Origin of the sequence: Anoxybacillus sp. PDR2 (assembly GCF_009834045.1) — a bacterium.
Taxonomy (GTDB): Bacteria; Bacillota; Bacilli; order Bacillales; family Anoxybacillaceae; genus Anoxybacteroides; species Anoxybacteroides rupiense.
This window is the reverse complement of sequence record NZ_CP047158.1, coordinates 177,501-292,843: the sequence shown is the minus strand read 5'-3', so window position 1 is coordinate 292,843 and position 115,343 is coordinate 177,501. Positions and strand designations below refer to the sequence as shown.

Sequence of the window (115,343 nt, the reverse complement as noted above, 5' to 3'; positions counted from 1 at the left end):
ATGCTAAACCTTCACTCTTGCCAAGTAATATTTGGAATCCATATACGCATTCTATATGGCTTTACCTTCTGCATAAGCAATTGAAGCTGAGTCTTCAGTTAATAAACCCGCTAATATTTTGGACCACGTAGGTTCTGGCGCTAGATATAATGTAACGACAAAGCCAATAACTCCACTGCCCACTTTAGCTGCCATTTGACTTTATTACTCATAAATGTATCGACTGAAGACTTAAACCCGTTCAAATCATATATTTCAATAGTCCATCCATCTGTTTTTTATAGTTAAGTAGCGATGTACGTGTTTTTATTCTCTCTTGCTTCCACTGCTTTCATTTCAGAATCGTCTTTTACAATTTTTGCTGTTAACTTCATTTCTGCTCCTATCTCATTTGAGTTAACAGTCTCTATTTGTAACTGGGCCAAGGGAGAAATAATAATGAAGGCTGATACATTAAAAATTGAAACTTAATGGAGCGTTAAAGAAGAGTCATGAAAGCAGCCAAACAGGGCTTTGCAAAAGAGAATACATGCCTAGAACAGTTGAGCATTTGATCGAATATGCATATCACAAGGGTGGATTGTACTTTATTTTACTAAAAAATACAGACTGATCGGACTTAACAAAAGCGATGGCCATTGATTCTTATTGGATCACCAACACATCTGTCGTTAGAAGATCCTTGCGCTGGAAACTTGACAATCAAAAATCTTTCTGTAGACTTGCCTTCATTATGTATTCGCGTGACAAAGCTCGAAATCATCCAACCTCTCACTGCCATGAAAATGACGGGTAGCCATCAAGCAAAAGATATTCTGTTTTTACAGTACAGAAGTACCGCATTATTCCGAAATTTTGTCTATTTTCCAAGTTGCATGAATCATTTAGCACATTCTTCCTAGAAGCAAATGCACAGTTTCTTTGTAAAAATTTATGTTAGAATAGGTTTTATATGATGAACCTATGCCGTACATCTTCAATAAAAATATGGATTGGGAGGAAAAAATGAAAGAGCGAGATTATTATTTTGATAATGCGAAACTCTTTCTGATTTTTTTGGTGGTTTTAGGACATTTTCTGCGTCCGTATATCGAAAAAAACGAATTGGTCCATAGTGTGTATGTTTGGATTTTCTTATTTCATATGCCGGCGTTTGTTTTGATTTCAGGATATTTCTCAAAAAACTTCCATAAAAAAGGCTATTTAAAAAAGATGGCCAAGAAAATTCTGCTTCCGTATTTTGTTTTCCAGCTGATTTATTCCCTTTACTATGCCTTCTTGTATGAACAAGACGATCTTTCTTTAGATTTTCTTGTTCCGCATTGGGGACTATGGTTTTTATTAAGCTTGTTTACGTGGAATGTGATGCTGTATCTTTTCGCGAAGCTGCCGAAAATCTATTCGATTGGTTTAACCATATTGCTAGGGATTCTTATCGGATTTACCGATGTGGAAAAGTTTTTAAGCTTGTCTCGTACATTTACGTTTTTTCCGTTTTTCTTATTTGGCTTTTTGCTGAAAAAGAAGCATTTTTCGATTCTGTTGGAAAAGCGCTTTCGCCTCGCAGCAGGAGTCGCTTTATTATGCGCTTTTCTGGTCATTTACTGGATGGCTCCTAGCTCATCTGCAGAATGGTTGTACGGTTCCAAATCCTACACGACCTTAGGCGTCAGCGAGGAAACAGGCGTTCTCTTTAAGCTGCTTCTGTATATGGCTAGCTTTTTCATGACGTTTTGTTTTCTGGCACTGATTCCGGAAAGAAAGTTGACCATTTCTACGCTTGGGACGAGAACGTTCTATGTGTATATTTTGCATGGGTTTATTTTAAAATATTTGCACGACGCGACGCCTTTTCCGGATATCATTGCTAAAATTAACGGCTATCCGTTACTAATCATTATTTCAATAGCCCTGATATTTTTACTGGGAAGCAGACCCGTCATTCGTATCGTCAAACCGATTGCAGAATGCCGCATTCCTTTGAAAAAGCAGCTGCTGTCTCGATGATAAGCAGAAATGTTGCGGGGATCAAGGATTCCTCTGTAAATCCCCGCAGCGCCCTGCTTATATTTCACTCCTCTTAAATATACTCCCGTTATTTCAATCTCGCCACTTCTAGTCCTCCTGCCGTTGCTTGCTAAAAACGATATGTATCTTCATTCCGCATCCTCCTCCATTTAGATGGCAAAACTCAGCAAACGATCGCCATGTGTTTTTTAAAAACTAACCTTTTGTCTGAGCCTTTTCCTAAGCAGGCAAACCTTGCACATCCAATCCCAGATCCATACAATCAGAAGGATGAACACCGTGTAAAACCGCTTTTGTGAAAAAGCTGCAGATTCCATGATCAATCCTTGCGTGTTACGAACGAACAAAGGCAAAATTCCCCTAACCAAAACACATAGCCGGTCAACGAAACAAAGAGCATCCCCTTATTTCCAAGCCAAATGAGCCCAATCGAAAACCTATTTTTTGCAAAAAACTGATTTTCATTTTAACATAAGGCTAGGAAAAATTTGATGATCAAAGGAGAGACTGTTTATGAGCCGCGCTCAGCAATTTGTCCAATACTTTTTATCACATCGCCACGTAACGGTCGAACTCATTCAAAAAATTGAGCCTGAACGTTACGATTACAAGCCGGCGCCAACTTCTATGTCGGCAAAGGAACTGGCTACCCATATGCTGTTTACCTTCTATCAGTTCGCTCAAACAGCGAAAGAAGGAAATCCGAGGGTATTGACTGAAAAAATCGAAGAAAATGAAACCGACCTTCGTAAGCTAGCGGAAGTGTACACAGAAAAAACAAAAAACTTGTTAGAATCTTTAACAGATGAGGATTTTGAGCGTACGCTTGATCTAACCAAAATTTTTGGCGCGCCTTTTTCTGTTGCCCAATTTCTGCAAACAGCCATGGACCACGAAATCCACCATAAAGGCCAACTGTTTGTCTATGTGCGCGAAATGGGGCACGAAACGCTTCCATTCTTCATTAAACGTGGTTAGCCAAGAATGGTTTGAGCGAAAACATGGTTGGCATTCCTATCATCATAAGCCATCTTTGTAAAACCGATAACAAAGGGCAAGTCTATAGACTTGCCCTCCTGCCACGTTATTTATGAAACAGAAGACTGAACAAAATGGCTTTTTTATTCACCCATTCATTCATGCAGCTCTAGTGTCTTATGCCATGCCAAATGGCGGATGTCGGTATTCATGTTTTTCTCCACCTCATAACAATCGGCCCATCGCCATTTACTATATATATAAAAATGGAGAAAAACGTCACTAAAAAATGCGGCGCCGTTCATAAATAACCGTGCTTGCTTATTTCTCTAGATGTTAAAGCGCTTGGCCGTCCGTCCCCTTTTCCTGCCAAGCGCTTCTCTGATTCATGGTGAACGTGCATTTGGCTAGATTATACGCCATTCACTAGCCACACGACAAAGGGCTAATGAATCACTCACCACTTGCGTTCACATTTCAATCAATAAGCGAAAAGCATAAAATGAACCGGTACCGTTCCGTTCATCACAGCCAATCGCCGCCATCATCATCTCCGTCCAACCAATCATCCACGATATCTTCTACTCCATCATCCAGATCAAAGGCATTGTCTATGACATCATCAAGCAGTTCTTCCGCCACCATGCCCGCAAGCATTCCGGCCGCAAATCCGCCAATCGCCCCCATCATTCCGTGAGAATGACGTGCAGAATGAGAGCTGTATGGAGCAGCCTGCGGATAAAAAGGAGAGGAATGGACACTGGGATGAACACGAGGCTGTTGCACCATTTCCTGCAATAATAAACGAAGCTTTTGCATAACGGCTTCTTCCTCATTCATTTCATCATATGTGAAAAAGATATCCCGTTTTAATTCTATCTCCCCATAGCCATAAGATCCGCTTAACACATCTACTTCCAGCCGCAAGCGCAGTCCCTGTTCTTCAAAGAAAACGAAACATTCCACTTCTTGAATGATGCCGCGAAACTCTCCTACTGGGAAAAACGCAAACTCCTGGCCATACGTAGTGATTTTTCCAGAATCCGCTTTTTCCCGAAAATCGAGCTTGTCCAATGCGGCAAACAGCTTTTCCAATGGAGCTGGCGGCAAAATCCGCACAGCATCTTTATCCATCGCATCGACTCCATCAGCAATATCAAGACGTGTAACAAATATATAATCAACGCTGTAGCGTGTAATCGGTAAATGAAGCGGAACGATATAAGAAAACGGCCATACTTTTCTCTCTCCTGCATGCACAGTAAATGACGGAGCAACCGGAATGACTGCTACTGCGCGGCGATATTCTTGGCCGTTATGACGTACAATAAGATGCAGTTCCACATCGAGTTTGCGGATATGCTGTTCTACCGTTCCTCCTTCAATGATAAACTCTCCTTCTATCTTTTCGCCAAGTCGCACATGGGGCTGCTGTAAAATAAGATTCACTTTTGCAGAGCCCACACCGAGCTTCGACAATAGTTTCTTAAACATGCTTTACCCTCCTCATGATTATGCTATTTTGTTTACGAACGAAGGCAAAAGAAGGATTCAAGCAAACGAATAAAAACTCCTCCACTCCATTAAGAGACGGGAGACTTCTCGGTGGATGATGTTCAATAAGCCGCAGGTTAGTCAAACGAAGCTTAGCTTTTAAACATGTAAAATTCAGGCTGATTTTAAGCAAGCGAATGTTCGGGCAATACCGCGTTCATTATGAAAAAGCGCGTTGCCTATGGCTCTTTTACATATTTGGTTAGCAAAAACACGGTAACGTTTGCTTTCGGGTGCCGAAAAAATCCATGACTTTCTTTTCCGAAAACTATTCGCTCCATCCGATTTCTACGATGGATAAATATAACGGAACACTTATGCTCTCCAAAAGCAAGATTCAAAAAATCCTAAAGGCAAGCAAGGCCTTTAGGATTTTTTAGGCTACACAAACATTTTCATCAACCCGAGAAAAATTAAAATCATTCCCGGGACCATTGTCGCTTTTTTCATGATTTTCACATTCGAAAATTTGTAGCCTGCTCTCAGGCCAAAACGAATAAAGACTACGTTCATGACAGATACGAGCAAAGCAAGAACAAGCGGCTGATATCCAAGAAATGAAGCGCTTAGGCCGGCACCGAACGCATCCATTGATAACGCGAAACCGATGAGCATCGCTTCTTTTGCACTGATGCTGCCTGATCCATCAAGATCGGCTAATGAAGGGCGCTTCAGTACTTGGATGACAATCCCAAATCGCTTCAAATGAACACGCCATATTCTCACTGTTTTTGAAGTGGCAGGTGATTCAGACATCGCCTCTTCAAGCTCATCTTCACGCTTTTTTAATACATTGTAAATCGCCCATACACCTAGCGCAATTAAAATGAATGCAGCCAACGATTGCTCGACCCGAACAGGCAGCCATGGTATAAGAAATGTTCCGACGTACATGGATACTAGCAACATGGCGCCAGAAAACAGAGCAATGACAATCATGGATGAGAGCGGGAACTTCATCTTCCGCAGCCCATATGTCACGCCAACACTCAAGCTATCTAGGCTTACCGCTAAAGCCAACATCACCATAGATACATATTTTAGCATTGTTCGTTCCCCCTGCGATACTATATGCATCACCAATCGCAAGGGAAACTCGTTCATACTCTATATACCATATTCGACACTGTTCGATTTCCGGGGAAATATTTTTCCCTGCCTCGACATTTCCTGCAGCTATTCTTTTAAGTGATATGGCAATGTAGCAATGACAATATCCTTTTTCAAAATCAAAAAGAAACGCAAGAAAATGGCTGTCTGGTTATGCAACAGCGTATGCCACCATTTTTTCACAATGAATTGCGGCATTAAAATTGTAATAGGAGCTCCCATTGTCTCTTTTTCCAGTTGGCTAATATAGTCGAGCATCGGTGAAAGAATCGTCCGATATGGTGAATAAATGACCTTTAATTCAATATTTGGATAAAATCTCTCCCATTTCGCGCGCAGCTTTTGCTCTTCTTCCTCATGAAAGACAATGGAGATAGCGGTAATATCCCCAGAAATACTTCTCGCATATTGAATTGACTGGGCTACCAGTTTACTCACTCCTGAAATCGGAATGACCACTTTTGGTTTCATCACCTTTTCTCGGCTCTCCCATTCTTGCTCATCAAGCTTTAACTGTTCGCCCAGATTATCGTAGTGAGAACGAATTCGGTAAAACATCATGACGAGAAGCGGAATAGACAAGATCACAAGCCATGCTCCTTGCGTGAACTTAGCCACAATCGTAATAATCGTTACCAATCCTGTTGCGATCATACCCGCCATCGTCATAGCTAATGTAGTAGCACGCTTCTTATCCTTCCATAATTTTTTCACCATTCCTCCCTGGCCAATCGTAAAGGAGAGGAAAACCCCAACAGCGTAAAGTGGAATGAGTGAATGAGTTTCTCCCTGGAACAAGATGATTAAAAGAATCGCTAATACGCTAAGCAAAATAATACCGTTTGAAAACACTAGACGATCTCCTCGTGCCGCTAAACTTCTTGGCAAAAATCGATCATTTGCAATAATGGATGCCAGCTGCGGAAACCCAGCAAAGCTTGTATTCGCCGCCAAAACTAAAATAAGCATCGTAATCAGCTGAAATAAATAAAAGAGTAGGCTGTTGCCAAACACATGATGGCCGATCTGTGAAATAACGGTTTTATGCTCTACAGGTGTTACCCCAAAGCCTGTAGCTAAAATCGTTATCCCTAAAAACATCGTCCCCAATAAAACAGACATCCATCCCATCGTAAGCGCCGCATTTTTGGAGCAATCCGGCTTAAAGGAGGGAACGCCGTTACTAATGGCCTCTACTCCTGTCATAGCTGAACATCCGGATGCAAACGCTCGAAACAAAATAAACATGCTATATCCAGATGTAAAGAAATGTTCAAAAGAAGCATGCTCTTTATGATTAAATCCGTTCCACCCTTCATGCCAAAGCTGCCATCCGCCAACAGCTATTAACACAAGTACAGAAATAATAAACAAATACGTCGGATACGCAAAGACAGTGGCGGATTCTGTAATGCCGCGAAGATTTAAAATCATAAGCAATAGCACAAGAAGTACGGCGATTTCGACTTTCCAAGAAAGCAAAGCGGGAAAAGCCGATGTAAGCGCCGCAACACCAGAGCTAATGCTAACAGCCACCGTAAGAACGTAATCAATCATGAGCGCTGCACCAGCGACCAAGCTTGTCGTCGTGCCCAAATGATCCCGCGCCACCACATAGGCGCCCCCGCCTGAAGGGAAGGCATAAATAATTTGCCGATAAGATAGTGTGACAACCAAAAGCAGTACTATAATCGCTAACGCAATCGGCAACGAATAGAAAAACACGCTCGTTCCTAACAACATCAGCACAAGCAAAATTTCCTCTGTTGCATACGCAACCGATGATAGAGCATCAGATGAGAATACAGCCAACGCTTTCCATTTCGGCAATTTCTCATGCTTCAGCCGCTTCGTCTCCATCGGCGAACCAATTAATAAACGTTTTAATGACGCCATTATTTCTACTCCTTTTAACGATCGGTTTCTCATGAACTTTTTATGCTTACACATAGAATTCCCAAAAGCGCAAAAAACCGTCAAGGATGTCCTTAACGGTTGCACAGCGCGCTCCACATCCCTCCCAAAACGCTTACGAGGTTAGCTGTCGGGTTGGGACTATGAGAGTAGCCCCTCCTATTTAAGGATTCACCCCAAGTAACAAAATGGTTACAATATTGGTTCCCCCGCTCCATAACGGATTCAGCGATTCATGTATCTATGAATTATAGGTGTTATCTTACTCTCTTCGATTTTTATTGTAAAGAAGCAGAAAGAAGAGATTTGGAAGGAATAACCGTATTTTATTGTCGTTTTACTTTTATTTTTGCTGTTTTCTCACGCTTGCTTTGATTTTTAACGTTTTTTATCCAATCATAATTCTCCCCTTTGGATAACGAAACGGATCGGGCTTGCGATGCAACGTAACAGCATAAGCAATCGTCAACGGACCTACACGGCCGGCAAACATCGTTAACATAATCAACACCTTTCCGATCGGAGACAGCTGCGGGGTCAATCCCATCGACAAACCAACCGTACCAAACGCTGATGTGGCCTCAAATAAAATCATTAAAAAATCTTGGCCGGGCTCTGTAATCGTTAACAGCATTGTAATTACTATGACGATAAATAAACCGCTTAATGTCACGGTCAATGCCTTATAAATCGTGTCATAAACAATCCGTTTCTTAAAGAAAGTAACATCTTCTTTTCCCTTAATTTGCGACCAAACCGCCCCTAAAAGGGTTACAAAAGTTGTGGTCTTAATTCCTCCACCTGTCGACCCTGGCGATGCCCCGACAAACATAAGGAAAATAATGAGGAACAGCGTAGGCTGCGTTAAATCCGGAATGTTTAATGTGTTCGCTCCAGCAGTTCGCGGCGTTACGGCTTGAAAAAGGGATGCCAAAAATTTCCCCAACGGGGACAACGGTTGCAATGTTTTGGAGTTATGAAACTCCAATAAAAAAATAAACAGCGTACCGAACACAACAAGCAGGCCGCTCGTTATCAAAACTAATTTGGTATGCAACGAAAAGCGGCGCGTTTGCTGGTATTCATATATTTCGTTCATAACGATAAACCCGATTCCGCCAAGCGTAATTAATGCACATACGACAAGAGTGACAACAGGGTCCTCCACGTATCCTGTCAGGCTGCGAAATTCGCCCATTAAATCAAATCCAGCATTATTAAAGTTGGAAATGGCATGAAACATTCCAAAATAAAACGCCTTTGCTAGAGGCATATCGAAGGCAAAGCGAATCGTCAACAGCAGCCCCCCGATCAATTCGATGACTACTGTAAACACCAATATCCGTTTGACAAGCCGGACGATTCCCTCAATTGACAAGTTATTTAATGCTTCTTGAAGCAGAAGCCGCTCTTTTAATGAGATGCGTTTGCCGATTAAAAAAGCAAAAAATGTGGCAAAGGTCATAAACCCTAAACCGCCAACCTGAATTAAAGCTAAAATCACCAGCTGTCCAAATAACGTAAACGTCGTTCCTGTATCCACTACGACAAGCCCTGTCACGCAGGTTGCTGATGTCGCTGTAAATAAAGCATCAATCCACGGAAGTCCCTTGCCATCGTTTGTAGCAACCGGAAGCGTTAATAGCGTTGCACCTAGCAAAATAATGAGTGCAAAACCCGCCACTAGCACTTTCGGAGGGTCAAATATATATCTCCTCATATTCATCATGTTATGCCTTCCTCCCTTAGTCACACGGCTGATACTCCTTACCCTTCATCATACATGTCAAAAATATACCAAAAAATGCATCTGTCTTGTACCATGATTTTAGCAAAGAATAACAACGAGTGGAAAGATGAAGATCGTTTCGATTCATCAGCTTGATCCTAAATCCGTCCAACGTTTTTTCAGCGAACACCGGGCAGCTCAACCATGGTCATTTCCATAGGAATATACGAATGGAGCACACTGAATGGATTTGCTGCACTTAATTATTGCGGAGACATCGCAGGACTTCTCGCATATATTTATGAAAGAAGCCGTTTGTGAAATGGTTTATTAAACAGACGCGAAGAGGGAAAAGGAATAGGCACTGCTTTATTGACGACATTGGAAATGTTTGCTCAAAAACAAGGCTGTCGCTGTATGGAACTGATCACAACTTGCGGTTTTATCAAAACAGAGGAGATCCGATTATTCAAGTATGTCCCAATGCTGCAGAAAAGGCAAGGAGCTTAAAACCAAGCAGTCCATTGAATAGATAGGATGATATTCCCATTCGCGACGAGCTTTTGCTTGCCAAACTGTGATAAATGCAAGATTGGCAATCCTCATTTTTAAGCATCACGATCTCCCGCGAATCCTATGCTTAGATACAACTAAAAGATGGGACATATACTCAAAAACCGAATTCCATATTCTCGATAGTTGGAGACAAATCCGTGACTTGTCTCGGTTACGCTCCAGCGCGACCCAAAATCGAACAACCAGACGCTCCCAGACACATTGATTTGTCTATAAGCCATGTTGTCTAATCGATTGATCGCAAAAAACAGGCAAATTTCATATTGATGTAAATGTTCACATGTATAATAGTTGCTTTTTCATTTTGTTTGAGGTAAATTATTCCACAAGGGAACGACCCAACTTTTTATGCTGAACGTTTAAATGCTCTAAAAACAAAGAATACTTGCTGCTTAATGGCCATGTGCTTCGTTGTTTTAAAGAATATTCACAACTTTATGCTAGTTGACATGAGCGTTTTCCTGTATAATATAGTAGTTAGACATTTATATATAAATCTCAGCAATTGGTCATAAATGCAATTCGTGCTCCATATATTAAAAATCTAGAATGAGAGAATAAGAGAAAATAGAGGTGAATAAAAAGATGAAGGGGATCAGTAGTAGTGTTATACGATGGTTCCAGCGCATATCCGACTCACACCTCCGCTTTTTTGCATTAGCGGTTTTATTGTTTTGGATGAAAACATATACTGCCTATCGAATGGAATTCAATCTAGGCATCAGCAACTCTATGCAACAGTGGTTGCTGTTTATAAATCCCGTCAGTTCGGCGCTTTTCTTCTTAGGTCTGTCTTTGCTGGCTAAAGGAAAGCGTTCATATATTTGGCTGATTTTGATTGATTTTGTTTTGTCGTTTATTTTATATGCTAACATTGTATATTATCGCTTTTTCAGCGACTTTATCACATTTCCGACTCTAACGCAGACGAACAATTTCAGCAGCTTAGGCGGAAGTGTATTAGAGCTGTTAAAATGGTACGATTTTATTTATTTCTTAGATACCATCATTATCGCTGCTGTTATTATTAAACAGCGCGCAAAATTACAGCCTATTTTCTTAGAGCGCTATAAAAAGAACTTGCTGTTTGCTACCGCCATTTTTACGTTTGTTACCAACTTGGCGCTAGCGGAAATTGACCGTCCGCAGCTGCTAACAAGAACGTTTGACCGTAACTATATTGTCAAATATTTGGGTATGTATAACTATGTGATTTATGATGCGATTCAAAGCATGAAGTCATCGACACAACGCGCATTTGCGAATAAGAGCGATGTCACGACCGTACTGAACCATGTGCAAGCGACTTATGCAAAGCCTAATCCTGAATATTTTGGTAAAGCAAAAGGAATGAACGTCATCTATATTCATTTAGAGTCATTCCAAAACTTCCTCATTAACTACAAATTAAATGGACAGGAAGTTACGCCGTTTTTAAATTCGTTAACACGCGACCCTAACACCATGTATTTTGATAACTTTTTCCATCAGACTGGACAAGGGAAAACGTCTGATGCTGAATTTATGCTAGAGAACTCCTTATTTGGCTTGCCACAAGGATCGGTATTTACAACAAAAGGACAAAATACGTACCAAGCAGCGCCTGCGATTTTAGGCCAGCTTGGCTATACATCTGCGGTATTCCACGGCAACTATAAAACATTTTGGAACCGCAACGAAATTTATAAATCGTTCGGATTTAGCCATTTCTTTGATGCAAGCTACTATGATATGAATGACGAAGACGTGTTAAACTATGGTTTAAAAGACAAGCCGTTCTTTAGAGAGTCCATACCGTTGTTGCAAACATTAAAAGAACCGTTCTATGTTAAATTTATTACGTTGTCCAACCACTTCCCTTATTTGATTAATGATAAGGAAGCAACGATTCAGCCTGCGACAACAGGTGATGGTTCAGTAGACCGTTATTTCCAAACGGCTCGATATTTAGATGAAGCGATCAAAGAGTTCTTCGATTATTTGAAGCAGTCTGGTTTGTATGATCGCTCGGTCATCATCTTGTATGGAGACCATTACGGCATTTCTGAAAATCACAATGAAGCCATGTCGCAAGTGATTGGTAAAGAAATTACTCCTTTTGAACATGCACAATTGCAACGAGTACCGTTATTTATCCGTGTTCCGGGAGTAAAAGGCGGCGTGATGCACCAATATGGCGGACAAATCGATTTATTGCCAACAGTGCTTCATTTATTAGGAATTGACACGAAAAATTATATTCAATTCGGTACGGATCTATTGTCGCCAGATCATCAACAAATTGTGCCATTCCGTAATGGTGATTTCGTCACTCCGACCGTTACAGCAATCAATGGAAAATATTACGAAACGCCAACAGGCGAACCAATTGAGAAAAATAAAGAGATCGAACGTGACGAACAAATTGTACGAACAAAATTAAGCCTTTCTGATAAAGTCGTCTATGAAGATCTATTGCGCTTTTATACACCGAAAGGATTTAAGCCAGTCGATCGAACAAAATACGACTACAATAATTACGAAGACAAAAAAGAAGAAAAAATAGAGCAAAAATAAAAAGGGAGCTGTGTAAAGCTCCCTTTTTTCCATGATGTTTTATCGAAACAATGAACACGGCCTTGCTGAAAACAGACGGTTCTGTCAAAACCGAGCCCCGTTTTTTCACGATCGATAAATAAACTGTAGGAGGACGGCCATATAGCCTTGAATCAGCGCTTTCAGCATGAATTTTTTCATGAACGCGGCGAACAGCTGCCATTTTCACAAGCTGCGCCGTCATTTGGCGCGATCTCTTTTCGAGATGAAGACTGCTGCTCCCCCCATGCTTTTTGCAAAACTTGCACAAATATCTCTGTCGGCTGAGCTCCTGAAATCGCATACTGGCGATTCACAACAAAAAAAGGAACGGCTCTTACACCGAAGCGTTGCGCTTCTGCCTCATCACTTCTTACCTCTTCGGCATGCTGTTCTGTTTTAAGCATCTGCTTTACTTCTTCCCCCTTCAAGCCAATGGCTTCAGCAAGCTCTGCTAGCACATGATGATCACTGATCTCTCGAGAATCAGTAAAGTAGGCATAAAACAGCTTTTCAGCCATTTCGCTCATCTTCCCCTGCTTTTTCGCATATTGAGTGAGGCGATGAGCATCGAATGTGTTCAATGGCTTCATTTTCTCAAAACGAAACACTAAACCAACAGATTCTGCCTGCTTGGCCACATTGTCAGTCATTCGTTTTGCTTCTTCGGTGGAAATGCCATACTTCTCAGCCAGATGCTCCACAATCGTCATATCATCTTGTGTTTTTGCATTCGGATCTAGCTCAAAGCTGCGAAAAATAACTTCAATTTGGTCTTTATACGAAAGTTGCTCAAGTGCTTGCTCTAATCTCCGTTTTCCAATATAGCAAAACGGACAGACAAAATCTGACCATACTTCAATTTTCATTGGATCTCCTCCACATTCAATCTGTATTGTCTATTGTAGCGAATCATCCAAAATCTGTTCAACTCCTTTGTTTGTCATCAGATGCTGGCCAAGCACAAAAAGAAGAGAGTGGACCAAGCCGACTCCCTTCTTCTTTGTTTTTTGACTATTGCTTTTTCATTCCGGTATAAATCAGCACCGCATCTCGAAGAAACTCGGCTGCTCCAGCGTGTTTGCGGTTATAATAAGCAGCAAACCGTTCATCATCCACATACATTTGCGTAACTCCCACATGAGCTTCTTTCGTATAGCTTTCCCAAAAATGACTGAGCCATTGCCGATGCAGATCAGCGGCTTTTTGCGCTAAATCGCTTGCTGGATCTCCCGTCAAAAAAGCCTCATTCAACGTATCAAGCACTTCCTGTTCCAGCTTCTTCACCTCGGCATACTGTTCCTCTGTCATGTTCAGCACCTTCTGATTGGCACGGTCAATCGTTTGATCTCCATATTTTTCTCTAATTTCTTTTCCGTATTTTTGCTCATTTTCGTCGATCAATTTTTGCTTAAACGCCGCAAATTTTTCTTGATCACTCATAATTCTTCTCCCTTCCTTCGCATCTAATGTTTTCTCTACATTGGCAATTAATAAATCTAATTGCCTGCGTTTTGCCAGAAGCTGTGTACGGTGTTCTTTCAGTGCCTCCACTTCATCGAAGCTGGGAGAATAAATCATCTGCTTAATCGTCTCTAAGTCCACTTCAAGCTCGCGATAAAATAAAATCTGCTGGAGCATATCGACTTCCTTTTGCCCATAGATGCGGTAGCCAGATGAGCTGATTCTAGCGGGCTTGAGAAGCCCAATTTCATCATAATACCGCAATGTTCGTCCCGTCACTCCGGCCAGCTTCGCCAGCTGATGCACCGTATATTCCACGCTTTCACCTCCTGACATCTTCACTATAATCCTTTACGTAGCGTAAATGTAAATAGGCGATTGATAAAAATTTTTTCCATCCTAAAAAATGATGTCATAAACACCCACACAGTTGAAGGTATTTTCGTAACGAAGTCGTAAACAATGCCGCTTTCACGCATCGAAGCCGTGCTATTCAGCACCAGACCACGCCAAACCATCTCGACCATATCCAATCAACTCCATTACAAGCACCAATGAATGATGATCCTCTCCTATCTTGCCTTCGTGTAGAGGTGGGAGACTTCTCGGTGCATGGTGTGTTAAAAATGATAAATTCCTGAAACAATTTTATTTATTTTTTTCCAAATAAAATGGTCAAATCCATCGTGATTTCATTCACTTCCATCCGCAACGCTTGCTGCTGCTTTTCGGCTGCAATTCCCCAAGATAAAGGGGTCATTTGAATGACCGCAGCCATCCATTCTTGAGCGATGGCTGCTTTATATGTGACACGTTCGATAGCTGTTATTCGAAAGTCGTCTTGAAATCGTTGAATCGTGCGATCATTTGTATAGGCTTTTCTAGCTGTCTGTCCATAAAAATATTCTCTTATCTCTTGCAAATGCTGCTTGCCGGGAACCACCTTTATCATCGTTCCACCATTCATCAACACTCTCTGAAATTCTGCATAATTAGCCGGCGATAAAATATTCATAATAAAATGAAATTGTCGATCCCTAAATGGACAGTTAGCAATATCCGCAACGCACCAAATCAAATTCGGGTATTCTCTTGCGGCTATATAAACCCCTTCTTTAGCAAGATCGATTCCAACGCCGAGCAAGCGACTGGCCGTTTTTCTCTCTACATATTTCTTGAGATGAAATAAATGAGAGCCTTCTCCGCAGCCTGCATCCAATAGCTTAATCACTTGATCTGTATCAACTAACTCATGAATCATGTAGTCGCTAATCACCTGGTTCATCGGCGCGAAAAGGCCAGCTTGGCATAAGAGATGCCTTGCTTCAAACATTTGCTTTTCATATTTCACTTTAGGAGAGTGAGTAAATAAATTGACATATCCTACCTTTGATAAATCAAATGTATGACGATTTATGCATTCCAAGCTTTTCACATGCTGAAGCTCCATAGCTGCAGAGCAGACCGGACAACGAAAGATCGCAGAAGACGCAGCCATCAGCTGAGCTGCTAACCTTTTTTTATTTGACATCTCAATTCCTCCATCGTTTTTCCTTCACATAGTGTTCTCCAGTGATCGCCATCATTAAAAATAACCATTATCATTCCAGCATGATGCAAAATAAAAGAGACTGTCTTGTCAAGACCTGACCCATCTGTGCATTTTGCTGCATAGAAAAAATGCTTTCTATCCAGAGGATGGAAGTATGGATCTAGCCTTTCAATATAAGACAGTCTCTTCCAAAATAAAAGGAAAGCGATGAAGCACGATTCAACGATGGGGGCCATGTGAAATGAGCTTTCACTGTGTGTAAGCCCCCTTTTCGCTCGACAATCGATGTTCACATCAAATTTCCCCCTCACATTTCAGTGGCGGAATCTGAAGAGGATGTTGATCTTTTTGCTGTTTGGCTGCTTGATAACTGCCATAAAAAAGCCATCGGTATTTAGATTGCTTGCATCGATCTAACAATAAAAAGGGGGCACTTGTCTCCCCCTTTTTTATGATTGCATGATTAAGCAGCATCCATCGGCGTCTTAGCCAATGGAACACCATATAACATCTATATGGATCTCGTTTTCCCGCAAATAGGCAGACCAATCCCATTCCCTGCACATAGGCAGAGTCTTTGAACGATATTCAATTGATGGTTCAAAGAACTGGAAATCGAAGTCTCATAAATGCTGCCAACGGAAAAAACTCCTTTTCTTACAAATCTTTATTTATTACTGTAATACAAAAGCTCCCATTCATCAAGTCATATGTGATACCTTCCAGCTACATTTCCAAAGCGCCATCTTGGGCTTGCAGCTAAAAACGTTTATTTCATCATTTGTTTTATCAATTCTCGGTTACGCTCTTTAAAGATTTCGTTATGGGATGATACCATGCCAAATTTATCAGCCTTAGGTTCGATAAATTGTTTCGCGCTATTGACTGCATTGGCGGCATCTTGAAAGGCTCCCGCAATCAAATGCAATTTCCCATCGTATTTTAAAATATCCCCCGCCGCATAAAGCCCTGGTACAGAAGATTCACTATTGGCATTGCCCGCGATGTAGTAATGATCCAGCATTTGAATATTCAGTTCACTTTTTTCCAACAAGGAGGAATCGCGCTCATAGCCATGGTTCACAATGACTTCATCAATTGCCAAATAGATGACCTCTCCTGTTTCTTGATTGGTTAGCTCGACTCGTTCAATCCGTTCATGATCCTCACTGGCAATCAATTTCGTAATCGAGGTATGAAAATAACAAGTGGCCGAGCTGTTCAGAAGCTGCGTCACCTGCGATTCATGGCCTTTTAGCATCTCCCCTCGATACGTCAAATACACTTTTTTAGCAATCGGCACTAATTCGTTCGCCCAGTCAATAGCCGCATTGCCTCCTCCTGAAATAATGACCGTTTTATTTTTGAAGCGCTTTAACGACTTCACTGTATAGTGCAGATTAGCTACTTCAAACTTTTCTGCGCCCTCGATCTCCAATTTTTGCGGCTTTAATATCCCGCTCCCCACTGCGACAATGACCGTTTTCGAAAAATGCTGACGCCCAGAAGTGGCCTGCAATATAAACGTGCCATCTTCCATTCGTTTCATCGCTTCAATCTTTTCATTGAGAACCACGGTAGGATTAAAGGTTAATCCTTGCTTGACAAGCTGTTCAATTAATTGCTCCCCTGTGATCGGTGCATGTCCTCCCACATCCCAAATCATTTTCTCCGGGTAGACATGGAGCTTGCCTCCCAATTGCGGCTGATACTCAATCAGCTTTGTTTTCATTTCTCGCAATCCGCTATAAAATGCAGCATACAAACCCGCCGGCCCGCCGCCAATAATCGTCACATCATATAATTCATCATGATTCATCTATATTCCACCTCTCCCAGAACTCAAACACTGATTATCATTCTCAATTAAATATACATCCTTTTGACCTATTTTACAACAAATAGTGATTGACAATTGAAAAAAAATAGCTTTAAATTATATATTGAATTGATAATGATTATCGTTTTTATCCTTTTGCGGATATGTATAAAGGGGGGTAGGAGCATGGTTCGCTTATATACAAATGAACTAAGTATTGGCTACAATGAGCGCTTAATTGTTAAAAATTTAAGCATACAAATTCCCGATCAAAAAATCACAACCATTATTGGACCAAATGGATGCGGAAAATCCACACTATTAAAAGCGCTGACTCGTATTATCGCACCACAAGCTGGAACCGTGATATTAGACGGCAAGCAAATCACAAGCGAAAACACGAAGATTCTCGCAAGAAAAATGGCCATTCTTCCGCAAACTCCGGAAAGTCCGGGGGGCCTGACGGTCGGGGAATTGGTTTCTTATGGCCGCTTTCCATATCAAAAAGGTTTCGGGCGCTTGACCAAAAAAGATTACGAAGTCATTGACTGGGCGCTTGAAGTGACCGGAACAAAAGATTTCAAATTCCGATCTGTTGACGCTTTGTCTGGGGGACAGCGCCAACGCGTGTGGATTGCCATGGCGCTTGCACAGGAAACCGATATCATTTTCCTTGATGAGCCGACTACTTATCTCGATATGGCACATCAATTGGAAGTTTTAGAGCTTCTGCAAAAATTAAACGAAGAACAAAAACGAACGATTGTCATGGTTCTTCATGATTTAAATCAAGCAGCTCGTTTCGCAGATTATATTATTGCCCTTAAGGACGGGGAAATTGTCAAGGCGGGAAGCTGCGAAGAAGTCATTACGCGTGACGTGCTCAAGCAGGTCTTTCATATTGATGCCGAAATCGGGCAGGATCCTCGCACGCAGAAACCAATGTGTCTCACATATAGTCTACTTAAGGAGGAATACATCCAATGAAAAAAATCTTAATCCCGATCATGCTCCTATTTTTGCTTATTATGAGCGCTTGCAGTGGCAAAACAACCGAAACGAAAAACAGTTCGGCTTCCAAAGAAAAAGAAGCGGAAACGATTACGTACCAATCTGAAAATGGTCCAATCGAAGTTCCTGCACATCCAAAGCGCGTAGTAGTGCTCTCTTCTTTTGCGGGCCATGTCATGGCTTTAGGAGTAAATTTAGTTGGTGTTGACTCATGGTCTAAAATGAATCCCCGCTTCCAAGACAAACTAAAAGACGTAGCGGAAGTATCGGATGAAGACATCGAGAAAATCATAGAATTAAAGCCCGATCTGATTATTGGGTTATCCAATATTAAAAATATTGATAAACTAAGCAAAATCGCTCCTACTGTCACGTATACATACGGAAAAGTAGATTACCTCACACAATTTTTGGAAATCGGAAAACTTTTAAATAAAGAAAAAGAAGCTAAAGCTTGGATCGACGACTTTAAGAAACGCGCACAAAAAGCCGGAGAAGAAATTCGGGCTAAAATTGGCGAGAATGCTACTGTTTCTGTCATCGAAAATTTTGACAAACAAATTTATGTATTTGGTAATAATTGGGGAAGAGGAACTGAGATACTGTATCAAGAAATGAAACTAAAAATGCCGAAAAAAGTAGAAGAAACAGCGTTAAAGCCAGGCTACTATGCATTATCGCTAGAGGCATTACCTCAATTTGCTGGCGACTATCTAATTATTAGCAAAAACCCAGATACTGATAACTCATTCCAAGAAACAGAAACCTATAAAAACATTCCAGCAGTCAAAAACAATCATGTATTTGAAGCAGATGCTAGAGAATTTTACTTTAACGATCCACTTACATTGGATTATCAGCTCGATTTCTTTATTAAGCATTTTTTAGGCAAATAAAAAGAGCGTTATCCGTTTCTATATCACGAGCACTCCATTAGTATATGGTAAAGCACAGACGAGGAATTCTTAAAGCAAGAATTCCTCGTCCTTTATGTACATACACACGAAAAGAGGGAACTACATGAAAGCGAACTTAAATCGTTCGATTCCATTTATATACAAGCTTATAATCGCCTTATTTGTATTGATCGCTATGTTTTCAGCTGCCATGGTCTTCGGGGCGGCAGATACTACGCTAAAAGAGGTGTGGCTCGCTCTCACCACTGATATCAAAGGAGAGCCCTTTTCGATTATTCGCGAGCTTCGCTTTCCCCGCGAGGTGGCGGCCATGTTCGTAGGAACTGCCTTATCCACCTCTGGAGCGATTATGCAAGGAATGACGCGAAATCCCTTAGCTGATCCGGGGCTGCTTGGACTTACTGCTGGCGCCAATGCCGCATTGGCGATCACCATTGCTTTTATCCCCTCGGCTAATTATTTTAGTATGATGGTGGCCTGCTTTATCGGTGCTGCCGCCGGAGGATTCCTCGTATTCGGCATTGGCACTATCAAAAAAGGCGGTTTTTCCCCACTGCGCATTGTTTTAGCCGGTTCTGCTGTTTCTACTTTTCTATATGCGGTCGCAGAAGGAATTGGGATTTATTTTAAAATATCAAAAGATGTATCGATGTGGACCGCCGGCGGTGTGATTGGAACAACATGGGGACAGCTTCAAGTGATCGCTCCGTTTATTTTGCTTGGTATCCTTGTTTCGCTTTTACTCTCAAAGCAGCTTACGATTTTGAGTTTAAATGAAGAAGTAGCCGTTGGATTAGGACAAAAAATTACGCAAATTAAAGCGACTTTGTACATCGTTGTTATTTTGCTGGCTGGCGCCTCAGTCGCCCTTGTCGGCAATATGACTTTTATTGGCTTAATGGTTCCTCATATCGTTCGGGCGATTGTCGGCACGGATTATCGTTACATTATCCCTATGTCCTCTATTGTTGGAGCGACGCTTATGCTTTTAGCTGATACGCTTGGGCGCACGGTCAATGCACCATATGAAACGCCAGTGGCAGCCATTGTAGCGATGATGGGATTGCCTTTCTTCCTGTTCATCGTGCATAAAGGAGGAAAAACATTCTCATGATTCAATCGGCTTTAATCAAAAAACAGCGCATTATTATATGTATTTTACTCGCACTCATTATCTTGACAATCGTGGTTGGAATGGGAATGGGCTATGCTTCTCTCTCTTATGATCGGCTTATTCCGACTTTGTTTGGCCAAGGAACGTTTAAAGAAGAATTTATCTTATTTTCGATCCGTCTCCCTCGCATCATCATTACCTTATTAGCGGGGATGGCGTTGGCACTATCTGGGGCGATTTTACAAGGAGTAACACGAAACGATTTAGCGGATCCCGGTATTTTAGGAATTAATTCCGGCGCCGGCGTTGCTGTAGCCATTTTCTTTCTCTTTTTTCCTGTCAGTGCTGATTCCTTTGTGTATTTGATTCCGCTCCTTGCTTTTATAGGCGCTTTGTTTACAGCGGTTCTCATTTATGGGTTGTCATATAAAAAGGAGGCAGGTCTCCAACCAGTAAAACTCGTTCTCATTGGTGTCGGATGTTCAATGGCGCTTTCTGGAGTGATGATTGTCTTAATCTCATCCGCTGAACGGGCAAAAGTCGATTTTATCGCTAAATGGCTTGCCGGGAATATTTGGGGCGATGATTGGCCCTTTATTTTGGCCTTGCTTCCTTGGTTAATCACGCTCATTCCTTTTACTTTATATAAAGCTCATCGCTTGAATTTGCTCGGGTTAAGTGAACCGGTAGCCGTTGGCGTCGGCATGTCGGTTGAAAAAGAACGAATTTCTTTGCTTCTCGCAGCCGTAGCCTTGGCCGCCTCCACCGTTTCAGTGACGGGCGGAATCTCTTTCATCGGGCTGATGGCACCGCATATGGCAAAAGCGTTAGTAGGACCGAGAAACCAACTATTTATTCCTATCGCGCTGCTCCTTGGCGGATGGTTTTTATTAATCGCTGATTTGATCGGCCGAAATATCTTTGATCCCAATAGCATTCCAGCCGGGATTATGGTCTCTTTAATTGGCGCACCTTATTTTATTTACTTGCTATTAAAGAAATAAATGAATCCCTCAATTAAAGAAAATGATATAAAAATGAACAGCGATAATGGATAAAGCTTACCTTCGAATGTTTGCATTCTTTATGAATAGACGGGATCTGGCATTCATGGGGTGAAGGTTAGAACCATACCATTTACCTGATGATGCCAATAATAACACCTTGATATCCCCCGCTCCTAACTTAAGAATAAGAGAATGGCTCTCATAGAAAAGCAGCTTGTATCCGATTGAGATTCAAATAATAATAAGGGCTCAGATCTTCCGATCCGAGCCCTTTTTGTCTGCCATCTCTAATGGCACTGATATTTTTATTGCCTAACATGTGAAGATGAACATTTGATGCAACCTAAGGACGAAACGATTCGTTATACGCTGTTTCTCGATACAAACCGTAGAGCTCGGCTGATGAGGGCTGGCAATACCGAAACATGCCCTTCTCCGGCAAATTCCTGAAACTCCACATATACCCCCAAATCAGCTAAAGCGGAAAGGCGTTCCGCCAGTTCTTCAGCATGAGCGTTAATTCGGCTTTTGTGGCTTCTTTCCAACTCTCCAGCCGCCAGAAGTACGTCAACGTTGAGCGCTTCTTGTTTGATGCGAGCAACAAAGCGTTGTTCCGCTTCAAGCAATAGCTGTTTGCTCCAATGAATCGAAGGGCTTCCAGCAATATACGTTCTGAAAGCAGTCGGCTTCGTAAAAAGCACCTGCAGAGCAAAGAGGCCGCCGAGAGAATGGCCAAAAATGGCCTGCCTCGCCCGATCAATTGGCCATTCTCGCTCTATTTCAGGCTTCAGTTCCGTTTCAATAAATTCCAAAAAAGCCGCTGCTCCTCCCATTTCCGGCCATGCGGTTCCATCTGGACGAGCAGGTAATTCGCTTTCCGGAACAGACATGGTAAAATCGTAAAAACGGGCAGGAGAAAATGGCTTTTCTGTTGGATAACCAATACCAACAATCACCGCAGGAACAACTCCTGTGCGATCAGGACGTCCTGCCTGCACGCGCATCGCTTCCACCATCGTGCCAAATACCGAATTGGCATCAAGTACATAAATCACCGGAAATCCCGAAGGAGGCGGATCCGCATAAGGTTGAGCGACAAAAATCCGATATTCACGATTCCCATAGTGAGAATACATCACACGCTGCTTCGTTCGCGGAATTGTGAACTCACTAACGCCTGCCGTATGAACAGCTGAAGAAAACAACTCACTTTTTTTAGCATCCAACCCTACTCCCTCCTTTCTTGCTCATCGAATCATCAGCCGCCTTCTACTGCTCCCCTTCTGTATTTGAATATAACCACTTCACTGCGCTTGGAAATCGTTTAATAAAAAAAGGGCGAGCATGAGGAGCCCCCTCCTCTATGACAAATTTGAGTCTCTTGTTGCTTAGCTGTTGATTCATTAATATCGCATAGGCTGCTTTTGTTCTTGAAACCATTTCTCGTTGAACATTTTGTTTTTCAATGCCCTCTATGCTTCCTACGTCCATATAAATCTTTAAATCGGAGGCAACTATATGTGACTCCATGAAATGAAGAAAACCTTCATACCAAAATGAACCTGAAAGACAGCCGATTTTGCCAAATACATGCGGATATAAATAAGCCGCATACATCGAGATGAGACCGCCAAGAGAAGCTCCGACCAGGCCTGTTTGCCGCTGACATCCATCTGTTTGATAGGAAGCATCTATATATGGTTTAAGGTCTTCGGCAAGAAAGGCGAGGTAATGTGAGCCCTTTCCGCCAAAATCGGCAAACCGTTCAGATAGCGCCTTCGCATGCCACGGTGTATATTCATCCAATCGGTTCTTTGTCTCAATCCCCACAAATAAAAGCTCCGGAAGCTCCCCGTGGGCAAACATAAGCTCAAGCTGGACTAGAGCATCACTTTGAAAGGGATCAAATAAATATCCTCCATCTTGAACATAGACAACTGGATATCGGCTAACGCCTTTTGCATAGGAGGGAGGAAGATAAATCAACAGCGTTCTCCCTCTCCAACTCTCCGTCGTCAATGTTCCCCTAATATGACTTTCCTTTAACATACGACGAACCTCGGCTTTATGCTTGATTAAAAATAGTGGTCAATTGCGCAGCTGGAATACGCGGCCGAGCGGGTGGAATCTTTGCAGGATAGCCGATATGGAGATTGCCAACGGCTTTCTCTCCGGGCTGAATTCCCATCGCTTTCCGAAAAATAGGATCATGCAGCCATCCATATGTCTCCCACACCATGCCGATCCCCTTTTCCCATGCGAGCAGACTAAAATTATGGATCACACAACTCGTTGCTGCATAATCTTCTTCTCTAACCACCAAATTAGGGTCCTCCCTCATCAACACCGTTAAAATCATCGGAATAGACATGATTTTATCGTAAAATTTTTGGCCGATTTCCTTTCTTTTCAATGGGTCCGCTTCTTTGTTTTCTTTCATTGTCCGCACGGCATCAGCAATTTTTCTACGGCCTTCTCCATATGTTAAAATAAACCGCCAAGGCTGAGTCAGACGGTGATTAGGAGCCCAAACAGCTGTATCAAGCAGCTCCATTACAAGCTCAGGTGATACAGAACGATCTTCAAATATATGAACGGAACGGCGATCTCGCAGCAATTGGCTCAGCTCCATAAGCAACCCTCCATTTTTCAGTTTTCGAGATGTCCCCTGTTCGCTTACACTTTCGTTTTAAATAGCAAGTACACGAAGTAAGGAATGCCAATGATGGCGATGACAATTCCGACAGACAGTTCGACAGGTGCAAAAACCGTTTTAGCAATAAAGTCTGAAACCACTACTAGCAACATGCCAATCGTTCCGCTAATAGGGATGACGCGCTGATGATAAATGCCGACGAGACGCTTGGCGATATGGGGAGCAATCAAACCAACAAAGCCGATGTTTCCAGACACAGACACGCACGCACTGACAATACCAATACTCGTCAGTAGCAATATATTTTTTTCCTTTTCAGTAGAAACCCCTAAGCTTTTTGCACTATCTTCCCCCAATTGGAACAAATCGAGAATATAAGCTTTGCTTATAATAATCGGCACCAACAGAATGATCCACGGCAACATGGCAACAATATATTGCCAATTGGCGTTCCAAATGCTTCCCGCCAGCCATACCGTCGCCATTTCAAAATCCTGTGGATTCATCTTTAACGATAAATATAAGGATAGAGCCCCAAAGCCAGACCCCGCGGCAATTCCCACAAGAATGAGGCGCTGCGTATCTAAATGGCCATTCTGTCGAGCAAATAGATAAATCAGCAGGGCGGCACCCAATCCGCCAACCCATCCAAACAGCGGCATCGCTAAAATCGATAGCCAATCGCTTTCCACTGTCATGCGCCCTCCAAAGAAAAGCATAAAAATGACGATCATGGCTCCAGCTCCAGCATTAATGCCCAAAATTCCTGGATCAGCCAAACCATTCCGGCTAATTCCTTGGATAGTCGCTCCGGCAATTCCCAAGCCAAAACCGACCAACGCAGCAATGACAATACGCGGCAGACGGAAATCCAAAATCACCAAATCATGCTCCGGAACCGGATCAATTCGCAGTAGTGTTTTTAAGACATCTTGAACGGTTATATCAAATATTCCATTTGTTAGACTAATATAAATAGCCAACAATATAATGGCAATATTACTAAATAGCACCAACCAATAGCGCTTGGCTGAATGATTAAGCATCCTTTCCTCCCCCTCTCGTATAAATTAAATAGAGGAAGAAAGGCACACCAATCAAAGCTGTAACGACCCCGATCGGTGTTTCAAACGGATAATTCAAAAATCGGCTTAAAATATCGGAAAGCGCTAAAAAGATCGCCCCAAGAGCACCGGCACAAGGAATAATTCGGCGATAATCAACTCCTACTAAAAACCTTGTCATATGAGGAATAATTAAACCAACAAAACCGATATTGCCAGCCAAAGCAACAGAAATGCCTGTCAAGATAACTACGCTGGCGATCGCCAAGGCCTTGATCACCATCGTTTTCTGACCTAAGCTGACCGATATTTCCTCTCCCAACGACAAAATAGTAATCGATTTAGAGATTATGATGGCAATAGCAAGGCCAACAATGGCAAAGGGCACTGCCAATTTAATTAAATGAGGGTCCATTTGATGCAGCCGGGCATTGTACCAAAAGCTCACATCCTGTGAAACTTGAAAATAAGAAGAGAGAGCGGCTGATATGCTGCTCAAAAATGTTCCGATAATCGTTCCAATAATCGCCATTCGAACAGGCGACATTCCATTGGGCAGGACGGAGGCCATCCAGAACACGAAGCCTACGGCAACAGCTGAACCAACCAACGAGTACATGATCATCTCAAGCGAAGAGGCGCCCGGCTGAATAATCATGCAAAGTGTAATCGCAAAAACCGAACCATCTGAAACCCCCATAATGGAGGGAGAGGCTAAATAGTTCCTTGTCATCCCTTGCATAATCGCTCCTGAAATCGCAAGGAATGCACCAATCAAAAGAGCACCGATCACTCTTGGCAGTCTGGAATGCCTAACAATTTGATGATTCACATTATTCGGGTCAAAATCAACTATCGCTTTCCAAACAGTCAACGCATCTATATTTTTGGCCCCATACAAAATAGATGCGATGATGATAAACACCATCGCAACCGGTGAAAGCCATAAAATCAGGGCTGACGGAGAAATTCTTAATTGCATATTGACGCTACCTGCCTTGTATTATTCGTTGCCGAGCTTCTCCACAGCTGCTTTCAAGAAATTGATTTTGCTCCACGCTGTGCCGCCTTGTGCAAGCGGGTCGACAACGTTGACGAACACTTTATCATTTTTCACAGCATTGATGCTTTTCCAAATTGGATTGTTTTGCAGCTCTTCAAGTGCTTTAGGATTGTTTTTATTTTCATCTTCTGAGAATTGCACAAAAATATAGTCCGGATTCATTTCGCTAAATTTCTCTAAAGAAATCATTTCCTGGGCTTTCGCATTTTGAATTTCTTGAGGTACTGTCAGTCCTAAATCCATATATAGCGAAGGATTGAAAAATACATCTGGCGGATAGATCATAATATTTCCGCTGCGAATGCGAACCGCCACGACCTTTTTATCTTTTAGCTTGTCTCCTAGCTTCGCTTTCGCTTCTTCTAAGTCTTTTTTATATTGGTTTAATACTTCATCAGCTTTGTCTTGTGTTCCAGTAACTTCTGCCAACACACGCAAATTCGCTTCCCAATCTGTTGAGATGTGAGAAACCGGGATCGTTGTTGTTATTTTTTCCAGTTTTTGTGCAACATCTGGCGGGAATTTTGTCGTCGAGAAAATAACGTCTGGTTTTAATTTTAAAATTTCCTCAATATTAGGCTGCGCTTTCTCACCGATAGAGACAGTAGAGCCTGTAATGTCCTTAAACATTTCTGGGAACTTGCCGCCAACCGTAATGCCCCCAAGCGGCTTTACTCCTAACACAAGCGCATCTTCCATGGTTTCCATGCTTCCAGTGATAACGATTTTATCCGTTTTGACCGGAACTGTGTAATCTTTTCCAAGATAATGAATCGTATGCTTTTCATTTGGATCTGCTTGTGTTTCTTGTTTTTTATTCGAGCGATCCCCCGATTTTTCAGGCGCTGATGATTCTTTCGCGCCGCAAGCGCTTAATACTAAAATAAGTAGAGCTATCAGACCTAGATAAAGATAGTTTCTCTTCATGTCTCTCTTAAGTCCTCCCCTCATCCTCTAGGTGATAATGATTATCATTTATGATTATAATTTAGATCTTCCACCCTGAACATGGACAGTATCCGAAATTCATTTTGGACAAATTCCAGAAAAAAACTTTAACGATTCATCAATAATTCGATCATGGGCATATGCCGAGTACTCCACCCACGGATCGGAAGGAAGCACATATACTTGATGATGGCGAACCGCTTTCAGCTCTTGCCATGGAAGTGAATATTGCAATTGATTCCAAAAAGCTAACGTTTCTTCTTCCTGCCTAATTAATAGCAACAAACGATCCGCATCTATTTGAGCAAGCTGATCGAGCGCAATCGGCTCGTTGTAAACACCGCTCTTAGGATACGCGGCATTCATTTGCAAATCCTGATAAAACACCTCTGACATGCCACGATTGCAATGAGCATATAAATGCTGCTTCGAGATTCGCACGACCAAAAATGTGTCCTCTCCTACTTCTCGCTTTAGCTGTTGTCTAGCAAACTTCACCTTTCGATCATACATTTGAAGCCAGTTCTCTGCTTCCTTTTCTTCTCCTAAAAATTCAGCCGTCAGCATCAGCTGCTCCCGCCAGTTTTTCTCAGTCCACGGAACATAAAAAATAGGAGCAATCTGTTCAAGCCTCGCCTTCTCCATCTTTTCGAGATCGTCTGTGCTAATAATCACATCCGGCCGCTCATGGGACAGAGCCTCAACTTTCGATTCCCAATCTTGGTTTTTGCGATAAGCACTGAGAGGGACAGAAATATCGTCACGGTACATTTTATAATAATAAGCCGTCCATTTCGGATGAAGCGGCGCTGCATAAGGAATAATCTTTAATGCAAGCAATTGGCCGGTAATCGGAGACGTATAAGCAGCAATTTTTCGCCGGCGGCTTTTCATATAAGCGGTCGGCGTAACCCCTACCTTCTTTTTAAATTTACGGCTAAAGTAAAATTCATCATGATAACCAACCTGATGGGCGATATCACGCAGTTTAGCGTCAGATTGCGCCATCAGACGCTTCGCCTTATTCAGCCGAAGCTCTGTTAAATAATCCATTGCGCTCATTCCATACGTTTTTTTGAACAAATCGACAAAATATTTAGGACTAATATTGGATATCCTTGCCAATCGTTCAATCGTCAAATTCTCATAAAAATAACGCTCCATATAGTTCTTAGCGGCCTCTAGCGATGTTCGTGATTCTTTAGGAAAAGGCGAACGATGCTTCGTGATATAATAAAGCAGCTCTTGGAAAGCAAGCTGGCAGCGAAACCGTTCCAGTTCATCCTCGCTTCGCCAATGATCATAAATTTCATCACATAACGAGATCAGCCGATCCGCAGGAAACACAGGGATTTCCCCCTGTAACGGAAAGAAGCATTCCCCGTGATCGGATAGGCACTCATATCCTGAACCTTTCCGTTGAAACACGTCAAACTTAAACAAGAACATTTTACTTCTTGCTTCTATTTCAATTCCATATGTATCACCAGGGGAGCACATATAAGCGGTATTCTGCCGCAGTCGATACCTGTGACTATTTAACATAAAATGTCCTTGTCCACCTTTAACGATCATCAGTACATGAGAAGTTGTAAGCTGCTGTTCGATCCGCCAATCGCCTTCTTCTTTGATAAACTGCATCTCCCGCATTCTAAAAAACGAGCGATCCCAAGCAAACTCATCGGCCTCTTGCTTGATCATTTCAAATTGGACCATGATCTTTCTCCCTCCTTCTTGCTTCTGCATCTATACATGAAAAAGAGCGATTTTATTCGAGCTTTGACCATTCATTGTTATTTAGCGTTTGATAATGATTATCATTATTATAATAATTATATCAAATCATTCCCTTTTTCACAATATACTCCCATTCAAGTTCAACTATTTGATATAGATAGCATCTGAAAAGAAGGAGAATGGAGTGTTTTTAACAAACGAGGATCAGGAACACGCAGACACACGGCAAAAAAACAAGGCTGTTCTCCTGTTGAGAACAGCCTTATCCATCCCTTCTCGATCATTCACACCTTTATTTATTATAATCATCTTTCCAGCCAAACCCTTCCCTCAGCAACCTTCCAGCATCATATCGCTCTATTTTTTGGCTCGCTTCATCCAGCAAAGCTAATGAGGCCACATAACCGTTATCAATCTCTAACGGATACATCGTTGCACGGTTTAGGCAATCAGGGTCATCTTTCAAATAAAGTAACCGTGGGGTTTGATGAGGCGCAGATACGATCACATGCAATGGAGAAATTTGCAATCCCTTGCCCGTCGCTTTCAATATCGCTTCTTTCCTTGTCCAATATGTATAAAAAGCCCTCTTTTGCTCTTGAGGCGATGCTTGAAGCACATGATATTTTTCTTCCTCTGCTAGCACTTCATTGGCCATTTTCCTTACATCTAAAGCGTGAGAGTCACCCATCCACTCAATGTCGACACCAACGGGGATGCCGGCTGTAAAAGCAACGAGAACTCTCTCACCGGAATGAGAAATCGACCATTGCAATGAACGGTCAGGCAGCTGCGGACGGCCATGAGCCTTACGACAAGCCGGGCAAGTGCGATCAATCGGCACTTCATGCGGAGCCATATTGAGCTGCGCCGCTAATACAAAGCGACTTAATACACAACCGATCATAAAACGAGCTCGATCTTGCCCCTTCCGAAATGATTGTACTCTTTCCTTTTCCTCCGCATTCAGCAATCGAATATGCCACGATTGTAGATCGCGGATGTTAGCGAGCCAAACCTGGCACGCATGCTTCGTTAAATGAGGAACTGAATTCGCTATTTCCCATTCCACCACGGCAACCATTCTCCTCTCTCATTTCCGTTTTGCTTGGTCGTGTGGAAAATAAAAGAAGAGTTAAGCAGGGGTTCTAAGAGCTTGATCCTTTCCTGCTCAACTCCGATTTGGCACCGTTCATTGCCAAGTTAAAGCCGTTAAGTTTTTATTTAACCTATTCATCAGGTGTAGGTGGAAGAGTCCACAGAAGCCACTGCTCTACGACAAGTGTTGAAGCTACTGAACTTGATCCACGGTCTAGGCGGATGATCTATTTTATTTTTTGATTTCTCGCAAACTGTTAGGCCTCATGTCCGTCCAGTGTGTATGAATATAATCGTGGCAAGCGGCACGTGTATTTTCTGAAAACACAATTCTCCAACCGGAAGGAACCGCAATGGAGGACGGCCAGAGCGAGTACTGGCCTTCCTCATTGATTAAGACAACATAGGTCCCATCTTGATTTTCAAAAGGGTTGGTCATTTTATACCTCTCCCTCCATTCATTGGAATGAAATCACTTTATTTCTTAATTGATCAGCAAGAACGCGGCCAATTTCAGCCAATGGCCCAGGCTGGCACATATCCTTATGGCGGCATTCGATATCATATTGAATGATTCGGCCATCGATATATGGTAGCCATGCCTCCGGCTCGATTGGATCAAACCATTCCGGAATAATGGTTGAGCGGAAGAATAGGAGATCTCCCTTATAGCGCCGTGGCATATATTCACTTAAAATACGGACAGAATTTACATACGTGTTTTTAAGATTTAAGATGGTGGACTCTTCTAAACTAGCTAACGCACTACCGTCACCCCGAAGCATCTCAATCGTATTCTCCAAATTCAACGGCTTCCCATCCATGTTATCCGGATCATATCCTCCTAAAGCAAGCAATGCAATCAAGGCCTCTTGCTCATCCGGTGCCTTAGCAATCGGTAAAAAGTGGCTAGGGTATGCGTCTAACATCACTAGAAGTGCAATCTCGTCTCCTTGCTGCTGCAGCTGTGTCGCCATCGCATGCACGACATTTCCGCCTAGCGACCATCCTAATAAGTAATATGGTCCTTTAGGCTGAACAACCTTCATTTGCTCAATATAATCAGCAGCCATCTCATCTAATGTCTCTGGCAATCTCTCAGCTTTCGCAATACCTCGAGCCTGCAATCCGTATATTGGATATTCCGTTCCGATCGATGTCATCAATCCTGCATAGCACCAGCTAAGACCTCCCGCTGGGTGTACGCAAAATAGCGGAGGCTCTGTACCAGAAGCTCGCAATGGCAACAATATATCCAACGCATTATGACTGCTTCCCATTTCTAATTTCTCAGCAAGACCCGCAACGGTAGGAGCTTCAAATAAATCACCTATGCTCAGCTCGACTCCAAACGTCTCACGAATACGGCTCATTAACTGAACGGCCAAGAGTGAATGGCCTCCAAGTTCAAAGAATCCATCGTCAATGCCGACAAGCGGCAAGCGGAGAATCTCCATAAAGAGGTCACATAACATCTCCTCTTGAGGTGTTCGCGGCCCGCGCCCATTCACTTCGATCGCTAAATCAGGCATTGGTAACGCTTTGCGATCCAATTTACCATTCGGAGTTAACGGCAAAGCTTCGATCATGACAAAAGCGGATGGGATCATATAATCAGGCAGGCTAGCCGCAACATATTTCCGCAGCTCGGATGATTCAAACACGGCATCCTTTGCAGGCACAATGTAGGCTACAAGCCGTTTATCCCCCGGCTGATCTTCCCGCACAATGACGGCTACTTGGACAATTTGAGGATGTTTGGCTAAAACGGCCTCAATCTCTCCCAACTCAATTCGATAGCCTCTAATTTTAACTTGATGATCGGCTCGACCAATATAATCCAAAGTCCCATCTACGCGCCATTTTGCTAAATCGCCCGTGCGATACATTCTTGAGCCCGGCGGTCCAAATGGATTAGCAATAAAGCGTTCAGCGGTTAAATCAGGGCGCCCTAAGTATCCTCTTGCTAATCCAGCTCCAGCCACATACATCTCGCCAATCACTCCCGGCGGAACCGGCTGCAGCTGATCATCTAATACATACACCTCTAAATCAGGAATGCTGCAACCAATTAAGCTGTTCCCTTTCAGAGAAAGAATCGTTCGATCCAATTCAATATAGCTGACATGCACCGTCGTTTCCGTAATACCGTACATATTAATCAGCTTCGGCTGATTCTCAGGGTGCCGCTCATACCAATCTTCTAAACGGCTCAACTCCAATGCTTCTCCACCAAAAATCACAAAGCGCAAGGAAAGCTGCTTCGACCATTCGCTGTTTTCCCGATCCGCCTGCATCAGCTGATAAAAAGCGGATGGCGTTTGATTAAGAACCGTGACGTTTTGCTCCACGAGCAATTGAAGAAACTCCTTCGGTGAACGGCTTACATGGTGCGGAACGACAACAAGACGTCCGCCATATAAGAACGGTCCCCAAATCTCCCAAACGGAAAAGTCAAACGCATAAGAATGGAATAATGTCCAACTATCATTTTCGGAAAATTGGAACCAATGCTCCGTCGACCGGAAAAGCCGAACTACGTTTTGATGCGGAATCATCACACCTTTTGGTTTTCCTGTTGAGCCAGAAGTATAGATGATATAAGCCATATGATACGGTGATAAAGCTTCGATTCGATCCGCATCATTCGGATTCGTTTCCGGATAGTGGCCAATTTGCCCCACAACATGCTCCGCATCGACTACGATATGCTCCACATTCGGCGTACGCGGAAGCTTAACGGCCATTTGCTGATTGGCAATCACATACATCGGCTGCGCATCTTCCATCATATAGGCAATGCGATCTTCAGGATAATTCGGATCTAAAGGCAAGTAAGCGCCTCCCGCCTTCAATACCGCTAAAATGCCGATCACCATTTCCAATGAACGCGGCAACGCAAGAGCGACTACTCTTTCTGGGCCCACTCCTTTACTGATGAGAAAATGAGCCAGCTGATTCGCTTTTTTATTTAGCTCGGCATAACTAAGCTTTTGATCTTCAAAAACAACGGCTGTCGCATCTGGAACTCTTTGGACTTGTTTTTCAAATAAAGCTGGCAGGGTTTCCGCAGACAGATACCGCTGTCGATGCTCTGCTTGATTTAGAAGGAGCTTGCGTTCTTCTGGCAGCAGCATATGAATTTGTCCAATCGGCAATTCTGGATTCGTCACCACTTCTTTAAGAAGCTGACATAACCGCTTGGCAAATCGTTCAACGGTCTCCTGCTGGAATAAATCTCGGCTATACTCAAATAAACCTATTAATCCAGCTGGCGAGCCATCTCCCATCCGGTTTTCGCGAAGCTCCAGCGTCAAATCAAATTTGGCAGAACCGACGCTGCGAACCTCTAATCGACTTTCCAGACCTTGCAACTCCAACTTTGGCTCCGGTGTATTTTGAAATACAAACATGACTTGGAATAGTGGGTGCTTGGCCCGCGAACGAACCGGATTTAAAACCTCCACTAATCGTTCAAATGGAAGATCTTGATTTTCATAAGCTGATAGATTCACTTGCTTCACTCTAGCAAGCAGCTCGCGGAAGCTTGGATTCCCTGATGTATCCATACGCAGCACAAGCGTATTAATAAACATTCCCACAAGGTCTTCCAGTGCATCGTCGTTTCTTCCTGCGATTGGACTGCCGATCGGAATATCTGTTCCCGCTCCCAACCGAGTGAGAAGAGCGGCAAAGCCCGCTTGAAGCACCATAAATAAGCTTGTTTTATTCTCACGCGCCAAAGCTAATAGCCGTTGATGGAGCTCCGCATCGAGCTTGAATTCGACAACTCCCCCTTCATAGCTGGACTCTGCAGGGCGCGGATAGTCAGTCGACCACTCCAGCTCTTCAGGTAAGTCAGCAAGCGTCTGCTTCCAGTAATCCAGCTGTTTAGCAACGAGATGATCCGGATGGTTTTCTTTTCCTAAAAATCCCTGCTGCCAAAGAGCATAATCAGCATATGTGACTGGCAAAGGTGGCCAATCCACTTTTTGCTGCTTGCAATGCGCGCGGTAAGCGCTAGCCAAGTCACGAGTCAGCGGAGTGAGCGACCAGCCGTCTGCTGCAATATGGTGCATTAAAAGCAGCAGCACATATCGATTCGCTCCAAGCACAAACAGTTGCGCTCGAATGGACGGCTCTTTTGTTAAATCAAAGCTATAACGCACCGCCTCATTTAGCACGCGAGATAACTCATTTTCGCTAATTTCTTGAACGATCAGCTCCGGACGTGCTTGATGCGGTTCCAAAACGATTTGCCTTGAAGTGCCAGAACGATCCGGGAAAATAGTCCGCAACGTTTCATGCCGTTCCACCACATCATATAAAGCTTGGCGCAAAGCAGCAATTTGAAGCGCGCCTGTTAAATGCACAACGACCGGTATATTATACGTAGGGCTTGGACCTTCTAAATGATGTAAAAACCATAAACGCCGCTGAGCAAATGATAGAGGAATCTCGTCTTTATGGGCGTACGCTTTCACTGGCGGCTTCCCGTGCGCCGCTTCCTTTAGATGATGAACAAGGCTCGCCACCGTCGGTGATTCAAACAGCTTGCCGATCGCCAGCTCCACGCCCAACACATCGTGGATGCGGCTGATTAAGCGCGCGGCCAGCAACGAATGACCTCCCAGTTCAAAGAAGTTATCGTCAATGCCCACTGCCGACAAATCAAGCACCTCAGCAAAAAGCTCACATAAAATTTCTTCTTGCGGTGTTCGCGGCTTGCGTCCCTTCATTGTCACCGTCCAATCTGGAACCGGCAGCGCCTTGCGATCAATTTTTCCGTTTGGAGTCAGCGGAAATTCCTCTAAAATCATAAAGGCCGATGGGACCATATAATCTGGCAGCTTTTCGCTGACATAAAGCCGCAGTTCGGCAAGATCAAGCGCGCCTTTTGAACCGCGAGGAATGAGATAAGCCACCAATCGCGGATCGCCTGGTTGATCTTCACGAGCCACGACTACCGCCCGCTCTACCTCATCATATTTGGTTAATATGGCTTCAATTTCACCGATCTCAATGCGGAAGCCGCGCAGCTTCACTTGATAATCGACACGCCCGATATAATCTAAAGAGCCATCCTTGCGCCAACGTACAAGATCCCCTGTCCGGTACATGCGGCTTCCTGGTGGGCCGTATGGATTAGCGACAAAACGCTCGGCGGTCAAATCCGGCCGTTTCAAGTAGCCTCTCGCTACCCCCTCGCCAGCAATATATAGTTCACCAGCTACCCCAGGAGGAACGGGCTGCAGATGACGATCCAAAACATACACTTGTGTATTCCAAATAGGTTTACCAATCGCAGGAGCGAGAATATCATCCTGCTGCAAAGTCGCCATCGTGGACCATATCGTTGTCTCCGTCGGTCCGTATAAATTCGTGATCTCGCACCCGAGCTGATCCAAAGCCGATGCAAGGCTGCTTGGCAACGCTTCTCCTCCAACAAGCACCCGCAACCCGGCGATGCTGTCTGGATGATACGTCACAAGCATATGCCAAAGTGTCGGCGTCGCCTGCATGATCGTAATCTCTTCATTAGAAATCAGCGCAGCGAGCGTTTGCGGATCATGAATGGCTTCTTTTTTCGCTACGATTAATCTTGCTCCGCTCATTAATGGGAGAAAGATTTCTAAAGCAGCAATATCAAAGGCAATCGTTGTCACTGCCAGCCAACGGTCACGCTCATTGAGCATAAATTTGTCTTGCATGGCAAATAAAAAGTTATTTAGGTTTTGGAATGGCACAACCACTCCTTTTGGCTTTCCTGTTGAGCCAGACGTATAAATAACATAGGCTGGATGAAGAGCAGAGCGCCCATTTTCAACATTTGTGCTAGGATAGCGTTTGATTGCCTCTTCGGTTTCTGGATGATCAAGCACAATCATTGAAAGCGGAGAAATCGCCGATAATTTCGGTTGTGTCGCTGAGTTTGTAATGATGCAAAGCGGTTCCGCATCATCAAGCATAAAGGCTAAGCGCTCTTTTGGATATTCAGGATCAATCGGCAGGTAGGCTGCACCTGCTTTTAGTACCGCTAGCATCGCGATAACCATATCAGCGGAACGCGGCAGAGCCAATGCTACATACTGTTCGGGGCCTGCTCCCTTTTCTACAAGCAAATGGGCCAAACGATTGGCTTGTTCATTCAGCTCTTGATAACGAAGCATTTGATTTTCGCAAATGACCGCCATCGCTTCTGGATGTTGCTGTGCTTGTTTTTCAAACAACTGTAAAAAACTTGCTTCTGAATGATGCCGTGCCGTCTCGTTCCATATTTCGATGACTTGGCGGCGTTCTTGCTCAAGCAGCAGCTCTACACTTCCAATTGTCACATCCTCTTGCAACACTGTGAGCGTCTCCAAAAGCTGTAAAAACCTAGATTGATGAATGGCAAGGTCATCAGCTTGATAAATCTCCGGATTTGCATCAAAATCAATTCTTAGACCATTTCCATCTGTTCGGTCGTATACATTAATCGCCAAATCATCCACAGGCCCAGCTGAAAGGTTATGCGTAATTCCTTGATATCCGTCAAAACGCAATCCATAGTCAAACGGCATAATATTGACTTGCACGCCAAATAGGCGTTGATTTTCCCCTAATAGCTTCAAATCGCGGCGCAGCTGCTCATGGCGATATTTATGATGCTGCTTGATTTCTTTGATTTCCTGGCGAACAGTGCTTAATAGCTGTGACATTTTCATATCTGCATGCAGATGCAGACGAAGCGGAACGAGATTCATCACCATAGCCGGCACATTCAACGCCACGGAACCTAAGCGATTCATCATCGGCAAGCCAAGAATAACATCGGTGGCGCTTGTCAACCGATGAAGATAAAGAGCGGTTGCCGCAAGGAAAAGCTCATGCCATCCCGCTTTCCAATATTGAGTCGATTGTTTCAACCGTTCGGTTTGAGCGACGGATAAATGGACGGTTTTCCGAATAAACGTATGCGAAGCGCGCGCCGCTCGATCAGAAAGGCTTACGGCTTCAGGCTGATCGCGAAAACGCTCTAACCAAAATTGGCGGTCACGCTCATATTGCTCAGAGGCATGATAAACTTTCTCTTCTTCTATCACCTCACGAAATGAAGCAAAGGCTTCATCAGCAGCGATCATTCGATCGTTCATAAGCGCCGTATAAGTCTCCGCTACTTTTTGGGCAATCAGTGAAAAGCCAAAGCCATCGATGGCAATATGATGAATGCGCTGATACCAGAAAAAGCGCTGATCAGAAAGCTTAAATAACGCTTCCGTAAAAAGCGGATCGCATTTTAAATCTATCGGTTTAGATAGATCTTTTTTCATCCAAAAAAGCGCTTCAGACTCCGGATTTGCGGCTGTGCTCACGTCGATGAAATAAAATGGGAAATCCGGCGAAGGATCAATGATCTGCCATGGCCCATTTTCATCTTCGCCAAATTGAGCGTGCAATGATTCTGCTTGGACCAACACATGACGCAATGCTTGTTCAAAGCGAGCCGGATCAACCGGCCCGTGAATTTCAACGTATTCTCCTGTATTATAGATAGGATTTGCTGGATCGAGCTGTTGAGCAAACCAAATACCCGCTTGCGCCCCCGATAAAGGCAAACGCAGACGCTGATTCATGGACATGGATTCGGCCTCCTTTACTACGAATCTTGGTGAGATAGCACCTTTTCTCGTGGAAAATATAATAAATTCCACCAATCGGAAAGAGTCGGCCGCGCAGCAAGATCCGCAAAGGTAACTTCTGCTCCCGCTCTTCTCCATTTTTCTACTAAACTCATAATGCGAATGGAGTCCAATCCTCTGTCGATTAAATTCTCTTGATCGGAAAGATCAGCCGCTTCCTCTTGCAGAAGCTCGGCTACCTGACGCCGCACATCTTCTAAGCTGAGCGGCAGCGGATTTTGCGCTCTTTTTAACACCCCAAGAAGCTGCTGCGTAGACATGGTAAATGCGCAACGGCTGGCCGCATATTGGATCGCCATTTGGTGCTGTTCACGCGAAAAATCAGCCACTGCATCGGCGACAAAAAAGACTTGGATATCTTGCATAAAAGCATCGCTAGCTGTTAATAAGCAGCCAATATGAGCGTAAACTCCGCAAATGATTAACTGATCTCTCCCTTGTTCTTTTAATATTTCAGAAAGATTCGTCTTTTTGAATGCGCTATACCGCCATTTGGTCAGAACGATATCATCGGCATCCGGCGCTAGATCATCAATAATTCCTTTTTGATAAGGATCGTCGGCAATGCCTTTTCCCCAAAAATCTTGAAGCAATCCGCGCTCCTCCGGGGCTTGCCCTCCTGGCTGTGCCGAGTAAACGACAGGCACTCCTAGCTTTTTGCATTCCTGTTTAATCTGTTGAATATGGCTTACAAGCTCCACTAAAGGAGAAGCGTTTGGAGTAAAAGCGTCAAGAAAATAATTTTGCATATCGTGGATCAATAAAACAGCCCGCTTAGGGTCAAGTGTCCATAACACTTTATTTTTCGGCAATTCTGACAACAAAGGCATCGGATAAGCTGGAATAGCTGGAATACCCATCTGACCACTTCCTTTCTCTATGGTTATACCGTTGTCTTTTGAGATGCTTGCAGCTTTTCAGTAATCCTTTTGCGCAATTCTCTTTTGTTGATTTTTCCAACAGGCGTCTTTGGAAATGAATCAACAAACTCAATTCGATCCGGTATTTTAAAGGCGGCTACCCCACGCTCTCGCAAAAATGCTCTCAATTCCGTCGCTTTCAAGGACGCATCACGCGGAATAATAAAAGCGCATGACCGTTCGCCAAGAAATTCATCAGGCATGGAGACAATTGCCGCATCGCGTACCGCAGGATGAGCAAGAAGATGATTTTCCATTTCCTCAGCGGCGATTTTTTCACCGCCCCGGTTAATCTGATCCTTTACGCGCCCCTCCACCACCAAGTAGCCGGACGGAATCATTCGCACCAAATCACCCGTTCGGTAAAATCCATCAGAAGTAAACGCTTTTGCATTATGCGCCTCCGCTTTATAATAGCCGCGGATCGTATAAGGTCCCCTTGTTAACAGCTCACCCACTTCTCCCGGCTCCACTTCGCGGTCCTCCTCATCGACAATGCGGATTTCGTCATATGGTGACATCGGCCTTCCTTGCGTATGAATCACAATTTCCTCCGGATCGTCTAATCTCGTATAATTAACGAGCCCTTCAGCCATACCGTATACTTGCTGCAGTTTGCAGCCCAACACAGGCTGGACTCTTTTCGCCACTTCCGCACTAAATTTAGCACCGCCGACCTGCAAAACTTGCAAGCTCGATAAATCATATTGCCGGGAAGAGGCGGCATCAAGCCAAATCCAAACGAGCGGCGGCACAAGTGCCGTAATGGTCACCTTTTCCTGCTGGATCAGCGGAAACGCCTCATCTGGGCTAGGACTTTCCGACAAAACCACTCTTCCGCCAGCATACAACGTTCCTAGCACTCCTGGTGAGCTAAGCGGGTAGTTATGAGCCATCGGCAGAGCAGCAAGGTAGGTGCTATCTTGATTTAACTGGCAAATTTCCGCACTGATGCGCAGGCTGTAAATATACTCATCATGAGTGCGCGGAATCATTTTTGATACCCCTGTGCTGCCGCCCGATAATTGAAAGAACGCAATGTCGCTGGAACGGACAATAGGGAGCTCAATCGGCTCGATAAACAAGTCTTCTAATGATAGAAACTCTTCTGCTTCTCCTGTGACGATGACATGCTTCAACGTTGGAACAGCTGCCTTTACCTGCCGGGCAAGTGACCGAAAATCAAATCCCGCATGCTGATCAGCAATAATATAGGCGGCCGCTTCGCTAAACTCGCAAAAATAGCGAATTTCACTGAATCGATGGGAAGGCAAGGAAAAGACAGGAAGCGCCCCCAAGCGAAATAAGGCAAAGCATACTTCAAAAAATTCCACTTGATTAGGCAATTGAAGAACCACGCGATCCTTCGGGCGAATCCCCATCTGATAAAGTCCCGCCGCAAGCTGGTCCGCTCGCCGATCAAGCTCTTGATATGTAAGCTGTCTTTTTCGAGAGGTGACGGCAATCCGTTCACCATACTTCATTGCTCTTTGCCGCAACATATCGCCGAACGTTTCACCCGCCCAGCATCCTTCCTTACGATAAAAATCAGCCAATTCTTTTGGCCAGGCAACGCATCCGCTTAACATGGCTTTCCCCTCCGTACTTACTTAAGAATGTCGTCATTTAATCCCATCGCTAACAACATGGTGCGAAACTTAGCCGATGTTTCCGCCAATTCTTCCTCCGGCTTTGACCCTTCTACAACGCCAGCACCGGCAAACAAGCGAAGCGTATGATCTTCAATTTCGGCACAACGAATCGTTACGATCCATTCTCCATCTCCCTCTTCGTTGCACCATCCTACCATTCCGGTAAAAAAGCCGCGTTCAAACGGTTCGATCTCTTGAATGGCCTGCTTCGCTACTGAGGTTGGCGTGCCGCAAACCGCTGGGGTCGGATGAAGCGCAAACGCCAAATCAAGCGAAGTAATCGACGATGAAGATAGTTCGCCGCGAATAATCGTGGATAAATGCCACATCGTTTCTGTATGAATCAGCGAAGGCTCTTCCGGCACATCCAATGTCTTGCAAAACGGTCTGAGCGCATTTGCTACCGCTTCGATGACAACTGCATGCTCATGGCGATTTTTCGCTGAAGACAGAAGCTCCTGAGCGCGGCGCCGATCTTCTTCTGGATCGCTGCTGCGCGGCGCTGAACCTGCTAATGGATTCGCGATCACCTGCATGCCAGATTTGGCAACGAGCAGTTCCGGACTCGCTCCAACAAGCGTGCGATTCCCGGTGATTTCGTGGGGCGCTGCATCAGCACGTACAACACGATCTGGCAAGGCCGCAGCAAATGTATAGCCTGTTGGATTATGTACAGCCAGCTGCCGCAAAAGCCGCGGAATATCAACCTTTTGGGTTGAAGTAAGCTGAAGGGATCTTGATAAAACGATTTTGCGAAGATCCCCTGCTTTGATGCGCTGCAATCCTTGTTCCACTGCATCCTTATAGCCTTCCGGTGATGGAATGGGGGTTACCTTATATTCTCGATCTGTCTGCTGTTCAATCGGCTCCTTCCATTGGCCAAAGGACAGCGGACCGGCCCATTCCACCTCTGAAGGCACCATCAGTTGAGCGGGATACAGATGGTCAAAAGGAATGGCGCCCACCACCATAGGATGATGGCTGATTCCCTGCTGTTTTACCCTTTTTAACACTTGTTTGATATGATCAATTATTTGTGCTTTTTCATTCTCATAGCCATTCGTTGGCACAACCGCAACCATTCCTTGAGCTAACAGAGTTTGACGCGGCGAAGCTAGAAAAAAAGATGCCCCCGCTTTATATTCAGCAAGCAGCTGTTCAGCTGTAGCATGATTCATTGTTTTTGTTTGCATCCGTCGTTCCCTCCATGGAATGTTATGAATCTAACGTAGCGCCTCCATCTACTCTGAGATCATGCAGTGTGATATGGCGTGATTGCTCAGAAGCAAGGAATAGAACCGCATCAGCAATATCTGAAGGCTGCGCCAGCTTTTTTAAAGGAATGCCAAGGCGGTACTCCTCTAATGAGCCAGCGATCACTTTATTGGCCCCATTGTCATCTGTCCACATCGCTCGCTGCATATCGGTTTCAGTCGAACCAGGAGAAACTACGTTGCAGCGAATGTGATAAGGAGCCAACTCTAGACCAAGGCATTTCGTAAGCATCGTTGCCGCCGCTTTTGACGCTGCATAAGCAGCCATTGACATCCGTGGTGTCGTCGCTGCGTTTGAGCTTACTGTTACAATCGCTCCCGAGCGGCGAGGAATCATACGCCGGCTCACAGCACGAGAAACATAAAAAACACCTGTTGCATTGACCTTGAATACCTCTTCCCAATCTTGATCCGTCAAGCTGCTTACAGGACCTGTCCGCAAAATGCCGGCAACATTGACTAAAATCTCGATCGGACCTAAACTCTGCTCCACTTTCTCCACTACTTCATCCACTTGAGTACGATTCGCTACGTCGGCCAAAAACGATTGCACCCGATAACCTTGTCCCTGCAATTCAGAAACAAGGGCATCTAATCGCTCATCATTTCGGTCAACAGCCGCAACCAGCACCCCATGCTTAACAAAAGCCCTTATTACCGCCTCGCCAATTCCTTGGGCAGCGCCGGTAACAAGAGCCACTTTTCCTGCTATTCCCCATTGATCCATCCTTTTCACTCCTTTCCCGCTCATGGGTCAATGAATGACAACCAGCGAAGCATGCCTTCCCAACATCTTTGCTGATTTCAGCTAACTGCGTCGAGCATTTTTACATAAAACCAAACAAACAGAAATGGTCATCATCATTATCAAATGGTTGCAAATACATACCATTATTGATAATGATTATCATTATCGAAAATTCTTCACTAACTATGCTACATAAACAGCATCTCCACGTCAATGCATTTTCGATATTAGCAAAAAAATGCTACATTGGCCCCATTCTGTAGAAAATAACTTTAGTATTAATTGGCAATTTGGTCATATCAACCAGTTCCAATAGATTATATTTCTAGTTTTTCATCTACTATCCTCGTAAAATACAAATGATAAAAATGATAATTATTATCAATGGAATTATATGTGATTTCCTGTTTGCTGCACATGGATAGATTCCTGATTTATAAATAGACAATTTTCCGAATACAAGAAAAAGGACAGCGATTTACTAAGTAATAAACAGTAAAACAAGTTTCCGCCTAGTCAATCTAGCTTTTTTAGTTAATTTTCTCCTTAGTTCAAGAAAGAGAACGATAAAACTTTTAAAATATAGACTAAATTTCTGTTTTAATATCTGTACTGTACAAACGCCTACAAAAAATAAATCATGTTTGACAAATAGAGAGAAGGATTTACATGTCAAAGAAGGTTTTGTTGAATACGAACGATAAAGAAGGAAATAGAGATACCATGAAAAGCGGATATAGCCTTAGCCGGAAAAACAGCTAAGGCTATAAGGGGCCATGAGTCCTATTATAGTCGTGCTTATGAACCTCCACCACCTTCACTTCGTTTAGAGGTGAGAGACTCTCGGTGGATGTGTTAAAAACGGCGGTGGGCCGCATGCATCACCGGACCGACAAAATCATTGAGACGGAAGCCATGGCGGACCGCTTTTGAGATAAATTGCTTGGCCAATCCAACGGCATCTTCGACAGTCCGGCCCTTCGCAAGCTCTGCCGTAATGGCCGCAGCATACGTACAGCCAGCGCCGTGATTAAACGTTGTTTCTACTTTTTCTGCTTCAAATAGGCGATATTCTTTTCCGTCATACAATAAATCAATGGCTTTTTCGTGCTGCAATTGCTTGCCGCCTTTAATTAATACATACTTTGCGCCCAGTTCATAAATAGTCGTGGCCGCTTGTTTCATATCATCCAATGTTCGAATGGGTTCGCTTTTTGCCAGCTGGCTCGCTTCGAATAGGTTCGGAGTTACAATGAGCGCATGCTTGACAAGGACATCCCGCAAAGCGTCGGTTGTTTCAGGATGTAGCACTTCATTTTCCCCTTTGCATACCATAACTGGATCAATCACCACTCGCTCCATTTCGTATTTGTCAATATAGGCTGCCGCTAACTCAATGACCTCCACCGAACCGAGCATTCCTGTTTTCAAAGCATCGATCCCAGCAGAAAAGGCAGTCTGCAATTGAGATTCTAGCACATCCGTTCCTAATGGAAATACTCGGTGCTGCCAGGTTTCTGGATCCATTGTGACAATGGTCGTAAGAGCCGTCATTCCATATACATTAAGCTCTTGAAACGTTTTTAAATCTGCTTGAATGCCGGCACCGCCGCTTGTATCGGAGCCAGCAATCGTTAAGGCTTTTTGCAACATATCCCGATTCCCCTTTACCCTACAGAATGAAAATAGATATGAATGATCTTTTTATCATCCCTTTCCCATGAGCCCCCGGCAGTACTCAGCCAAAAGCAGGGAACAGGAAGTTTCTATCACTATATTATAAACGAAACGAGCGACAACAGCCTATCAAAAAACGTTACCTTTTTCGCTTTTCCATAATGATTCGGCATGGATGCATGGATGATTTGCGGTGAACGAATGAATGTGTCACGCATATGGTTGTTATATTATATAAAAACGCAGCAGTCTTCAGGGTTGACCCACTGCCATAAAAAAAGAGCCAAGCTCTTCGCTTGCCCCTTTCAACGACGAATGGCACCGTGTCATACAAATGTAACACCAACAATAGAAATATGAAGGAAGAAACGCCAAGATTCCGCTGAACTTATCTCTTAATTTTCCTTCGCCTCCATCGCTGGTGAATGAGCGATTTCTGGCGCCATATAAGCTTCTTCATCTGTCGCGATGCGCCAGTCGCGTCCAACAGTGATCCCCAAATATTTCTCATCCCTCGGCTCTTCCATTTCCGCTTGAGGATATTTTTTAAACCACCAATATTTGGCCAGCACATAATAAAAGAGCGCACCGGCTACAAAGCCGACAAGCGACGAATAGGCCGGAAACAGATTCGCAATAAGCCCTCCCCCGATCCAAGCGATCATGCCGGCCCAGTTAAAGCCCTTGTGATACCGGTATTGCCCATTCATTTCGTAAAGCTCTGCTACATTGACTCGCCGCTTGCGAAGCAAATAATAATCAGCGAACAAAATGCCAACAATGGAAGATAAAATGGCGCCAATAATCAATAATGCGGTGTTGAGCACATCAAACAAACTCCATGGCTGAGCGAGAATTCCAATGATTCCGGCCACTATCACTCCCACCCAAAACGGCACCTTGGGACCGCCGACATTGGAAAAAATCGTCGCCGCCGGGATGACATTCGCAGACGTATTCGTAGACCATTGCGCCAGCACAATCATCAGCAGTAAAATTCCAAGAATAAAGCCGCTGGCTGTTTGTTGCAACGCCGCAACAGGATCAGCGCTGGAAACAGCCATATAAGATACAGCTCCAATCGTCACCATAAATGTATTAAAAATCGGCATAACAATCAAACTGCCCACAAGCTGGGTTTTATTGCGCTTAAACCAGTTGCGCTCATACGCAGGCGCTTTAAAAAACCGCGATAATGACGGCATATCCGCCGCCAATGTTCCCCAAAAGCCCATATTAGCCATCACAATAATCATAAATGCTGTAAAAGCGGCTCCTCCTGTCGCCGGACTTTCCACCCATGACCAAATGTCTTTGCCCGCTTCTGCCGCTTGGTCCGATAAGGCGATATACATCCAACAGGAAATTAAAATAATAATGGGCGCAGCTAAATCCGCAAATCGTTCAATTGATTTGATTCCGAGTGCCGTATTCAGGAGCTGGACCGCCGCGAACAAAAGAAAACAAAGAAACCAATTATCAAATCCGACTAATAAATGTAAAATTCCGTTCATAGCGGAAGCTCCAAAATAGGTGTTAATTCCAAACCAGCAGGCGGCTGTTACTCCGCGCACGATCGAAGGAATATGAGTCCCGATGGTTCCGAACGGAGCCCTCATATAAACAGGAAAGGAAAGCCCGTGCTCGACGCCAATATCCCCAATAATAACCATAAAGACCCCGATACCGATAGACCCTAGCAGCGTAGCCACGATGACAAGCCATAGCGGCAAGCTTTGGATCGCCGATCCGCCAATGGCAAATGCAGCCAGCACAATCGCCATTCCCACCCAAATCACAGCAAAGCCAAACGTTCCTATATTTCTTTCCGACTGCCCAATCGGAAGCAAATCTGGAGACTTCAAATAATTGCTCTTCTTCGCCATGGGTATACCTCCCTTTTCCTTATACATTCTCAACGGACTCTAGCTTCACCACAGAACTCGCCATCTATTCTCCAGAATGTTTCGTATGGCCATTCGCACGACGGTTAGAGGGCCGAAGAACGAACCGTTTCACGGCCCCATTCAATAGCTTTGAAACTAGCAAAGCCCCCCTTTCGCTTCATGAATCTGCGAAGAAGAAATCGGTCTCCGTTGATCCTACTCGTTTCAATCTTTTTGCTACATAACGAGAGCAGCTGTAGCCCTTCCTCCTTCAAGAGCGCTGTTTTAGATCGATTGCAGTGCGCAAACAGCATCAAGCAAAACATTCACGCCCTTTTCGCAATCCTTCCACGCCGTCAACTCTTCTTCACAATGACTCTTTCCTTTAACACTCGGCACAAAAATCATCGCCGTCGGTATATAACTGGCGATAAATTGCGCATCATGCCCCGCTCCGCTCACCATTCTTTTATATGAGTATCCTAGCGACTGCGCCGATTGCTCCAGCTGTTGGCAAAGCCTGCTGTCAAACCAAACCGTATCCCGCCCCCACAATTTCTTTACAGTTACCGTGCAGCTATCCGCTTCCGATGTCTGCGTCAATCCTTGAATGATGCGTTCGACCTGCTTGATGATATCCGGATTCTGATGTCTCGCTTCCAGAGAAAACACGACTTTGTTTGGAATCACCGTATGAATATTAGGAGAGACGTCCATTCTGCCAATTGTAAAGACAAGCGCCTGATCCAGTGATCCAAGCCGGCGGCGCGCTTCCATGATAAGTTCGTTAGCCTTAAACAAGGCATCCTTTCTCATCGTCATTGGTGTCGTTCCCGCATGATTGGATTCTCCAGTTACCTCGATTTCATAACACACCATGCCTACGACGCATTCCACTACGCCAATGGTTAATGATTCTTGCTCCAATATAGGCCCTTGTTCAATATGCAGTTCAATAAAAGCGGTTGCCTCGGTTAAACGGTTTTCCGGCTGCCCGGCATATCCGCTTGCTTTCAAGGCTTCCGCAAACGTCACTCCATCCGCATCTGCCTTTTGCAGCATCACTTCCTTCGCAAATTTGCCTGATAAAACTCCTGACGCCATCATGGACGGCTCGAATCTTGCTCCTTCTTCATTGGTAAAATTGACAATCGTCAGCGGAATTTTTGGTTGAAATTGATTTTCTACTAATGTACGGGCTACTTCCAAACCGGCGGCCACCCCTAATACCCCATCAAAACGACCGCCTTTTTTTACCGTATCGAGATGAGAACCGATGACAATGGGCGGCTTGTTTTCTACTCCTGGCAACGTCGCATAAATGGTCCCCATATCATCTACTTTTATGGACATTCCCAGCTGTTTGCAGCATTCACAAAAATAATTTCGCGCCTGCTGATCTTCTTTCGACAACGCTAATCGTGTAACGCCGTTATGAACTGTACGGCCAAAATCAGCGAATGTTTCCAATGTTTCCTTCAATCTGTCGCCATTGACTAATAATCGTTTTTGTGTTTCCATATAAAACGTTCGCTCCTTTCAAACAGGCATTTTTATATTTTTATTATTCCGAAAACAATAAATATTCATTATGTTTTATTATAATGATGTCTGATGTTATATTTCATTACACATTATGTAACTCTTATTCTTCGTTTGCCATACAAAATGTAAAAACCACTGGACTTATCAATGGAACTCATTCAGCCCATGATAACATGATATTCCAGCGATTGGGAGAATAGCACGGGCATGCCCATTCACTTCTTTTGTTCATAAGAAAAGCGCAACCGAGACGACGGCGCTTGATTCTTGAAAAAGGACAAGATATCCATTGTACGATATGATAAAAAACCGTATGCAGGATGTTCGCATACGATTTCCCTTGTCGGCTATTTCAGGTATGTTAATGATTTAATTTGAATAGGTTGCAAATATATAACACGGTCCTCCTATCCTCCAAAATAGCGAACAAACCAACCTATGACAACGCCAACTACAACAGAAGGAAGAAACAGGTTGCTGATTTTCATCACGATAGCCGCAGCTAAGCAGCTGAGCAAAACAGACGGCGAGAAGGTTAGCTCCCCGCCTGCGGGAAGAAAAACTTGTTTGATAATAAGTGCAGACATAATGCCAATCGGCACATAGCTAAAATACAAGCGTAAAACTGGACTCATCCGGCGCCCCGCCATTACTTCCACACCGAGCAGCCGCGTCAGATAAGTAGAAACAGATAGTAAACCGATCAGAAGCCAATGGTTAAGCATGTTGTTGAGCCCCCCTGCTCCAATAAAGACCCGCAAACGGCGCGACCATTCCAGTCACAATAATGGTCCACTCATTTCCTGGCTGCCAAGCTTCAAGCCCAAGCGCAATGAAGACAGCAGCCAGTGCCGTCGCTACCGCCGGTTTTTCTCTAATGCCCGGAATGAGCAGAGCAGCAAACGTCACCGGAAAGGCCAAATCCAGCCCCCATTTTTGCGGGTCGGCTTGATTGCTCATGAGCGAACCAACCAATGAGGAGACCACCCAAACAAAATAAAAGGTTCCGGCCACAACCGCAAAATAAAGCGGATCCGGTCCATACTTCTTAAACCGCGAGCTTCCTAATACAAAAGGTTCATCAGATACACCAAAGGAGAGAAGCCAGCGCCATTTCTTCGCGGGCGCAATGCCTTCAGCAAGAGCAGCACCGTATAATAAGTTACGCAAATTAAGTAGTGTGGCGGTAACGAAAACACTGCCGACACTAGCTCCCGAAGTAAGCATTGCCACGGTTATCAGTTGAACAGAGCCAGAAAAGACAAACATAGACATCGCCACCGCACTGATCCAGCTAAAGTGCGCTTGTACAGCAAGCACACCGTAAGACAATCCGTATGCCCCGATCGCAATGGCCAGCGGCAGTGCTTCAGCTATCCCATCTTTCCAAGATTTCTTTTTATCGCTCATTTTACTTACCACTCCTTATGTTGAAATGAACCCTACTTACTCATTCCCGCCTGTCCTTCAAAGAAAAACTTTATAGTATATAAGGAGAGAAAAAGCTGATATAATAAAATATACTTATAATATATTATAATATAAAAAATTACATTTTGTATACTAAAATATACTTTTTCATTTAATAAAATATATAATGTTATTGATAAAGGAGGTCAACATGAACAAGGAAGCAGCCTTTGAAGAACAAAATGTAGGAAAGCGCATCGGCGCCAATCTCCGGCAATTTCGAATCAGTAAAGGAATGAGTATCGAAGCACTAGCTAAACAAACCGGTGTCAGTAAATTAACACTACTTAAAATTGAACATGGAGAAGCCAATCCAACCTTATCCGTCATCTGGAGAATCGCCAATGGCCTCCATATTCCCATTACGGCACTATTATCGATCGAAGCAGAGGTCTCCATCGCAAGGAAGCAGGATGCTCTTAAATTGAGCAGCTCCAACGAGGTATTCATTGCTGAACCGTTATTTCACTCCCACGGTTCTATGGAACTGTATCGCGGATATTTGCAGCCATATGGAGAATATACTTCAGAAGCCCATCGGCCAGGGGTGGTTGAATTTGTGACGGTTATGTCTGGACAACTAGCAGTGGAGGTAGACGGACAAACGTATCATTTAGAAGAGTTCGACTCGATCCGCTTTAAAGGAGATCGCCCTCATAAATATATCAATCCCTCTTCAGCGCTGGCGATTTTGCATTTTGTTATTTCATACGTTCCTTCCTCATGATGCTATGAGGAGTTCACACCATATCGATACAATATAATGTGTCAATATTTAGCAAGTTAAACCACACCCCATACGGACAGATGAATGGGCCTAGAAGCGGCTGGTTGTTCAGCGGTCGAATCACACTTGAGCACAACCGAGGCAAGCGAGTGACTTGCCTCCTGCCGCCGCAAAAACAGGGTGCTTTTGCGGCGGTTATAAGTTCCATCTTTGATGATAAGCGGATGAGCGTATATCAAAAAACACACGCTTAGGATCATGGCAAAATCCACTGCGTGTGTTGAAAGAGTCACAAATGATAGGCCTCGTTTTGATGCAACCCGTTTCATATGTCTGCCCGTTTGAAATCACTTATCCTTTTTCGCCACATCGGGCTTATAGGTGATTGGCTGCTTCCATATAATGCCCCTCCCCACCTTCACTTCGTTTAGGGACGGGAGATTTTGCGGTGGGGCACGTTAAACAAGAAGCTCAAGCACTTCCTGACTTGTTCGAATTCGGCCGATTCTCGGAAAAATATATCGACAAACATACTCATGCTCTTCTTTTGTTGCAGCCGTCATGGCGTCTTCCACAAAGATTTGCTGATAACCATGCTGATATGCTTCCCGTGCGGTCGTGTCTACACCAATGGAAGTAGAAATTCCGCATAACACAATCGTCTCAATTCCGCGGCGGCGCAGCTGCAAATCAAGCTCCGTACCATAAAATGCGCCCCATTGTCTTTTTGTGATTACATGGACATTTGGGATCTGATCGAATTCAGGCACTAAACGATCCCACCCTTCCGGAAACGAGATCGACTGGGCTTTCAAGTCTGTAGGCGGCTGTAACATATCCTTCCCATCTAGAGAGGAAACTTTAACAAGAACAACAAAAGCCCCCTTCTGTGTGAATGCATGCACTAATTTATTGGCATTTTCAACCACTTGTGCTCCTGTGTAAGGAGAATGTGATCTATTGACAATTCCTGTTTGCAGATCAATGACGACAAGTGCTGTTTTCTCCGCTTTAATGTTTTCATTCATCGCGCTCTCTCCTCATTATAATATTTTGCTTTTCATATAGATTGTCTCTTGTTGTAAATTAAGCTTTTTATACACCTTCACATAAACCCATAAAGCATTGATCAGCAACAGCGCTCCTGTCATCAAAAAGACATATCGAACGCCTAAATGAGCGGCCACTTGTCCGCCAAAAACAGAACCGCCAAATACGCCTAAATACCCTGCGGCCATGCTGAAACCAAAAACTCTCCCTGTCAAAGAATCCGGTGTGATTCTTTTTACTAGCGTATTAACAGAAGGAGTCAATCCTGCTGCCGCCAATCCTAATAAAAAGCGAAGAATCATCAACTGCCACGGATGATGCACAAAAGCTTGCGGGATAAAAATGAGTCCAGCGACGATTAACGCCCCTAATATGACCTTCTGCGCACCAATTTGATCCGAAAGCCGTCCCAACCTTGGAGCAGCAATAATGTTTGCCAGCCCCGAAGCCGAAAATACCATTCCAGCTAATAGTGCAATATGATCAGCATTTTTGGATAACTCCGCCACATATACAGTGATAACGGGTTCAACCGAATACATCGCCAGCGTCAATATAAAAAAGGTGACAAGCAACGTGATCGTCAGGCTTTTTTCAGGAACAATATTCCACACCTCTTTGCTGCTAAGCGCCTCTCGGTTTTGTCGAGAAAAAACTTCTTGCACAAATAAAGCGGTGGCCACAAAGGCGATCAGCAAAAGGGCTCCTGTCATCAAAAAGACATTTTGCAAACCAAAATGATCTTCGATAAAGCCGCCAATCAATGGCCCGAGCAAAGAACCAGCGATATTGGCGGTTGAAAGTGTTCCCAGAGCCCAGCCGGCGTGTTCATGATCCGTCTGCGTGGCAATCAAGGTCGTACAGGCTGTACCATAGCCTGTAATCACTCCTTGCAATGCCCTTAAGCCGATCAGCTCATACACATTGTGGGCAAATCCCATCCAACCTATCACGATGGCCATGCCAAGACTCGCTCGCAAAAGCATCGGCTTTCGTCCAAATTTGTCTGCCGCCCGCCCCCAAATCGGCGAAAAAATGGCAGAAATGATATAAGTAATCCCAAAAGCCATTCCGGAAAATTGATCAATGGAAGCGGAGTTGTGAACGCCAAGCTGCTTAATATAGAGCGGCAATACGGGCGCAAGCTGGCTCATTCCGACACTTGTGACAAACATTCCAAACCAGCAGACCAATAAATTCCTCTTCCAAATTTGCAAAAAAAATAAGCCCTCCTTCTGCTTATCATTCCATTGTCCACCAAGAACAATGAACAATCACATCCTCATTTTAGCTTCCAGATGGGCTTTATACCATGCACGATATTATAATCCATGGACATTTTTGCTATAAAATTCAGAAGGACTGATCCCTTCCATTCTCTTGAACAGCCGGCTAAAATAAAACTCATCAACAAACCCAAGCGCCTGCGCCACTTCTTTCACTTTTTTATTGCCTTCCATCATTAATTCTTTTGCTTTATCCATTTTGATCTTATTAAAAAAACCGATCACAGAATATCCGGTAATGTCTTTAAACATTCTCGACAAATAGGAAGGGGATAGCTGTGTCATTTCCGACAATTCAGCCAACGTTATCTTTCGCGTCACATTTTGATGCATATACTGAATTATTTTTTCCACTTTTAAAGCGACAGAATCATTGCGATCTTTCCTTTTATTGTTTTGATAAAGGGCAATGAGCAATTGCTGCAGCAGCGTTTTCGCAAGAAATTCATATCCGGGCAGCTTCGCATTCCAGCTATCCACTAATTTTTTAAACAGATCCCCCACCTGATAATTGTCTTTCACTTCTTGAACAGACGGCAAAGGAAGAATATCCGTCTCTTGTTTGACCTCCCACTGCAGATCATTAAAATGCACGCTCGCATAGCTAAAATGGACGGTAAGACAACAGAAAGGCGTCTTTGGATCCAGTTCAAGCGAATGGAATACATGAGGAGCAACATAAAACAGCCTGCCTTCTTGAATGGCATATCGCTTTTTTCCGATCGTAAAATTGCCCTTCCCTTTATCAAAAAATAGGAAAGCATGATGCTGCAAAGTTCTGGCGACTTTCCGCAAACGATTTCCCGGTGAATGGGAGTCCTTCCAATTGCAATAATGAATATGAAAATAAAGCTTACTAATTTTCATATGGCCTCCAAAGTAAAAAATAGTTCCTGTGCCCGCTTTCCATCCATATCCGATATCGCAATAAAAGCTATTTTAAGTTGAAGCCTTGGCTTTCGACAAATTCCTTCATATACATTCTGACTGGCTTACTTAACATATTGGCCATTTGTTCCGTCCATGTGTCATCCCGTTTTCCATTGGTGCGTTTTTGATAATATGAAGAAATCACTTCATTATATTGCCCCAACTGTTTTTCGAACTCTGTGCGATCCTGCCGGTATGTCTCCTCATGGTAAATATGCTGAAAAGGCAAACGCGGCTTTTTGTCTGGGGCTTGCGCCGGATATCCTACGGCAATTCCGAATAACGGAATGACCCGTTGCGGGATATTTAAGAGCTCGCATACTTCAGGTAAATGGTTCCGTAAACCGCCGATATAACAGACTCCCAATCCCATCGACTCCGCCGCTATTACAGCATTTTGCGCAGCCAATGCCGTGTCGATCAGGGAGACCATAAACTTTTCGGTGCTTTCTAATGACGCCGATACATCCATATGTTCCATTTCACCAATGATTTGATGGCGATATAAATCCGCGCAAAAGACAAAAAAGTGGCCATTATTCTCTACATAAGACTGATTCCCAGCCAGCTCGGCAAGCTTTCGTTTCACCTCTTTATTTTTGACTCCAATGATTGAGTAAGCTTGAATAAAGCTGGACGTAGAGGCTGCTTGGGCGCACTCGACAATGGTGCGAATTTGCTCATCGGACAAAGGCCGATCCGCAAAATTCCGAATAGAACGATGCTGTAAAATCGTTTCAATGACTGGATTCATTGGATTTCCCTCCTATACAAGCCATGCAAAATTTCTGAATGGTTCATCATGATCATAACAAATTCAGCCTTTTTCCTCATGGTTTTTAGCTTTGTAACAGCATTATTCTTTTCATTTTTTATAAATGACGAATGAAATCCATATAATATTCTTTCATATGTATTTTCAATTCCTCCGGCTCAATGATTCTTAACGATTTTCCATACCTGCTTAAGTATCTCACGATAAAATCCCATTCATTTGGCTCAAAGGTGCCTATTAAATAGGTGTGATTCTCCTCGTGAACAAGCCGCATCGAAGGATAATGCTCGGTTTGAAAAATAGCAATCCCGCCGTCATCCAGTAAACACTTAAACGATATCGCCTTCTCGGAAGGCTTCCATAAAGAGTGGCTATTTAACATCGTAATATGCTCCAGTTCTGTCAAAGGCTCTGTTTCCGTCAACTCTGCATGCAAGATGCGGTCACAACGAAAAACGCGATATTCCCTCTTTTCCATATCAAAGCTTTGGCAATACCAATGTCCCTTTAAAGCGTAAATAACTAATGGCTGAATCAATCGCTCCGCATCACGGTAACGGATTTTTAGCACGTTATGCTCAATAATCGCGGTCATTATCATCTCCAGACAGGGACATTTGGTTACCTGTTTCGTTTGATAAAACACTACCCTGTTTTTGATTCTGGCGACCTTCTCCTTTTGCTGATCGCTTAAAGCATCATTGAACTTTTTATGAATCGATTCGTAGGTGACTTTAAACGGGAGATCGGTAAATCCTTCTAATACTTGAAGCGAAAGATAGAGGGCATACACTTCTTGGCTACTAAAGGAGATGGGCGGTAATTTCATTTGATTGAGCAAGTAATATCCTCCGTTCCGTCCATACTCTACATATATGGGCGCTCCCATTTCTTCCAACGAAGCGATGTCGCGGAGGGCCGTTCTTTTGGAAATGTGAAATTCAGCCATTAAGTCACTTAAAGTAAACCGCTTTTTTTGATTGATAAATTTAAGCATCAGATTTAATCGTTCGGCTTTTTTCATAAACATCTCCTCTATTGGTGCCTTATTCTGTCACCTTTTTATTATACACTAAAAAAACAATGGGAATTAAGATGTGGAGGGGGATGAATTTTTCTGGATGATTGATGCATGGATCCACACATTCTTGAATGAAAAACAGGAGGAAGCTATATGAATTTTGAAGTGATTCCGTTTCTATCTTTAAACGGCCAGGCGGCGAATGCCATCGCATTTTACGAAAAATATTTACAGGCCAAGGTGCTTTTAAAAGTGACTTATAAGCAAATGAAAGAAATCGATCCCGCTTTTGAATATAGCGAGGGGCAAGATGAGTATATTACACATTCGGTACTAGAAATCGGACAAAATAAGATGATGATTGCCGAAGAAGCGACAGATCCATCGAGACCGTGGCAACTTGGAAATAGCTTTTCTTTGTGCATACAATCGAAAGATCAAGCAACCATTCAAAAGCTTTATGATGCTGTTACGGAGCAGCAAGATGTTACCGTATTAATGCCGCTTCAGGCAAACTCCTTCAGCTCCGGCTATGCCATGATTCGAGATCCATTTGGTTTTGTCATTCAGTTCGTTGTCACAAGACACAATTTTTAATTATGGGGATTATTCGGCTTTAGCGAGACTCCTTTTCATCCGCAGGAAGACAGCAGAAGCAAACAACAGAACTGGTGGCGATCCTTCGCTTTATTGGCATACTTTGCAATAACACGAAGCCCCTCGGAATTTTCTCCGCGGGGCTTTCTATCGTTGTGTTGATAAAATCCATACAAAGTTCCTTTTTAATGCGCAGCCATGAATCTTATTTAACATACACTTCCGGAGAAGTCTCTCACTCTTTTTTCCATTAATGTTGTTCTAATTCTGAAACCGTCACAAAGGTATAGCCTTCATCTTTTAAATATTTCAATACCGGCTCCACGGCTTCAGCCGTTGATTCATGAATATCGTGCATCAAAATGATGGATCCATCTTTCACATTTTTTTTGACTATTTGCAGCATAGCATGAGGATCGTGAGATTGCCAATCCAACGTATCGACTGTCCATAATACGACAGGCATGCCCGCCATTCTCTTGACTTGATCGTTTATGGCACCGTACGGAGGGCGAAACACAGTAGGCTCTCGACCGGTTGTCTTTTTGATCATCTCATTTGTATCGCGAATTTCTTTTCTTATTTCTGCGCTATTAAGAGTCGTCAGATCTTTGTGATCCCAAGTATGGTTTCCTAACTCGTGCCCTTCCTCCGCTATTTTTTTAGTAATGTCTGGATAGAAATCAACCCTGCTTCCTAACATAAAAAAAGTAGCCTTAGCCTCATACTTTTTTAATAAATTTAATATCTTCAACGTATTCTGCGGGTGCGGCCCGTCATCAAAGGTGAGCGCCACCCTCTTGGATGGAGGGGATGATGGCTTCTCTGCCGGCGGATTAGAAGGGGACTCCTTTCCACGATCTCCATTCGGAACGGTTAAATCTTCCGGCTTATCAGGGATAATGCTTAACCGATCCGCCCATTTCTCTGTTAAAATATTTTTGACTTGATCATAGGACAGTGAGATTTCAGGCGTTCCCGCAGCCCCCGCCGTTACTTCATATTTATCAAAAATAAATACGAATGACTGGTTAGTCAAATACATATTGGCATATGCACCATCTTGTTTCATTTTATTTTCTAATTCTTCTTCAAACAAAAATGGACCGTATTGCTTGGACTGCTTAAAGGCATTCAGTAAAAGATGGTATAGCTTTTCTTTCGCTTGTTCGGTATTCTGAATCATCTCTGTTTGGTTAATGAATTGATCATTTTCCACATCTACAATGAAAACTTTTACGCGTTGATTACCGTTTGCTCCTCCATAATAGCTTTCTTCATGAAAAACAATAGAATAAATATGATCCATCACTGGATAAATGTCAAAGGTCAAGTAAAAAACAGCCGGACGTTTCTTTAAAAAGGTTTGATCACCTTTGCCCAACTCTTCATGGAATTTTTGTTCCGTGCTTTTGACATATTGACCGATTTCACGATTTAATCGCTCCCCTTGAAATTTCGGGTAATGAATCGCACTGCGGTACGTTTCTTCATCGTCCGTATTGGTGATAATATCCACACCAGAGTATTTGGTATGCTCCATCTTCTCGTTTTTTCCTTTGATATGATGATCTTGATCCTTATCCCTATCTCCCTTTATGAAACAAAACAGGCTGAGAGCGATTCCTGCGATCATCATAAAAATCAATATCTTGTCATGAAGTCTCGTTGTTTTCAAAATGTCACACCTTCTAATTCACTAGCGTTTTCACTATATACATGCAACTTAAAACGAAATGCATAACGTTCATAAAAACCCACAATCGCAAGGCAAGTCTTTGGACTTGCCTTCAGCGCATGACAAAGGACGAACGGTAAACCAAACGCCCAAAAGACGAATCTAAAAACGATGCCGCTCAGACACCTGCATCGTCAAAAACAGATCCTTTGAAGCTTTTTACATTCATCCTTCACTATATTCATGCATAAGTATAAAGGACAGAGGCTCCTAGATATTCAGATTGAATACGTTCATTTTAATTCTACTACATTCTCAATCGGCACCCAGCCTTCTTCTAGTGTTTCTATTTTTTTCATCCAATACCACCCATTGAGTTCTTTGCATTTTATTAATTGTTCACCGATTTCAACATCTAATTCTTTCGCCGTATAATCCTCTACAATTACCCCATGTTTCCCTTGTTTTTTGATGATTTGTTCTGGCACCCAGCCTTCTAAGCGATTATCAACAGTGAAACAGTATATCCCATTTTTCCAGTCTTCATTTCCATTATATTTTTCACCAATGATAACCGTTTCCCCTTTGCGCAGCTTGATTGGATTCGGATAATGGCTCTTATGTTGTTTGATTGCTTTATAAGTTTTGCTATCATCCCTTTTCAAAAAAACACCCCCGAATAAAAAAGACACACCTTTATAACTATATCATTCATCATTTAAAATTATTTTTGAATCTACGCTAAAAATAATCCATTCTTCGAACAGAAAAGTAGGGATTTTCACAAATCAGCCGCTCTCATAAGCATATTCCTATCATACTATAATCAAACAAACCTGTAAAAACGGTCGTTCAACTTGTCGTAAGGTAGAAAAAGACCTTCTGATCCGTTTTTCACATGAGCAGGCAAAATCAGGACATGTTCCCCGCTCGGTTTTTACACTTTTATCCACTCGCGCGGAAATGGTGTTTCGTTTGAAATCTTCGTTATAATAGACACGGAGGTGAGCCAATTTGGGACGTGTTTGTGGAAAAACGTATAATTGCGAAAAAGAATTGACACTCGCCGTTATCGGCGGCAAATGGAAAATGTTAGTTTTGTGGCATCTTGGAAAAGAAGGAACAAAGCGATTTAGCGAACTTAAGGCTCTTATGCCAGGAATTACTCAGAGAATGCTTGTCAATCAACTGCGGGAACTGGAAGAAGACCTCATTATTCACCGAAAAGTCTATCCTGTCGTACCTCCAAAAGTGGAGTATTCTTTAACAGAGCTCGGAAAAAGCCTCATGCCGATTCTCGATGCCATGTATGAATGGGGGAAAAACTATATGGAGACGGTCGCAAAGGACCACGTATCCAGCAACGAGCCTATGAAATAAACATTCCCTTTCCCGCATGGTTTAGGGAATTCATGTGATCAATCAAGATGATGGATTGCTTTTTCAGTCGCAAGGACATGGAGAGATGCCGGTTGTCCTTGCGAAATGTTTATTCATCGTTTGCCCGTCCTCTTTTCACGCTATCATCCGCTTCCTATAGTATACTTTTTTACACTAAGTGCTATAAAAGTGTGTACTTGTGAAAATGGCTCATGTATCTAATAATATCAGTATCACCATTTCATGGGTGAATCATGAAAAATTTCGGCCGTGAATGTCAAGAAAGGAGCATGGGATGATGAAAATCAGAGTTTCTGCTGTTCAGTATCATTTGCATACGATCCACTCATTCAAAGAATTTGCCCAGCAAGTGGCGCATTATATAAAAACCGCCCAAGAATTTGAAGCGGATTTCGTGTTATTCCCAGAATTTTTTACCACCCAACTGATGTCCATCGAAAGTGGCAAAGGCCGGCCTTTGACCATCCAAGAATTGCCTGATTTTACAGAATCCTATCGTTCTTTATTTATAGATTGGGCGAAGAAAACAAAGATGCATATCATTGCGGGAACCCATGTTATTCGCAAAGGTGACAAATTGTACAACGTGGCTCATTTATTTTATCCAGATGGCAGAGTCGCCGAACAAGCAAAGCTGCATATTACACCTACGGAAGTGAAAGAATGGAACATGTCTCCTGGCGAAGGATTGCAAGTGTTTGAGACGGAAAAAGGAACGATTGCGATGTTGACATGTTATGACATTGAGTTCCCAGAAATCGTTCGCATGGCCAAAGCAAAAGGAGCGGATGTGATTTTCTGTCCTTCTTGCACCGATGATCGTCATGGATTTCATCGGGTTCGCTATACGAGCCACGCAAGAGCCATTGAAAATCAAGTATATGTCGTGACAACAGGCACAGTCGGTTCGCTTCCAACCGTCGACTTTATGCGCGCGAACTTCGGCCAAGCGGCTGTCATTACCCCAAATGACATCCCGTTCCCTCCGCGCGGCATTTTAGTGGAAGGGGAAATCAATCATGATATGGTCGTGACCGCTGATCTTGATTTAGATCTGCTATATCAAGTTCGCGAGCGCGGATCGGTGACAACATGGCGCGACCGCCGCACAGATTTATATCCGGATTGGAAATAAGGAGGAAGCATCATGTACTGGAAAGAGCTTTACGTGTTTGAGAACGATCGGCCTGTTCGAGCCGTGATTCGAAATTATGAAGAAAAAGATTTTCCGGGCTTAATCCGCATTCAACAGGAAAGCTTCCCACCTCCCTTTCCTTCTGAACTATGGTGGAACACGGAACAATTAAAAAACCACGTGACGCTCTTTCCAGAAGGAGCCTTATGTGTGGAGGTCGATGGCGAAATGGCCGGATCGATGACCGGGCTCATTGTTCATTTTGATCCGAATCATCCGGAACATACATGGGAAGAAATTACCGATCACGGCTATATTCGCAATCATCAGCCAAACGGGAATACGCTTTATGTTGTCGATATTGGCGTACTCCCCGCCTATCGCAAATTAGGGCTGGGAAAGTGGCTGATGCTTTCCATGTATGAAGTCGTCATTCAGCTCGGATTAGAACGTTTGTTAGGCGGAGGGAGAATGCCCGGCTATCATCAAAAGGCAGATCAAATGACAGCGGAGCAATACCTCGAAGCGGTGATCAAAGGCGAATTAAAAGACCCCGTCATTACATTCCTGCTTCGCTGTGGCCGCACTCCTGTGAAAGTGGTAGAAAACTATTTGGAGGATGAGGAATCTCGTAACTATGCGGTCCTGATGGAATGGAAAAATCCGTTTTTGAAAAAATTACGGCAAGGAGAATGAGGAAATGGAATATCGGAGAATCACGAGTATTGAAGACCCTTTATTTAAAAAAATGCACCAATTGATGCAAGAAGTATTTCCACCTGAAGAAGTATTAGCATTCGATTTTTGGAAAGAACCTCTAGAAGATCCGGGAATCCGTGTATGCGTGGCCGTTCATGAAGGAAAGGTCGTGGGCGCAACAGAGTACCGTTATTATGAAGATGTCAATATTGCCATGACGGATTTCACCATCATCGGGCAAGCGGGACTTGGAATCGGCCGATTTTTAGCCAAAAAGAGATTAGAAGACTTAAACGCTTGGGCAGCCGCTTGTGGAAACCAATTATTTGGCATGTTTGCGGAAATTTATGACCCGTATCGTGTCGAACATTATGAATTTGGCGGCGTGAAGCCGATGGACCCATATGTCCGTCGGGAAGTCTTGTCCCACCTCGGCTATAAGCGCCTTGACTTCCCTTATGTTCATCCATCCTGGAACAATGACGGAGAAGCGGTAGAAGGACTTGACCTTTGCTTCCTTCCGATGGACGAAAATGTAAATGAACTTCCGACTGAGCTTATCGTGACATTTTTAACACGCTACTATGCGGTCTTGCCGAACAAACCGCAAGCATGGTATGACATGATCGAACGTCTAAAAACGCGAGATACGGTGGTGCTTTTCCATCTGTAACCCGTCTTTTTCCAAGGGCTCAATTTTCACTTGTGTCCCTATTTTGCCTGATATAAAGCGGCGGGCATGATCGTCTTGCTTGAGACGATGCCAAATAACAGCTGGCTTCTTTTCAAAAGAAATCATGCCCGCACAAGACTCCATGCCACTATGATCGCATTTCTCTTTCGGCTAAGTAGATTTTCACATTTATATAAATGTAAAATGCCCCTCTCCATTATCCTTTGATCAGCTCGATCACCTCGGCTAAACGCTTTTCCGCCATCGAATTTAGCCGCAAGCTGTGCTGTTGAAAGTTTAGAAATTTTGTGACAGGATTGGGCACAACCACACATTTTAATCCCGCGGCCAAAGCGGCTTTCAACCCATTTAACGAGTCCTCAAAAACGACTGCTTCATCAGGACGGACAGCTAAAGCAGCCAGCGCTTTTAGATACAAGTCGGGAGCTGGTTTGATGTTCTCCACATCTTCACTTGTAATAATCACTTCAAAATAGGACAGCAGCCCGAGCTCATTTAAATAGTGAATGACCCACTCCTTGTTAGAACTTGAAGCAATCGCTATTTTGTAGCCCAATTGCTTTGCCTCTTCTAAATAGTCCTTTACCCCTTCACGCGCTTGAGGGGTTTTCATCTTGATTTGATAAAAACTTGCGGCTTTCGCTTCAATTTCTTCAATGCTGACGTTTTCCCCCAGCTGCTGTTGAACAAATTCATAAAGCGCCGCATTATCTGTTCCAACAGTTTGAACAAAACGTTCAAGCGGCAAATCGACATCATAGACATTCATCGCTTCTTTATAAGCCTCAAACCAAGCTGTCTCTGTATCTACAATTAAACCGTCAAAATCAAAAATAATGGCTTTGATCAAAATGGCTCTCCCCTTTCCAAAAATTTTGCTGCATTCACACTTCCATTCCGCTATTGGTTTCCAAAAACGCTTCCTCTGTATATTTTAACAGGAATCTATAAATCAAGGCCTGGTAATGAATATTGTACCTTATTCTCCAAAATCATAGTTCATCACCAAAAGCTGTACTTGCATCTACCATTGAAGTATGGTAGACGTTTCTAGCCGCACCCGTAATGCCAATTGTTGGATATTTCTGTATCCATCCCTTCGACGTTTGATCAGCTTGATTTTGTTGTTCGTTCCTTCCATTCTACCATTCGAATAAGGCAACAATATGAACGAAATGATTTCTTCTGTTCGTTTAACAAGTGCTTTTGCGATGGCACTCTTTACGGTACCGATCTAAAGCTTCTGTAAACAACTAAATGACATAAACATAATCGGCTACACGTATCGCTTCTGGATATACCCCTTGAATGGCTTTTTCAAATCGCTCACGACCCACTGGACCGAAGAAGACACACACGCCAATACGCTTCGAATGGCTTCCTCCTTCTTTCCTGCTTCGATGAAATACACTTCTCCCATCGCCGCCACTCTATCATCATGCCCTTTTCGAAAAACAAATTCGTCGATACACCGCCTTAGGTTAAATGGGATTCGACAGCTGTTTTCTCCCTCATCCATTCACATCATTCGATTTTATATTGTCTACTCAATGCAACATCAAATGACCTTTAATTGAGTCCATAGATTTTACCGGCAAACGGACAGCAACGACTTACTAGTTTGATCGCATATGCCGCGGTTCTATGAACTCCCACGAATTGAATGACCGTATCATGTTGGATGGATTCGATGATTCCATTACAAATTTAATCAACATTTTTAACATTGACAATGTGTTCGGAACGCAAATGACAAAGAAGTTCACCGGACTTGACCATTAACCAAACACATCTTCAACATTTTAGTATTAATTACTGGTTATAATCGATTAGTCTCTTCATATTTTTTGATAATAGTATTCCTCAAATATTTCCGGATAAATAGTCAATATAAAGGCTTTAAATTAATCACAATGTCATCAGATTCAAAAAATAAAAACTTATTAATTTCTAATATATTACCTTTTTTAAGGGGAATTTTGTAAATATCTTTATTATGGAAATCATATGTATGAAGAACATCTCTATTATTAGATGATAATATTTGGACAAAAGGTTTTTCTTTGTCTGTTTTTCCTTTATAACTCAATACATATTCTCCCTCAGGCAATTGTAATCCTATTTCATAAAATCCTGAGTGGTGAATTTCATACTGACCTGATTTACTCATTTCTATCGACTCAAAGTTGGCAGGAGAAAGTTTCACTTTACCTTGTCCCTTTATCTGAACGTGTTCTCCATTGTGAAGATTAACACCTAGTACCCTATCTTTTGCAGACAATTCTCTCTGCATAAATTTAACTTTCCCACTTATTACTTCTACATCATAAATTCCTTGCTGAATATCATCACCTACAATATATTCTCCGCTTTTTATAGTTACTACTTCTGGATTTTTTAGAGTTCTGTAATTGTTTATTAGATCGGAAATATAAGGAAAAACTATAATGAACGAACACATTCCCACTATAAAAGCGAAAATAGTCAATTTGAATTTATTCATGAATTAGGTTCCCCTCATTCATTTTCAAAGTAAAATCACATAAAGGTTCAATATCCCCTTTGATATGGCTAGCAATGATGATAATAGTTCCCCGTTTCTTTTCTTCTAAAAGCAGATTATGAATTAATTCCACTCCGCTATCATCAATCGCATTTGTAGGTTCATCCAAAAGGAGAATATCAGGTTTTTCAAATATCGCTTGTGCGATATTCAGCCTTTGTTTCATTCCTAAAGAATATTTTTTTACTTTCAACTTAGAAAACGGATCTAATCCCACTCTTTTTATGGCCTCTTCTATATCATGTGTTGAAGCTACTTTCTTTATCTTTGATAAAATGAAAAGATTTGTGTAAGCATCATATTGTGGCAATAATTGCATATTTTCGATAATGATTCCAATGCTTGGTGGAAACGATATATCTTTATGCAGTACTTGATTATTGACTATAACTTCACCCTCAGTAGGAACAACCAACCCAGCTAAAGTACGAAGCAGCATTGTTTTACCTGATCCATTTTTCCCAAAGAGCCCATAAATATAGCCAGGTTTGAAAGTATAGGAAATATTTTTTAAAACGTATGCATTTTTAATTTTTTTACTTACATTATGAGTTTGTAGCATTCTTAACCCTCTCTTTATAATAAGTCCATATTCTTTATTTTAATCGTAGAAAAATAAACTAAGGCAACTTGAATGATGAGCAAAATAAAGAAACCTGTAAAATAATCTATGGTGTATAGCTTAAATTTTGGCACTTGGCTTAATCCGTTCCTAAATCCCATCCCATATACTGGTAAGAAAAAGTAATGAAATAGTTTAGGAAAGCTATGTAGTTGATTTGTTATCAGGACGGAAAAGACAATGTATATGTTAATAATCAAATGGGCAACACTTTCTTTTACATATAATTCAATTAAAAGCTGGATACTAAGTAACACTAATAATGTTAATAAATACATAGATAAAGCTTTGATTAAATTCAGTTTAGAAAAAGTTGATTGGCCTAAATCGAACAAAACAGAAACGAACATTTGGAGTGCAATAAATAGCAAAAGATGCGCTAGTATGCGTAAATATTGTTTGATGATCCACTTAGACTTGCTGTATGTTCTGACAAAAAAAGCGATACCATGAATTCTTGTCACATCACTTAAATATCCAGAGAAGTAAAAGCTCATACCAATAATCGGCAGATACCAATTCAGTAGATATCTATACTCCAATGCATGGGAAGAAGTAATAGGAATTCCATCTAAAAAGGGAAAATTAGTATTGATCAAATTAAGCGTATCCAGCAAAATACCCTGCATGATTATTGTTAACAACACAAGTAGAAAAAATTTTTTATTTATCATCATTAAATAAAGTCCTTTCTTTTATATACAAAAGAACCAATTAAATAAAAGAAAATAACAACAAAAATTTGTCTCACATATATATATAATAAGTCGACAATCGTCCATTCCTTTTCCAGCATCTTATTATATATTGCTAAATCTTTTATTGGTCCCCACATCTGTGTCATCATTAGTTTTTCAAAAAAGAATAAACCACTTATTAATGCAATAGTCAGAAAAAAGGATATGCTTATAGAATGACTTATCTCTTTTATTAATTCATATATCAAGCCAACACTAGTGTAAAACAAAAATAAACCTACGGTATTAAATAGACAAATTGATGTAAAATTCATTTCTTTTAATAAAGAATAGTCAAAGAATATAGCTGTGAATAATAGGTTCACACCGGAATGTAAGAAAGCAAACATGAAAGCTGCTATTATAATTTTAACCACTCTTCTTATATATAACTTTTCCCTATTAGTTCCTCTTATAATAGTAGCCAAATTTTCAGATAAGAAGAGGTGATTTAAAAAAATAAGAAAAGGTGCAGTATAAAATACAGTATATGCTTGCATAGAACTATAGCCGAATGCACTGTTATTCATAATAATAATCACATCATATAAAGATAAATTGGCGGATCTTAACGCTGGAATATCACGGTAATTCGAGCTTTGTAAAAACCATACAACAGTAAAAAAGAAAGTGATCATAATAATGATAATAGAGCGTTTAATCTTCATTGGACCTTACTCCATAAATAAATACTATTAATGGAATTATGATAAGAACACTTATTGCTACTAAAAGACTAGGAAATATTACATTAAATCCATATTCAGTAAACGGTTGAAAAGCATAGATAATAGAATATTTATTTAAAACTAATAAAAACCAAATAAAAAACGAGGAAGCATATGCATATTTTCGATCAAGAAAAAATAAACTTGTACTTGCTCCCAATGATCCAGCAAGACCTGCTAGAATACAACTGACTATCGAAAAGACGATAATCGCAATAAAAGGATGTTCTACACTAAAGTTAAAGAGTTTATTTCCTTCAATCCTCATTTCCATTAATCCTTTTGAAAAAGTCCCATTAACAAAAATAATCGACACTAGTATAAAGTTAATAAATAATGTGATAAACATAGATAGAGAAGATATAGTAAAAGATGTAATGATTTTTTCTAACAAGTACCTTTTCCTGCCTACCTTGCTAATCAAAATCGTACGATAACCTGTTTTATAATCTTGAATTGCATCATCGGCTCCCAACAATAAAAAATAGATTGGTAAAAACCATATTAGCAATATTTGAGGTGCGTGCCCCATGCTAGAACCTGATAAAAAGAAGGCAAAAGCTGGATGAAAAGTCTCTTCAGAGTTTTGTTGATAAATTAACAGTTGTACAATTTCTAACATAGGTATAAGCAAAATAATAATAAAGGCAGTTAAATTAATTTTATTTCTTATAATGCGTTGAATATGGCTATTAAACAATGTCCCTCACTCAATTCTTTACTTTTTTATTAGTTATCTTAAAAGGGAGCCAAGAATGATATATAATATCATTCTTGGTTCTATAGATTAGTCAGTCTCTTCGTCCCAATACCCAGAGATCGTATAGCTTGCAGAAGTATAGTTATTATTTTCAGCACCTAATCTTACATAAGATTGGTTCGCAGTGCTATATGCTGGATAATAGTGGGGCCCACTTCCTTGTTTCACATTATACCACTCTGAAACCCTTGTGCCTGCTTTGTCTAACCAAAAAGTTGCGACTGTTCCTACGCCTTCAGATGAATATGTTAGATTTACTTTCCATTTATTGTTTGGATTAGTAGTTTGTCGATATCGTGCAGCACTATAACTATTATCATAATTAGGTTTAAGCTCAAAATTAAAACCAATATTATCGTCGCTAGCATACGTAAAATTAGAAAATGTGAATATTCCGACTCCCATAGCCGCAGCCAGTCCTAATCTCGAATACTTTTTGACTATGTTTCTCATAATACACCTCTTTCTTAGTAAGATTTTAGTAGATATTCACCCGGGATAAAAGAATATCTACTAAAACCTTACTGGTAAATTAAAGAAAAATCAAGATTATAAAACCAAAAAATATAAATTTATACAAAAAATTAACTAGATCTTTATTAAGATAGGCTCCGTTTTGTAACTTTTAAAAGTGTTCCCGGCGGACCGAGAAAGAGGATATTTTCTTTCCGGTCAATAAAGGACAACGTAAGCAGCTCTCGAATCCGGTGCTCATCCACCGAAGGCTGCGCGGTAACATCAAACGGATCGATCGGCTTGCGAATACGGCAGTTTCGACAAGCGTTCCCGCCCGTCTGTAACGGTCTTTATATTGTCAAATAACACTTTCTGTGGAATCCCTCCAAAGTACTTGAAACTTTGAATCAAGCATTCCATTAAATGCTTCTGGTCCTGGCTGGTTGTAAATACCGCGTATTTCATCCGCGAATAGCCTAACGTGGCCACAAATAGCGATAACTTGACTTTTCTTCCTTCCAATCGACTTGCATTTGTTCGCCAGGAAGCGTTTCATAGCGAACGGTGTATTTCTTTTTCGCCGTCTCTCGGAAAGGTGTAACTGCTAAACTAAACTGGTTCTTACGCTAATTTGGGGAGATGACTTTCTATTAACTACATGGGTATAATAAAAATAAAGGGGTTCGTAACGATGATTCTCCTTTCTTGGTCTCCTCTTGATTCCACTATCGAGTGACTAGATGTGTCTGATGCCGGTGATCATTTACGTTTAACGGTAAAAAGCAACCGAGAGTCTTCTCCCTGTCCTGCCTGTCATCATGTTTCCTCCCGCCCGCATCGTCGGTATACACGTGGTGATTCAAGATCTTCCTATCGCTGATCAGCCTGTTCGACTCCTGCTTATTTCTCGAAAATGGTTTTGTGATGATTCTTCCTGTTCCGTTCAAGTGTTTACAGAGCGTTATGACTGGCTGGCGCCGCATGGCCGCCGTACGCTTTGGGCAGAACACCCTTTGCGACAAATGGCCTTTTCCACGAGTTGTTTAGCTGCGGAAAAGATGGCACAGGCGATTCATCTGCCCATTAGCCATGATTCATTGTTAACGATGATTCACAAAACTCCTATTCCTGGAGAGGTGTCTCCCTTTCCTCGGAGTCGATGATGTTGCTTTTCGAAAAGGCCATACGTATGGAGCGATCATTTGTGATCTCCGCCGTCATCATCCTTTGCTCTCTTGCCAAATCGGCTCCCGCAAACACTTACCGAATGGCTGAAAACCGATTCCCATGTACAAGGGATGAGCAGGGATGGATTGACAGCATTCCGTCAAGGGATGGCCAATGCCAATCCTTCCATCCTTCATATGTATGATCGATGGCATTTGATCGGGAAGGCGAAGAAGAGACTGGATTTCCTTCTTTTATCCCTCGTTCCCTCTGTCATGACATGGAGTAAACCTCACCCATCTGTTCGTGAAATCGAAAGGACAAAGGCAGAAAAGAGGAAAAAGGAGCGCCAGGAACAAAAATGGGCACTCATTCAAGAAATCCAAACGGCTCATCCATCAGGGAAGAACATTTCTAGGCTTGCGAAGGAATATGAGCTGGATCAAAAAACGGTGAAAAAATACCTCCAGACGACAACTCCGCCACCGATTCATCGACGAAAAAAAAAACACCGATTTCCCCTTTTTTGAACCGTGTCATGGAGTTAGAAGCTCAAGGACAAACCATTCCATCTATCGATTCTCTTCTTCGCAAAGAAGGATATTCCGGCACGTTTTCGCCGGTACGAACCACGGTAGAAACGATTCGACGGAATCGAAAGCGGAAGGATCCATCGATGTTGGAACATCGTATCACAAGAAAACCGTTGTCCTATTGGATATGGTCGCCGTATCATCGACTTTCAGAAAAAGAGAAAATGAATCTGGAACAATGCCTAAAAAGGATCCAGCTGTCCGCCCTGTCTAGGAAGGGGTGCAAGAATATCGGGAGGTCGTGGATCAAAGAGATTATGACTGTTTTCTTGTTTGGCTGCGTCATCAGCTTTTGGATTCAAAACAGCCGTTTTATCCATATGCTCGGCGTTTGCGCAGCGATTGGCAGGCTGTAAAACACGCTTTTCTTCTCCCATACAGCCATGGTGTGCTGGAAGGGCCAATCAACCGATTGAAAACGATTAAACGATTGATGGATGGCCGAGCTGGATTCGCTCTGTTAGAAAACCGTGTTCTCTATAGGCTATAATCATTATTTTAATAAAAAAATAAAAATCTCCAACAGGATGATAGGTAATCATTCACCAAAAGAACGTAAGAACCATTTTATCACCGTTGCTTACATTTATCGGCTCTTGTTCATTGCGTATATCATATTGTTGATCCAGTACTGCATCATTCTATTATTTTTAACTTAAAGGAAAGTATCGATTACGGGAAAAGAAGCTTCAGCAGGCAAAACAGAAGGATCAACGAGATCGCTTCGGGGAATTTTAAACCAGTGTTATTGAAGATTTTATCACTGTTGATTACATTGAGAATAGATATACAACTTGACACATGAACGATTAATAGAATAATATAGCAACTCCCAATCCTTATAAAATAATAGCGTAACTACTATAATAACTAAGAGGAGGGTTCACCAAAATTATCGAGGAACCAAAAAATAATCGATCTCGATTGAACAAAATATTGTAAAATAAGAAAAAAATATAATGTATTCCAAAATTTATATAACTTGTAGTATAATATATTAAAAAGGAGGGATTAAATTGAGGAAAATTCTACTTTCTCTATTAGCTTTGTCACCTTTAGTTATGGGAGTGGGGTTAGCTGTTAACGCAGAAGAAATAAGTGCTTCTAATAATAAACAACCCTTAGAAAACAATATCAAAGAGGCAAATCATAGGCTTGATAAAGATTTATTAAAAAACATGGATGCTTATACTAAAGATGAAAATGAAAATGATGGACTTAATGTAACAGCTGGTTTTGAACCAGTTTATTCAAAAGCGATACCAAATCCTTTACAGCAACGAGATTCTTCACTAATTACAACCCTTGGTGCAGGAACATGGGATTATTTAGGTTATGATTATATTAATACTAAAGCTTCTAAGATTGTTTCTTCGGGTGGTGGAGATTTTATGTTTATTATTGATCAACCATATATAGGCCCTGGTTTCAAATGGGTTTATAAAGTTATGGAAGATGACGGAGCTGCTGGTGATGATACTGTGGGATATTATACTTTAGATAATATAAGTGACCCACAAGCTATAATAATTAATGCTGCAAATTATGTGGATGGCAGTGATGGTAAAGCAGAATTTTATATTTATAAAACCACTGTTCCAACAGCAACTGTTTATGTGGAATTTTATGACTGAAAATAAAAATTAATATTGGATAATTAAAGTACCTATAGCCCGAACAGGATTGTTCGCTTTAGGTACTTTATTATTAATCACCAGTAATACATAACGTTATGAAAAAAAGTTAGTCTGAGAACAGTCCTACTTGTTTATTGCAAAATAAAAGTGCAGAGCTTTGCAAAGAAAAAATGCAGAGAACTGCACTTTATGACTAAATAAAAAAAGACTTGCCAGCCACCCCAAGTCCCTCTACTGTAATTGGTGTCGAATCAATTCATAGTGGAGGTGTAGAAAGGATGCTAGCAATGTCTGAAATTCATTGTATCAAATTCTTAAGAAACAACAAAGGTCTTTCTATTTCTGAAATACAGCGTACACTAAAAATTAATTGGAGAACGGCTAAAAAATATGCAGACGAGGATCAAATACCTGAACAAAAAAGAAAAATGGGGTGAAATTGTTTCAGCTTGGCTATTTGAAGACTCTAAGTTAAGAAAGAAATTAAGAAGGACAAAAAAGAAAATTTTCCGTGATTTAGTAGAATTGGGCTTCAAGAGTGGCAACACTCTGCATTTTTCTGTGTAATGCACCCCTTTGTCAAGACACAAATTGATAATGTTTAAGTTATCCATTCTCTCCTTTCGCTATGAATGTGGTGCGTGTGCAAAAAAGGCTTGACATGGAGCCTCTACGGGCACGATTTTTTGCGCTGGAGCGATGGACAGATAACATCGCATGGCTAAAACAGCCTATCATGCCCGTCTCTCCATATAAAGCCTCTCATCACGTTCGATGGTTAGGATGCTTGAGCCATCTTAGGTTGCTTGTACACTGTTGCTGACGTCAAATAGTCCAAGGATTGGTGAGGTCGGTCTGTATTATAGAACGTAACATAGCGTCGAATGCCTTTTCGCAACTCTTTAGGATTCTCGAATTCATTGAGATAGATACATTCATACTTTAAAGCTCTAAAGAATCGTTCCGTACGACTATTGTCTGTTGCTCGTCCTTTGCCATCCATTGATACCTGAATGCCATACTCTTTCAACAGCCCGAGATAGTCAGCGTTTGTAAAATGGCTGCCCTGGTCACTATTGATGATGGCCGGCTTACCATGACGCAATGCCCGCTTCAGACAGTCGATGACAAATCCTTTCTCCAGCGTACTAGATAACTCGTCATCGATCACTTTGCGGCTGAACCAGTCGATGATGGTAAACAGGTACATAAAGCCCCGTCCCATACGAAGGTAGGTGATATCCACTCCCCATACATGGTTCGGACGGGTGATCTCCCATCCACGGAGCAGGTAAGGCCGGCAGTACTTGGCATATAGCCTCTTACTAAGGTTGGGTTTAGGGTAAATAGCTTGTATACCCATAAGGCGCATGAGACGGCGTACGCGTTTATGATTCACATCAAATCCTTTCTCACGAAGTTTCGCAGTCATGCGCCTGTAGCCAAAGTAGGGATGAGCTGTATTAAAGCATATCCATTTCGTGCATGAGCATGATGTTTTCTGAGCTTTCTGTTTGCCCCTTTGATTGGCGATACACGCTAGTACGATGAATACCTAATAACTGTGCCTGACGCTTGATGCTGATCGATGGGTGATTGAATTCGACCATAGCCTTTCGTTCGTCAACAGACTTATTTGAGCCCAGATTTTTTTTCAGCCAGTCAACTTCAACCGTTAACTGACCTACCAATTTCTCTAAATTTTCTTGTTTGGCCTCATATTCTTTACGGATTTTATCCACTTCGCTTGAGCCTTTTTCAAAGACCATCGAGGATCGTTCTAGAAATTCTGCTTTCCAACGACTGACCATGACTGGGCTTAATTCATATTTGGCGGCTATTTCATTGACGGTTTGCTCTTCACGCAACACCTCAAGAACCACCTTAGCTTTAAATTCTGCGGTATATCGGTTTCTTTTTTTCATGGTATCATTATAACTTATTTATCACGCTCATGTGTCTCACCTTATGGGAGCACTTTTCTATTGCAAAATACAAATATGAACCTTTATCAATAAAAACTGTAATTAAAACTTAATCCAAGAGTGCATGCGAATTTTCCTCAGATGACTTGGTCATCCTTACCATACTAGAACATTTGCTTTTTTGGTACCCTCTATGTTCTACATACACATCTATCTTAAAAGCAAAAAATTATAAATTATTGAACGTGTTGCAAAACGCATAACGGGTGCATAAAAGGACGCAAAAAATCCACCGTCTTGGAAATCATATACAGTGACCAAAAACACATTTCCAAGGGGTGGACACTATCATGATTTCCAATTTTGTTATCGAACATGCACTGAATAGCGAAATGGATCCTCTTTTACAGGCTTTATTTCAATACATCGACCAACTTTCTTTACCAGAAACACCTTATATAACCGGGCGACCACCGATTTCGAAAAAATCATTGTTAAAATGTTTCTTTTTAAAAACCTATTTTTCCATTGATTCTTTACGTCAGTTAGTGGAAACACTCGATCGATTTGGCTACTTCCGGCGTATTTGTGGACTCAAAGAGGTTCCACATCTTTCTACGTTTTCACGTGCAGGTAAGTGGTTTCGAGAACAAGGATTTTCCACATTTAATGCTCGACTTCTAAAAGATTTAGGTGTTCGGTATCCCAAAATTGTCATCATCGACAGTACGGCACTCCGAAGCAGTTTTTATGATTCTCAAGCGAGATGGGGGATTTCGACTCGGTATAACTGGTTCAAAGGATATAAGTTGCACCTTTGTACAACCACAGAAGGAATCGTCCTATCCCATGTCTTCACGACTGCGAATCGAAATGATGCAGCCGTTGCGCTCGAATTATTTCCATCTTTAAAGGAATGGAAGATTGAATTTGCCCTTGGAGATGCCGCCTATGACAGCGAAAAAGTCCGTCAAATAGCCGAACAGACAGGAATTTTTTTCGTTTCACCTATTAATCCTCGAAATAGCGATGAACGAAAAGATGCCTATGGTCGGATGATTCGTTCGTTTTTGAAAACAGAATTCGGAAAGTGGTTGTTTGGTTTTCGCAACTCGATTGAGCAGACATTTAATCAGTTAAAGAATGACGGATTAGAACAGCCGCGTTGGTATGGGTTTCATCGCTATTTACTGCATGTACAATTATGCATTCTTATGCACAATTTTGAGTTTTTACTCTAGTTTTGCAACACCTTCAATTATTATAAATATCCTTGAAAATACCATATTTCTATTATATACTATTTTTAGAAAAATAATATAAAAGGAGATGGTAAAATGCTCAAAAGAGTCGCAACTCTCATTGGTGTTTTTAGCATAATTTTCGCAGCGGTTGCTTTTGCTGCAAGTGACAGTTACGATGGTTATTTTACTACCTCCGTTATGACAATCGGGTCACTGAATGTATCGGATGGAAGCATTTCTATTAGCCACTCTCAACAGTATACTTTAGGAAGAACTGTTTCCATAGATGCTTACCGTAAAGGCTTGCTTGGTTATAGTAAAGAGAAGACTGTTAGTAGAGTATCTTCTGATGTAACTAATAAATCGTTAAGCACAAGTGGTCTTCCAGATGGTAGCTACAAGTTAAAATTTGTCGAAATAAGTGGCAACTGCATAGGATGTAGAGAAATCCATGTTTGGGGTTCTTGGAGCAATTGATATAAGCAATGAATAGATATATTAAAAAAAGAGATAGTTTTTCTATCTCTTTTTTTAAGAGGTGAGAACAATGACGGTTAAAATTTTAAAACAAATTGGTATTCTTTTAGCATGTTTGATCACTTCTCAATTAATCATGTATTACTTTGTAGATGATTATATTATTAATGTGGCTTCCAGCCCGATTATTTTTATTTCAGGTAGATTAATACTAGCGACTGTATTATGGATCGTTATGAACCTATTACTCGGAGCTAGAAAATCAAACTTTAGTATAAAAAACTATCGAATACAATTCGTTTCTTTTTATATTATTTATTTAGTATTTTTAGTATCGATTTTATTTTTCAAGGATGGGGTTTACCATCGTCAATATAACTTCATTCCACTGTCAGACCTTTTTAAACACCAAAATGTGAATAATAACATTTTCATCATCAATATTATTTCTAATATATTTATGTTTATCCCGTTAGGTATAGTTGCATTGTTATTTATTAAAAATAAGCTATTTAATTATTTACAAGTATTTTTATATACAAGTTTATTTATTGAGTTAATACAGTTTATTTTCAAAAGAGGAATATTTGATATTGATGATATCATTCTAAATACCATAGGAGGATTCATCGGCGTTTATTTAACCCAAAAGTTTTTATTAAAAACAAAAACTCAATCTAAAAACTAGTGACTAGTATAAATTAGTACATTATTTCAGACTAACTTTTTTAAATTATTTTGGTCCATGTTCTGAAATAATGTACCATTTTTTTGCAGATTATTTTAGATTTTTCGATTTTCCTCAGGTTCTTTGCACGTTTTTCCGGTCGTTTTTCAGTGAATTTTTCGCCATCTTCGAAAAAAATGGAGCCCTCCGTAGAAAGAGCTCCGATCGCTTATATAGAGATGATGTTGTTCTGCCGCCATTCGAACGATTTCTTCATCTATCTGTTTTTTTATTTGGTATCAATACAAAAGGCAAGCCATGGCTAAGGTATTGATTACTCTTGACCATCCTTGAGATTGTAAATGATAGATTCTAGTGCTACGGGAGTAAAAATCGGAAGCTTCACCCCCTCCATTTCCATTCGCTGTTCCATATGTTCTATATATGGATCAACTTCTTCTTTCATCAATGGCCTCCATTTGATATCGCATAATGATACGTTGATTGAACGGCCGATGCTGGTTGAGCCGAAGCCGCGTTTGTAAATGCGGAAGGCAAGCTAAAATCAAGACAAATGGATTCATGGAATCCATTTGAAAATTAAGCAAAATTACAAGATTTTGCAGAAAGGCACCTTTAGACAGACTCATCTCATACAAAAGCAAGACAGTAATGATTCCTCGTTCGGTGTACAATCGTTTGATTCCTTGCTGAATTTGATAAAACAAATCGACCTTCAGGTATTTTAGCTCTTCTCCCAATCCAAGAACAAACCCTCGGTAAAAATCCATCACTCCCCCCTATGGAAAGAGGAAAATAGACGACATGATATAACGGATTCAAAGACTCTTTAAATGCTCGTAAAGTAAACATTTTTCCAGCTCCTAGTTCGCCAATCAAACAACCAAAATACCGTTAACGATGTTGTTCTCTAAAAACAATTTTAAGGCTAGGTTGGATGGTTAATTCTATAATATTTTCATATCTATCGCTTTCACCGTGAAATAAACGAATTTTTGCATGATGCTTTTTATCTTCTATTATTTCTAATTTTCTAACGGACAGTAATTCAAAGTAGGAAACTGTCTCTTTTGTTTCCCTATCCTTAACAATTAAAGTAAACTCGTTATAAAAGGGAGAAAGGGTTATCTCAAGCAATTCTTTGTCATTTTCTAAAACAAAAGTCGATGTGTCGTAATAAAAAGGTTCTGTTTCATCTTTCCTCTTAGCTATGGATCCAAAAACAGAAATTAAATCTAATTCTTCTGGAAGCCGCATGATTCCCCTCTCTCCTCTCTATCAATTTAAGCAAAAGCATTCTTGTCATGAAAGATCTTATTACTCCTTCTTTGTCAAACCGATCCTAATTAGTTTGACAAGACAATCACCGTTCGATTTTATTAAAGTGAAAACAAGATCGTGAGCGCAAGAACTGTTATCGGACATTTTTCTTAGAAAGCAACAAGTCGACATACTCCAATGCTTTCTGTATGAATGGTGTTGGCATCTTTTTTGTGTACTCGATGGTGTTGCAAAACTAGAGTAAAAACTCGAAATTATGCATAAGGATGCAACATAACACATGCAGTAAATATCGATGAAATCCATACCATCGGGGTTGCTCCACCCCATTACTCTTTAGCTCGTTAAATACCCGTTCAATCTCGCGGCGAAGCCCAAACAGCCATTGGCCAAACCTCGTTTTCAAAAAGACAGGAAGAACCCGGCCATAGGCATCTTTTCGTTCCTTGCTATTGCGGCGGTTGATGGGGGAAATGAATAAGATTCCTGCTTGCTCAGCAGTTTGTCGAACCTTTTCGCTGTCATACGCGGCATCCCCTAACACGAACTCCATCTCCCATTGCCCCAAAGAAGCAAGCCATTCTGGTGCCACTGCCGCATCATTCCGGTTCGCTGTGGTCAACACGTGAGATAAGATGATTCCCTCGGTAGTGGTACAGAGATGGAGTTTATATCCTTTAAACCAGTGGTATCGGGTGGACACTCCCCACTTTGCCTGTGAATCGTAAAGACTGCTTCGAAGGGCCGTGCTGTCGATCAGCACGATTTGGGGATACCGTACTTCTAGATCTTGGAGCAGCTGTGCGTGAAAAACAGGAAATCCCTGTTCCCGAAACCACTTTGCCGCACGGGAAAACGTAGACAGATGTGGAACTTCACTAAGCCCGCAAGCCCGCTGAAAACAGCGAAAACGCTGCAGAATGCGTACTAATTTTCGCAAGGAATCAATGGAAAAATAGGTTTTCAAATAGAAACATTTCAATAAAGATTTTTTCGACACCGGCGGTCTTCCTGTCACATACGGTGTCTCCGGCAACGAGAGAGAGTCAATATATCGAAATAAGGATGCTAAAAGTGGATCCATTTCATAAGACCATGCATGTTCGTTGTTTAAATTGGAAATCATGATCGTGTCCACCCCTTGGTAGTTGGTTTTGGTCACTGTATATGATTTCCAAGGTGGTGGATTTTTTATGTGCATTTATGCATCCATTATGCGTTTTGCAACACGTTCTACTCGTTTAATGAATTTCGTAGCTTCACCTATAGGAGGAACATTACGCTCATAAAAATGTGGAAAAACAAGCAAGCGACGCGAATTCTCATATATTGACGAACAGATATTTATAAAAGAAGCGATCAGGTTTCAATTCCTCATAGTTAAGATAAAAACATATTCTCATCTACGAAACTATTCGCACAGAAGAAGTTTCAATTCCTCATAGTTAAGATAAAAACCAACCCCTCTTTTTGCTCTTCTTGTAATTGCTTTAAGTTTCAATTCCTCATAGTTAAGATAAAAACCGGGTTTCCCTTTTCTCGAAAGTTGCAGCATGGTTTGTTTCAATTCCTCATAGTTAAGATAAAAACTTCGCCACAACTCCTGAAGAAGCGATAATGTTCTTTGTTTCAATTCCTCATAGTTAAGATAAAAACATCTGTCATCTTTGCAGATTGCAATTTCTTATAGATGTTTCAATTCCTCATAGTTAAGATAAAAACTCAGAAGGTTAACACCTTCTGAGGTGGGAAACAAAAAGTTTCAATTCCTCATAGTTAAGATAAAAACTAAAAAGTCCCTTAGGCTGCAAGCGTTCAGAAGGTGTTTCAATTCCTCATAGTTAAGATAAAAACCCCCAAAAATAATGATGAAATCAGCATTTGGAAAATTGATACAATGTCATTATATGATGCTAGACTAAATAGTGGACACCGAGAATTGAGAATGCGACAATAAACCTAACAAAATCGAGGTGTCCGAAGATGAGTCAGAAATACGACAAAGAGTTCAAAATCCAAACCGTGAAAATGATTCAAGAACAGGGGAAGCCAGTGGCGCAGGTCGCCCGGGAATTGGGCGTATCCGACAATACCCTGTACCGCTGGATCAACGAATTCAAACAAGATCCGACCAATGCGTTTCGCGGCAGCGGCAACCTGAAAATCGAGGAAAAGACCTTTCTGGACATGCAGAAACGAATCCGCCAACTCGAGATGGAGAACGAGATTTTAAAAAAGGCGATGCACATCTTCGCAAAAGACCGGAACTGATCTTTGCGTTTATCCACAAACACCGCTCCAAGTATCCGGTATCGGAGATGTGCAGGGTTTTGAACGTATCTCGGAGTGGTTATTATCAATGGACCAGGCGTCAGGAAAGCGAGCGAAAGAAACGTCGCAGAGAACTGGAACAACAGATTAGCCGTATCTTTGTGGATTCGCGTCGCCTGTACGGCAGCCCGAAGATCGCTCAAGTCCTGCGCCAGCAAGGTGTTCGGGTATCCGAGAAAACGGTCGCCCGCATCATGAAGCAACTGGGACTCAAGTCGCGCACCGTCAAGAAATACAAGGCGACGACGAACTCGAACCACAATCTGCCGGTGCATGACAATGTGCTGAACCAGCAGTTCACAGCACAAGCTCCCAATCAAGTCTGGATGGCGGATATCACTTATGTTTCGACAGACGAGGGATGGCTCTATGTCGCGAGCGTGATGGACTTGTACACGCGCAAAATCGTAGGCTGGCACGCCGATGAGCGAATGACCAAGGAATTGGTCCTGCAAGCTCTGGATCAGGCTTACAACCGTCAACGGCCGAAAGGCGAAGTCCTGCATCATTCCGATCGCGGCAGCCAATACGCATCTCATGAGTACCAAAAACGGCTCTTGAAATACGGGATGAAATGCAGCATGAGCCGCAAGGGCAACTGCTATGACAACGCCTGCATCGAATCGTTCCACAGCGCGCTCAAAAAGGAACTCGTCTATTTGGAGAAGTTCAGAACCCGCAAGGAAGCCCGAAGTCGGATTTTTGAATACATCGAGTTTTTCTACAACCGGAAACGCGTTCATTCCGCTATCGGGTATCTTACACCTTTTCAACACGAACAAATGTACGGCCAAATTGCGTAATTTTCTCGATTCTGGCTGTCCAATCTATTGACAGAGGTCCATTTTTGAACTTTTACAGGCGTTTGAATATGGATTTCAAAGTGAGTGATTTGATCCTCTACATGAGTGATTTCAACATCTTCTAACCCAAGCAGTTTTGTGATAAAATGAGAATGCATTTACGAAATCTCCTTTTTGATGTAGTCGCCAACTATCATTTTAAAGGGAGATCTTCGTAAGTGCTTTTATTTTGCCTGAAAAGTCTCTTAACCCCAACATTTAGTATAGAACCATTCTAAATAAAAACAGATACGTCGCTAATAAACTAGCAAACCATAAAAAAATCGTTATAATAGTACATAGAGAAAAACAAAACCGATGCACGTACTGCCATACGAGCATCGGTCATAGAAAGATAGGTGACTTTATGGACAAAGACACCATTCAGACAATCTGCGCAATCTTAACAGTGGTGCTCGAATTGGTCCAGATCGCACTACGTTAATGGCAGACTGTCACAAAACATAAGATTCTATTTCAGAAGCGTTAGGTCTGTGCTGCCACACATTCTAGCGCTTTTTTATTACTCTAAAAGTTTGAAAACATCGAATCGTTTTAAATCAATTTGAGTTTAATAAATGTTCAAAAAAGAGAAATTAACTTCTCATTTCAAACTAAAAAAAGTCGGAAATACCAAGAATCCGTTCACTTAAAGTTTACCATAAGTGTTGCTAAATGCAACAAAAACATACCGAAAAAGAACCGGAGAATACCCGAAAATACCCGAAAAGCCCCTTAAAATTAAAGAGATGCAAAAAGAAGCAACTCAACTTAATGTAACACACGTCCCCCAACAACAAAACTCAAATAAAAAGAAGCCCCGTTAGGCTATCCATCTAAACGAAGCGCCAAAGGCGCAGGCTATCGCTCATGATATAAGCGCACGCATCATTTTTGTTTTCGCGTTAAAGTGTTAAATCATTTCTTTAGCTGACTTATCCATTGGGTCGTAACACCTAGCATTTTCGCAAGTTCTTTGTTCGTTGCGTCTGGGTAAGCTTGATTAATTCGCATAGTTGTTCAATTGTATTGCTCGTAAAATAGAAAGCTTCATTATATCCCCCTATTGATGTTCAGTCCAATAAGCTACTGCCTATGTCATATATACAATAATACCACGTGAATATTCACTATTTATCCCATAGGATTGAATAGATTCCCCACAGATCGGATCCAGAGAGACAATACTATAAAGAAAACGTTTCAAGAACTTCATCGATCATATCATCATGAATCCCAATGTACCGTAAGGTAATGGACGGGGCCGAATGTCCAAAAATCTGCTGCAACATCGCAACATCCTTCGTCTGCTGGTAAAAGTGATATCCAAAGGTTTTTCGCATCGTGTGGGTCCCAATCGGGCCTTCTACACCACACGCTTTGGCTGCCTCATTAATAATTCTCCAAGCTGTTTCTCGACCAATCGGACGATTCCCTTTCCGAGACGGAAACAAATAATCGGAATCGGCCATTCCTCTGGTGTATTTCTCAATTTCCTGTTTTAACGCTGCTGTCATTTTGATTTTGCGGACATTGCCGGTCTTTTTTTCTTTGACACGCAAATGCTCCGTATATTTCACGTCCATGACGCGTAACGGCAGGATATCGCTAATCCGAAGCCCAGAATTAATCCCGAAGGTAAATAAAAAATAATCTCGATAGGATTGATGCAATAAATATTCTTTCATGGACCGAATTTTTTCAGGATCTCGAATCGGTTCAACAGCTTGTTGTCCTACTCGTTCTGCCACAAAAAATACCTCCAAAACGTTAGATTCAATACAACAAATATATTCTATATGTTACATTTAAACTCCTTCCGAAGTCGAGAAAAAGAAAAAACCCCTTATTATCAAGGGGTTTTACTAGTTTTATATGATGTTGATGAATGCAACATAATAACTATTATGTTGTATTTTTTTATTTTCCTACCATGCAATTTTATGTTAACTAGATTTGTATAAAATATTCATTGCCATAACATGAGCATTATTTAAATCAAAACTCTGTTCTGGTTTCAATCTTTATATTTGTTTTGTTCATAGGTGATTTCCCTGTTACAATCGACCTTTTAGTTCTTACTTGAAATTCCCAATTAAAATGATGATCAGGATATGTTATCAATAAAACAATATCTTGATCCTTGAATTCCTTCTTCAAGGTGTATTCCAAGTGCATTTTTGAAAATATTAGTGCACCAAGATATAAACCAATTATTGATAATGAAGTTATAACAATAATAGTTTTTTTCTTATAAAAGAAAAGAAGGGTGAATGAAGTTATAAGAATTACAATAAAAAGTAAATCTATTTTATTGATTAGAGTATAATCAAAAGCATCTTTAATAAAAGGGTAAAATAATTCAACTCCATTATCAATAAAATCAAGAAGAAGATGTCCAAATAAAATAATCAGAGAAAAAACCAGCCAGACTTTACTCAATTTATTATCATTATTTAATTGAACATAAATAAATGAAAAAATTAAACCTAATATCGGAACTAGCCATAAAGAGTGGCTCGAAAGGATGCCCATGATTTTCAATATATCTGGTGAAATTACAACTAAACTACTAAATAACAGGATAAATAGTTTTTTCTTAAAAAAATCATTATCTTTTACCAATGTAAAAATGGCTATTATACTACCTACAAGTATATGCGGTAAGGTTGCGAGAACTAGATTTACCCCCATCGCTAAATATTCCATTATCCATCAACCCTTTAGTTATCTTTTATAACTTTTTGAAATTCTACTAATGAATCTTCTGGAGAGATATTTCCTCTAATACTATCGTACATTAATGTTATTCCTGGAAAAATTATTTTGTTTCCATAATTAGTATAAGAAAATTTAAGCTTTTCCGGATAAAAAATATCTAATTTATAATCCTTTTGATTATAAATATCCTCAAGTTTCTTTGTAATATGAATTGGAAGATTGACACTTTCGGAAGTGTATGCACTGTTTACAAAATGATCTGTATAAAACATATTAATTAATCCAGTTGAGATATTATAATTAGGAGTATTGTAAGGTACAACTGCAACATTATCAACCATTCCATAAAAAGAGTGACCTTCAAAACGAGGTGAAGAAACCACATTATAACGGAATTTTTTAGCACCTAACAAATTCCCTTGTTCCATTTGTTTAAGTAAATCATCAAATAATGTACTGGTATCAACCCATTCCATAGCAATGTTACCCCTTAAAAATTCTGCACCATCATAAACATTCATTGAATAATGTTTGTAATTATCAATAAATTTAACCCATTCATCCTTCAATCTTTTTTGAGAAGAACCAGAACTATCTAAATAAATTTCTAAAGGTGCTATGTACTTTAAAAACTCATTGAATGCTAAAGGAGGAAAATTACTTCCATAAGTAAGCGGCGTTATGGCCCCATTAGATTTTTTTTCTATCATTTCACTCAGTTTATATATATTATCCCAATCTTCAGTTTGAGATGGTTCTTTAATATTTAATCTTTTAAAAATATCTCGGTTATAAATTAAACAATACCCTCGAAAATCTATTGGGATAAAATATGTTTCTCCAGGATTATTTCCGGGTACACTTTCTGAATAGTTACTAAGAATACTATATCGTTTTATCAATGGTTTTATAGAAGAATGTATATTTCTTAATAATCCTTCTTTACTTAAAGAAAATGCTAGGTCTTCATCAATTTCCACAATAATATGATATGTATCATCCTTTAGTTTCTCTTTTATTCTATTTATCAGCTCTTGTTCATTGCGTATATCGTTTTGTTGGTCCAGTACTGCATCAAATGATATATTATAGTCTGGATATATCTGTTTAATATTGTCTGTATATGCTTCCTCTGCTTCCTCTGTTAATTTATGAAGAGAAAGAACTTTTATAACATTAATTCCATTATTTGTTTTATCATTAAAAATTTGTTTATTAAATAAAAAAATACTTATCAACAAAAGGAAAGTAAATGTGATAATTAGGTATATTGAACTCTTTTTCATAACCTTTCTCCTGCATAGAATTCATAAGGAGAGAGTACAAGAATTATACATATTTATAAATAATAACTTATAGAATTATTTAGTGGTATAGGTATATGTACCACTAGACGTAATAGGTTCTCTTCCTCCGAAAAAGCCTGTAGGATTTAAATTATCCATTCTTAAGTAAGCATAAGATGTAAAGTCTTTAAATGTTCTTTTAAAGGAGCCAGTACCTTCTTGAGTGAAGTATGTAATAATTACATCATCTGCAGGCTCACTTCCCCTAGAAACCATAGAATACTTCGCCTTGGTATCTCCTGCCTCATCTGAATTCTGTTTTCCAGCTATACTAGAAGTGCCTTTAACATAGAATCCTGAATTAGTATAAATTAAATGTTCATAAGTAGCTTGGAAATTATATGAAGCAGCCATGGCATTTGTTGTAGTAATCCCCGTTAGTAATACAGCTACAGCAAAGGTTTTAATAATAAACTTTTTCAATTCTAGTAACCTCCCTATCTTGTACCCTCTCTCCAATTTATTACTATACAACAAAAAAAGTAAATATTCAAGTTTTTTTGTAAAATATACACAAAAAACATTTTATGTATATTTTTACTTTGATGTTTTTTCCTATGATGCATGTCCTGTCTAGCTTGCTCAATTTCCTTCATAATCGTATCGAAAATGGTGACTCCAGCTTCAAGTGTTGTAGTTTGTTTTTGAAGTTCTGAAACTTTTTCTCTACATTCCACTAAATAGAAAACCAGGACATTGGATCATCCATCTCCCTGGTTTTTCCTTCATTTTTATCCCATTGCTGATGTTGGGGGTTCATATATATCGATGTACTTTCCTTTCGATACTTCCACCAGCCATCCCTTGTACTTGGTGGAGTAGTCGCAGCGTACAAACCGATATGGGGCCACGGACGGCAAAAACGTTTCGTTTAGGACTACACACACCTCTTCAATATCTAAATCTTTGGGAATATCGGTGACCACATACACCTTATAATGACTACGGTGATACGCATGATATCCTTCTCGTAGGCACTTCCATTGTCCACCTCCCCCTTGTGCTTTGCGTCTCCACGCACCAACTGCTTCTCGTAGCCGTTTTTTCTCGGACTCTAATTCAGATTTCAATGCGGCTAAGTCCTTCTTGAGCCAATGATTTTCGATTATCAAGGTTTCGATCTTCTTATCCTTTTCCTGCAGTTGTTCCCTAAGCTGCATCCATTCTCTCTGATTTTCCATGTGTTACTCCCCTTTTACTGATGCTAGACTAAATAGTGGACACCGAGAATCGAGAATGCGACAATAAATCTAGCAAAATCGAGGTGTCCGAAGATGAGTCAGAAATATGACAAAGAGTTCAAAATCCAAACCGTAAAAATGATTCAGGAACAGGGGAAGCCGGTGGCGCAGGTCGCCCGAGAATTGGGCGTATCCGACAATACTCTGTACCGCTGGATCAACGAATTCAAACAGGATCCGGTCCATGCGTTTCGCGGCAGCGGCAACCTGAAAATCGAGGAAAAAACCCTTCTCGAAATGCAGAAACGAATCCGCCAACTCGAGATGGAGAACGAAATTTTAAAAAAGGCGATGCACATCTTCGCAAAAGACCGGAACGGATCTTTGCGTTTATCCACAAACACCGCTCCAAGTATCCGGTATCGGAGATGTGCAAGGTTTTGAACGTATCCCGGAGTGGTTATTATCAATGGACCAGGCGCCAGGAAAGCGAGCAAAAGAAACGTCGCCGAGAACTAGAACAACAGATTAGCCGTATCTTTGTGGACTCGCGTCGCCTGTACGGCAGCCCGAAGATCGCTCAAGTCTTGCGCCAGCAAGGTGTTCGGGTATCCGAAAAAACGGTCGCCCGCATCATGAAGGAACTGGGGCTTAAGTCGCGCACCGTCAAGACATACAAGACGACGACGAACTCGAACCACAATCTGCCAGTGCATGACAATGTGCTGAACCAGCAGTTCAGGGCACAAGCTCCCAATCAAGTCTGGATGGAGGACATCACTTACGTTCCGACAGACGAGGGATGGCTCTATGTCGCGAGCGTGATGGACTTGTACACGCGCAAAATCGTAGGCTGGCACGCCAATGAGCGAATGACCAAGGAATTGGTCCTGCAAGCTCTGGATCAGGCTTACAACCGTCAACGGCCGAAAGGCGAAGTCCTGCATCATTCCGATCGCGGCAGCCAATACGCATCTCATGAGTACCAAAAACGGCTCTTGAAATACGGGATGAAATGCAGCATGAGCCGCAAGGGCAACTGCTATGACAATGCCTGCATCGAATCGTTCCACAGCGTGCTCAAAAAGGAACTCGTCTATCTGGAGAAGTTCAGAACCCGCAAGGAAGCCCAAAGTCGGATTTTTGAATACATCGAGTTTTTCTACAACCGGAAACGCGTACATTCCGCTATCGGGTATCTTACACCTTTTCAATACGAACGAATGTACGGTCAAATTGCGTAATTTTCTCGATTCTGGCTGTCCAATCTATTGACAGAGGTCCAATAAACTTATCTTAAAATTCGAGCAACATCTTCTTTTCTTTATCACAGTGGAAATGTTAGTTGTTAAAAATTTGTCGTCGATCCCCCAGGATTTTTACACGATTGGAGGTCGACGACTTTTTTTATCCAGTACGATCTTCAATAATTAGCAATTATTAGGGAACATAGCATATAAAATAATAAAAATAATAACCTATTCTCTCATAACTCATCCAGTAAAACCGCAAATTGTCTTAACCTGTGGACAATCAATCGAGAGAAATATTAGTGGCTTTAGATCTTATTGGAGATATCAAGATTCGGATTTTACAGACGATTTAACAATAGTAGTTGATGATAGTCAAAACAAAATTAAGGGTATTGTCCTAGGAAAACAGCTAGGATTTCTTAGAACGGGTGCAATTGGGGGATTGGCAATAAAATATTTATCTAATCCTAACATTGAAACTTTAGGGATAATAGGCACTGGACGACAAGCATTTTCACAATGTTATGCGGCTATGCATGTTAGAAAGTTTAAAGAAATAATTATATATTCGAGAAAAAAGAACAACATTGAAGTGCTCTTGCATAGGATGTGACCGTCAAGTAAAATTGAACACTTTTTGATCATTAATTTTGAACAGTTTCATCACTAAAAATGGAAATTCTGTGCTTCATTCGATAGCTGTCTCCATTTAAATGAATCACTTCGGCACGATGGATGATTCTGTCTAATACAGCTGTGGTGATAGCCGGATCACCGAGTAATTCTCCCCACTCACTCGGCCCTTTATTGGATGTTAGGATAATCGACGATTGATTGTACAAGTCATTAATCAAATGAAAGAATAAATTCGCTTCTCGTTGATCCATCGCTATAAACATGAAGTCGTCGATAATCACTAAGTTCGATTCCCTCAGTCGTTGAAGACGAATTTGTGATTTCCGAGTCATTTCCTCCGTTTTTAACGCTTGAATCAACTCTCCCATCGTAATAAACGTCACTTTATACCCTTGATGAATCGCTTCAATCCCGAGTCCAATCGCCAAATGGGTTTTTCCGACACCTGGCGGTCCTAACAGAATCAAATTAAAGAGTTGGTCTAACCATGAGAGTTCTCGCAATTGGTGAAATTGTCTTTTCGTCAGTGATGGCTGTTCTTGTAGTTGAAACTCATCTAACGACTTGTAGTAGGGGAAAGACGCCCATTTCAAACGCCTCTCCCGCGTAATTTCTCCTCCCGACGATGTTGTTCATAACGTAACACATCGTATAAAAAACGTAGATATGTCACCTCATTCGTCTCTGCTTGTTTCACTAATATAGGCAGATGAGAAGCTGTTTCTGTCAAACGTAATACTCGTAATAACTCTTGTACATTCGTTAACTGGCTCATTTCGTTCTTCCCTCCAAAATCCCGATATATTCATTAACGTTTCTTACAGCTGGTTGTGCACAAAGGATAGAATGACTCTCCTTCTGCAATGATTGGATTCGGTTTACCTGAACGGCTTTGCCGGAAGTGTTCAATCGATGTTGCCGTTGTAAGTAACCGACCATATCTGTAAACTCTGAAGCACTATACAGCTGTAATTCGATGCACTTTTGTAGTGCTTGGCTGCAGAGGGACGCCGGAGAGTGAGCCAATTTTTTTTGAATGAGCTGCAATTGATCGCGTATATATCGCGGATAGGCTTTTCGTATGTGTTCTAGATATTCCTTTGCCACATCTGGTTGTTCAAACTGGTTGGCAACCCTTTTGATATAGGCATTGATGCCTTTCGTTCGATCTCGCAAATGGTTTCGGTTTTGAATCAGCTTTCCTTTGCCATGAGCGATCGTGTGCTTTCCTAAGTATTCCCCTGTTTCAGAATCGTAGATGAAGAGCTCCTGTTCCCTTTGTATGACAATTTGTACTGTTTTTCCAAACGGCATATAGGTTCCGCACGGAACCGTATATCGATTCGATTTGTACAGAATCGTATTGTCCTTTCTAACCGTTCTTGTTATACTGTTTGTGAGGTTTGGGTTTTGGACGTAGGTCACGTCCACTGATAGAGAGATCGGTCGTAAGTGTTGTTTTTCGAGTTCAAACACGTCGACTGGTCTCTTTTTTGTTGTGTTATGAACTCTCCCATTACCTGTTCGCCGTAACCATTCCCATCCTTGTTCATTCCACAGATCGAGATTCGTAAATATCCGATGTTTGGCAAAGTTGTGTTTGATAAATCCTATGACATTCTCAATTTTCCCTTTGCTTTCCGGGTCTGCCTTTCGACATACATGAAGAGTGAGGTTGCGCTGTCTTCGATAGGCTTCAAACTCGGCGGTAAGAATGAGGTCCCCGGCATTTTCACTAACCACAATCAGGTTATCCTGATCATAAACAAGTTCGTTTGGGATTCCACCAAACCATTGGAACGCATTCTCATGAGCTTGAATGACATCTCTCGTTGTAAAAGGACGATCCAGCCACTCCATGTATTTATAACGGCAGTGCGAAAGCACAAAGGCGATAAAATATAAATCGATATCCTTGCCTTGTTGATGTTTTACTTTCACTTTTCCAAAATCGACTTGCGCTTGGTGACCCATTGGTGGATCTGGCACTGCTTGATATGGGCGAATCGAGGGTTCCTTTGGGATTTTCCATTCCTCTCGTAAACTACGTACATAACTCCGAACCGTACTTTCTCCCACGCAAAGGTCAGGATAACGTTCCTCTAACCAGTCTTGTACCTGAGACGCTGATAAATCTGGATGCTTCTGAATCCAATGTAAAATAAGCTCTCGATAAGGGTCTAACTTTTTTCTTCGTTGCTTCGTAGAAGCTAACCATGTTGTCATGTCCTCAGGTGAACGCTTTAAATAGTTATATAATGTCGTTCTGGATATCTTTAATTTTTTAGCGACGGATGTTTTACTAAACCCTTGTTTTAAAAGTTGATAAATTTCCATATACATTTCCCACTTATCCACCTTTCAGTCCCTCCAACAGCTAGATAAAATCTCAACATCTATCATAGCTGTTAGGAGTAAAATTGGTAAATAAGTGTCCAATTTTATTTGGCGGAAACTGTCCACTTTATTTTAGCAGTTACACATGTGGCCGCTAAATAAAACTGAACAGAATTCGATTGATTAAATTGAACAGTTTTTTACCAGTTAGAAACGCGCACTTTACATAGAGTGGCGTACATGATAGCCTCGTTTCATGCGGCTGATTCTTGTTGTTGCTCGCTTTTTAGGAAATATCTTGTACGCAGAGGCTCCATGTCAAGTGATAGGGATTACGCTGGAATTTCCAGAAAAGTGTTCACTCTTATTTAGCGAAACTGTTCAATTTTTCTCGTCGGTTACACCTTTTTTCTTTTGGTCTAGCAAAATGCTTTACACAAAATTTTATACATCATCATTTTATCTAGCACCTCGGGTATATAAAAATAAATTTTGCTTCACAAGCACGAACAATATACTTATCCATATAATAAATTCAGTACCTGCTCTATCTTTTAAACCTTTACTAGTTTGATATAAAACTCTAGTGATTACCTTGACCCCATTTATTCCTCATTCAATAGGTTCATTGGGAAAGGAACCATCATGATCTTATATAATCTTGTTCCAGAGGATTTTCTAAGTTCCTGTTTAACTTCTCTTTGGTATTAGCGATAACTTGCTGATGCTCAAGTATTGCAACCGCTAGATCTAACATTTCTTTCATTAGAGCTTGATACTCTTCAAAACCCCAAGCTATCACTCCTTAAGAAAAAACACACGTTCGGATTTACTTCCATTTTACTCCATAACGTGTGTTTTTTAAACAGCTTTTTATCATGCATAATTAACAGGAGCGATAGTTAATCAAGACATACAAAAAGGACGATTTATTTTGGTCTTTTTCTGCAGTCTAAAAAATCAATATTAAAATTTAAACGAAGCCTTGTCTTTAGGGATTGGGCATGGTAGCCTTGTGTGGCGATGCCGATTTTGTAACCATCTGGATTCTCAGCAACAGAATCATGACTGCAGGAGCTCGATGCCAAATGCTTCACTCTCTCACTATTAAAGAAACAAGCATTTAGTTAGGATAGAATGAAAGTGCCAAAGATTTGACACAGATCCAAACCAACAACATCCTTTAGTTCAATCGTTTATTTAAACACGATTTAAATGCGTGTCCTTAAAATGTGTTGAATATTTTAATCCATAACCAATCATCCTATCCATTCCGATATGAGCAGACCATATTAAGCCTATCTCTAAAACCACTTCGCTTGATAACAGCACTCCTAAGATAACAGCTCCAATTGGTAAACTATATGTATGAAATAAATTATAAAGCACGGCACCAACTTTATTATTGAATAAATAACCAATCATTGATATATCTGGAACGAATAACAAAACGAAAAACAAAAGCCAACTAAATTGGTTATAAGAGTAAAAATAAAGACTCAACAATAGGATAGCTGCCCCTTCTAAGTGTAAAAGAATTTTATTCATACTATTCTCCCTTAATAACTGTAATTTAGCCATTTTGATAACAATCATGAGCATGTAAACCAGAACCTTTAAAATTATTTTATAGGAAATAGATGTATTTAGTGACAATCCACCCCTCATTTAAATATCTGGAATAATTTGAATAGTTTTCATTTTTATTTTTATTATAAAATTGTTTGAACGTCAACCAAAAACTGTTAAAATATAAAAAACAATGATGATGCTGCAAAGCTAGAGCAAATAGCCAAAATCATCATACAGAACTGACACATAACGATAATGCCGAAACTTCCTAGATCGTTTTTCATTAAACGTACAAACAAAGTGGATTGGTTTATGTGCATTTATATATCCATATACGTTGGGCAACACGTTCATTTTGTTTAAAGTGTGCCTGTCTAAAATACCACTATCGTTTACAAGAACAAAAGTCTCGAAACCTTCATTTCCTCCCCCTTTTTGAATTCCTAAAAAAATGAAAAAATAACCTCTTGCGGATATGATATCCGTAAGAGGTTATTTTTATCAAACTTGTACAATTACAAAAAAGTTGTTTAATTTTGAGGTTCAAAATATGCATAACACCGTTCAGAAATCCGAACGGTGTTAAAAAATAGTTGTTTAATTTTTAGATTAAATGTTCAAATTATTAAAACATCAGTAACAAAAAAGTTGTTTAATTATTTTAAAAGATATTCTAATTCCCCACTACCGGCGATTCTTATTATTTGTTATTATTGATATAGAATATAGATAACAAGGAGTTAGTTATGTATCAAAAAATTATCGAAATTTACGAAGCAATTGAGAAGAAGTTTCATGTAAAACATAATACAAGCCTTTCTTCACTCATTGTAACTCCTTCCGACAATAAAGAATCTCCTATTCACAATTGGTACAACTTTAAGGAAGGCTATTCAAAAAATATTCTAGAAAATGTATTGCAATTCTCTAATATTAAAGAGCCTATTCATTTACTAGACCCATTTTGTGGATCGGGAACAACAATTCTATCATCTATGATCGATGTTGAAAATTGGGATATTAAAAGCGCAATAGGTATAGAGGTTAATCCTTTTATTCACTTTATAGCACAAACTAAAAGCAATTTTCATCATATTGACTCAGGAATTGTGTATAATTTTATAAATTTTTTAAAAAAACAAGAATTATATGAACCAATTAAACAAGAAGAAATACCAGATTTATCGACATTTCAAAAAGCCTATTCTCACAATACCCTAGTTCAGCTAATAAATTTAAAAAAAATTATTAGAAATTACTTTAATTGCGAATCCTTTGAATATGACTTTTGCCTATTGGCTTTTGCTTCAATTTTAGAAGAAACTAGTTGTATGAGAAAATCCGGAAGGGCACTTAAGATTGTACGTGAGGTTATGGATTATGATGTAAAAAAACATTATTTAACAAAATTGTATTCTATGATTAATGATTTGAATTATCCTTTGTTAAATACTCCAAAAGTGGAGATACTTAATTATGATATTCGAAATTCAAGTGTTTTATCTCAAGTGAAAGAAAAGTTCAATTTAATAGTCTTTTCACCTCCTTATTTAAATCAATTTGATTATACAGAGGTCTATAAACTCGAGTTATGGATGCTAGATTATGTAAAAAATCAAGAAGAATTTAAAAGTTTAAGAAGAAAAACTTTAAGGTCACACTCTAGTCTAAAATTTGATGAAACAAATATATACCAAAAGCATGATTCTAAACTCATTCGCCAAATAGCTAAATTTATTGACAATGCCGACAAAAAAGAGAGTTTCCATAGAACTATAAAAGGTTATATTGATGATATGTATATAACTTTAAGTAATATATCTAATTTATCTCAAAATAATGCAGTCATAGCTTGTGTTGTAGGAAACTCTTTATTTGGTTCTTCTAAAAAGAATAATTTTATGCCAGTTGCCACGGATTTAATTATTTCTGAAATAGCTGATGATATAGGATTTGAAGTTATTGAAATTCAAAAAATACGCAATCTTACTCGTCGCGGCCTCTCTTTTCCTTACGGTAGAGAAAGTATTATTTTCATGAGAAGTAAAGTTAATTCTAAATATAATGTTAATGTACTGAAACAAACAGAGAGTAAATAACTACTCTCTGTTTGTTTCAATATATTGTTTTATCCCCTCCCAAAGTGGCCTTGTGACACCAGTTGCAGGAGTTCCATCAGGTAAATCATTGCCTTGTACGACTAAGGGATAGTTATTAGTTATATTTCCAATAACCATTAAATGCCTATCAGGCATCCTAGTTGTAATAGATTTTACCGTTTCTTCATCTGTAAATGAACTTAGACTAACATGCTTTATATCATTTTTATGGGTAAGCCTTAATAAGAATAAGTTATCTAGTTGTCTAAAGATCATTTCTGGAAGAGCGTCAGGAGTATTTGTCATAAAAAACATTCTAATACCAATATGTCTTCCTCTAGTAGCAAAATCAACTATAGCCTTCTCATCAATATATGTATGAGCCTCTTCAAAGAAAATGAAAGGGTATAGATGTCTTGATTTATTAGCTTCTTCATTACATATCTGAATTATTCTATTATTTACAGCTTCCACAGCGATCTTCTGTAATTTTGAAGACATCTCACTGAAATCAAATCTAATAAATTTCTTTTCTTTTATACAACGTTCATATATCTGCCCAAGTTCTTCAGTATTATCTTCTCTAGTTCTAAATATATTTCTCTGCTTAACCGTGTTTAGGGCAACTCTTAATCCTGCTCTCATATTTCTAATATAATCCTGATTGCCACCTGGAATAAGCACTTCAAGATTCTGTAGTAAATAATCCATATCAATTGTGAATTCTCTACCGAAAGATTCACACTGTCTTCTTCGCTGATCAAATACATCAATTATAGTATTTTCTACGTTCTCTGAAGTTCTACTCGATAATGGAAATATCGAATTAATAACTCCAAATACTTGAAGAGGTTCCATTACAGACATATCTAGCTGAAAATTATGGCCTAGTCTCAATGAGATAGCATTTGGAAAGTTATACTCATTATTAACATCAAATACAATACAAGGAACCCTCATATCTATTAATCTAAGTAAAATATTCTTAGCTGTATGCGATTTACCTGAGCCCTTTACACCTGTTATAACATTAATCATATCGAGTTTTGTTGCATCAAGTGATAATTCTTGTTCATTGTACTTACAAATATCTAATGAAAATTCAATAGATGATGGTTCTCCAACTATCCTTTTAATTACTTCGTCATTAGTCATGACTTTAATATCAACATTTCTTGTGGGAATCCAACCTTCCCAATCAATAATCCGATTATCGACCATCTGTTTTCTGATCTTCCCATGAGCTATCTTTAAGCTCTTAATATCTGAAAATGAATCTTCATTATTTATAATTATGTTATTTTTAACTTTAAATGCACTTTCAAGAGAATTTTGGACAATCTCTTGAACTATACCGGGATAATTTAAAGACTCATTTTCTATAATCTGTACAATTATTCCTCTATCTTTCTCAGCCTCAAATTTTTCTGTCACTAAAAATTGAGCACCTACTTGAATAGAATCTTCACCTGGATGATATAATAAATAAACATCATCACTTTCAATTTTATAAATTTGCATTTATTTATACCCTCCTCCAAACGGTGCAAAAGCCCCTCCATAATCTATTTCTTCAACAACTTGTAAATTATACTTAACCTTAGCAAATGATTGCATAGACACGATATATGACCAAGGAATATACGTGTGCCAATGTGCCCTGACTAACAACTCCGGATACCCATTTCTAAACCCACTACTAGTCCAAAACATATCTAATACATCTCTACAGTCTTCCCCAGGAGGAACACATACATCTACTCTAAAGGTTTGACCATATTCTGAAAACCGTGCTACATACATGTTTCCAAAATTTCTTTTATAACCCTCGTTACTTTCTTCAATATCTACCTGAATATTTCTATAACAGATTTTGTTCGGCTTATCATTTAAAGCAAATCTAATTGGAATATTGTCAACCAAAAGTGTAGATTTTTTAGAAATTGCAATAACTCTATTGTTTTTCTGATATGCTTCTTTTAATATATTTTCCTCAATAAAGTCTGTTGGAGTATCACGGGTATTTTTTGTCATAGCACCATCAATTAAAACAATACCATTACTAATAAGGCTAACAGCCTTTTGCTGTAGCTTTCTTTCAATGAAGTTTCTAATTCTATCTGCATATTGGTTCGTATTATCAGCAACACCTTTTTTTAATTCAACTGGAGCCCCTTCTTCATCTACATAAACAAATAACTCTTCGTTTCCTAATTCTTTACCTATTTTATGTAATATTTGCTTTTTACGTCTATTTGAAAGAAGAATAGGACCTGTTCTATATAAAAAATTTTCAAGTTGTCCATTATCAGATTTAATAATACAACCTCTATATGCTACTATTGCTCCATCGGAAGTATCTCCTATTTTAGTTGCTCCTACATCAATAGCAACTAAAGGACAACTGACGTTCATTTTGTTAAATTCATGCACTGAATCACTATAGTGAAAAATTTCTTCTTCAAAAGACTCTTCATTTTGAAGTTCATCATCTAATTTCATAAATTCAGTATCAAACGATGCTGTTAGAACTTCACTGTTATTATTAAGTAAAACCTCCAAAACATTTTGCAGATTTAAATCTATGTAATTCTCCTCAATTGATGATTGATTATTCAATTGTTACCCTCCCTCTATAAATGTTGATATATCAATGGTTGTAGCCATTTCAGGGGTGTCAAAAAATTTTTTTCGACACGTTTTCTAACTTTGTTTCTCAAATCTGTATATATATGACATTGGATGGGTGCGCTTCGCTGCCACTACCGGTTTAATTTGGTTGTAATGGTTGTAAATGTATGGGATGCACCTTGGATCTCTGCATCGCTGATGATGACGAACCCTCCCATGTCTCTGGGCATCCTTGTGCCTACATTCCTTCGTTCAGTCTAGTCATCAGGCAGAGGCTGGCGAAGCTCCTTTAGGGACTCAAGGTCGAATGGATGATATCGTGCCAGCTTCTCCGTGTCATCCTTGTTGTCTAGGGAATCACAAGGCATGCAGGCATCAAGCCGCCGTTTCGAGACCAAAGATGTCCTGCATCATTCGCTTCGCATCGAACGCCTGGTGCTTCGTACACACAGCGTGCAGTACCTTCAGTAATTTCCCGCATAACACCACAATGGATTGCTTCTTGCGCAACGGATTATCGGGCCGTGTCGTGTAATATTCATGTAACTGTCGAAACGCTTCGTTGTGGCGGATCATCGGCATCATCACGCGGAAGAGGAGGGCGCGCAACCGCCTTCTTCCACGCTTCGAGATCCGTTTTTGCCCTTTGTGTTGGCCGGAGGAATGCTCCCGCAGTGTCAGGCCCGCAAGTTTCAATAATTGGCGCGGATCCTGATAGTGGGAAAAACTCCCGATTTCCGATAACAGTTCCACGATAGTCGCATCCCCTAAGCCCGGAACCGTTTTGAGCCATTCGTATTCCACGGATGTTTGCACAAGTTCCGTTAGTTGCTGGGTCAGTGCCTCGATTTCTTCCTCCAATTGGCGGTACCAGCGGACAAGTGTGGCGATTTCGATACGGGCCATCTGTTGTCCTTCCGTTACGCCAATGGAGTGTTGGGCCAGTTCCATCAACTTCTTCGCTTTCGGCTTTTGTGGCGATTGTAATCCCTCGCTTTGCCGGTAAAGGGGGAGAACCTCTTCGATCTCTTTCCCTGCTAAATCCGACGGAAACGGCGTCTGTTCCAGCACAGCGAGCGCCATTTTCCCAAACGACGGAAAGACTTGCGTAAATTCCGGAAAATACCGATCGAGCCAGCGAATCATCTGGTTTCGAACCGCCCCCTGCTCTTTCACGAGTTTGGATCGAAACGTCGCCCCTGCGCGCAGTTCGGCCTCCATCCCTTTCAGAGTACGCGGATAGCTGAATCGGCCGTCTTTCACTAACCGGGCAATGACGAGCGCGTCTTTCGCATCATGCTTGGTTGGAAGATTGTCGTCTAGCTCTTTAGAGCGCTTCACGTGCATCGGGTTTGTCATCACGAGAGAGATGCCCTTCTCGTCAAGAAAGTAAGCGAGATTGAGCCAATAATGTCCCGTTGGCTCGATGCCAACGATCACTTCCGTTTTTTCAAATTCCTCCATCGCTTTCACGATGCACTGGTACAACCATTCCAACCCTTCTCTGGATTGCGGAACGGGAAACGATTTTTTTAGCACCCTCCCTCGCTCATCCACAAAGCAGGCATAATGCTTCTTTTTCGCGATATCCATGCCAACGACGAGCGTTTGATCGGTGACTTGATTAATCTTCTTGTTTGAGATAGAATTCATGTATAGTCCTCCTTGGTATCCAAATTAGGGGTCAATTCATCCGATTGACACCCCCGAATCATACCAAGAGGGCTTTTTTTATTCAAGTCCCCGAAAAAACTTCTAACAGGAATGCTCCTATATCTTAGCATTATACAATACTATAGATACGAGTAAATATTAATTAACTAACTATTTCAATTATAACAAAAATTTTTTTTGTTTACTAAGATGAAAATCATATTCGAGATTTTCAAGCATTTAATTGAACATGGAGTTTATTTACCATCTGTTACATATTTCTTCATACCTAATCAAATCATATTAAAGAGTATTAAAACTGAAGTCTTATAAATGTTTTATTAACCTTTCTACCCATTTCCGAGCAGTTTCTTGCGAATGCCTAACCTTCGCATGCTGAATCGTTTGCAAAAATGCATTACTCCAACTCCCACTATTATAAACAAGATTTCGAAGCAATTTTTGAATGTGCAACTCATCTTTGTAAAAGTCCCCAACCGATGGGATAATTAAAGTTGAGATTGAACGATTATCAGGAACTGCTACTTCAAGTATGTACGAGACTTTACCTTTATTCATTATTCTAGCAACGGCACAAACACGCCTTCTTCCGTCTGGCAACCGAGAAAATTTTCTTCCTAGTGGCAGAAATACTACATTTACAGAAACTGATAAATGAGGATAGCTTTTAGATAAACGTTGAATCATCTCAAAAAACTGTTCTAAACCGTAATTAGCAATGGAATCAGCGATTTCCAATGTTCGAAATTCAATGGGTGCAACCGTTCCACCAAAAATGGATTCATCCACTCCAACAATCTGCTGCTGAGTAGCTCCGCCACGACCTTTATTTGAAATATAGACATTTCCCTTGTTCACTTTCTGCGCTTGTTTTGATATTCTTTTAATGACGACTGAATGACGGAAAGCGAATTGAGTGGGTTCTTGTTCAATGACTGGTTGATGAGTATCCTCTTTTGATCGCTTTCCGTTTTTTTCGTTTAATACATATTCTGTATCTCCATTTTTCTGTGAAATCCTCGTCTTTTTGGGAGCATTCGTATAAACATTTCTCTTAATAGACTTGTGACTGTATTGGATTTGAAACACAGGAAGCGTTATATTATCAATCCCAAGCAATTCTAATATCAATACCTCATTTTGTTGCTGTATCCCCCTATATGCAATTCTGGTATTCTGAATGGATGGGACGGCTATCTCTAACGGAATACCATATGCGACATTTTGGCCGGCCGCATAGCTATAAACATTAGTTTGAACAGAGGAAAAAGAATTTTTTATTTCATCGTTTAAATATAACCAAGCCATGTAATGAACAAATTCATTAGTAACAATTGTGGAAGGAATCTCATCGGCTAATTCTATAAATACTGTTTGCGAATTTAGATAATGGACATTATTGATAAGGAAATCTAATCCATTCGGCCTCAACAGTGCATTAGCTAAACACTTGTATTTAATATATAAGGCACGTATAAGCTCTGCATGTGGAACATAATATGTTATTCCATTTGAGGAAAAGGACCAAACATGTTGATGGATTAGTTCGGGCATCTTGTATAAGAAGTAGCCAAATTTTTTACAAGCGTCAATTGCCTTTATCGTTTTACCTTTTCCTAAATCTTCAATCATTACTTGATTGTAACTCCCTGCTTTTTGCGTTGATAGAGGCAAGCCGTCTCTGTAAAATTGCCCCAATCTTAATAGAGGAAATGCACCTATAGGTAACTCAAGGATCTGGCATTTGTTTGATTCTTTAAAAGCTGCTTGTAAATACCACTGCTGGTCTTTTCCCTGTTTGACATTCCCAAACCAATGTAATGATACGAATTGTTGCTGATTAAAGGGCCATGGTCTGATTTTTACCACCTATATCACCTTCCACTCTTATCTGCTGATACTTTATGATTTCATCATTAATAGCCTGTTGTACCTTTTCTGCAACATTCCCCTTTAAACCGGCCAACCGTTTTACTTTCCATTCCATAACTGATTCATTCTTACTGAACAAATAGTGACAGGCCCATCTTACTCTACGAATCTGAAATTGTTCTCTCGTTTCAATTTGTTGAAGGATATATTCCTTTGTTTTAGGTAGCTTATCCAAATGTTTTTCTAGTAGCGATAACTTTCGAATTTCTTTACCTATTCGACTTTTATTAATATAGATAGGCTTATCAGCACTTTTAAGTTTCTTTATAACTAATTTGACTTCTTTAAGAACTTCTTCGTCTCTTTCAGCCCAATTAATTTTTAAATGCGATGACTGCCTGTTAGGCTGCTTAGGTGAATGGTTTTTCAACCACTCCCGATCATGTCGGTAAAGCCAAGCATAAAGAGCAGGTTCCATACTTCTAATTTGCGTAACTGATTTATTCGGATGTTGCTTTAATAGTTTAATCCATTCCTTCTGTTTTTTAGATTTCACTAATTCGAATTCATCTAGCTTGTTATCTGTTATTATTGGCTTTCCTTTATTCGCATACTTGATAACTGTCGTAATATCGCATTGCAATTCTTTTGCTGCTGCATAATAACTCAATTTTTCAACATGTATCATGCGATGTAATTTATCCAACCATACTTGTCCATACTGCTTGATGCGACCAATTTTATACAAATCTTGTTCACTCTTATCCGGTCCCCGGCGGGAATAGATAAATCCACACGTGCATTCAAATGTGCCAACAGGTCTTCTTGTGTCTGTACAAATAGTTGTTTTAACATTGGGAATCACTCGTTGTTTATAATGCTTGGCAGCAGGATTTAAGCAAAAGTAAGGTCCTTCGCCAAACGGCTTATACTCCTTGTGAGCATATTGATAAAAGGTATCTATTTCTTCTCCCAGAAAGTAAATAAGCAATAAATGGCGAATAGGATGAAAGGACTTACGATGTTTGCGTGTTATGCTTTTAAGCCAACATGATTCACTCAAAATATCAACAGAGGACTGCATGGTTTCTAAAAATTGTTCACCATAAAATAATGTAAATTGCTCAGCCAACAGTTGCTGATTAACTTTCCCATTAATCGTTGCGTATCCATGTCGTTGTAATAAATAGCGATAGGATGATTGGATACCCTCCCATGTGAAATGAGAATCTCCTTGAATAAGCTTTACACTTTGTTCTGCTAGAATTCGAAAAAATCTCTCTGTACGTTCTGAAAATGCCGTTTTGATCCCTAATCTCATACAATTACTTGGAGATGCTGCAATAAACTCATGTTTATTTTTCCCGCGAAATGGAACAGAAGAATCACATAAATACTGGTTATGTTTAAGACAGATGTACACACCAGGTAATTGATGAGAGACTCTCCAATACGACTCACCTATAGTTTCTATATCCTCTTGAAAACATCGAGGACAAAACCGAAAATAAGTCCATTCCTTAATAGCGTTTGCCATTATCCCTGTCATCATATGGATAGCTCCTGAATGTTCACCACTTTCCATAGCCCTATATACTTTGTGTTTTATCTCTGATGTTGCAAAGGTTGTATAATAACGAAATAATGTGTGCTTCTTTATCCATTGAGCTACGTCGGGTACTTGGAAATGCCTCAATTTTTCATAAACAACGTTTAAGTTTGTTGGTAAATCAGGAACAGCCACGATATTCGTCTTCCCATATAAATCTTTCATCGTTTGCTTAGGGCTAATATTAGACGAATGGATATGATATCGTGCAAACCAGCTATACAAAAGTTCATCGTTATATAAGGTTGGAAAGTAACTTAGCATGGAGTTTCCTCCTAGATAACAAATTCATCTAGTGGTGCTTTAATATAACCTGCCTCTCGTAATGATTCATAGGCTGACAGCTTCTGCTTGCGACCTTTATCGATGATGACCCGTAATGTATTCTTTGACGATTGATTTACTTTGCTTTTACTTGGTTCCATCCGTTCTTTTATTAAACTTAATGCTCTTTCCATCAACTCGGCTTGTGAAGCTTCCGGCAAATCCTTTATGGCCTTTGAAGCTACCTTTTCTGCTAATGTAGCATCAATATCTAAATTCATCAATGCAACCATTAGTTTTTCAAGATTAGAAATTTCTCTTTCTCTTCGTTTAAGAGCCTGCAATTCTTTTTTCTTTTGTATGGTAGCCCTTAAATCAATTTTCGATTGATGATATTGTAGATACTCCGCAATATCCATAGGCATAATATCCTCATATTTTTCTAGTTCAGAAATACGCCCGTCTTTTAATGCTTTCAACATCGGTTGGACGAGCTTCAAATCATCTTTTGCAACTCTCCTTATGAGGGCAGGTGTAATTTTTTCTTCTCCTGTTTCAATTGCTCGACCTTGAGATAATGCAAATAGTTTTACAGCGATATCTACTATTCCTTGACTTTCCTCATAGAGTGTCTGATTTAATTCCTCAGTTAACTCTGTCTTGTACCTAATCCATTGATAATTCCACATACTTTCGATAAGCAAATCCCAGTCATCATCCTTTTTCATTTGCTGCCATACCATATCTCCCTGCCCACTGCCACGACGGGCTTGACGAAAATCTTGCTGCAAGACACTTTTTGCACGCATTGTACCAATCATCATAACTGGTACACCAATCTCATTGACCAGAGTAACAAAAAAGTTCATCATCTTTTCTGAATTATTATCGCGAGTTGTTAATAAATGCTGAATTTCATCGATAATTAAGGCCCCTACACAATGCAAGCGAGCAATTTGTCCCATTCTTGTTACCATGGAACTGATAGAATTTCTTCTGCTACCGAACCGTTCATAATAATTAGTTCCAACTAAACGATCCATCTTCAAGAAAAAATCCATACATAATGATTTTAACGAACCATCATGTGGACAATTCAGTTTTAGCCATACAACTTGAGTAATATTTAATGGGTGCTTATGAATAATTAACTGTGGATATAAAGATAAAATCCTCTCAATAGCAGTAGTTTTTCCAATGCCGGAAAACCCCATCAAAGTAATACTAGAGGCTGTTGAGCGTATATCGTGCTTAATTTTTTGCCCTGTAAGTGAATGATGAGCCGCAGATAAACTCTTTGTAAAATTGGGAGATAACGGATTTCTACTCACATAACCATACCTCAATAATCGTGAAAATCTCTGTTCTAAGTCTAGATGTTGCATAACTGGTTGGAAAAAACGAGTTAATCTTGGAATCGCATGATATCGAATATGTGTAGGTAATAAACGCTCTTTTTCATCAAATTCTGGATAATAACTCAATGCTTCAAAAGCTTCTTCTGGAGACAGAATAGGAGGTAGAGCTTCAATTAAAGGATTTCCTTGAAAATCAATGACATCTTGCTTTTTATATTCAGCTACTTGAGCATTTAATTTTTCTCCCCATTCACTCATCTTTCTTCTCCTTTCGTCTCCGTAAATATTCTCTTACATTTGGTCTGGCATATTTCTCTTCGACCTCAATCCCCCTATTAATCGGTACAATATCAGCTTGTTTGTGAGGTGTTTCTTCTGAACCAATTTGAAATACTTCGTTTTTTCTTATTTCTTCTCTTTCTAATTTTCTGTGTTCTTTAATAGAGCTGACTCGTTGCAATTTACTTAAACTTTTGTCTTGTAACTGCTCTTTTTTCTTCTTTGCTTCTTTCACAATAGCTTCAACTTCCGAAATATAATCAATATCTTTTTGCAATTGCTGATGGCTATTATCATGCTTCAGTTGTTTTTCGTATTCTTGTAAATAACGAATTTCATCTAAACTTGTATTTTTTAAACGTTCCGACGGTGTCAAAAGATAGCAAGTTTCATATTTTGTTAACCCTGGATCTATCAAAAAAACACTTGTCATATTTCTTGGATCATACGCGATAGTCACTTTCCAAGAGCCTTTTTGTCTCGCTGTCTCAAACCATGATTCTTTCAGTGCACGTTCGCAGCTGTAATAAATACCTTTGAAGCGTATTCCCTTATGTGTAACCGTAGCGTCATCCCTTGGCATTAAGTGTAATTTTACAAGGTCTTCAGGATAGTACCTAAGTTTTCCCGTACGATTTTTAATACCCCAACTCCATAAATGAAGTGGAATAGGTTGAACATCATCTCGAATCATATCTTCATCCCGTATATAGTCTTGTAGAAAGTGCTTTTGATTATAATGCAAAATTTGCTTAATAAGAATTTTAGTGAAGTCTTCCAAGGTTAGGACCGCATCTAATCGATAATCACGAGCTCCACGTTCTTGAAAGTCTTTCTCGACATAGCCAGGTAGAAAAGGCCTTACTTTTTTCTGAATAAGATCAAAATGTTTTTCAACAACGCCTTTCCAGTCAGCTCGATAAGGGGCTGCATTCTCTACATGGATATTAAAAGCCTCTACTAAGCGATCAGCATTAAAGCCTTCAAATTCCCCACGATCTGCTAATAATATTTCTGGTAAATGTTCACTTGGCCATTCTTCTTTTGATATTTCAATTCCATATTCAGCACAAAATTTTTGTTTATCTGTTACAGTGTTCGCCATTGCCATCATGGCACCGAGCCACGAAGGCCCCTCAAGGCTAACATACATTCCAACAACCATGCGACTAAAAACGTCCATCACTAAATAAATTACTGGTCGTCCGATTATCCAGTTTGGATTATATTTAGAAATTAAATATATATCCCCAACGGTTGCATCAATTTGAAAACGTGAACCTGGACCATGAACCTCCGAAAGTGTTGTATTTAAAACAGCCCGGTAATCTTTATCAAACTTTTTACGTCCCTTCCTAGCAATTGTCGATTCTGGCACTGTATATTCTTTGTTGTACCAATAACGAAATTGTCGGATGGTAGGTAAGTTCTCTTGGGCTTTAACAATAATCTTTTTAACTCCATCCTCATAGTAAATATCCCGAGCATAAAATTCTTTAATCATCATTTTATACGCATCCGTTAATCGATTTTCTTTTGATGTTAAATAGTATTTTTCTAGAGCAACACGAAAAATTTTCTTTGTTTGTTCATCGACATTGATTCCCTGGGACGAGTACTTTCGTGGTCTACCGCGCTTTTTGTTACCTGCTTCTTTATCTTTGCCTTTCCCACCTGAATTACCATAATCGGGTAGAAGAGCATTAATGTTTTTCCCACGTTGCCAGTATTTGCGTAAATATTTACGGACTGCAGGATAGGTTACTTGATATTTTTCCATTGCGTCCTTTATATATTTTGAACGTTGCTTTTTCTCGTATATGGCTGGTTCATCATTAACCATCTCTTCAATAACTTTCCAAGCTTGATTTCTTAGCTCTATATACTTTTCAGGAATATCTTGAATACCCGAACATATAAAAGGATCTTCTTTTATTTTGATAAGCGACTCCTCCAAAATTTCGTCAGTTAATTCTTGAATTAACCGTTTAAATGGAATGGCTTTTTCATCATAAATGTCAATCAGATAAGCTACTACATTCCCATCATCTATCCATAAAATACGGTATATTTCACCACTAAGAGGATTTTTAAGTAGTTCATTAACAAAGAAATTCAATTAGCCCACCTCTTTTCTGTTATAAAGTTAGGCGGAAATTCAAGAACCGTTGTGTTCGACATTAGATCTATTTTTTTCGTTATATTTGTTTTGATAATCTTGTGTGCAAGCATATATTTGAACATAGATAGAGCACTACCGTTTGCCAAATTAAATGTTTCGTCGAATTTTTGTAATAGCTGAAGTATCGGCATACTGTTTTGGGATAACGTTTCATATAGTGAATGAAGCAATTTTTTATCCAAATCATCCGATAAAAAATACGCTGAATATAGCCATTTGATATTGTCTATTGCATCTTTTGGCAATTCCTTTTCTGTTACGATACCCCAGTCTACACCTTGTTTTACCCAATATTCTCTTTCGATTTCAAACTTTTCGATAACCCTTGATGAATCTAATTCTTTAGTTTCTTTTACTGTTCTGGCAAAATAAATAATTTCTTTTTCCTTGCGCACTGTGATGAGAAAATCTGTCGTCATTACAATCGGGGTCTGTGTTGCGGAATCTATGGGGTGCCTTATACTTTTCTCTTCAGCGATAGAAAGGGTTATATCACGTGATAGAGGAAATTGTTCTCTAATATCAATAACCTCATCTGCCCAATCAAGTAAGCAAAAATAATTATATTCCATATCGGATAGCAGGTGATGTATTCGGTTTGTAGTCCAACCTTTTACACGATGAGCCCGTCCATCTGAAGGAACATCTTGAATCGTTAGCCAAGGCTTATAATTAGATAACTCGCCTTGGCCACGTCCCTCTTTATAGTAACGAGCAATTTTCCCCTCTGTCCAACCTATTTTGCGTTTTGACATTTAAACACCTTCTCATATTTTAAATTATATCTTGTCAGTCGGCTTTTCTTCGAAGCCTAAATGGGCAATTTTTAAGATTGATGTAAAAAACACTTTGCTTATTAAAGTTTCTGGTAAATCATAATTTCTTCTATATTTTGTTAAACTCCATCCCTCTGCAATTGCTCTTTCTCCATACGATTCACACGAGGTTATCACAGCATTAGCTGCGTGTTTCTTTGAAATTTTCTGCTCTTGATATAGTTTCGTACTATTAGCGATCGCTCTATAAATGATGCTGTATATTTGGGCGACAGAGAAATGCTCAAGTAAATGTTCAAAAACAGTAATTGTTTTCTTACCTGGTTTAAATTCAAAACCTACTTTATTCATACTGTAAAGAAGATACTCCAGACACTCATGTAGCGATATTTTTTTCCACATTTCAAAACAAAAAGTTTGATCTTTTTCAAATTCACTCTGCGATGGATACATTAATCTTTGAATCATGCCATAATAGTCATCATCAGCTGGAGAAACATTAATTCGATAATTTACCTTATAAATGTAGTAATTGCGCGGAAAATTATCATCATCAACAAACGCATTAATATTAGAGTTTGAATGAGGCATAATGATGCCACGGCCAGTTAAAGTCAGAATTATTTCGTTTGCAAAATCATCTGTTGGAGCAATTTTGTTTTCAAACAACATAATTGGCTTTATATAGTCAAATCCTTCTTCTAACCCCCCTCGTATCAATACTGATAAATATAATTTATCTTCTAACGATAAATTGCTTTCGGGAACTTTTTCATAGTTACCTTCATAATAAGTATTAGATATGGCTTCTCTCTTTCTGATTTCTTCAAGGAGCTTCATTTCTTCTCTTATTTTTTTACAGGTTTTACACCTACATTTATCATGATTTTCGTGTTCACAAAGAGGGCAATATGGGGATTTTTTCATAAAAGAATAGCTTGATTTTGATTCCCAATCTTGCACAAAGGGAACATTACAGTATGGACAATTTTCTTCAAGTATTTTTTTGGGGAATATTGTATAGAAATTTGAGTTATTAATTTTCACATTATACTCTTCTTTTAATTTGTTTACTGATTCACCGGCATAGTATCTTTTTATCAACTCAACTATTTGTTCTTTATCTAAATGTTCAATTCTACGATCAACATTTGAGAAATCTAACATTTGGATTTTCAACTCCATAATATAATCCCCTTTGATAAAAAAATTAAAAAAACACACGTTCGATTACATTAATTGTAATCGATGCCGTGTGTTTTTTAAACAACTTTTTTGTAATTTAAACGACTTTTTTGTAAATTAAACAACTTTTTTGTAACTCAACAAAACTTTAAAGCAATATAAACCTTCTCTATTCCACCGTTACGCTTTTGGCGAGGTTGCGCGGTTTGTCGACGTCGCAGCCGCGGTGTAAAGCGGCGTAGTAAGCGATCAGCTGCAACGGCACAACGGCCACAAGCGGCGTCAGCATTGGATGAACAGCCGGGATGACGTAACGGTCCTCGTCTGTTTCCAAACCTCTCATGGAAATAATGCATGGGTTGGCGCCACGGGCCACCACTTCTTTCACATTGCCGCGAATGCTTAAATTCACATGCTCTTGTGTCGCCAAAGCAACCACCGGCGTGCCTTCCTCAATCAAAGCAATCGTTCCATGCTTCAGCTCACCGCCAGCGAATCCTTCTGCTTGAATATAGGAAATCTCTTTTAGCTTTAATGCTCCTTCAAGCCCTACATAGAAATCGGACGCGCGGCCAATGAAGAAGCAATTACGCGTGGTCTCTAAATATTCGCGAGCAATTTGCTCCATCTCTTCTTTTGCATCACAAAGCATTTCCATGACATTTGCGATGATGCCAAGCTCTTTCACCAAGCTAAAATCAAGCGCAATGCCTTTAGCTTTTGCTGCGACTGTTGCTAAAATCGCAAGAACGGCAATTTGAGCCGTATAGGCTTTTGTCGAGGCAACCGCAATTTCTGGACCAGCATGAAGCAATAGTGTATAGTCTGCTTCGCGTGATAATGTAGAACCAGGTACATTGGTGATCGTCAACGCTTTATAGCCAAGTTTTTTCGTTTGAACAAGTACAGCGCGGCTGTCTGCTGTTTCGCCGCTTTGTGAAATGTAAATAAATAGAGGCTTTTTCGATAACAATGGCATATTGTATGAAAATTCGCTAGCAATATGCACTTCAACCGGAATGTTCGCCCATTTTTCAAGCAATTGTTTGCCGACTAAGCCCGCGTGATAACTTGTGCCGCACGCAATAATATAGAGGCGGTCCGCTTCGAGTACCGCATTGACAATGTCTTTATCAATGGTTAAAGCACCTGACGCATCTTGATATTTTTGAATAATACGGCGCATCACAAGCGGCTGCTCGTCAATTTCCTTTAACATATAATGCGGATAGGTTCCTTTTTCAATATCGCTTGCATCCAATTGCGCAGTATATGGAGAGCGTGCCACCTCTTGACCGTCCAATTTTTTAATCGTGATCGCATTCCGCTTGACAATCACCATTTCTTGATCCATTAATTCGACGTATTGGTTTGTCACTTGCAGCATCGCCATAGCATCGCTGGCTACGACATTAAATCCGTCCCCAAGGCCGACAAGCAATGGGCTTTTATTTTTCGCTACATAAATCACCTCTGGATCTTCTGCATCGACGAGAGCAATCGCATACGATCCTTTTAAAAGTGTCAATGTTTTGCGAAATGCTTCTTCCGCTTCGAATCCATCATTCACAAATTTTTCAACCAACTGAACAACCACTTCTGTATCCGTTTCGCTTTGGAACTGTACATTCTGCAAATGATCACGCTGTAATAATGCATAGTTCTCAATGACTCCATTATGCACTAACGTAAAACGTCCAGAAGCGCTTTGATGCGGGTGAGCGTTCGTACGGCTTGGCACCCCATGTGTCGCCCAGCGGGTATGGCCAATGCCAAGCGGTGCTTGTACATTGAGATCAACCGTTTGCCGCAAATCAGCAATGCGGCCTTTTTCTTTAAAAACATGCACGCCATCTTCGTTTAACACCGCAATTCCAGCTGAATCATAACCGCGATATTCTAGTTTTTCCAGTCCGCGCAATAAAATCTCTTTTGAATCCTGTTGTCCAATATATCCAACAATTCCACACATTATTTGTTTTCCTCCCTATTTTCAAGGGGCAAGCAGGGGCCTTTCTTGCCCCTTTTCTTTGATTAAACGATTGGACTTTTCCCTTTGTGCAAAGAGTCGCCTCTTTGTTTTAAGGAAAAGTTTGCGGCTGCAATCGCACCAGCCGGGAGGCATCCGCCGAGCATTCGATCAACCTCCTCCTCGTCAACTAAGCGGTTATCCGATCATCGCTTAGTCCAGGCGCTTCTTCATGAAAGCTTCTTCTACCCACCTTTCTATATGTGAATGACAACAAAATTAATATTACAGGAAACGCCCTAAAGACGTCAACTGTAATATCCTTTACAACATAAAATATGCATAAATGGAATAAAGCGTTCCATTTATGCATAGGATGTCTACCAAAAAGGGCCATTATTCAGCTCCCATTTCAGCTTGAATCACCTGAACAATACGAGCTACATGGCTTTGACACGCTTCTTTCGTCGGCGCTTCTGCCATGACGCGAACAAGCGGTTCTGTGCCGGATGGGCGGACAAGAATTCGTCCATTCCCATGCATTTCATTTTCTACCTCTTGAATGATAGCCTTCACCTTTTCATTCTCCATCACTTGATGTTTGTCCGTTACTTTCACATTGACAAGCAGCTGAGGGTATTTTGGCATCTCGCTCGCCAGCTCAGAAAGAGATTTTTTCGTGGCCTTCATAATGTTTACAAGCTGTAATGCCGTCAATAATCCGTCTCCTGTTGTATTGTAATCAAGAAAAATAATATGTCCTGATTGTTCACCGCCAAGGTTGTAGCCGTGTTTCTTCATTTCTTCTACAACGTAGCGGTCGCCGACGGCCGTCTGCACGCTTTTTATTTCATGTTCATCTAATGCCTTATAAAACCCAAGATTGCTCATCACGGTCGATACGACTGTTTGATGCTTTAAACGTCCTTGTTCTTTTAAAAATTTTGCGCAAATGTACATAATTTGATCGCCATCCACGACATTCCCATGCTCATCAATCGCAATTAAACGATCTCCATCTCCATCAAACGCCAGCCCAACATCTGCTTCTTTCTCTCTCACAAATTCAGCCAGCGCCTCTGGATGCGTAGAACCAACCCCGTCATTAATATTAATGCCGTTCGGCGAAGCTCCCATCGTCAATACATCTGCCTCCAAATCTGCAAAAAGATGGGTTGCTAATGAAGAAGTGGCTCCATGCGCGCAGTCAAGCGCAATACGAAGCCCGGAAAAATCCTCATCAACCGTTTGCTTTAAATACTGCAAGTATTTTTGTCCACCTTCAAAATAATCGTTAACTTGACCCAACTCTTTTCCTGTCGGTCTAGGCAGTGTATCCTCGGCACTGTCCAACAGTTGCTCAATTTCTTGTTCCTGCTCATCTGAAAGCTTAAATCCATCGGGCCCAAAAAACTTAATTCCATTATCTTGAACTGGATTGTGCGACGCGGAGATCATAATTCCCGCTTGAGCGCCCAATGCTTTTGTCAAATAGGCCACTCCTGGTGTTGAAATGACGCCGAGACGCATAACTTCTGCACCGATTGAAAGCAATCCGGCAACAAGCGCCCCTTCAAGCATATGTCCTGAGATGCGTGTATCACGGCCAATTAACACCTTTGGCCGCTCTTTATCTTTTGTTAAGATATAGCCGCCGCAGCGTCCTATTTTAAACGCTAATTCTGGTGTCAGCTCACTATTCGCCACTCCGCGTACACCATCAGTGCCAAAATATTTACCCATTATGCATATCTCCCCTTTATCTCATGATCGCTGGATGATTCGTATCTTTGCTTTATTTTTAGGCAAATTCCATTTAATATTTTCTGGCCCATTAACCTCTACCTCTACGTCGTGTTCACCGGCTCCTAATTCATTGGCATTGACATAAAGCTGGATATCATCTGGCTGAATGTGATCCAGCACACTCGCCGCACCTTGCAGCTGGACATCCATCGTCCCATTTTCCGGATCAATAAACTGCGCGGTATATTGATCGCTCAATCCCAATATATCAATAGGCAGAGAAGAAAGGGTTTTTTCTTCCTCCTGCTGGACTTGTATATTCACTTTTACTTTTTGAGGATCTACATTTTTAACTCCCTGAGGTAAAGGAACTTTCACTTCTAAAGTTGTATTTTTTGTAATTTCATCTAAATTAATGGTGAGGACATCAATAAATTCAATGGGATCAATGACCTCTTTGGGACCGAAAATCGTCACTTCATTTGGCACGGTTTCAATTTTAACAATACTGAGGCCCTTTTTTAAAGTTCCTGTTTGATTAATTCTGAGCGGAACCGACTTGCTTGGACTCTTAATTGGTACAGTGATATCGACAATCGAAGGATTAATATCGACATCTAGCACCCGTCCGTCACGGTCGTAAGCGATCACTCGAGATTCCTGACGCAAAATATCTGCAGCTCCGGATAAATCTACTCTTGCCTTGACAAGCGCTATTCGATCAACTAAATCCTTCGCCCCCGTAATGGTCACTGTATCCGGTTTGACGATAGGCTGCTCGGTAGTATACCCATCCGCCATTTTATTTTTATGAATAAAATCGACATCGACCGAAAATTCTTTAGAAACCTTCTCTTGAATGGTGACCTTCGCCGTCGCTGGCTGAATAGCGACCGTCAGCTTATCAGAGATATTTTTATATTTAAACGGAACGGTGTAAGTGCCAAGCTCCAAATTCGTTAAATCCACATATACTTCAAAATTCCGCTGCAATACGGTCGTCTTTAAAATACTTGCCGGTCCTTCCAGTGTTACACTTACAAATTTCGGAACACCTGAAACCACTAAATTTTCTTCATCATAATACGTAACGACAGGAATATTTGTAACCGTTTCGATATCCGTCTGTCCCACCGAATTGCGCGTAGCTCCTGATTTCATCTCCTTTTCCTCAACATTAATAACAAACATATACAGCATGATCGCCAATAACAGAGCAAAAGCCTTTATAAACCAGTGATTATTCATTAATTTATCCACTTTTCTTCCCCCTCCATTGCCAACGAGATGAGGAAGTAGTCTTCGTTGTCCGTACTAACTCCTTCGTGAGCAGTTCACGAAATTGCTCTGGAGTCAAATCTCGATGCAGCTCCCCATTTTTTGTAACCGATACAGCCCCCGTTTCTTCGGACACAACAATGGTCACGCTATCGGTCACCTCACTGATGCCCAAGGCAGCGCGGTGCCGGGTTCCTAACTCTTTTGAAATAAAAGGGCTTTCTGATAAAGGTAAGTAGCATCCCGCCGCTGCCACTTGGTTTTTCTGGACAATGACAGCTCCATCATGCAGCGGTGTATTCGGGATAAAAATATTAATTAACAGTTCGGAGGAGATTTGCGCATTCAGTGGAATTCCTGTTTCAATGTAGTCGCCCATGCCTGTTTCCCGCTCAACGGATATTAAGGCCCCGATGCGGCGTTTTGCCATATACTCTGTTGCCTTAATAATCGCTTCAACCACTTTCGTTTTCCCTTCTTCTTCTGGTACGCTGCTTCGCGAAAATATCCTTCCGCGCCCTAATTGTTCAAGCGCTCGCCTTAACTCCGGCTGAAAAATAATGATGATCGCCAAAAATCCCCATGTCAATGCTCGGTCCATCAACCATTGCAATGTGCTAAAGCCTAAAAAGCTACTAGCCATTCGCACAAGTATAATCAAAATAATCCCGTTCAAAAGCTGAACCGCTTTTGTTCCGCGAATAATCATGATCAATTTGTAAAAAACGTACCATACAAGAAGAATATCAACAATTTTGCTTAGATAACTTAACACCGGGAGCTCTCCAAAAGGCATTCTCACACTTCCTTTATCATTCTAATTCCTATTTATTTTTTTATGTAAACAACTCCTTTATTATATCACATGACGAAAAAAGCCATCAAAAGAGATGGCCTTCACTCAAGCATAGCTTTCACTGCGTTTTTTATATTATACCAAATCCAATCAAACATCTCATTAATTTCTTCCACATCTCCAGTTACTTGTCCAGCGGAGGCTAAATATTTTTCACCATGAATGACGGTCACGTCCCCATTTACTTTTCCCTCAATCTTGATGCTTCCATTTCGCACGACGATATCGCCGTCTACCGTTTCTCCTTTTGGAACAATCACCGTATGATCATGAATAATCACGTTTTCCCTAGTAGAAACGGAAAATTGCTGCTCTTTGTTCCACGTTGTAAAAAGGCTTCCCACAGTTAAAGCAGCAAATAAAGAAGCAGCTGTCAAAACGGGATGATTTTTCAGCCATCTTCCTGCACGGACTCGTTGTTTTTCTTTCGGCAGCTTTGCCATCACATTTGCCGTAAAATCCGCCGGCGGAGCAAGAGGCGAAGCATATTGAATAAACGCTACCGTCTTTTTCAGACTATTGAAATGCTGAGAACACGCAGAGCAATGTTGTAAGTGTTCTCGTAGCCTCTTCTCATCATCCGGAGCAATATCGCCATCTAAATAATCATGCATCCACTCTATGATTTGATCCGGACATTTCATGTTTGTTCACCTCTCATAAATGGCCTAAATGCTTTCTTAATGCTTCTCTTCCCCGATGAATCCTCGTTTTGACGGTTCCTATAGGCAGATCAAGAATTTCACTAATCTCCTGTAACGATAAATCATTCATATATTTTAAGACAATAACGCTTCGGTATTTTTCAGGTAGCTTTTCAATCGCCCTTTGAACCGTCTCTTGAAGCTCTAGGCTTTCGACTGTTTCTTCCGGAGAAGCATCATTCGAAGGCAGTTGAGAATATAGCGTTAAACCGTCTGTTCCGCTTACTTCTTCATCCAAATACATATCCGGCTTTTTTTTGCGCAATTTATCGATGGATAAATTCGTCGCAATGCGATAAAGCCATGAAGAAAATTTCATTGCTGGGTTATACGTATGGATGTTGACATACGCCCGAATAAAAGCTTCTTGGGCAGCATCCTCCGCTTCATGACGATTCCCAAGCATTCGATAGCATAGCCGATAGACCTTGTCTTTGTAAAGCTCGACAATCTCGGCATAGGCATTTTGGTCTCCTTTTTGGATCGCTTTAATATGCTTTTTGACAAACATCTCCATAATCAATAATACCCCCGCTCATGCGGCTATTAATTGTATACGTTCGTAAAACGAAAAAAGTTTCTCTTTTGGACGCACTATCTATTTTAACATATTTACAAAAAAAAACAGCAGACGGATTTTTCCGTCTGCATCTCTCGTCTTGCCTACACTAGTTTTTCTCCAAACAGCGATCCCATGAGCGCAACGGCGACAGATGCTGTTTTATTTCTCTCATCTAAAATTGGGTTTACTTCTACAAATTCAGCGGAAGTAATCAATTGTGCTTCAGCCAGCATTTCCATAGCTAAATGGCTTTCACGATACGTCAGACCGCCGATAACAGGAGTACCTACTCCCGGAGCATCATGTGGATCTAAACCATCTAAATCTAACGATAAATGGACGCCATCTGTCCGCTCTTTTAAATAAGCAATCGTTTCCTCCATTACTTTCGTCATGCCCAAACGATCAACTTCATGCATTGTATATACTCTAATTCCCTTTTCGCGAATAAATTGCTTTTCGCCTTCATCAAGCGCCCTTGCACCAATCAATACAATATTTTCTGGCTTTACCTTCGGGCTATATCCGCCAATGGCGGTTAGAGCCTGATGGCCGAATCCAAGGCTGGCCGCAAGCGGCATCCCATGAATGTTACCCGATGGAGAGGTTTCAGCTGTGTTTAAATCACCATGGGCATCGTACCAAATAACCCCTAAATTTTTATAATGTTTTGCGACACCTGCTAAGGTGCCAATAGCAATGCTATGATCGCCGCCTAATACAAGCGGAAAATGTCCTTTTTTAATTACTTCATCAACGGCTTGAGCAAGCTTTTCATTTGCTTCAGCAACCGCTTTCAAATTTCGCAAATTTGATTTGATTCCTTCCTCATCTATTCGTTCAGGTTTGCCGATTGAAATATCCCCCAAGTCTTCAATGTCATAGCTGAGGCGTTCGAGTCTTTCTACAACGCCAGCATATCGGATCGCGCTGGGTCCCATATCTACTCCGCGCCGAGTCTGTCCTAAATCCATTGGAACACCAATGATTGAGATTTTTTTCATGCTGTCTCTCTCCTTCATCCTTATTCTATTTATTATTGTATCTAATAACTGAACGTTGACTCAACTTGACACTTTTTTGAATATTTATTCGATTATTAATAAGAAAAACGCCCGCCGATCGGCGAAGATGGCACAAGCCATGTTGAGGAAGGCTCGAACCAAGCTTGATCTTGCGCGGATGCTCAATAAAGTGATTCAACCTGCCGTCGCTGGGCCTTTACTTTTTAAAAAAATAAAAACTCCTTAAATCTTGTCGATTTAAGGAGTTTTTATGATGGAGCCTATCGGGATCGAACCGATGACCTCCTGCGTGCAAAGCAGGCGCTCTCCCAGCTGAGCTAAGGCCCCACGTTAAAAGGATTCATGTTGATAAGCGGAAGACGGGACTCGAACCCGCGACCCCCACCTTGGCAAGGTGGTGTTCTACCACTGAACTACTTCCGCAATAAAAAAATGAGCCATGGAGGACTCGAACCTCCGACCCTCTGATTAAAAGTCAGATGCTCTACCTGCTGAGCTAATGGCTCATTAAGAAAACAATGGCTGGGCTAGCTGGATTCGAACCAGCGCATCACGGAGTCAAAGTCCGTTGCCTTACCGCTTGGCTATAGCCCAATATGTTGATGAAACGTCAAATTTCATAAAGCTTTTTGGAACAAATGATCGAGCACTCAACAATACAAAAAGCTATTCCATCAAATCGAAATAACTTCACGATCCATCATTAATGTATGAATGGTGGAGGGGGACGGATTCGAACCGCCGAACCCACAGGGAGCGGATTTACAGTCCGCCGCGTTTGGCCACTTCGCTACCCCTCCACGACCATCGTGGTGCCGGCTGCAGGACTTGAACCCGCAACCTACTGATTACAAGTCAGTTGCTCTACCAATTGAGCTAAGCCGGCATAATATATAGAAATCGAACCAGAAAAGGATAGGTTTTGTGCCTCTTCCTCTCCAAGACATTCCAAGATGTCCAATGCGTCGAGGCAACTCGTAGTCATTTCACCGATGCTTCGCTCGTCTCTACCAATTGAGCTAAGCCGGCGTCACCTATACTAGTTTTCATTGAAATAATGATGGAGGATGACGGGATCGAACCGCCGACCCCTTGCTTGTAAGGCAAGTGCTCTCCCAGCTGAGCTAATCCTCCAAAACAAAAAAGAAAATGACCCGTACGGGATTCGAACCCGTGTTACCGCCGTGAAAGGGCGGTGTCTTAACCACTTGACCAACGGGCCAAAAATAATAACACAAGCTTCCAACCGGGCTTGAACCGGTGACCTCTTCCTTACCATGGAAGTGCTCTACCAACTGAGCTATGGAAGCATGGCTCCGCAAGTAGGATTCGAACCTACGACCTACCGGTTAACAGCCGGTTGCTCTACCGCTGAGCTATTGCGGAATAGTGGATAAACACAAAAACTAACGAATCA

General features: G+C 40.8%; 92 protein-coding genes, 10 tRNA genes, 6 pseudogenes, 1 CRISPR repeat array and 1 riboswitch. Of the genes and pseudogenes, 26 read left to right on the top strand and 82 right to left on the bottom strand.

Translation table 11 applies throughout. The features are described 5' to 3' along the window. The first annotated feature begins 1,005 nt into the window (after positions 1-1,005). Both GRQ40_RS01490 and GRQ40_RS01485 read left to right on the top strand, forming a co-directional pair. On the top strand, positions 1,006-2,007 hold the full coding sequence (locus GRQ40_RS01490; RefSeq protein WP_044742564.1) for an acyltransferase family protein: 1,002 nt from the start codon (positions 1,006-1,008) through the stop codon (positions 2,005-2,007). Between the two features lie 534 nt (positions 2,008-2,541). After that, positions 2,542-3,006, top strand: coding sequence for a DinB family protein (locus tag GRQ40_RS01485; RefSeq protein ID WP_066148986.1), 465 nt, complete (start codon positions 2,542-2,544; stop codon positions 3,004-3,006). A gap of 525 nt (positions 3,007-3,531) precedes the next feature. On the opposite strand, the gene GRQ40_RS01480 is transcribed toward GRQ40_RS01485, so the two are convergent. The 4 genes from GRQ40_RS01480 to GRQ40_RS01465 all read right to left on the bottom strand — a co-directional run bounded on the left by GRQ40_RS01480 (position 3,532) and on the right by GRQ40_RS01465 (position 9,310). After that, positions 3,532-4,500 (bottom strand): sporulation protein, encoded by a 969-nt coding sequence (locus GRQ40_RS01480; protein ID WP_159719232.1) that lies wholly within the window; start codon positions 4,498-4,500, stop codon positions 3,532-3,534. Positions 4,501-4,941: 441 nt separating this feature from the next. Further along, complete coding sequence (ytaF, locus tag GRQ40_RS01475) at positions 4,942-5,607, bottom strand: sporulation membrane protein YtaF (RefSeq protein WP_066148984.1); 666 nt, start codon at positions 5,605-5,607, stop codon at positions 4,942-4,944. 129 nt (positions 5,608-5,736) lie between these two features. Further along, positions 5,737-7,566, bottom strand: coding sequence for an APC family permease (locus tag GRQ40_RS01470; RefSeq protein ID WP_066148983.1), 1,830 nt, complete (start codon positions 7,564-7,566; stop codon positions 5,737-5,739). Between the two features lie 115 nt (positions 7,567-7,681). Then, positions 7,682-7,825: riboswitch (cyclic di-AMP (ydaO/yuaA leader) on the bottom strand. A 147-nt stretch (positions 7,826-7,972) separates the two neighbouring features. Continuing rightward, positions 7,973-9,310, bottom strand: a complete 1,338-nt coding sequence (locus GRQ40_RS01465) for a TrkH family potassium uptake protein (RefSeq protein ID WP_370514194.1) — start codon at positions 9,308-9,310, stop codon at positions 7,973-7,975. A gap of 351 nt (positions 9,311-9,661) precedes the next feature. On the opposite strand from GRQ40_RS01465, the pseudogene GRQ40_RS18880 reads away from it, so the two are divergent. Next, positions 9,662-9,823: pseudogene (locus GRQ40_RS18880) on the top strand (GNAT family N-acetyltransferase); the annotation flags it as partial. A 651-nt stretch (positions 9,824-10,474) separates the two neighbouring features. Beyond that, positions 10,475-12,445, top strand: coding sequence for a lipoteichoic acid synthase (locus GRQ40_RS01460; RefSeq protein WP_066148981.1), 1,971 nt, complete (start codon positions 10,475-10,477; stop codon positions 12,443-12,445). 176 nt (positions 12,446-12,621) lie between these two features. Here the strand turns inward: GRQ40_RS01460 and GRQ40_RS01455 are convergent, their stop codons facing one another. From GRQ40_RS01455 to GRQ40_RS01440, 4 genes are all read right to left on the bottom strand, one after another. Further along, positions 12,622-13,332 (bottom strand): DsbA family oxidoreductase, encoded by a 711-nt coding sequence (locus GRQ40_RS01455; RefSeq protein ID WP_159719230.1) that lies wholly within the window; start codon positions 13,330-13,332, stop codon positions 12,622-12,624. Positions 13,333-13,477: 145 nt separating this feature from the next. After that, positions 13,478-14,245 (bottom strand): MerR family transcriptional regulator, encoded by a 768-nt coding sequence (locus GRQ40_RS01450; protein WP_236546381.1) that lies wholly within the window; start codon positions 14,243-14,245, stop codon positions 13,478-13,480. A 334-nt stretch (positions 14,246-14,579) separates the two neighbouring features. After that, positions 14,580-15,458 (bottom strand): putative RNA methyltransferase, encoded by an 879-nt coding sequence (locus GRQ40_RS01445; protein WP_231734632.1) that lies wholly within the window; start codon positions 15,456-15,458, stop codon positions 14,580-14,582. A gap of 790 nt (positions 15,459-16,248) precedes the next feature. After that, the gene (locus GRQ40_RS01440) at positions 16,249-17,298 is read right to left on the bottom strand and encodes an NAD(P)/FAD-dependent oxidoreductase (RefSeq protein ID WP_066148976.1); all 1,050 of its coding nucleotides are present in this window, start codon (positions 17,296-17,298) and stop codon (positions 16,249-16,251) included. 186 nt (positions 17,299-17,484) lie between these two features. On the opposite strand from GRQ40_RS01440, the gene GRQ40_RS01435 reads away from it, so the two are divergent. The 4 genes from GRQ40_RS01435 to GRQ40_RS01420 all read left to right on the top strand — a co-directional run bounded on the left by GRQ40_RS01435 (position 17,485) and on the right by GRQ40_RS01420 (position 21,344). After that, entirely contained in the window at positions 17,485-18,285 is an 801-nt protein-coding gene (locus tag GRQ40_RS01435) for an ABC transporter ATP-binding protein (protein ID WP_044742579.1), read from the top strand. Further along, entirely contained in the window at positions 18,282-19,205 is a 924-nt protein-coding gene (locus GRQ40_RS01430) for an iron-hydroxamate ABC transporter substrate-binding protein (protein WP_044742580.1), read from the top strand. Before GRQ40_RS01435 ends, GRQ40_RS01430 begins: the two co-directional genes overlap by 4 nt. Before the next feature lie 124 nt (positions 19,206-19,329). After that, entirely contained in the window at positions 19,330-20,340 is a 1,011-nt protein-coding gene (locus GRQ40_RS01425) for a FecCD family ABC transporter permease (RefSeq protein WP_159719229.1), read from the top strand. Further along, positions 20,337-21,344, top strand: coding sequence for a FecCD family ABC transporter permease (locus tag GRQ40_RS01420; protein WP_159719228.1), 1,008 nt, complete (start codon positions 20,337-20,339; stop codon positions 21,342-21,344). The genes GRQ40_RS01425 and GRQ40_RS01420 overlap by 4 nt, the downstream gene beginning before the upstream one ends. A 365-nt stretch (positions 21,345-21,709) precedes the next feature. Here the strand turns inward: GRQ40_RS01420 and GRQ40_RS01415 are convergent, their stop codons facing one another. From GRQ40_RS01415 to GRQ40_RS01325, 19 genes are all read right to left on the bottom strand, one after another. Then, positions 21,710-22,573, bottom strand: a complete 864-nt coding sequence (locus GRQ40_RS01415) for an alpha/beta hydrolase (protein WP_275192118.1) — start codon at positions 22,571-22,573, stop codon at positions 21,710-21,712. A 43-nt stretch (positions 22,574-22,616) separates the two neighbouring features. Then, complete coding sequence (locus GRQ40_RS01410; RefSeq protein WP_159720701.1) at positions 22,617-23,378, bottom strand: alpha/beta hydrolase; 762 nt, start codon at positions 23,376-23,378, stop codon at positions 22,617-22,619. 34 nt (positions 23,379-23,412) lie between these two features. After that, a complete protein-coding gene (locus tag GRQ40_RS01405) occupies positions 23,413-23,979 on the bottom strand; it encodes a nitroreductase family protein (RefSeq protein WP_066148974.1) in 567 nt (188 codons plus the stop codon). Between the two features lie 44 nt (positions 23,980-24,023). Further along, on the bottom strand, positions 24,024-25,049 hold the full coding sequence (locus GRQ40_RS01400) for a FecCD family ABC transporter permease (protein WP_159719227.1): 1,026 nt from the start codon (positions 25,047-25,049) through the stop codon (positions 24,024-24,026). After that, positions 25,042-26,049, bottom strand: a complete 1,008-nt coding sequence (locus GRQ40_RS01395; protein WP_159719226.1) for a FecCD family ABC transporter permease — start codon at positions 26,047-26,049, stop codon at positions 25,042-25,044. The genes GRQ40_RS01400 and GRQ40_RS01395 overlap by 8 nt, the downstream gene beginning before the upstream one ends. A gap of 21 nt (positions 26,050-26,070) precedes the next feature. Next, positions 26,071-27,057, bottom strand: coding sequence for an ABC transporter substrate-binding protein (locus tag GRQ40_RS01390; protein ID WP_159719225.1), 987 nt, complete (start codon positions 27,055-27,057; stop codon positions 26,071-26,073). Positions 27,058-27,156: 99 nt separating this feature from the next. Continuing rightward, positions 27,157-28,794 (bottom strand): AraC family transcriptional regulator, encoded by a 1,638-nt coding sequence (locus tag GRQ40_RS01385; protein ID WP_201295973.1) that lies wholly within the window; start codon positions 28,792-28,794, stop codon positions 27,157-27,159. A 313-nt stretch (positions 28,795-29,107) separates the two neighbouring features. Further along, complete coding sequence (locus GRQ40_RS01380; protein WP_236546379.1) at positions 29,108-29,899, bottom strand: 4'-phosphopantetheinyl transferase family protein; 792 nt, start codon at positions 29,897-29,899, stop codon at positions 29,108-29,110. Positions 29,900-30,145: 246 nt separating this feature from the next. Next, positions 30,146-30,352, bottom strand: coding sequence for an MbtH family protein (locus GRQ40_RS01375; RefSeq protein WP_066148969.1), 207 nt, complete (start codon positions 30,350-30,352; stop codon positions 30,146-30,148). A 19-nt stretch (positions 30,353-30,371) separates the two neighbouring features. Further along, positions 30,372-37,535, bottom strand: a complete 7,164-nt coding sequence (locus tag GRQ40_RS01370; protein ID WP_159719224.1) for an amino acid adenylation domain-containing protein — start codon at positions 37,533-37,535, stop codon at positions 30,372-30,374. A gap of 17 nt (positions 37,536-37,552) precedes the next feature. Then, complete coding sequence (locus GRQ40_RS01365) at positions 37,553-38,455, bottom strand: isochorismatase family protein (RefSeq protein WP_066148967.1); 903 nt, start codon at positions 38,453-38,455, stop codon at positions 37,553-37,555. Between the two features lie 23 nt (positions 38,456-38,478). Further along, positions 38,479-40,104 carry a (2,3-dihydroxybenzoyl)adenylate synthase gene (locus GRQ40_RS01360; RefSeq protein ID WP_159719223.1) on the bottom strand — a complete coding sequence of 542 codons (1,626 nt, stop codon included), beginning with the start codon at positions 40,102-40,104 and terminating at the stop codon, positions 38,479-38,481. 17 nt (positions 40,105-40,121) lie between these two features. Continuing rightward, on the bottom strand, positions 40,122-41,360 hold the full coding sequence (gene dhbC / locus GRQ40_RS01355; RefSeq protein WP_159719222.1) for an isochorismate synthase DhbC: 1,239 nt from the start codon (positions 41,358-41,360) through the stop codon (positions 40,122-40,124). Positions 41,361-41,382: 22 nt separating this feature from the next. Then, a complete protein-coding gene (locus GRQ40_RS01350) occupies positions 41,383-42,168 on the bottom strand; it encodes a 2,3-dihydro-2,3-dihydroxybenzoate dehydrogenase (RefSeq protein WP_159719221.1) in 786 nt (261 codons plus the stop codon). A gap of 876 nt (positions 42,169-43,044) precedes the next feature. Continuing rightward, the gene (pdxK, locus tag GRQ40_RS01345; RefSeq protein WP_066148964.1) at positions 43,045-43,842 is read right to left on the bottom strand and encodes a pyridoxine/pyridoxal/pyridoxamine kinase; all 798 of its coding nucleotides are present in this window, start codon (positions 43,840-43,842) and stop codon (positions 43,045-43,047) included. Positions 43,843-44,261: 419 nt separating this feature from the next. Then, the gene (locus GRQ40_RS01340) at positions 44,262-45,752 is read right to left on the bottom strand and encodes an NCS1 family transporter (RefSeq protein WP_159719220.1); all 1,491 of its coding nucleotides are present in this window, start codon (positions 45,750-45,752) and stop codon (positions 44,262-44,264) included. A gap of 285 nt (positions 45,753-46,037) precedes the next feature. Then, positions 46,038-47,273: a Zn-dependent hydrolase gene (locus GRQ40_RS01335; RefSeq protein WP_159719219.1), complete on the bottom strand. Its 1,236-nt coding sequence runs from the start codon at positions 47,271-47,273 to the stop codon at positions 46,038-46,040. Between the two features lie 431 nt (positions 47,274-47,704). Beyond that, entirely contained in the window at positions 47,705-48,022 is a 318-nt protein-coding gene (locus GRQ40_RS01330) for an AzlD domain-containing protein (RefSeq protein ID WP_159719218.1), read from the bottom strand. After that, on the bottom strand, positions 48,015-48,707 hold the full coding sequence (locus GRQ40_RS01325; RefSeq protein ID WP_044742599.1) for an AzlC family ABC transporter permease: 693 nt from the start codon (positions 48,705-48,707) through the stop codon (positions 48,015-48,017). Before GRQ40_RS01325 ends, GRQ40_RS01330 begins: the two co-directional genes overlap by 8 nt. A 211-nt stretch (positions 48,708-48,918) precedes the next feature. Between GRQ40_RS01325 and GRQ40_RS01320 the strand changes: the two genes are divergently transcribed. Beyond that, a complete protein-coding gene (locus GRQ40_RS01320; protein WP_044742600.1) occupies positions 48,919-49,494 on the top strand; it encodes a helix-turn-helix domain-containing protein in 576 nt (191 codons plus the stop codon). A gap of 458 nt (positions 49,495-49,952) precedes the next feature. On the opposite strand, the gene GRQ40_RS01315 is transcribed toward GRQ40_RS01320, so the two are convergent. The 5 genes from GRQ40_RS01315 to GRQ40_RS01295 form a co-directional block, all read right to left on the bottom strand. After that, positions 49,953-50,522, bottom strand: coding sequence for a hydrolase (locus GRQ40_RS01315; RefSeq protein ID WP_159719217.1), 570 nt, complete (start codon positions 50,520-50,522; stop codon positions 49,953-49,955). A gap of 15 nt (positions 50,523-50,537) precedes the next feature. Next, positions 50,538-51,761: a multidrug efflux MFS transporter gene (locus tag GRQ40_RS01310; protein ID WP_159719216.1), complete on the bottom strand. Its 1,224-nt coding sequence runs from the start codon at positions 51,759-51,761 to the stop codon at positions 50,538-50,540. Positions 51,762-51,866: 105 nt separating this feature from the next. Beyond that, on the bottom strand, positions 51,867-52,697 hold the full coding sequence (locus tag GRQ40_RS01305; protein WP_159719215.1) for an AraC family transcriptional regulator: 831 nt from the start codon (positions 52,695-52,697) through the stop codon (positions 51,867-51,869). Between the two features lie 67 nt (positions 52,698-52,764). Continuing rightward, complete coding sequence (gene nfsA / locus GRQ40_RS01300) at positions 52,765-53,514, bottom strand: oxygen-insensitive NADPH nitroreductase (protein ID WP_159719214.1); 750 nt, start codon at positions 53,512-53,514, stop codon at positions 52,765-52,767. Positions 53,515-53,632: 118 nt separating this feature from the next. Further along, positions 53,633-54,559 carry a helix-turn-helix transcriptional regulator gene (locus GRQ40_RS01295; protein ID WP_159719213.1) on the bottom strand — a complete coding sequence of 309 codons (927 nt, stop codon included), beginning with the start codon at positions 54,557-54,559 and terminating at the stop codon, positions 53,633-53,635. Positions 54,560-54,709: 150 nt separating this feature from the next. Between GRQ40_RS01295 and GRQ40_RS01290 the strand changes: the two genes are divergently transcribed. Continuing rightward, positions 54,710-55,153, top strand: coding sequence for a VOC family protein (locus GRQ40_RS01290; protein ID WP_159719212.1), 444 nt, complete (start codon positions 54,710-54,712; stop codon positions 55,151-55,153). Positions 55,154-55,403: 250 nt separating this feature from the next. On the opposite strand, the gene GRQ40_RS01285 is transcribed toward GRQ40_RS01290, so the two are convergent. Both GRQ40_RS01285 and GRQ40_RS01280 read right to left on the bottom strand, forming a co-directional pair. After that, complete coding sequence (locus tag GRQ40_RS01285; RefSeq protein ID WP_236546378.1) at positions 55,404-56,696, bottom strand: polysaccharide deacetylase family protein; 1,293 nt, start codon at positions 56,694-56,696, stop codon at positions 55,404-55,406. Positions 56,697-57,124: 428 nt separating this feature from the next. Next, complete coding sequence (locus GRQ40_RS01280; protein ID WP_066148956.1) at positions 57,125-57,496, bottom strand: SH3 domain-containing protein; 372 nt, start codon at positions 57,494-57,496, stop codon at positions 57,125-57,127. 349 nt (positions 57,497-57,845) lie between these two features. Between GRQ40_RS01280 and GRQ40_RS01275 the strand changes: the two genes are divergently transcribed. The 4 genes from GRQ40_RS01275 (at position 57,846) to GRQ40_RS01260 (ending at position 60,739) form a co-directional block, all read left to right on the top strand. Then, positions 57,846-58,211: a transcriptional activator HxlR gene (locus tag GRQ40_RS01275; RefSeq protein ID WP_044742606.1), complete on the top strand. Its 366-nt coding sequence runs from the start codon at positions 57,846-57,848 to the stop codon at positions 58,209-58,211. Between the two features lie 298 nt (positions 58,212-58,509). Next, on the top strand, positions 58,510-59,367 hold the full coding sequence (locus GRQ40_RS01270; RefSeq protein ID WP_080862497.1) for a carbon-nitrogen hydrolase family protein: 858 nt from the start codon (positions 58,510-58,512) through the stop codon (positions 59,365-59,367). A gap of 12 nt (positions 59,368-59,379) precedes the next feature. Continuing rightward, the gene (locus GRQ40_RS01265; protein ID WP_159719210.1) at positions 59,380-60,063 is read left to right on the top strand and encodes a GNAT family N-acetyltransferase; all 684 of its coding nucleotides are present in this window, start codon (positions 59,380-59,382) and stop codon (positions 60,061-60,063) included. 4 nt (positions 60,064-60,067) lie between these two features. Beyond that, positions 60,068-60,739: a hypothetical protein gene (locus GRQ40_RS01260; RefSeq protein WP_044742609.1), complete on the top strand. Its 672-nt coding sequence runs from the start codon at positions 60,068-60,070 to the stop codon at positions 60,737-60,739. Positions 60,740-60,956: 217 nt separating this feature from the next. On the opposite strand, the gene GRQ40_RS01255 is transcribed toward GRQ40_RS01260, so the two are convergent. The 10 genes and pseudogenes from GRQ40_RS01255 to GRQ40_RS01215 all read right to left on the bottom strand — a co-directional run. Beyond that, positions 60,957-61,610, bottom strand: coding sequence for an HAD family hydrolase (locus tag GRQ40_RS01255; RefSeq protein WP_159719209.1), 654 nt, complete (start codon positions 61,608-61,610; stop codon positions 60,957-60,959). Between the two features lie 174 nt (positions 61,611-61,784). Beyond that, positions 61,785-62,231, bottom strand: a pseudogene (locus tag GRQ40_RS01250) (transposase); the annotation flags it as partial. A 414-nt stretch (positions 62,232-62,645) separates the two neighbouring features. Further along, positions 62,646-63,263, bottom strand: coding sequence for a hypothetical protein (locus tag GRQ40_RS01245; RefSeq protein WP_159719208.1), 618 nt, complete (start codon positions 63,261-63,263; stop codon positions 62,646-62,648). Next, the gene (locus GRQ40_RS01240; RefSeq protein WP_159719207.1) at positions 63,256-63,885 is read right to left on the bottom strand and encodes an ATP-binding cassette domain-containing protein; all 630 of its coding nucleotides are present in this window, start codon (positions 63,883-63,885) and stop codon (positions 63,256-63,258) included. The genes GRQ40_RS01245 and GRQ40_RS01240 overlap by 8 nt, the downstream gene beginning before the upstream one ends. A 14-nt stretch (positions 63,886-63,899) precedes the next feature. Further along, positions 63,900-64,622 (bottom strand): DUF2705 family protein, encoded by a 723-nt coding sequence (locus GRQ40_RS01235; protein ID WP_159719206.1) that lies wholly within the window; start codon positions 64,620-64,622, stop codon positions 63,900-63,902. Beyond that, entirely contained in the window at positions 64,622-65,350 is a 729-nt protein-coding gene (locus GRQ40_RS01230) for a WxPxxD family membrane protein (protein ID WP_159719205.1), read from the bottom strand. Before GRQ40_RS01230 ends, GRQ40_RS01235 begins: the two co-directional genes overlap by 1 nt. Then, a complete protein-coding gene (locus GRQ40_RS01225; RefSeq protein ID WP_159720695.1) occupies positions 65,340-66,032 on the bottom strand; it encodes a DUF2705 family protein in 693 nt (230 codons plus the stop codon). The genes GRQ40_RS01230 and GRQ40_RS01225 overlap by 11 nt, the downstream gene beginning before the upstream one ends. 165 nt (positions 66,033-66,197) lie before the next feature. Beyond that, on the bottom strand, positions 66,198-66,623 hold the full coding sequence (locus GRQ40_RS01220; protein ID WP_159719204.1) for a DUF2712 domain-containing protein: 426 nt from the start codon (positions 66,621-66,623) through the stop codon (positions 66,198-66,200). 182 nt (positions 66,624-66,805) lie between these two features. Further along, positions 66,806-66,953 (bottom strand): annotated as a pseudogene (locus GRQ40_RS18385) (ATP-binding protein); the annotation flags it as partial. Next, a pseudogene (locus GRQ40_RS01215) lies at positions 66,951-67,222 on the bottom strand (DDE-type integrase/transposase/recombinase); the annotation flags it as partial. The pseudogenes GRQ40_RS01215 and GRQ40_RS18385, both read right to left, overlap by 3 nt. Before the next feature lie 258 nt (positions 67,223-67,480). Here GRQ40_RS01215 and GRQ40_RS01210 point away from each other — a divergent pair. From GRQ40_RS01210 to GRQ40_RS18875, 5 genes are all read left to right on the top strand, one after another. After that, the gene (locus tag GRQ40_RS01210; protein ID WP_236546377.1) at positions 67,481-67,789 is read left to right on the top strand and encodes a hypothetical protein; all 309 of its coding nucleotides are present in this window, start codon (positions 67,481-67,483) and stop codon (positions 67,787-67,789) included. Between the two features lie 72 nt (positions 67,790-67,861). Beyond that, the gene (locus tag GRQ40_RS01205; RefSeq protein ID WP_159719203.1) at positions 67,862-68,323 is read left to right on the top strand and encodes a transposase; all 462 of its coding nucleotides are present in this window, start codon (positions 67,862-67,864) and stop codon (positions 68,321-68,323) included. Between the two features lie 283 nt (positions 68,324-68,606). Then, complete coding sequence (locus GRQ40_RS01200; protein WP_236546376.1) at positions 68,607-68,876, top strand: hypothetical protein; 270 nt, start codon at positions 68,607-68,609, stop codon at positions 68,874-68,876. Between the two features lie 526 nt (positions 68,877-69,402). Further along, the gene (locus GRQ40_RS01195; RefSeq protein ID WP_159719201.1) at positions 69,403-70,020 is read left to right on the top strand and encodes a hypothetical protein; all 618 of its coding nucleotides are present in this window, start codon (positions 69,403-69,405) and stop codon (positions 70,018-70,020) included. A 290-nt stretch (positions 70,021-70,310) separates the two neighbouring features. After that, complete coding sequence (locus GRQ40_RS18875; protein WP_370514180.1) at positions 70,311-70,460, top strand: hypothetical protein; 150 nt, start codon at positions 70,311-70,313, stop codon at positions 70,458-70,460. A 341-nt stretch (positions 70,461-70,801) separates the two neighbouring features. On the opposite strand, the gene GRQ40_RS01185 is transcribed toward GRQ40_RS18875, so the two are convergent. After that, positions 70,802-71,948 (bottom strand): IS3 family transposase gene (locus tag GRQ40_RS01185; protein ID WP_159719200.1). Its coding sequence is split into 2 segments (ribosomal slippage): positions 70,802-71,488 and positions 71,490-71,948, totalling 1,146 coding nucleotides; the frame shifts between segments, so codons are not numbered across the junction. A 350-nt stretch (positions 71,949-72,298) separates the two neighbouring features. On the opposite strand from GRQ40_RS01185, the gene GRQ40_RS01180 reads away from it, so the two are divergent. From GRQ40_RS01180 to GRQ40_RS01170, 3 genes are all read left to right on the top strand, one after another. Continuing rightward, positions 72,299-73,189, top strand: coding sequence for a transposase (locus GRQ40_RS01180; protein WP_080862805.1), 891 nt, complete (start codon positions 72,299-72,301; stop codon positions 73,187-73,189). A 96-nt stretch (positions 73,190-73,285) separates the two neighbouring features. After that, the gene (locus GRQ40_RS01175; protein WP_159719199.1) at positions 73,286-73,669 is read left to right on the top strand and encodes a hypothetical protein; all 384 of its coding nucleotides are present in this window, start codon (positions 73,286-73,288) and stop codon (positions 73,667-73,669) included. Between the two features lie 70 nt (positions 73,670-73,739). After that, positions 73,740-74,357 (top strand): VanZ family protein, encoded by a 618-nt coding sequence (locus GRQ40_RS01170; protein WP_159719198.1) that lies wholly within the window; start codon positions 73,740-73,742, stop codon positions 74,355-74,357. A 281-nt stretch (positions 74,358-74,638) separates the two neighbouring features. On the opposite strand, the pseudogene GRQ40_RS18870 reads toward GRQ40_RS01170, so the two are convergent. From GRQ40_RS18870 to GRQ40_RS01155, 3 genes and pseudogenes are all read right to left on the bottom strand, one after another. Beyond that, a pseudogene (locus GRQ40_RS18870) lies at positions 74,639-75,251 on the bottom strand (ExeA family protein); the annotation flags it as partial. Then, positions 75,252-75,614 carry a hypothetical protein gene (locus GRQ40_RS01160; RefSeq protein ID WP_159719197.1) on the bottom strand — a complete coding sequence of 121 codons (363 nt, stop codon included), beginning with the start codon at positions 75,612-75,614 and terminating at the stop codon, positions 75,252-75,254. Positions 75,615-75,873: 259 nt separating this feature from the next. Then, positions 75,874-76,764: a transposase gene (locus tag GRQ40_RS01155; protein ID WP_159719196.1), complete on the bottom strand. Its 891-nt coding sequence runs from the start codon at positions 76,762-76,764 to the stop codon at positions 75,874-75,876. Positions 76,765-77,001: 237 nt separating this feature from the next. Further along, positions 77,002-77,492: direct repeats of the CRISPR family, unit length 30 nt; unit sequence GTTTCAATTCCTCATAGTTAAGATAAAAAC. 129 nt (positions 77,493-77,621) lie between these two features. On the opposite strand from GRQ40_RS01155, the gene GRQ40_RS01150 reads away from it, so the two are divergent. After that, positions 77,622-78,772 (top strand): IS3 family transposase gene (locus GRQ40_RS01150; protein WP_201295955.1). Its coding sequence is split into 2 segments (ribosomal slippage): positions 77,622-77,877 and positions 77,877-78,772, totalling 1,152 coding nucleotides; the frame shifts between segments, so codons are not numbered across the junction. 1,226 nt (positions 78,773-79,998) lie between these two features. Here the strand turns inward: GRQ40_RS01150 and GRQ40_RS01145 are convergent. The 5 genes from GRQ40_RS01145 to GRQ40_RS01125 all read right to left on the bottom strand — a co-directional run bounded on the left by GRQ40_RS01145 (position 79,999) and on the right by GRQ40_RS01125 (position 84,059). Continuing rightward, positions 79,999-80,499, bottom strand: coding sequence for a site-specific integrase (locus GRQ40_RS01145; protein WP_159720693.1), 501 nt, complete (start codon positions 80,497-80,499; stop codon positions 79,999-80,001). A 310-nt stretch (positions 80,500-80,809) separates the two neighbouring features. Further along, positions 80,810-81,520, bottom strand: coding sequence for a metal-dependent hydrolase (locus tag GRQ40_RS01140; RefSeq protein ID WP_159719195.1), 711 nt, complete (start codon positions 81,518-81,520; stop codon positions 80,810-80,812). Positions 81,521-81,534: 14 nt separating this feature from the next. Beyond that, positions 81,535-82,818: an ABC transporter substrate-binding protein gene (locus GRQ40_RS01135; protein WP_159719194.1), complete on the bottom strand. Its 1,284-nt coding sequence runs from the start codon at positions 82,816-82,818 to the stop codon at positions 81,535-81,537. Between the two features lie 75 nt (positions 82,819-82,893). After that, positions 82,894-83,301, bottom strand: coding sequence for a hypothetical protein (locus GRQ40_RS01130; RefSeq protein WP_159719193.1), 408 nt, complete (start codon positions 83,299-83,301; stop codon positions 82,894-82,896). 308 nt (positions 83,302-83,609) lie between these two features. Next, positions 83,610-84,059, bottom strand: coding sequence for a hypothetical protein (locus GRQ40_RS01125; RefSeq protein WP_159719192.1), 450 nt, complete (start codon positions 84,057-84,059; stop codon positions 83,610-83,612). 93 nt (positions 84,060-84,152) lie between these two features. On the opposite strand from GRQ40_RS01125, the gene GRQ40_RS01120 reads away from it, so the two are divergent. Beyond that, positions 84,153-85,303 (top strand): IS3 family transposase gene (locus GRQ40_RS01120; protein WP_201295971.1). Its coding sequence is split into 2 segments (ribosomal slippage): positions 84,153-84,408 and positions 84,408-85,303, totalling 1,152 coding nucleotides; the frame shifts between segments, so codons are not numbered across the junction. Between the two features lie 205 nt (positions 85,304-85,508). Then, entirely contained in the window at positions 85,509-85,925 is a 417-nt protein-coding gene (locus tag GRQ40_RS18865; protein ID WP_159720691.1) for a hypothetical protein, read from the top strand. Positions 85,926-85,956: 31 nt separating this feature from the next. Here the strand turns inward: GRQ40_RS18865 and istB are convergent. The 3 genes and pseudogenes from istB to GRQ40_RS01100 form a co-directional block, all read right to left on the bottom strand. Beyond that, a pseudogene (gene istB, locus GRQ40_RS01110) lies at positions 85,957-86,723 on the bottom strand (IS21-like element helper ATPase IstB). Next, positions 86,720-88,306: an IS21 family transposase gene (istA, locus tag GRQ40_RS01105; RefSeq protein WP_338079047.1), complete on the bottom strand. Its 1,587-nt coding sequence runs from the start codon at positions 88,304-88,306 to the stop codon at positions 86,720-86,722. Before istA ends, istB begins: the two are co-directional and overlap by 4 nt. A 1,179-nt stretch (positions 88,307-89,485) precedes the next feature. Next, on the bottom strand, positions 89,486-89,833 hold the full coding sequence (locus tag GRQ40_RS01100) for a DUF4260 domain-containing protein (RefSeq protein WP_159719191.1): 348 nt from the start codon (positions 89,831-89,833) through the stop codon (positions 89,486-89,488). Positions 89,834-90,603: 770 nt separating this feature from the next. On the opposite strand from GRQ40_RS01100, the gene GRQ40_RS01095 reads away from it, so the two are divergent. Continuing rightward, complete coding sequence (locus GRQ40_RS01095) at positions 90,604-91,956, top strand: hypothetical protein (protein WP_159719190.1); 1,353 nt, start codon at positions 90,604-90,606, stop codon at positions 91,954-91,956. On the opposite strand, the gene GRQ40_RS01090 is transcribed toward GRQ40_RS01095, so the two are convergent. The 26 genes from GRQ40_RS01090 to GRQ40_RS00965 all read right to left on the bottom strand — a co-directional run bounded on the left by GRQ40_RS01090 (position 91,957) and on the right by GRQ40_RS00965 (position 115,312). Continuing rightward, complete coding sequence (locus GRQ40_RS01090) at positions 91,957-93,477, bottom strand: ATP-binding protein (RefSeq protein ID WP_159719189.1); 1,521 nt, start codon at positions 93,475-93,477, stop codon at positions 91,957-91,959. Further along, positions 93,478-94,575 carry a hypothetical protein gene (locus GRQ40_RS01085; RefSeq protein ID WP_159719188.1) on the bottom strand — a complete coding sequence of 366 codons (1,098 nt, stop codon included), beginning with the start codon at positions 94,573-94,575 and terminating at the stop codon, positions 93,478-93,480. Between the two features lie 387 nt (positions 94,576-94,962). Continuing rightward, positions 94,963-96,240 carry an IS110 family RNA-guided transposase gene (locus tag GRQ40_RS01080; protein ID WP_159719187.1) on the bottom strand — a complete coding sequence of 426 codons (1,278 nt, stop codon included), beginning with the start codon at positions 96,238-96,240 and terminating at the stop codon, positions 94,963-94,965. 327 nt (positions 96,241-96,567) lie between these two features. Continuing rightward, positions 96,568-98,130 (bottom strand): Tn7-like element transposition protein TnsE, encoded by a 1,563-nt coding sequence (locus GRQ40_RS01075; protein WP_159719186.1) that lies wholly within the window; start codon positions 98,128-98,130, stop codon positions 96,568-96,570. Continuing rightward, positions 98,102-100,006 (bottom strand): TnsD family Tn7-like transposition protein, encoded by a 1,905-nt coding sequence (locus tag GRQ40_RS01070; protein ID WP_159719185.1) that lies wholly within the window; start codon positions 100,004-100,006, stop codon positions 98,102-98,104. Before GRQ40_RS01070 ends, GRQ40_RS01075 begins: the two co-directional genes overlap by 29 nt. An 11-nt stretch (positions 100,007-100,017) precedes the next feature. Further along, a complete protein-coding gene (locus GRQ40_RS01065) occupies positions 100,018-101,622 on the bottom strand; it encodes an ATP-binding protein (RefSeq protein ID WP_159719184.1) in 1,605 nt (534 codons plus the stop codon). Further along, the gene (locus GRQ40_RS01060) at positions 101,615-103,762 is read right to left on the bottom strand and encodes a Mu transposase C-terminal domain-containing protein (RefSeq protein ID WP_159719183.1); all 2,148 of its coding nucleotides are present in this window, start codon (positions 103,760-103,762) and stop codon (positions 101,615-101,617) included. The genes GRQ40_RS01065 and GRQ40_RS01060 overlap by 8 nt, the downstream gene beginning before the upstream one ends. Then, positions 103,759-104,580, bottom strand: coding sequence for a TnsA endonuclease N-terminal domain-containing protein (locus GRQ40_RS01055; RefSeq protein ID WP_159719182.1), 822 nt, complete (start codon positions 104,578-104,580; stop codon positions 103,759-103,761). The genes GRQ40_RS01060 and GRQ40_RS01055 overlap by 4 nt, the downstream gene beginning before the upstream one ends. A 24-nt stretch (positions 104,581-104,604) precedes the next feature. Next, the gene (locus tag GRQ40_RS01050; protein WP_201295970.1) at positions 104,605-105,786 is read right to left on the bottom strand and encodes a hypothetical protein; all 1,182 of its coding nucleotides are present in this window, start codon (positions 105,784-105,786) and stop codon (positions 104,605-104,607) included. A 169-nt stretch (positions 105,787-105,955) separates the two neighbouring features. Then, positions 105,956-107,758: a glutamine--fructose-6-phosphate transaminase (isomerizing) gene (gene glmS, locus GRQ40_RS01045; RefSeq protein ID WP_159719181.1), complete on the bottom strand. Its 1,803-nt coding sequence runs from the start codon at positions 107,756-107,758 to the stop codon at positions 105,956-105,958. A 393-nt stretch (positions 107,759-108,151) separates the two neighbouring features. After that, on the bottom strand, positions 108,152-109,498 hold the full coding sequence (gene glmM / locus GRQ40_RS01040) for a phosphoglucosamine mutase (RefSeq protein ID WP_159719180.1): 1,347 nt from the start codon (positions 109,496-109,498) through the stop codon (positions 108,152-108,154). Between the two features lie 21 nt (positions 109,499-109,519). Beyond that, entirely contained in the window at positions 109,520-110,761 is a 1,242-nt protein-coding gene (locus GRQ40_RS01035) for a CdaR family protein (RefSeq protein WP_201295969.1), read from the bottom strand. Further along, positions 110,754-111,575 carry a diadenylate cyclase CdaA gene (gene cdaA, locus GRQ40_RS01030; protein WP_159719179.1) on the bottom strand — a complete coding sequence of 274 codons (822 nt, stop codon included), beginning with the start codon at positions 111,573-111,575 and terminating at the stop codon, positions 110,754-110,756. The genes GRQ40_RS01035 and cdaA overlap by 8 nt, the downstream gene beginning before the upstream one ends. A 101-nt stretch (positions 111,576-111,676) precedes the next feature. Continuing rightward, positions 111,677-112,279, bottom strand: coding sequence for an anti-sigma-W factor RsiW (gene rsiW, locus GRQ40_RS01025; RefSeq protein ID WP_066148942.1), 603 nt, complete (start codon positions 112,277-112,279; stop codon positions 111,677-111,679). Positions 112,280-112,292: 13 nt separating this feature from the next. Then, positions 112,293-112,856 (bottom strand): RNA polymerase sigma factor SigW, encoded by a 564-nt coding sequence (gene sigW, locus GRQ40_RS01020; RefSeq protein ID WP_066148939.1) that lies wholly within the window; start codon positions 112,854-112,856, stop codon positions 112,293-112,295. A 146-nt stretch (positions 112,857-113,002) separates the two neighbouring features. Further along, complete coding sequence (gene rocF, locus GRQ40_RS01015; RefSeq protein ID WP_066148937.1) at positions 113,003-113,905, bottom strand: arginase; 903 nt, start codon at positions 113,903-113,905, stop codon at positions 113,003-113,005. A 275-nt stretch (positions 113,906-114,180) separates the two neighbouring features. After that, positions 114,181-114,253, bottom strand: a tRNA-Ala gene (locus GRQ40_RS01010). Between the two features lie 24 nt (positions 114,254-114,277). Next, positions 114,278-114,349, bottom strand: a tRNA-Gly gene (locus tag GRQ40_RS01005). A gap of 10 nt (positions 114,350-114,359) precedes the next feature. After that, a tRNA-Lys gene (locus GRQ40_RS01000) sits at positions 114,360-114,432 on the bottom strand. Between the two features lie 13 nt (positions 114,433-114,445). After that, positions 114,446-114,520: transfer RNA gene (locus tag GRQ40_RS00995), tRNA-Gln, on the bottom strand. Between the two features lie 121 nt (positions 114,521-114,641). Further along, a tRNA-Tyr gene (locus tag GRQ40_RS00990) sits at positions 114,642-114,726 on the bottom strand. A gap of 10 nt (positions 114,727-114,736) precedes the next feature. Continuing rightward, positions 114,737-114,812: transfer RNA gene (locus tag GRQ40_RS00985), tRNA-Thr, on the bottom strand. A 175-nt stretch (positions 114,813-114,987) separates the two neighbouring features. Next, a tRNA-Val gene (locus GRQ40_RS00980) sits at positions 114,988-115,060 on the bottom strand. Positions 115,061-115,076: 16 nt separating this feature from the next. Beyond that, positions 115,077-115,148 (bottom strand) — tRNA-Glu (locus GRQ40_RS00975). Positions 115,149-115,163: 15 nt separating this feature from the next. After that, positions 115,164-115,236 (bottom strand) — tRNA-Thr (locus tag GRQ40_RS00970). Position 115,237: 1 nt separating this feature from the next. Further along, positions 115,238-115,312: transfer RNA gene (locus GRQ40_RS00965), tRNA-Asn, on the bottom strand. Positions 115,313-115,343: the final 31 nt, after the last annotated feature.

Excerpts from the sequence above, each read along its gene's own strand:
- GRQ40_RS01290 (WP_159719212.1), top strand. The coding sequence starts at position 54,710 with ATGAATTTTGAAGTGATTCCGTTTCTATCTTTAAACGGCCAGGCGGCG.
- rocF (WP_066148937.1), bottom strand. The coding sequence starts at position 113,905 with ATGAAAAAAATCTCAATCATTGGTGTTCCAATGGATTTAGGACAGACT.
- GRQ40_RS01325 (WP_044742599.1), bottom strand. The coding sequence starts at position 48,707 with ATGAGCGATAAAAAGAAATCTTGGAAAGATGGGATAGCTGAAGCACTG.
- GRQ40_RS01095 (WP_159719190.1), top strand. The coding sequence starts at position 90,604 with ATGTATCAAAAAATTATCGAAATTTACGAAGCAATTGAGAAGAAGTTT.
- GRQ40_RS01055 (WP_159719182.1), bottom strand. The coding sequence starts at position 104,580 with ATGTCAAAACGCAAAATAGGTTGGACAGAGGGGAAAATTGCTCGTTAC.
- glmM (WP_159719180.1), bottom strand. The coding sequence starts at position 109,498 with ATGGGTAAATATTTTGGCACTGATGGTGTACGCGGAGTGGCGAATAGT.
- pdxK (WP_066148964.1), bottom strand. The coding sequence starts at position 43,842 with ATGTTGCAAAAAGCCTTAACGATTGCTGGCTCCGATACAAGCGGCGGT.
- GRQ40_RS01420 (WP_159719228.1), top strand. The coding sequence starts at position 20,337 with ATGATTCAATCGGCTTTAATCAAAAAACAGCGCATTATTATATGTATT.
- GRQ40_RS01315 (WP_159719217.1), bottom strand. The coding sequence starts at position 50,522 with ATGAATGAAAACATTAAAGCGGAGAAAACAGCACTTGTCGTCATTGAT.
- GRQ40_RS01320 (WP_044742600.1), top strand. The coding sequence starts at position 48,919 with ATGAACAAGGAAGCAGCCTTTGAAGAACAAAATGTAGGAAAGCGCATC.
- GRQ40_RS01065 (WP_159719184.1), bottom strand. The coding sequence starts at position 101,622 with ATGAGTGAATGGGGAGAAAAATTAAATGCTCAAGTAGCTGAATATAAA.
- GRQ40_RS01370 (WP_159719224.1), bottom strand. The coding sequence starts at position 37,535 with ATGTCCATGAATCAGCGTCTGCGTTTGCCTTTATCGGGGGCGCAAGCG.
- GRQ40_RS01230 (WP_159719205.1), bottom strand. The coding sequence starts at position 65,350 with ATGAAGATTAAACGCTCTATTATCATTATTATGATCACTTTCTTTTTT.
- GRQ40_RS01160 (WP_159719197.1), bottom strand. The coding sequence starts at position 75,614 with ATGCGGCTTCCAGAAGAATTAGATTTAATTTCTGTTTTTGGATCCATA.
- GRQ40_RS01395 (WP_159719226.1), bottom strand. The coding sequence starts at position 26,049 with ATGCAATTAAGAATTTCTCCGTCAGCCCTGATTTTATGGCTTTCACCG.
- GRQ40_RS01235 (WP_159719206.1), bottom strand. The coding sequence starts at position 64,622 with ATGATGATAAATAAAAAATTTTTTCTACTTGTGTTGTTAACAATAATC.
- GRQ40_RS01400 (WP_159719227.1), bottom strand. The coding sequence starts at position 25,049 with ATGCTTAATCATTCAGCCAAGCGCTATTGGTTGGTGCTATTTAGTAAT.
- GRQ40_RS01405 (WP_066148974.1), bottom strand. The coding sequence starts at position 23,979 with ATGGAGCTGAGCCAATTGCTGCGAGATCGCCGTTCCGTTCATATATTT.
- GRQ40_RS01335 (WP_159719219.1), bottom strand. The coding sequence starts at position 47,273 with ATGGAAACACAAAAACGATTATTAGTCAATGGCGACAGATTGAAGGAA.
- ytaF (WP_066148984.1), bottom strand. The coding sequence starts at position 5,607 with ATGCTAAAATATGTATCTATGGTGATGTTGGCTTTAGCGGTAAGCCTA.
- GRQ40_RS01480 (WP_159719232.1), bottom strand. The coding sequence starts at position 4,500 with ATGTTTAAGAAACTATTGTCGAAGCTCGGTGTGGGCTCTGCAAAAGTG.
- GRQ40_RS01135 (WP_159719194.1), bottom strand. The coding sequence starts at position 82,818 with ATGAAAAAGAGTTCAATATACCTAATTATCACATTTACTTTCCTTTTG.
- GRQ40_RS01440 (WP_066148976.1), bottom strand. The coding sequence starts at position 17,298 with ATGAATCATGATGAATTATATGATGTGACGATTATTGGCGGCGGGCCG.
- GRQ40_RS01465 (WP_370514194.1), bottom strand. The coding sequence starts at position 9,310 with ATGAATATGAGGAGATATATATTTGACCCTCCGAAAGTGCTAGTGGCG.
- GRQ40_RS01340 (WP_159719220.1), bottom strand. The coding sequence starts at position 45,752 with ATGGCGAAGAAGAGCAATTATTTGAAGTCTCCAGATTTGCTTCCGATT.
- GRQ40_RS01225 (WP_159720695.1), bottom strand. The coding sequence starts at position 66,032 with ATGTTAGAAATTGTACAACTGTTAATTTATCAACAAAACTCTGAAGAG.
- GRQ40_RS01350 (WP_159719221.1), bottom strand. The coding sequence starts at position 42,168 with ATGGATCAATGGGGAATAGCAGGAAAAGTGGCTCTTGTTACCGGCGCT.
- sigW (WP_066148939.1), bottom strand. The coding sequence starts at position 112,856 with ATGGAGATGTTTGTCAAAAAGCATATTAAAGCGATCCAAAAAGGAGAC.
- GRQ40_RS01360 (WP_159719223.1), bottom strand. The coding sequence starts at position 40,104 with ATGTTAAGCGGATGCGTTGCCTGGCCAAAAGAATTGGCTGATTTTTAT.
- GRQ40_RS01305 (WP_159719215.1), bottom strand. The coding sequence starts at position 52,697 with ATGAAAATTAGTAAGCTTTATTTTCATATTCATTATTGCAATTGGAAG.
- GRQ40_RS01385 (WP_201295973.1), bottom strand. The coding sequence starts at position 28,794 with ATGGTCCAATTTGAAATGATCAAGCAAGAGGCCGATGAGTTTGCTTGG.
- GRQ40_RS01170 (WP_159719198.1), top strand. The coding sequence starts at position 73,740 with ATGACGGTTAAAATTTTAAAACAAATTGGTATTCTTTTAGCATGTTTG.
- GRQ40_RS01460 (WP_066148981.1), top strand. The coding sequence starts at position 10,475 with ATGAAGGGGATCAGTAGTAGTGTTATACGATGGTTCCAGCGCATATCC.
- GRQ40_RS01485 (WP_066148986.1), top strand. The coding sequence starts at position 2,542 with ATGAGCCGCGCTCAGCAATTTGTCCAATACTTTTTATCACATCGCCAC.
- GRQ40_RS18875 (WP_370514180.1), top strand. The coding sequence starts at position 70,311 with ATGTCTGAAATTCATTGTATCAAATTCTTAAGAAACAACAAAGGTCTT.
- GRQ40_RS01245 (WP_159719208.1), bottom strand. The coding sequence starts at position 63,263 with ATGAATAAATTCAAATTGACTATTTTCGCTTTTATAGTGGGAATGTGT.
- GRQ40_RS01430 (WP_044742580.1), top strand. The coding sequence starts at position 18,282 with ATGAAAAAAATCTTAATCCCGATCATGCTCCTATTTTTGCTTATTATG.
- GRQ40_RS01125 (WP_159719192.1), bottom strand. The coding sequence starts at position 84,059 with ATGGAAAATCAGAGAGAATGGATGCAGCTTAGGGAACAACTGCAGGAA.
- GRQ40_RS01435 (WP_044742579.1), top strand. The coding sequence starts at position 17,485 with ATGGTTCGCTTATATACAAATGAACTAAGTATTGGCTACAATGAGCGC.
- GRQ40_RS01180 (WP_080862805.1), top strand. The coding sequence starts at position 72,299 with ATGATTTCCAATTTTGTTATCGAACATGCACTGAATAGCGAAATGGAT.
- GRQ40_RS01265 (WP_159719210.1), top strand. The coding sequence starts at position 59,380 with ATGTACTGGAAAGAGCTTTACGTGTTTGAGAACGATCGGCCTGTTCGA.
- dhbC (WP_159719222.1), bottom strand. The coding sequence starts at position 41,360 with ATGCAAACAAAAACAATGAATCATGCTACAGCTGAACAGCTGCTTGCT.
- GRQ40_RS01270 (WP_080862497.1), top strand. The coding sequence starts at position 58,510 with ATGAAAATCAGAGTTTCTGCTGTTCAGTATCATTTGCATACGATCCAC.
- GRQ40_RS01090 (WP_159719189.1), bottom strand. The coding sequence starts at position 93,477 with ATGCAAATTTATAAAATTGAAAGTGATGATGTTTATTTATTATATCAT.
- GRQ40_RS01375 (WP_066148969.1), bottom strand. The coding sequence starts at position 30,352 with ATGACCAACCCTTTTGAAAATCAAGATGGGACCTATGTTGTCTTAATC.
- GRQ40_RS01140 (WP_159719195.1), bottom strand. The coding sequence starts at position 81,520 with ATGGAATATTTAGCGATGGGGGTAAATCTAGTTCTCGCAACCTTACCG.
- cdaA (WP_159719179.1), bottom strand. The coding sequence starts at position 111,575 with ATGCCTTTTGGAGAGCTCCCGGTGTTAAGTTATCTAAGCAAAATTGTT.
- nfsA (WP_159719214.1), bottom strand. The coding sequence starts at position 53,514 with ATGAATCCAGTCATTGAAACGATTTTACAGCATCGTTCTATTCGGAAT.
- GRQ40_RS01050 (WP_201295970.1), bottom strand. The coding sequence starts at position 105,786 with ATGGAGTTGAAAATCCAAATGTTAGATTTCTCAAATGTTGATCGTAGA.
- GRQ40_RS01145 (WP_159720693.1), bottom strand. The coding sequence starts at position 80,499 with ATGAAAGAATATTTATTGCATCAATCCTATCGAGATTATTTTTTATTT.
- rsiW (WP_066148942.1), bottom strand. The coding sequence starts at position 112,279 with ATGAAATGTCCGGATCAAATCATAGAGTGGATGCATGATTATTTAGAT.
- GRQ40_RS01070 (WP_159719185.1), bottom strand. The coding sequence starts at position 100,006 with ATGCTAAGTTACTTTCCAACCTTATATAACGATGAACTTTTGTATAGC.
- GRQ40_RS01445 (WP_231734632.1), bottom strand. The coding sequence starts at position 15,458 with ATGTCAAATAAAAAAAGGTTAGCAGCTCAGCTGATGGCTGCGTCTTCT.
- GRQ40_RS01380 (WP_236546379.1), bottom strand. The coding sequence starts at position 29,899 with ATGGTTGCCGTGGTGGAATGGGAAATAGCGAATTCAGTTCCTCATTTA.
- GRQ40_RS01080 (WP_159719187.1), bottom strand. The coding sequence starts at position 96,240 with ATGAATTCTATCTCAAACAAGAAGATTAATCAAGTCACCGATCAAACG.
- GRQ40_RS01100 (WP_159719191.1), bottom strand. The coding sequence starts at position 89,833 with ATGAATAAAATTCTTTTACACTTAGAAGGGGCAGCTATCCTATTGTTG.
- GRQ40_RS01425 (WP_159719229.1), top strand. The coding sequence starts at position 19,330 with ATGAAAGCGAACTTAAATCGTTCGATTCCATTTATATACAAGCTTATA.
- GRQ40_RS01330 (WP_159719218.1), bottom strand. The coding sequence starts at position 48,022 with ATGCTTAACCATTGGCTTCTGATCGGTTTACTATCTGTTTCTACTTAT.
- glmS (WP_159719181.1), bottom strand. The coding sequence starts at position 107,758 with ATGTGTGGAATTGTTGGATATATTGGACAACAGGATTCAAAAGAGATT.
- GRQ40_RS01390 (WP_159719225.1), bottom strand. The coding sequence starts at position 27,057 with ATGAAGAGAAACTATCTTTATCTAGGTCTGATAGCTCTACTTATTTTA.
- GRQ40_RS01295 (WP_159719213.1), bottom strand. The coding sequence starts at position 54,559 with ATGAAAAAAGCCGAACGATTAAATCTGATGCTTAAATTTATCAATCAA.
- GRQ40_RS01490 (WP_044742564.1), top strand. The coding sequence starts at position 1,006 with ATGAAAGAGCGAGATTATTATTTTGATAATGCGAAACTCTTTCTGATT.
- GRQ40_RS01175 (WP_159719199.1), top strand. The coding sequence starts at position 73,286 with ATGCTCAAAAGAGTCGCAACTCTCATTGGTGTTTTTAGCATAATTTTC.
- GRQ40_RS01220 (WP_159719204.1), bottom strand. The coding sequence starts at position 66,623 with ATGAGAAACATAGTCAAAAAGTATTCGAGATTAGGACTGGCTGCGGCT.
- GRQ40_RS01240 (WP_159719207.1), bottom strand. The coding sequence starts at position 63,885 with ATGCTACAAACTCATAATGTAAGTAAAAAAATTAAAAATGCATACGTT.
- GRQ40_RS01455 (WP_159719230.1), bottom strand. The coding sequence starts at position 13,332 with ATGAAAATTGAAGTATGGTCAGATTTTGTCTGTCCGTTTTGCTATATT.
- GRQ40_RS01470 (WP_066148983.1), bottom strand. The coding sequence starts at position 7,566 with ATGGCGTCATTAAAACGTTTATTAATTGGTTCGCCGATGGAGACGAAG.
- GRQ40_RS01285 (WP_236546378.1), bottom strand. The coding sequence starts at position 56,696 with ATGGAGCATACCAAATACTCTGGTGTGGATATTATCACCAATACGGAC.
- GRQ40_RS01260 (WP_044742609.1), top strand. The coding sequence starts at position 60,068 with ATGGAATATCGGAGAATCACGAGTATTGAAGACCCTTTATTTAAAAAA.
- GRQ40_RS01155 (WP_159719196.1), bottom strand. The coding sequence starts at position 76,764 with ATGATTTCCAATTTAAACAACGAACATGCATGGTCTTATGAAATGGAT.
- GRQ40_RS01365 (WP_066148967.1), bottom strand. The coding sequence starts at position 38,455 with ATGGGTATTCCAGCTATTCCAGCTTATCCGATGCCTTTGTTGTCAGAA.